This window comes from Bradyrhizobium nivariense, from assembly GCF_029846695.2.
GTDB lineage: Bacteria > Pseudomonadota > Alphaproteobacteria > Rhizobiales > Xanthobacteraceae > Bradyrhizobium.
Genome location: NZ_JARWCR020000030.1, coordinates 1 through 94,286, shown reverse-complemented (window position 1 = coordinate 94,286; position 94,286 = coordinate 1). Strand labels below are relative to the sequence as shown.

At 63.3% G+C, this 94,286-nt stretch carries 91 protein-coding genes and 3 pseudogenes; 53 read left to right on the top strand and 41 right to left on the bottom strand.

Annotation, left to right across the window (positions count from 1 at the left end):
* A partial coding sequence (locus QCM77_RS23900) for an MFS transporter (protein WP_279685157.1) occupies positions 1–1,163 on the bottom strand: 1,163 nt, incomplete at its 3' end.
* 14 nt (positions 1,164–1,177) lie between these two features.
* Entirely contained in the window at positions 1,178–2,011 is an 834-nt protein-coding gene (locus QCM77_RS23895; RefSeq protein ID WP_511337209.1) for an alpha/beta fold hydrolase, read from the bottom strand.
* 223 nt (positions 2,012–2,234) lie between these two features.
* Between QCM77_RS23895 and QCM77_RS23890 the strand changes: the two genes are divergently transcribed.
* On the top strand, positions 2,235–3,605 hold the full coding sequence (locus QCM77_RS23890; RefSeq protein WP_279685154.1) for a sigma-54 interaction domain-containing protein: 1,371 nt from the start codon (positions 2,235–2,237) through the stop codon (positions 3,603–3,605).
* A 161-nt stretch (positions 3,606–3,766) separates the two neighbouring features.
* On the opposite strand, the gene QCM77_RS23885 is transcribed toward QCM77_RS23890, so the two are convergent.
* The 3 genes from QCM77_RS23885 to QCM77_RS23875 form a co-directional block, all read right to left on the bottom strand.
* Positions 3,767–5,518, bottom strand: coding sequence for a TRAP transporter large permease (locus QCM77_RS23885; protein ID WP_279685152.1), 1,752 nt, complete (start codon positions 5,516–5,518; stop codon positions 3,767–3,769).
* The gene (locus QCM77_RS23880; protein WP_279663231.1) at positions 5,515–6,183 is read right to left on the bottom strand and encodes a TRAP transporter small permease subunit; all 669 of its coding nucleotides are present in this window, start codon (positions 6,181–6,183) and stop codon (positions 5,515–5,517) included. Before QCM77_RS23880 ends, QCM77_RS23885 begins: the two co-directional genes overlap by 4 nt.
* Before the next feature lie 90 nt (positions 6,184–6,273).
* Positions 6,274–7,413, bottom strand: coding sequence for a TRAP transporter substrate-binding protein (locus tag QCM77_RS23875; RefSeq protein WP_279685151.1), 1,140 nt, complete (start codon positions 7,411–7,413; stop codon positions 6,274–6,276).
* Between the two features lie 198 nt (positions 7,414–7,611).
* Between QCM77_RS23875 and QCM77_RS23870 the strand changes: the two are divergent.
* Positions 7,612–7,842, top strand: a pseudogene (locus tag QCM77_RS23870) (transposase); the annotation flags it as partial.
* Positions 7,843–8,035: 193 nt separating this feature from the next.
* Here the strand turns inward: QCM77_RS23870 and QCM77_RS23865 are convergent.
* Positions 8,036–8,911 (bottom strand): LysR family transcriptional regulator, encoded by an 876-nt coding sequence (locus tag QCM77_RS23865; protein WP_279685150.1) that lies wholly within the window; start codon positions 8,909–8,911, stop codon positions 8,036–8,038.
* Positions 8,912–9,010: 99 nt separating this feature from the next.
* Here QCM77_RS23865 and QCM77_RS23860 point away from each other — a divergent pair.
* A pseudogene (locus QCM77_RS23860) lies at positions 9,011–9,355 on the top strand (DUF1989 domain-containing protein); the annotation flags it as partial.
* A gap of 79 nt (positions 9,356–9,434) precedes the next feature.
* Positions 9,435–9,644, top strand: a complete 210-nt coding sequence (locus tag QCM77_RS23855) for a type 2 periplasmic-binding domain-containing protein (RefSeq protein WP_279685168.1) — start codon at positions 9,435–9,437, stop codon at positions 9,642–9,644.
* On the opposite strand, the gene QCM77_RS23850 is transcribed toward QCM77_RS23855, so the two are convergent.
* A complete protein-coding gene (locus tag QCM77_RS23850; protein ID WP_279685149.1) occupies positions 9,625–10,509 on the bottom strand; it encodes a polysaccharide deacetylase family protein in 885 nt (294 codons plus the stop codon). The two genes, QCM77_RS23855 and QCM77_RS23850, sit on opposite strands and share 20 nt — an antisense overlap.
* Before the next feature lie 36 nt (positions 10,510–10,545).
* The gene (locus QCM77_RS23845) at positions 10,546–11,217 is read right to left on the bottom strand and encodes an FMN-dependent NADH-azoreductase (protein WP_279685148.1); all 672 of its coding nucleotides are present in this window, start codon (positions 11,215–11,217) and stop codon (positions 10,546–10,548) included.
* Positions 11,218–11,526: 309 nt separating this feature from the next.
* Between QCM77_RS23845 and QCM77_RS23840 the strand changes: the two genes are divergently transcribed.
* Together QCM77_RS23840 and QCM77_RS23835 are read left to right on the top strand one after the other, a co-directional pair.
* The gene (locus tag QCM77_RS23840; protein WP_279685147.1) at positions 11,527–12,381 is read left to right on the top strand and encodes a purine-cytosine permease family protein; all 855 of its coding nucleotides are present in this window, start codon (positions 11,527–11,529) and stop codon (positions 12,379–12,381) included.
* The gene (locus tag QCM77_RS23835) at positions 12,300–12,995 is read left to right on the top strand and encodes a cytosine permease (RefSeq protein WP_279685146.1); all 696 of its coding nucleotides are present in this window, start codon (positions 12,300–12,302) and stop codon (positions 12,993–12,995) included. Before QCM77_RS23840 ends, QCM77_RS23835 begins: the two co-directional genes overlap by 82 nt.
* Positions 12,996–13,429: 434 nt before the next feature.
* Here the strand turns inward: QCM77_RS23835 and QCM77_RS23830 are convergent, their stop codons facing one another.
* A complete protein-coding gene (locus QCM77_RS23830; protein ID WP_279685144.1) occupies positions 13,430–14,221 on the bottom strand; it encodes an SDR family oxidoreductase in 792 nt (263 codons plus the stop codon).
* Positions 14,222–14,319: 98 nt separating this feature from the next.
* On the opposite strand from QCM77_RS23830, the gene QCM77_RS23825 reads away from it, so the two are divergent.
* The 3 genes from QCM77_RS23825 (at position 14,320) to QCM77_RS23815 (ending at position 18,694) form a co-directional block, all read left to right on the top strand.
* Positions 14,320–15,252, top strand: coding sequence for an AraC family transcriptional regulator (locus QCM77_RS23825; protein WP_279685166.1), 933 nt, complete (start codon positions 14,320–14,322; stop codon positions 15,250–15,252).
* Between the two features lie 93 nt (positions 15,253–15,345).
* Complete coding sequence (locus QCM77_RS23820; RefSeq protein ID WP_279685143.1) at positions 15,346–18,057, top strand: hypothetical protein; 2,712 nt, start codon at positions 15,346–15,348, stop codon at positions 18,055–18,057.
* 388 nt (positions 18,058–18,445) lie between these two features.
* A complete protein-coding gene (locus QCM77_RS23815) occupies positions 18,446–18,694 on the top strand; it encodes a hypothetical protein (RefSeq protein ID WP_279685142.1) in 249 nt (82 codons plus the stop codon).
* A gap of 58 nt (positions 18,695–18,752) precedes the next feature.
* Here the strand turns inward: QCM77_RS23815 and QCM77_RS23810 are convergent, their stop codons facing one another.
* Positions 18,753–18,998 (bottom strand): response regulator transcription factor, encoded by a 246-nt coding sequence (locus QCM77_RS23810; RefSeq protein ID WP_279685141.1) that lies wholly within the window; start codon positions 18,996–18,998, stop codon positions 18,753–18,755.
* Between the two features lie 28 nt (positions 18,999–19,026).
* Here QCM77_RS23810 and QCM77_RS23805 point away from each other — a divergent pair, with 28 nt between their 5' ends.
* The 4 genes from QCM77_RS23805 (at position 19,027) to QCM77_RS23790 (ending at position 22,239) form a co-directional block, all read left to right on the top strand.
* Positions 19,027–19,416, top strand: coding sequence for an EAL domain-containing protein (locus QCM77_RS23805; protein WP_511337208.1), 390 nt, complete (start codon positions 19,027–19,029; stop codon positions 19,414–19,416).
* 150 nt (positions 19,417–19,566) lie between these two features.
* Entirely contained in the window at positions 19,567–20,229 is a 663-nt protein-coding gene (locus QCM77_RS23800; RefSeq protein WP_279685139.1) for an FABP family protein, read from the top strand.
* 19 nt (positions 20,230–20,248) lie between these two features.
* The gene (locus QCM77_RS23795; RefSeq protein ID WP_279685138.1) at positions 20,249–20,959 is read left to right on the top strand and encodes a RibD family protein; all 711 of its coding nucleotides are present in this window, start codon (positions 20,249–20,251) and stop codon (positions 20,957–20,959) included.
* 8 nt (positions 20,960–20,967) lie between these two features.
* Positions 20,968–22,239, top strand: coding sequence for a flavin monoamine oxidase family protein (locus QCM77_RS23790; protein ID WP_279685137.1), 1,272 nt, complete (start codon positions 20,968–20,970; stop codon positions 22,237–22,239).
* A gap of 44 nt (positions 22,240–22,283) precedes the next feature.
* On the opposite strand, the gene QCM77_RS23785 is transcribed toward QCM77_RS23790, so the two are convergent.
* From QCM77_RS23785 to QCM77_RS23755, 7 genes are all read right to left on the bottom strand, one after another.
* A complete protein-coding gene (locus QCM77_RS23785) occupies positions 22,284–22,604 on the bottom strand; it encodes a hypothetical protein (RefSeq protein ID WP_279663212.1) in 321 nt (106 codons plus the stop codon).
* 163 nt (positions 22,605–22,767) lie between these two features.
* Entirely contained in the window at positions 22,768–23,337 is a 570-nt protein-coding gene (locus tag QCM77_RS23780; protein WP_279685135.1) for a cysteine hydrolase family protein, read from the bottom strand.
* Between the two features lie 113 nt (positions 23,338–23,450).
* Positions 23,451–23,798 carry a DUF3088 domain-containing protein gene (locus tag QCM77_RS23775; protein WP_279663210.1) on the bottom strand — a complete coding sequence of 116 codons (348 nt, stop codon included), beginning with the start codon at positions 23,796–23,798 and terminating at the stop codon, positions 23,451–23,453.
* Between the two features lie 79 nt (positions 23,799–23,877).
* Positions 23,878–24,471: a hypothetical protein gene (locus QCM77_RS23770; RefSeq protein ID WP_279685134.1), complete on the bottom strand. Its 594-nt coding sequence runs from the start codon at positions 24,469–24,471 to the stop codon at positions 23,878–23,880.
* Between the two features lie 197 nt (positions 24,472–24,668).
* Complete coding sequence (locus QCM77_RS23765) at positions 24,669–25,982, bottom strand: tetratricopeptide repeat protein (RefSeq protein WP_279685133.1); 1,314 nt, start codon at positions 25,980–25,982, stop codon at positions 24,669–24,671.
* A gap of 15 nt (positions 25,983–25,997) precedes the next feature.
* Positions 25,998–27,020, bottom strand: a complete 1,023-nt coding sequence (locus QCM77_RS23760) for an aldo/keto reductase (protein WP_279663207.1) — start codon at positions 27,018–27,020, stop codon at positions 25,998–26,000.
* A gap of 341 nt (positions 27,021–27,361) precedes the next feature.
* Complete coding sequence (locus QCM77_RS23755; RefSeq protein WP_211398989.1) at positions 27,362–27,787, bottom strand: PaaI family thioesterase; 426 nt, start codon at positions 27,785–27,787, stop codon at positions 27,362–27,364.
* A gap of 66 nt (positions 27,788–27,853) precedes the next feature.
* On the opposite strand from QCM77_RS23755, the gene QCM77_RS23750 reads away from it, so the two are divergent.
* The gene (locus tag QCM77_RS23750; RefSeq protein ID WP_462675993.1) at positions 27,854–28,483 is read left to right on the top strand and encodes an NUDIX hydrolase; all 630 of its coding nucleotides are present in this window, start codon (positions 27,854–27,856) and stop codon (positions 28,481–28,483) included.
* 71 nt (positions 28,484–28,554) lie between these two features.
* Entirely contained in the window at positions 28,555–29,772 is a 1,218-nt protein-coding gene (locus tag QCM77_RS23745) for a hypothetical protein (RefSeq protein ID WP_279663204.1), read from the top strand.
* A 170-nt stretch (positions 29,773–29,942) separates the two neighbouring features.
* On the opposite strand, the gene QCM77_RS23740 is transcribed toward QCM77_RS23745, so the two are convergent.
* The gene (locus tag QCM77_RS23740) at positions 29,943–30,245 is read right to left on the bottom strand and encodes a hypothetical protein (protein WP_279663203.1); all 303 of its coding nucleotides are present in this window, start codon (positions 30,243–30,245) and stop codon (positions 29,943–29,945) included.
* Positions 30,246–30,439: 194 nt separating this feature from the next.
* Here QCM77_RS23740 and QCM77_RS23735 point away from each other — a divergent pair, with 194 nt between their 5' ends.
* The 5 genes from QCM77_RS23735 to QCM77_RS23715 all read left to right on the top strand — a co-directional run bounded on the left by QCM77_RS23735 (position 30,440) and on the right by QCM77_RS23715 (position 35,502).
* On the top strand, positions 30,440–30,919 hold the full coding sequence (locus tag QCM77_RS23735) for a hypothetical protein (RefSeq protein ID WP_279663202.1): 480 nt from the start codon (positions 30,440–30,442) through the stop codon (positions 30,917–30,919).
* Between the two features lie 192 nt (positions 30,920–31,111).
* Complete coding sequence (locus QCM77_RS23730; RefSeq protein WP_279663201.1) at positions 31,112–32,059, top strand: TAXI family TRAP transporter solute-binding subunit; 948 nt, start codon at positions 31,112–31,114, stop codon at positions 32,057–32,059.
* A 135-nt stretch (positions 32,060–32,194) separates the two neighbouring features.
* Positions 32,195–34,303, top strand: coding sequence for a TRAP transporter permease (locus QCM77_RS23725; protein ID WP_279685132.1), 2,109 nt, complete (start codon positions 32,195–32,197; stop codon positions 34,301–34,303).
* Positions 34,264–34,683: a DUF1850 domain-containing protein gene (locus tag QCM77_RS23720; protein WP_279685130.1), complete on the top strand. Its 420-nt coding sequence runs from the start codon at positions 34,264–34,266 to the stop codon at positions 34,681–34,683. The genes QCM77_RS23725 and QCM77_RS23720 overlap by 40 nt, the downstream gene beginning before the upstream one ends.
* Before the next feature lie 12 nt (positions 34,684–34,695).
* A complete protein-coding gene (locus tag QCM77_RS23715; protein ID WP_279685129.1) occupies positions 34,696–35,502 on the top strand; it encodes an SDR family NAD(P)-dependent oxidoreductase in 807 nt (268 codons plus the stop codon).
* Positions 35,503–35,634: 132 nt separating this feature from the next.
* On the opposite strand, the gene QCM77_RS23710 is transcribed toward QCM77_RS23715, so the two are convergent.
* Both QCM77_RS23710 and QCM77_RS23705 read right to left on the bottom strand, forming a co-directional pair.
* Positions 35,635–36,405, bottom strand: a complete 771-nt coding sequence (locus QCM77_RS23710) for a hypothetical protein (RefSeq protein WP_279685127.1) — start codon at positions 36,403–36,405, stop codon at positions 35,635–35,637.
* A gap of 78 nt (positions 36,406–36,483) precedes the next feature.
* The gene (locus QCM77_RS23705) at positions 36,484–38,061 is read right to left on the bottom strand and encodes a cation:proton antiporter (RefSeq protein WP_279685125.1); all 1,578 of its coding nucleotides are present in this window, start codon (positions 38,059–38,061) and stop codon (positions 36,484–36,486) included.
* Positions 38,062–38,164: 103 nt separating this feature from the next.
* On the opposite strand from QCM77_RS23705, the gene QCM77_RS23700 reads away from it, so the two are divergent.
* The 5 genes and pseudogenes from QCM77_RS23700 (at position 38,165) to QCM77_RS23680 (ending at position 43,171) form a co-directional block, all read left to right on the top strand.
* The gene (locus QCM77_RS23700) at positions 38,165–38,926 is read left to right on the top strand and encodes a hypothetical protein (protein WP_279685123.1); all 762 of its coding nucleotides are present in this window, start codon (positions 38,165–38,167) and stop codon (positions 38,924–38,926) included.
* Positions 38,927–39,059: 133 nt separating this feature from the next.
* Positions 39,060–40,453: pseudogene (locus tag QCM77_RS23695) on the top strand (tetratricopeptide repeat protein); the annotation flags it as partial.
* Positions 40,454–40,600: 147 nt separating this feature from the next.
* Positions 40,601–42,523, top strand: coding sequence for a propionyl-CoA synthetase (locus tag QCM77_RS23690; protein WP_279685164.1), 1,923 nt, complete (start codon positions 40,601–40,603; stop codon positions 42,521–42,523).
* A gap of 147 nt (positions 42,524–42,670) precedes the next feature.
* Positions 42,671–42,940 carry a hypothetical protein gene (locus QCM77_RS23685; RefSeq protein ID WP_279663192.1) on the top strand — a complete coding sequence of 90 codons (270 nt, stop codon included), beginning with the start codon at positions 42,671–42,673 and terminating at the stop codon, positions 42,938–42,940.
* A 24-nt stretch (positions 42,941–42,964) separates the two neighbouring features.
* Positions 42,965–43,171, top strand: coding sequence for a DUF6494 family protein (locus QCM77_RS23680; RefSeq protein WP_279663191.1), 207 nt, complete (start codon positions 42,965–42,967; stop codon positions 43,169–43,171).
* 102 nt (positions 43,172–43,273) lie between these two features.
* Here the strand turns inward: QCM77_RS23680 and QCM77_RS23675 are convergent, their stop codons facing one another.
* On the bottom strand, positions 43,274–43,966 hold the full coding sequence (locus QCM77_RS23675; RefSeq protein WP_279663190.1) for a DUF1013 domain-containing protein: 693 nt from the start codon (positions 43,964–43,966) through the stop codon (positions 43,274–43,276).
* 254 nt (positions 43,967–44,220) lie between these two features.
* On the opposite strand from QCM77_RS23675, the gene ispH reads away from it, so the two are divergent.
* The 3 genes from ispH to rnhA are packed head-to-tail and all read left to right on the top strand — an operon-like array spanning position 44,221 to position 46,640.
* Positions 44,221–45,189 (top strand): 4-hydroxy-3-methylbut-2-enyl diphosphate reductase, encoded by a 969-nt coding sequence (gene ispH / locus QCM77_RS23670; RefSeq protein WP_279663189.1) that lies wholly within the window; start codon positions 44,221–44,223, stop codon positions 45,187–45,189.
* Positions 45,190–45,195: 6 nt separating this feature from the next.
* Complete coding sequence (locus QCM77_RS23665; RefSeq protein WP_279685122.1) at positions 45,196–46,179, top strand: homoserine kinase; 984 nt, start codon at positions 45,196–45,198, stop codon at positions 46,177–46,179.
* Positions 46,176–46,640 carry a ribonuclease HI gene (gene rnhA, locus QCM77_RS23660; protein ID WP_097662137.1) on the top strand — a complete coding sequence of 155 codons (465 nt, stop codon included), beginning with the start codon at positions 46,176–46,178 and terminating at the stop codon, positions 46,638–46,640. Before QCM77_RS23665 ends, rnhA begins: the two co-directional genes overlap by 4 nt.
* Positions 46,641–46,820: 180 nt before the next feature.
* On the opposite strand, the gene QCM77_RS23655 is transcribed toward rnhA, so the two are convergent.
* The 6 genes from QCM77_RS23655 to QCM77_RS23630 all read right to left on the bottom strand — a co-directional run bounded on the left by QCM77_RS23655 (position 46,821) and on the right by QCM77_RS23630 (position 54,468).
* Complete coding sequence (locus QCM77_RS23655) at positions 46,821–47,306, bottom strand: peroxiredoxin (RefSeq protein ID WP_279663186.1); 486 nt, start codon at positions 47,304–47,306, stop codon at positions 46,821–46,823.
* A gap of 109 nt (positions 47,307–47,415) precedes the next feature.
* Positions 47,416–47,970 (bottom strand): DUF924 family protein, encoded by a 555-nt coding sequence (locus tag QCM77_RS23650; protein WP_279663185.1) that lies wholly within the window; start codon positions 47,968–47,970, stop codon positions 47,416–47,418.
* Between the two features lie 16 nt (positions 47,971–47,986).
* Positions 47,987–49,672 (bottom strand): long-chain fatty acid--CoA ligase, encoded by a 1,686-nt coding sequence (locus QCM77_RS23645; protein WP_279663184.1) that lies wholly within the window; start codon positions 49,670–49,672, stop codon positions 47,987–47,989.
* A 188-nt stretch (positions 49,673–49,860) separates the two neighbouring features.
* Positions 49,861–51,342 (bottom strand): D-alanyl-D-alanine carboxypeptidase family protein, encoded by a 1,482-nt coding sequence (locus QCM77_RS23640; RefSeq protein WP_279685117.1) that lies wholly within the window; start codon positions 51,340–51,342, stop codon positions 49,861–49,863.
* Between the two features lie 189 nt (positions 51,343–51,531).
* Positions 51,532–53,328, bottom strand: coding sequence for a glucan ABC transporter ATP-binding protein/ permease (locus QCM77_RS23635; protein ID WP_279685115.1), 1,797 nt, complete (start codon positions 53,326–53,328; stop codon positions 51,532–51,534).
* 90 nt (positions 53,329–53,418) lie between these two features.
* Complete coding sequence (locus tag QCM77_RS23630) at positions 53,419–54,468, bottom strand: ABC transporter substrate-binding protein (RefSeq protein ID WP_279685114.1); 1,050 nt, start codon at positions 54,466–54,468, stop codon at positions 53,419–53,421.
* A 227-nt stretch (positions 54,469–54,695) separates the two neighbouring features.
* Between QCM77_RS23630 and QCM77_RS23625 the strand changes: the two genes are divergently transcribed.
* The 13 genes from QCM77_RS23625 to QCM77_RS23565 all read left to right on the top strand — a co-directional run bounded on the left by QCM77_RS23625 (position 54,696) and on the right by QCM77_RS23565 (position 66,265).
* Entirely contained in the window at positions 54,696–55,064 is a 369-nt protein-coding gene (locus QCM77_RS23625; RefSeq protein ID WP_279685113.1) for a hypothetical protein, read from the top strand.
* Between the two features lie 117 nt (positions 55,065–55,181).
* Positions 55,182–55,586 carry a phosphoribosyl-ATP diphosphatase gene (gene hisE / locus QCM77_RS23620; RefSeq protein WP_279685112.1) on the top strand — a complete coding sequence of 135 codons (405 nt, stop codon included), beginning with the start codon at positions 55,182–55,184 and terminating at the stop codon, positions 55,584–55,586.
* Positions 55,587–55,622: 36 nt separating this feature from the next.
* Positions 55,623–56,225 (top strand): YqaA family protein, encoded by a 603-nt coding sequence (locus QCM77_RS23615; protein WP_279663178.1) that lies wholly within the window; start codon positions 55,623–55,625, stop codon positions 56,223–56,225.
* 46 nt (positions 56,226–56,271) lie between these two features.
* Entirely contained in the window at positions 56,272–56,808 is a 537-nt protein-coding gene (locus QCM77_RS23610; protein WP_279685110.1) for a hypothetical protein, read from the top strand.
* Between the two features lie 30 nt (positions 56,809–56,838).
* Complete coding sequence (locus QCM77_RS23605) at positions 56,839–58,239, top strand: aspartate ammonia-lyase (RefSeq protein WP_279685109.1); 1,401 nt, start codon at positions 56,839–56,841, stop codon at positions 58,237–58,239.
* Positions 58,240–58,388: 149 nt separating this feature from the next.
* Complete coding sequence (locus QCM77_RS23600) at positions 58,389–59,357, top strand: NAD(P)H-dependent flavin oxidoreductase (RefSeq protein WP_279685108.1); 969 nt, start codon at positions 58,389–58,391, stop codon at positions 59,355–59,357.
* 148 nt (positions 59,358–59,505) lie between these two features.
* Positions 59,506–60,279, top strand: a complete 774-nt coding sequence (locus tag QCM77_RS23595; RefSeq protein WP_279685107.1) for a thioesterase family protein — start codon at positions 59,506–59,508, stop codon at positions 60,277–60,279.
* Between the two features lie 202 nt (positions 60,280–60,481).
* Entirely contained in the window at positions 60,482–61,456 is a 975-nt protein-coding gene (locus QCM77_RS23590) for an NAD(P)H-dependent flavin oxidoreductase (protein ID WP_279685106.1), read from the top strand.
* A 143-nt stretch (positions 61,457–61,599) separates the two neighbouring features.
* The gene (locus QCM77_RS23585; RefSeq protein ID WP_279685104.1) at positions 61,600–61,848 is read left to right on the top strand and encodes a hypothetical protein; all 249 of its coding nucleotides are present in this window, start codon (positions 61,600–61,602) and stop codon (positions 61,846–61,848) included.
* A gap of 129 nt (positions 61,849–61,977) precedes the next feature.
* Entirely contained in the window at positions 61,978–62,688 is a 711-nt protein-coding gene (locus QCM77_RS23580) for a hypothetical protein (RefSeq protein WP_279685103.1), read from the top strand.
* A gap of 86 nt (positions 62,689–62,774) precedes the next feature.
* Positions 62,775–63,491, top strand: a complete 717-nt coding sequence (locus QCM77_RS23575) for a hypothetical protein (RefSeq protein WP_279685101.1) — start codon at positions 62,775–62,777, stop codon at positions 63,489–63,491.
* A 417-nt stretch (positions 63,492–63,908) separates the two neighbouring features.
* Positions 63,909–64,376, top strand: a complete 468-nt coding sequence (locus tag QCM77_RS23570) for a hypothetical protein (RefSeq protein WP_279663169.1) — start codon at positions 63,909–63,911, stop codon at positions 64,374–64,376.
* Between the two features lie 2 nt (positions 64,377–64,378).
* Positions 64,379–66,265: a hypothetical protein gene (locus QCM77_RS23565; RefSeq protein ID WP_279685099.1), complete on the top strand. Its 1,887-nt coding sequence runs from the start codon at positions 64,379–64,381 to the stop codon at positions 66,263–66,265.
* Between the two features lie 83 nt (positions 66,266–66,348).
* Here QCM77_RS23565 and QCM77_RS23560 read toward each other — a convergent pair whose 3' ends face one another.
* On the bottom strand, positions 66,349–66,573 hold the full coding sequence (locus QCM77_RS23560; RefSeq protein ID WP_279663166.1) for a cysteine rich repeat-containing protein: 225 nt from the start codon (positions 66,571–66,573) through the stop codon (positions 66,349–66,351).
* A 235-nt stretch (positions 66,574–66,808) separates the two neighbouring features.
* Between QCM77_RS23560 and QCM77_RS23555 the strand changes: the two genes are divergently transcribed.
* Positions 66,809–67,087 carry a hypothetical protein gene (locus tag QCM77_RS23555; protein ID WP_279685098.1) on the top strand — a complete coding sequence of 93 codons (279 nt, stop codon included), beginning with the start codon at positions 66,809–66,811 and terminating at the stop codon, positions 67,085–67,087.
* 115 nt (positions 67,088–67,202) lie between these two features.
* Here QCM77_RS23555 and QCM77_RS23550 read toward each other — a convergent pair whose 3' ends face one another.
* From QCM77_RS23550 to QCM77_RS23530, 5 genes are all read right to left on the bottom strand, one after another.
* Positions 67,203–69,131, bottom strand: a complete 1,929-nt coding sequence (locus QCM77_RS23550) for a sensor histidine kinase (protein ID WP_279685162.1) — start codon at positions 69,129–69,131, stop codon at positions 67,203–67,205.
* Between the two features lie 8 nt (positions 69,132–69,139).
* Positions 69,140–69,823, bottom strand: a complete 684-nt coding sequence (locus QCM77_RS23545) for a response regulator (RefSeq protein ID WP_279685096.1) — start codon at positions 69,821–69,823, stop codon at positions 69,140–69,142.
* Positions 69,824–69,951: 128 nt separating this feature from the next.
* Positions 69,952–72,648, bottom strand: a complete 2,697-nt coding sequence (locus tag QCM77_RS23540) for a T6SS phospholipase effector Tle1-like catalytic domain-containing protein (protein WP_279685095.1) — start codon at positions 72,646–72,648, stop codon at positions 69,952–69,954.
* Positions 72,649–72,926: 278 nt separating this feature from the next.
* A complete protein-coding gene (locus QCM77_RS23535) occupies positions 72,927–73,178 on the bottom strand; it encodes a GCG_CRPN prefix-to-repeats domain-containing protein (protein ID WP_462675990.1) in 252 nt (83 codons plus the stop codon).
* Between the two features lie 26 nt (positions 73,179–73,204).
* On the bottom strand, positions 73,205–73,447 hold the full coding sequence (locus QCM77_RS23530) for a hypothetical protein (RefSeq protein WP_279663163.1): 243 nt from the start codon (positions 73,445–73,447) through the stop codon (positions 73,205–73,207).
* A 297-nt stretch (positions 73,448–73,744) separates the two neighbouring features.
* On the opposite strand from QCM77_RS23530, the gene QCM77_RS23525 reads away from it, so the two are divergent.
* On the top strand, positions 73,745–74,704 hold the full coding sequence (locus tag QCM77_RS23525; RefSeq protein ID WP_279685094.1) for a helix-turn-helix transcriptional regulator: 960 nt from the start codon (positions 73,745–73,747) through the stop codon (positions 74,702–74,704).
* A gap of 26 nt (positions 74,705–74,730) precedes the next feature.
* On the opposite strand, the gene QCM77_RS23520 is transcribed toward QCM77_RS23525, so the two are convergent.
* From QCM77_RS23520 to QCM77_RS23510, 3 genes are all read right to left on the bottom strand, one after another.
* Positions 74,731–74,964 (bottom strand): hypothetical protein, encoded by a 234-nt coding sequence (locus tag QCM77_RS23520; protein ID WP_279685160.1) that lies wholly within the window; start codon positions 74,962–74,964, stop codon positions 74,731–74,733.
* 156 nt (positions 74,965–75,120) lie between these two features.
* A complete protein-coding gene (locus tag QCM77_RS23515; protein ID WP_279685093.1) occupies positions 75,121–75,423 on the bottom strand; it encodes a hypothetical protein in 303 nt (100 codons plus the stop codon).
* 748 nt (positions 75,424–76,171) lie between these two features.
* Entirely contained in the window at positions 76,172–76,945 is a 774-nt protein-coding gene (locus QCM77_RS23510; protein WP_279685092.1) for a helix-turn-helix transcriptional regulator, read from the bottom strand.
* 173 nt (positions 76,946–77,118) lie between these two features.
* Between QCM77_RS23510 and QCM77_RS23505 the strand changes: the two genes are divergently transcribed.
* Genes QCM77_RS23505 through QCM77_RS23495 form a run of 3 tightly spaced genes read left to right on the top strand, consistent with a single transcriptional unit; the run spans position 77,119 to position 80,974 of the window.
* Positions 77,119–77,661: a 2Fe-2S iron-sulfur cluster-binding protein gene (locus tag QCM77_RS23505; RefSeq protein WP_279685091.1), complete on the top strand. Its 543-nt coding sequence runs from the start codon at positions 77,119–77,121 to the stop codon at positions 77,659–77,661.
* A complete protein-coding gene (locus tag QCM77_RS23500) occupies positions 77,658–78,644 on the top strand; it encodes an FAD binding domain-containing protein (RefSeq protein ID WP_279685089.1) in 987 nt (328 codons plus the stop codon). Before QCM77_RS23505 ends, QCM77_RS23500 begins: the two co-directional genes overlap by 4 nt.
* Before the next feature lie 47 nt (positions 78,645–78,691).
* The gene (locus QCM77_RS23495; protein WP_279685088.1) at positions 78,692–80,974 is read left to right on the top strand and encodes a xanthine dehydrogenase family protein molybdopterin-binding subunit; all 2,283 of its coding nucleotides are present in this window, start codon (positions 78,692–78,694) and stop codon (positions 80,972–80,974) included.
* A gap of 232 nt (positions 80,975–81,206) precedes the next feature.
* Here QCM77_RS23495 and QCM77_RS23490 read toward each other — a convergent pair whose 3' ends face one another.
* Together QCM77_RS23490 and QCM77_RS23485 are read right to left on the bottom strand one after the other, a co-directional pair.
* Entirely contained in the window at positions 81,207–82,313 is a 1,107-nt protein-coding gene (locus QCM77_RS23490; RefSeq protein WP_279685087.1) for an NADH:flavin oxidoreductase, read from the bottom strand.
* Between the two features lie 172 nt (positions 82,314–82,485).
* Positions 82,486–83,478: an NADP-dependent oxidoreductase gene (locus QCM77_RS23485; RefSeq protein ID WP_279685086.1), complete on the bottom strand. Its 993-nt coding sequence runs from the start codon at positions 83,476–83,478 to the stop codon at positions 82,486–82,488.
* 198 nt (positions 83,479–83,676) lie between these two features.
* Between QCM77_RS23485 and QCM77_RS23480 the strand changes: the two genes are divergently transcribed.
* From QCM77_RS23480 to QCM77_RS23470, 3 genes are all read left to right on the top strand, one after another.
* Entirely contained in the window at positions 83,677–84,165 is a 489-nt protein-coding gene (locus QCM77_RS23480; RefSeq protein ID WP_279685085.1) for a winged helix-turn-helix transcriptional regulator, read from the top strand.
* Between the two features lie 829 nt (positions 84,166–84,994).
* Positions 84,995–85,207, top strand: a complete 213-nt coding sequence (locus QCM77_RS23475) for a hypothetical protein (RefSeq protein WP_279685084.1) — start codon at positions 84,995–84,997, stop codon at positions 85,205–85,207.
* Between the two features lie 1,002 nt (positions 85,208–86,209).
* Entirely contained in the window at positions 86,210–86,524 is a 315-nt protein-coding gene (locus tag QCM77_RS23470; RefSeq protein ID WP_279685081.1) for a hypothetical protein, read from the top strand.
* 46 nt (positions 86,525–86,570) lie between these two features.
* Here QCM77_RS23470 and QCM77_RS23465 read toward each other — a convergent pair whose 3' ends face one another.
* The 3 genes from QCM77_RS23465 to QCM77_RS23455 all read right to left on the bottom strand — a co-directional run bounded on the left by QCM77_RS23465 (position 86,571) and on the right by QCM77_RS23455 (position 90,296).
* Positions 86,571–87,005 carry a DUF2721 domain-containing protein gene (locus QCM77_RS23465; protein WP_279685079.1) on the bottom strand — a complete coding sequence of 145 codons (435 nt, stop codon included), beginning with the start codon at positions 87,003–87,005 and terminating at the stop codon, positions 86,571–86,573.
* Between the two features lie 288 nt (positions 87,006–87,293).
* The gene (locus QCM77_RS23460) at positions 87,294–88,799 is read right to left on the bottom strand and encodes a DUF1254 domain-containing protein (protein WP_279685078.1); all 1,506 of its coding nucleotides are present in this window, start codon (positions 88,797–88,799) and stop codon (positions 87,294–87,296) included.
* A gap of 57 nt (positions 88,800–88,856) precedes the next feature.
* Positions 88,857–90,296, bottom strand: a complete 1,440-nt coding sequence (locus tag QCM77_RS23455) for a DUF1254 domain-containing protein (protein WP_279685158.1) — start codon at positions 90,294–90,296, stop codon at positions 88,857–88,859.
* A gap of 318 nt (positions 90,297–90,614) precedes the next feature.
* Here QCM77_RS23455 and QCM77_RS23450 point away from each other — a divergent pair, with 318 nt between their 5' ends.
* The 4 genes from QCM77_RS23450 to QCM77_RS23435 all read left to right on the top strand — a co-directional run.
* Positions 90,615–91,958 carry a TAXI family TRAP transporter solute-binding subunit gene (locus QCM77_RS23450; RefSeq protein WP_279685077.1) on the top strand — a complete coding sequence of 448 codons (1,344 nt, stop codon included), beginning with the start codon at positions 90,615–90,617 and terminating at the stop codon, positions 91,956–91,958.
* 175 nt (positions 91,959–92,133) lie between these two features.
* Entirely contained in the window at positions 92,134–92,616 is a 483-nt protein-coding gene (locus QCM77_RS23445; protein WP_279685075.1) for a DUF992 domain-containing protein, read from the top strand.
* A 93-nt stretch (positions 92,617–92,709) separates the two neighbouring features.
* Positions 92,710–93,177: a cysteine rich repeat-containing protein gene (locus QCM77_RS23440; protein ID WP_279685074.1), complete on the top strand. Its 468-nt coding sequence runs from the start codon at positions 92,710–92,712 to the stop codon at positions 93,175–93,177.
* A gap of 124 nt (positions 93,178–93,301) precedes the next feature.
* Positions 93,302–94,286 (top strand): alpha/beta hydrolase (locus QCM77_RS23435; RefSeq protein ID WP_279685073.1); only part of this gene is annotated, 985 nt, incomplete at its 3' end.

The following is a 94,286-nucleotide window of genomic DNA, read 5'->3' as shown; positions in this document are numbered from 1 at the left end:
AGGAATGCCTTCACGCGCGTACATTCCTTCGTCGCTTGGGGGCGGAAGAGCTGAGCAATCCAGGACTGATCCTCGCCGCAGTCGTCGCCGTGTACGACCACCGAAGTGTTGGCGCGGAATTCTGCAATCGCCGGATTGCCGTAAGTCGCAAGACTCTGGAATAGCGGCATGATCAGCAGGGCAGATAGGGCGCATCCCGTGACAACGATCCACTTGCGCCCCACCTTGTCGGAGAGCCAGCCGAAGAACAGGAAGAATGGTGTGCCGAGAATGAGCGCGACCAGGAGGTAGAAGTTGGCCTGATCCTGGCTCATCTTCAGTGCGGTGGTCATGAAATAGAGGCTGTAGAAATGCCCCGTGTACCAAATCACCGCCTGACCTGCCACGACCCCAAAGATGGCCACGAGCACCAAACGCAGATTGCGCCCATCACCAAATGTATCGGCGATTGGATTTTTCGAGCCTCTACCCTCGGCCTTCATCTGCTGAAACACTGGCGACTCGTGCAGCTTCAGCCGGATGTACAAAGAGAGGATCAGAAGCGCGATTGATCCGATGAATGGAATGCGCCAGCCCCAGCTCGAAAAGCTCTCCGCCGACATGGAAGAACGGCAAAGAATGATCACCGCCAGCGAGAGAAACAGCCCAAGCGTCGCTGTGATCTGGATCCAGCTTGTCGTGAAGCCTCGCTTGTCCGGATCGGAGTGCTCGGCAACGTAGGTGACCGCACCCCCGAATTCGCCGCCAACAGCGAGCCCTTGCAGCAGGCGCAATCCAACCAAAATGGTCGGGGCCCACCAACCGAATGTCTCGAATGAGGGCAGCAGGCCGACGGCCGCGGTGGCGAGGCCCATCACCAGCATTGTTACGAGGAATGTCTTTTTGCGACCGACGAGATCGCCGAGGCGTCCGAAGACGATGGCGCCGAGCGGGCGAAGAACGAAGCCCGCGCCGAAGGTCGCCAATGCTGCGAGCAGTGCCGCCGTGTCATTTCCCTTCGGAAAGAACAGCGTGCTGAAAAACGCTGCCAACGAGCCGTAGACAAAAAAATCATACCACTCGAAAACGGTGCCCAGGGCGGCCGCGAAGATAATGCGTTTGGTATCGCGATCGAGGCGGTTGGACGCGAGGATGGATTCTGATTCGATAGCTTGAATGGACATTCGATCCTCCCGCATCAAACGGCTTGGTGGGTGTAAGACGCCGCGTCTTCTGTCGGGCGTGGCAGCACGTCGTGCTGCGCTAGAAATTCGTTCAGCAAGCGATTGAATGTCTCTGGTCGCTCAAGCATCGGGAAATGGCCCGCCGATGGTATGATGTGAAGGTGGCTGTTGGGAATGCTGTCTGCCAAGGTCTGCGATTCGCTCGGTGGGGTGATGACGTCCTCCTCGCCGACGAGGACCAGCGTCGGCACGCAGATCTCTCCAAGCCTCGCGCGGCTATCCGAGGCGTTCAGCGAGGCAATCGCCTGGTGCGCGACAAAGGCCGGCGTCTGTGTGACCTCGTTCCTGGCGAAGTCGATGAGCTCAGCGCTCGCGGCGGAGCCGAAGGATCGTTCGATCACCTTCTGGCTCGCTGTCGCGACACCCAGTTCGTCAATGGCTTTGCGCACATTATCGACATTGACATCTTCGCCCAATCCATGCGGCGTGGCTCCCACCAGCACCAGTGCTCGCACGCGCTCCGGGTGGGCGAGCGTGAGGCTCTGGGCCACAGTTCCGCCCATCGAAAGCCCGACGAGAACGGCCGATTCGATGGACAATGCGCGGTACACCCCGAGCACGTCTTCGACGAAAGCGTCGATCGTATATTTTCGATCTTCGGGGCGTGGCGAGCGGCCGTGACCGGGCAGGTTGATGCGAACCATCTGATGACCGGTCGAGAACGGCTCGACCTGCTCACGCCAGAATTCTGCTGTTGTCGTAAAGCCGTGCACGAACACCAACGGCATTCCTGCTCCGGACACCTGCACGACAGTATCGCCGACTGCGATGGTTCTCATGGTCGTCATTCCGCTCCCTCCTGAGGCCGATTCCATCACAGTAAGATCGCAAGCGCCGTGCCATCTCGGCGCCCTGCGGCACGGGGGCGGCTAACGAATTGTTCTCGCTGCCAAAATGCATGCGGGGGGAGCGGCCCATCCGGTTTGACGCTTTCCGATCGCGGCGCTAGTGTCGCGTTTTTGTGACAATATGTCGCGTAACTGTCACACTCGCTGATCGGAGGATTCCGCGATGGTTCTGTCTCAGTGGATTGCCGGGTCGTCCGAGGAGGCGGGCTTCCTGAAGCTTGTCCTCGATCATGTCTCGGACTGCTTGGTCGCGGTTGATACGTCAGGGACGATCGTGTTGATCAACCAGCCGTATTGCAGATTGCTGGGAGGCCAGGCCGACGACTTCATTGGGCGGCATATTACCGATGTCGTTGGTCCGCAAACCAAGCTCCATCTCGTGGCGCGCGGGGAAGGCAGCCATATCGGTTATCCCCTGAAAGTGCGCGGACACCAACTCATTACGCGGCAGGTCCCAGTGCTTCAGGATGGCCGCATCATTGGCGCGGTCGGTATGGCTCTGTTCTCGAATCTCGGTGCTTTGAAGAGGACATTCCGCCGGGTCGCGCAAGCCGAACTGGCGCTGCCGCAGGCTAACAAGCAATGGCGCTCCCGCTTCGGCATGCGCGACATCGTTGGTGAAGGCGGGCTCATTGAGGCGTACCGGCACTCGCTCGAGGTCGTCGCCGGCCACGACCTGCCCGTGTTGATCTCGGGAGAGACCGGTTCCGGCAAGGAATTGGCCGCCCACGCGATTCACACGAATTCGAGCCGATCCGAGGGCCCCTTTGTTTGGATCAATTGTGCTTCAATCCCGGGCGAATTGATTGAAGCCGAATTGTTTGGCTATGAAGGTGGCGCGTTCACTGGCGCCCGAAGCCGCGGAAAGCCGGGCAAGTTCGAACTGGCTTCCGGGGGCACCCTGTTCTTGGACGAAATCGGAGATATGCCGCTGCATCTGCAGGGCAGTTTGCTGCGGGTGCTTCAGACGAATGAGATGGTGCGGGTAGGCGGCACAACTCCGGTTGGGGTCAATGTCCGAATTGTTTGCGCAACCAATCAATCACTTCCGGAACTGGTCCAGGCCGGCCGCTTTCGGCAGGATCTCTATTACCGCCTGAGCGTGTTGCCGATCAGCGTGCCGTCCCTCCGTGAGCGGGACGATATCGAATTTCTCGCCCGACAATTGCTCACTCGGATTGGGGAGCGGTTGGGCAGCGAAACCAGGAACTTATCGCGAAAAGAGTTGGCGTCGCTGGGCGCATATGGGTGGCCTGGAAATGTGCGGGAGCTGGAGAACGTGCTCACCCGGTTCATCGTGACCGGTCAACTGTCGGTGCTCCCCCAACATGCCCCGTCGAGGCCAGAACCGGAGAAGGCGTCCGGATCGCTGAAGCGGCGCATCCGGTCTCAAACCGCGACGGAAATTCGAGCCGCCTTGGAGAAAACGGGCGGTAACAAGCGCCAAGCAGCAGGGCTGCTCGGCATCAGTCGCGGGCATTTGCATCGGCTCATGAAAGAGCAAGCTTCTGATCCCAATCAAGCGCAGGATTAGCGCGGTCGGATTTGGCGATGAAGCGAACCTACGCCACCGCGCCAGGCACTCACGCTACCATATTGAGGATAAACAGCAATTCGTCCTGTCGGTGGTTGCGTATGATTCCCTCCCTGGGCACCATTTCCGTGTGACGAGTGCCCGGCGCCCCCCGCTCCGCCTCAACTCCCGTACAGATAGTTCGGTAGCCACAGCGTCATGCCGGGCCAGAGATACATGATCACCATGCACAGGATGACGATCAGCATGTAGGGCATCATGCCGGCGAAGATCTGGTTGAGCGTGACATGCTTCGGTGAGACGCCCTTAAGGTAGAACGCCGACATCGCGACCGGCGGTGACAGGAACGCCGCCTGCAGGTTTACGAACACCAGCGTCCCCCACAGGATCGGGTCGATGTTGAAGTGCTTCAGCATCGGCAGGAAGATCGGCACGAAGATGATGATGATCTCGGTCCATTCGAGCGGCCAGCCGAGCACGAAGATGATCGCCTGCGACAGGAGCATGAACTGCACCGGTGTCATGTTGAGCGAGAGTACCCATCGCTCAAGCAGCGCCTGCCCGCCGAGAATTGCGAACACTGCCGAGAACAGCGCCGAGCCGACGAACAGCCAGCACACCATCGCGGTGGTCTTCGCGGTTAGAAACACCGCTTCCTTGGTACGCTTCCAGTCGAGCGTGCGGGCTTGCAGCGCCAGCAAGAATGCGCCAAAGGCGCCAACGGCGGCGGACTCGGTCGCGGTGCAGATTCCGAACAGGATTACGGCAAGCACGACGATGGTGAGAATGCCGAGCGGCATGGTCGACGAGGTCAGCAGTTTCACGACCGAGAGCCGCTCGGCGTTGAACCTCCAGTAGTAACGGACCTGCAACAGCGCGCAAACAGCCGCGATGCCCCAGAACCAGAGGTAGAATTCGAGTCCTGGCCCCAGTTCAGCGGGCGTGGCCTCGTTCGTAACCAGCTCTGGTGTGCCCAATTGCTGTACGCCGGTTACCGCGAGTTCGATGGCAGCCTGCTGGTGAATAACGACGTACCACCAGACGGTGGCCATCGTGCCGGCGACGATCATAAGCGGCACCAGCGCGTAACCGAAGCTTGAGAGCAGCATCCAGTAGCTGACGGGACGGCCTTCCGCGTCGATTCGCCTTGCCTGCGACGGCGAGAGCAGCCCCTTGATCAGCGAAATCAGGATCGTTTGCGATCGATAGGTGTGCTCGACCTTCGACAGCCATGCCGGCACCGGAACCTTCGTTTGGTCCTCCGGCAATGGCGGTGCGATCTTCGGACTGATCATCGCCCAGGCGACTATGTAAATGAGATACAGGAACGACAGAAAGAAGCCCGGGAACATCGCCGCTGCGTACAGCTTGACGATCGACTGACCGGCGACCGCAGCATAGACGATGATCATGACCGACGGCGGAATCAGAATGCCGAGCGTGCCGCCCGCCGTGATGACGCCGGAGGCGAGCTTCACGTCGTATCCCGCCTTGAGCATGGGATTAAATGCGATGACGCCCATCAGCACCACCACCGCGCCGACAAGGCCGCTCGCGATCCCCCAAAACGTGCAGACGATCAGGGTCGCGACCGCAAGCGAAGCCGGCACGCGGCGGAACGCGAGCTGGATCGAGTAGAACATCTTGTCGACCAGTGCGCCGCGCTCCATCACATAGCCCATCAGCACGAACAGCGGGATGGAGATCAGGACGTCGTTGGTCATGGCGCCGTAGGTGCGCTCAACCATCAAATCGAACACGCGGTTGTCGGCCCAGGAATGCGTCGGATCATAGAACGCGATGTAGCCAAACAATATGCCCAGGCCCATCAGCGTGAACGCCGTCGGGAAGCCCATCATGATCACAACCACGATGAGCGTGAGCATCAGGAGCCCGAGTGCCGGATCGCTCATGTGTTCAGGTCCCCGCCCATACCGCGCTGGCGCGCACTCTCGTCGATCTCATGCGCCCGCTCGATGGCGATTTTGCGCGACTCCTCGTCAACATATTCGCTGTGGGCGAGCTGCTGCTCGATGACGTCGATCTCCGCGACGTCCCTCAGCCGGCTGGGCCATTCGCCGGTCTTCAGGCAGACGACGCAACGCACGATCTCGGCGACGCCTTGCAGCATCACCAGCGCGCCGGCGATGGGGATCACGGATTTGAAGTGATAAACCGGCGGCCCATCTGCCGTCACATTCGAATGCTCCGCGATCCGCCACGAGTCGGCAGCGTAGTCAAAGCCCGCGTAAATGAGGGCGGCGATACCAGGGATAAAAAAAGCCGCATACAGCACGATGTCCAGCCACGCCTGCATGCGCGGTCGCATCGAGCTGTAAAGGAAGTCGCCGCGGACGTGGGCGTTCTGAGCCAGCGTGTAGGCGCCGCACAGCATAAACGCGCTTCCGTACAGCATGTTATCAAGATCGAAGATCCACGCCGTCGGCATGTTCATGATGTAGCGCTTGAACACTTCGACGCAGACGACGGCCATCAGCAAAATGATCAGCCAGGCGGCGGCCTTGCCGCACCACGTGCTGATTTCGTCAATGACAAGCAGAAATTTCTGGACGGTCATTGGTCGCCGCCGATTAATCCGAGGAAAGAATGAAATGACAAGGCGACCGTCCGGTCGCCGTCCCGAACGGTGCCTTGCCGATTCATGCCGTCAGGTCTTCTTTGCGGTCCCTTTCGGCCCGAAGTAGTAATCGAACGCCATCTTGCGGTTGACGACGGTGTCCTGTTCCCATTGCGTCGCCCGGCTGGCAAACGCGATCTGCGATTCGACGATTTCCTTGAACAACGGATTTGTCGCCGAGTACTTCTTCACGATATCATCGAAGATCTCGAGCTGCCGCTTGAGGACTGAATCCGGCGTCTTGTAGAATTTCACCTTGTCCTTGGTCTGCAACTCGACGTAGTCCTTCGAGTAGCGGTCGATCGCCTTCCATTGCATTTCTTGCGAAGCGGCGGTCACCGCATTGGCAATGATCGCCTTCATCTTGTCCGGAAGCGCGTCGTACTTGGCCTTGTTGAAGGTGATTTCGAGCTGCTCGGCGTTCTGGTGGTAGCTCTGCAGCATGCAGACCTTGGAGACGTCGGCGAAACCAAGCAGGCGGTCCGACGAGGCATTGTTGAACTCGGCCGCATCGATCAGGCCGCGATCCATCGCCGATACGATTTCACCGCCGGGCAGCGCGTTGACCGCGGCGCCCATGGCGGTGAACATGTCGATGGAGATGCCGACAGTCCGGAATTTGATGCCTTTGAAGTCGTCGGCATTGGTGATCGGTTTCTTGAACCAACCGAGCGGCTGCGTCGCCATCGGACCGTAGGGGAACGAAACGACGTTCAGGCCGAGCGATGCATACAGCTTGGCGAGAAGCTCCTTGCCGCCGCCCCACCTGTGCCAGGCGAGCAGCATGTTGGCGTCCATGGCGAAGCCCGGCCCCGAACCCCACAGCGCCAGCGCGTTCTGCTTGCCGTAGTGGTAGACCAGCACGCCGTGGCCGCCGTCGAGCGTGCCTTTCGACACGGCATCGATCAGTCCGAACGCGGGCACCACGGCGCCGGCGGGAAGCACCTCGATCTTGAGGTCGCCGCCGGTCATGTCGTTGACCGTCTTGGCGTAGTCGAGTGCGTATTCGTGGAAGATATCCTTCGACGGCCATGTGCTCTGAAAGCGCATACTAACTGGGCCCTGCGCGCTAACGATCGTCGGCGCGGCTACCGTCGCGGCGGCTCCTGCAGCAATGACCTTGAGAAAGCGGCGGCGGCTGGAAGTGCCACCCTTGTTTGATTTGGTCATGGTTTCCTCCTCCCTTTGGAATAGCGATCCCTTGCGGATCGGTCCCTTTTTTATTGGGAGAAGTCAAAGACTTGCGCCGGGGATTGGCAAGGAATCTTCGGGATGATGCGACGCTACGACGCGGATTGCGGTAATGACGCGCCGCACGAGGACCGGGCCGCGAAGCGTAGCTACTTTTCAGGAGAGCCGATCATCTGAATTTTGAATGAGCATGAGCCGACGTTTCCGTCGCCGATCTGCCGCAAGCATGGCGTCAGCGACGCCAGCATCTACAAATGAAAAGCGAAGCTCGACGGGATGGAGGTGTCGGAGGCCGAGCGGCTAAAGACGCTGGAGGACGAGAATGCGCGGCTGAAGCAGTTGCTGGCCGACGCGATGGACAATGCGGCCTTGAAGGACCTGCTGGAAGGCAGACTGCTGTTACGGCCAGGCCAAGATGAGATCCGCGCACGCGGTTCAGGCGTTGGTGCTAAAATTATATAGTTATTTCAATAGCATACGAGTTTTTGGCTTTATTCTGAATGGCGCACCACAACTCACGCTTTTCCACGCTTGAGCACGATCTTGCACGATTGCGTTCGCTAGCGACGCGCGCGTTGAAGGATGGTTCGCGGACGCCGTCCTATCCCTGCAGTGCGCTCCGCAACAGCCCGATGAAGTCCTGCGCCACCTGCGAGAGGGCTTCATGCGTGGGGGACAGGATCGCGATCTGGTAATGGATCTTCGGCTTGAACGGACGGGTGACGAGACCCTCGGTGAAGGGGCGACTCACCACCGGATCGACGATGCCGACGCCGCGGCCCTCTGCGACCAGCTGGCACGCGGTCGAGAAGAACTCGGTCTCCGCCACCACGTTCCAGCGCGCTCCGTATTCGGAGAAGGCGGACGCAAGCTGCTGGTAGACCGGATCGCCGCGAAACAAAGTGATGAACGGGACGCCATCGAGATCATCCGGCGTGATCTGCTTGAGCTTCGCCAACGGATGCGTCTTCGGCAGCATGCACAGGCATTCGTATGAGAACACCTCCATATGCGAGGTCGGATAATCGAGCGGCAGCTCGGCGATCGCGAGATCGAACTGCTGCGTCGACATCAATTCCCGCACCGTCGCGGAATTCCGGGTGATGATCTTCATCTGCAACTCGGGCCGGTTGGTGGCGAACTGCGACAGCAAGCGCGGCAACAGACTGATGGAAATGCTTGGATAGGCCGTGATCGCAAGATGTCCGCGCCGCCCGGATCGGATCTCCGCGGCCACACGCGATGCATTCTCGACGGCTTCGAGCGCGCGCGCCGCCTCGACGTAGAACAATTTGGCTTCCGGCGTCGGCTGCAGGCGCCCGCCGCGGCGCAAGAACAGGGTCAGCCCGGTTTCGTGCTCGAGGCCCGCGATCATCGTGCTGATCCCAGGCTGCGATATGCCGAGCAGTTCGGCCGCCCTGGTCATGGTGCCGTGGAGCATCAGGGCGCGAAAGCATTCGAGCTGCCTCAAGCGCATGTCCGACCATATGAATAAGCTATAATGGATGCAACTAATATTATTAGAATTGCATGCGCGGGAGTGCTCCAATGCCGAAACGGTTGAAGGAGACCTCACGTGAATGCTGCAACCCTCGATCTCACCGGCGCCCAGCTGATTCCGGCCCGGCATGGCGTGGCGGTACGCCTCCCGGCCGGTGAGACCGTGACCGTCGTCAATACCCACGGCAAGCAGGTGGTCGACACTTGGGCGTTCAATGCCGGCGACACCAGCGAATTCATGTCCATGGAGCACAGCCGCGCCGCGATGCTGCGGCTCATTCCCAGGGTCGGCGATACGCTGACGACGAACCGGCGCCGCGCGATCCTTACCCTCGTCGCCGACACAACGCCCGGAATCCATGACACGCTCATCGCCGCCTGCGACATCCATCGCTATCGCCAACTCGGCGTCGTCGGCCATCACGATAACTGCACGCAAAACCTGGCATCGGCGCTTGAGGCAGTCGGCGTGTCGGCCGCGGTGACACCTTGGGCCTCTGTTGTGCAGCGATGCGCTGGTCGACGATCAGTTGCGCGAGGGAACGCTCCGCCGGGTCGACGGGCCGGCACTTCCCGGCTTCGCCTTCCGCCTGGTGGAAGCGAACGGTGCCGCGCGGCGCAAATCCGTCGCGGCGTTCGTCGACTGGCTGAGCGGCGAGGCGGCGACGTTTCGCGCCGCCTCGCCACCACTCATGACACGGGCTGCGTGAAGTAGGGCAGCGTCTCGACCCGGATCTGATAGCTGCCGGAGGTAACCAGGCCATCGATGTGGGCGGCAATGGCTTCAAGCGGCGCGAACCACACCTTGCGTTCAGCGACGACCTTTTCGAGCCAGCGCTCGGCGGCGCGCCAGCGGGCCAGCCTGCCGGTCAGGAACGGATGCCAGATCCCCATCCAGAATCCGCCGGCTTCATACGCAGCCTCGAACTCCTCGAACGATGCCGCCAGGCCTTCGCTCGGCGATTTGACCGGCATCATGTAGCCGATCTCCGCGTAGTGGGCGAACGGCGGCCAATCGTCCGATCCCCAGTGCGGCGGCATCTCGTACAGCGATCCGCGCGCCGTGCGCATCAAATACGGAACGTCGTCGGCCATCAGCGACGAGTCGTAGACAAAACCGTGCTCGATCAAGAGGTCGATGGTGGCCTGGTTGGCGTTGTAGACCGGCGCGCGATACCCGCGCGGCTTGCGTCCGGTCATCGCAACATGCACCTCGAGAGCGCGCTCGAACGCCGCGCGCTGCTCGGCGCCGGATATCGTGGTCGGGTCCTCGTGAAGATAGCCGTGATGGCCGATCTCGTGCCCGTCCTTGAGGATCGCTTCCACCGCGTCGGGATAGCGCTGCATGGTCCAGGCAGGCATGAAGAACGACTGCTTGAGGCTGAGGCGGCGATAGGTCTCAAGGATGCGCGGCACGCCGACTGTCGGCCCGTATCGTCCCATCGAGATCGGATAGAGTCGGTCGAACGAGTCGTTCGGCCGGGCGATGTGGATCAGGCTGTCGGCATCGACGTCGAACGTGATCGCACAGGCGCAACGCGCCCCGTTCGGCCAGGGGATGGGGTTGCGGATCATGAGACTATCCTCTTGCCGTGAGGCGGTCGCGGTTGATCATTCGGCCGCCACCCTAGCAGGACCGTCAATCCCGAGACACTGCCGGACCAGGACGGGGATCGCAGCAAAGGCGTCGTCGACGGACTGCCGGTGGCGTTCGTCGTTGAACTCCTGATAGTCGATGGCGATCAGATGGCTCTCCCGCACGCCGAGATAATGCGCGCAGGTGAAGATGTGGGTCTCGAGATGATTCATGTGCTCCCGCACACCGCCGGGCCCGAATCCGAACTCACCCCGCGAGCTCAGTACCGCCAGCGTCTTGCCGCTCATGATCGGCTCGAGCGGATAATCGCCGCGGGCAAGGTCGAAGGTAAAGGTCTTGCCGATGCGGATCACCTTGTCGAACCACGATTTTAGGGCCGATGGCATGCCGTAATTGTGCATCGGCGCGCCGATGACGATAACGTCGGCGCGCGCGAGTTCGTCGATCAACGTATCGGAGAGGCGGAGCTCGTCGTGTTGAGCGGGCGTGCGCTCGTCGATCGCGGTGAACGCCGCGGCCACCCACGCTTCCGTGATGAAGGGCGGCGGATTATGTCCGATGTCGCGGGCGATGACGGTGGCGCCGGGTTCGTGCGCCAGCCATTGGTCGACAAAGGCCTTCGAAAGCTTTCGGCTAACCGAACGGTCGCCGCGCGGACTGGCGTCGATATGCAGAAGTGTCGTCATCCGTAAAACCTCGGCTGATGGAGTATCCATGCGTCCGCCGCACGATGTGCGAGGGCAGCGCCCGGTGCGATTGATGAATTCGTCAGGTGGGTTGAGAATTCCTCAACGGTGAACCGCCGCCACACCATGACGAAGGATCCGGTGCGACCGACCACAGTTTTCCCGATCGAACGTCTACGAACCTCCGGGCACGCTTCACTCTCGACCTTTCGTCTACCCCGCTTGAGCAATTCTCATTACCGCTCGAGGCCTGATCTTGCTGAGATGCCCCATCCCGGCCGAAACCGATGCGCCGGACAGGGGAGCAACATGTTGGCCAAGCAGACACAAGGTGCGGCGTTCGATGAGGCCGGTTTCGACGCGCATGGAATTGGGCCGGTGCCGGCGGCGCACCGAACGTCGTCACCGTTTGACCAGTTCTGGATCTGGACCGGAGCAAACGTCGCGCCGATCAACTGGGTGCTTGGCGCGTTCGGCATCCAGCTCGGCCTGAGCCTTCTACAAACGCTCGCCGTGGTCCTGATCGGCAATCTGCTCGGCGCGGCGCTATTTGCGGCCTTCTGCCTGATGGGGCACCGCACCGGTGTGCCGCAAATGGTGCTTGGCCGCCTGGCGTTCGGCCGCTGTGGCGCCTACCTGCCGGCGCTGGCGCAAGTGCTGATGCCGATGGGATGGGTCGCGATCAACACCTGGATCGTGCTTGATCTCTGTATGGCCGCGCTCGAGCGGATGGGGTTCAGTGGCGGTCTCGAAGTCAAATACATGATCGCGGTGCTGGTCATGGTGCTGCAGGTCGGGATCGCGGCCTGGGGCTTCAACGCCATCAAGGTCTTCGAGCGCTACACTATGCCGGTCATCCTCTTCATCATGACTGTCATGACCGCGCTCGCGTTCCTGCGCGTCGATATCAAGTGGCAGTCCCCGACCGTGAGTGGCATGGCGGCCGTCGCCGCGGTTACGCAATTGATGACGGCGATCGGCATCGGCTGGGGTATCTCGTGGCTCACCTACGCCTCGGACTACACGCGCTTCACCAAGCCTCGCTCGGCACCGGCAAAGTGTTCCGCGCGACATTCCTCGGCATGTTCCTGCCGACGGTCTGGCTCGCCTTCCTGGGCGCGGCGATCGCGTCCGCCGGCGCGGGATCCGATCCGTCGAAGCTGATCATCGCTGCTTTCGACGTCATGGCGCTGCCGGTGCTCCTGGTGCTCCTGCACGGCCCGGTCGCTACCAACATCGTCGTCATCTACTCGGCTGCGCTGTCGAGCCTCACGCTCGATCTGCGCTTGCCGCGCTGGATCATCTCGGTGATCTCGGGCGTGATCGCCTGCGCCATCCTCTATGCGTTCCTGCAATCGGGTGACTTCGCGCATGCTTTCGACAACTTCATGGTCGCCCTGATCGTTTGGATCAGTCCGTGGGCCGGCGTCACGCTCACGGATTTTTATCTGGTTCGACGCGGACGGATCGATGTCGCGACGCTGTACGCGGCTCCGGACCGCGATGGCAGCGTGAACTGGCCGGGCCTCATCGCCTTCGCGGTCGGGCTGGTGGCGGCCTGGGCGTTCCAGATGGGCACAATTGCGGCCATGCAGGGGCCGCTGGCTCTGGCGACCGGTGGGCTCGATCTGTCCTGGCTCGCCGGCATGGGTGTCGCCGGCGCAAGCTATCTCATGCTGCATCGTCTGTTCGGACGTCCGTTCGCGTCAGGCAACTACTTGCGGTCTGCGGATGCGGCGTCGGTCGATGCCGCGCCCACCTCGCTCTCGCAGGTCTAGGCATCCCGATCAGCGATGAGCCCCCGCACGGCGGTCTTGCTGGGCGCTTCGCCGAGGTTCAGGCAGTGGCCATGTCACGCCCTGTTCCGCGAACGGGTGTTGCCCCACTAAAGCGCGATGAGATGAGGATGAATCATCATCGCGCTTTAGGTTGTTGTTTGAGCATGATCTTTTCGGAAAACCGCTTCGCACTTTTCCGGATCATGCTTTAGGCTAGCGGCGTGAGCCACCTCATAGGCTCGCGCCATTTGCCGGCCATGCGCTCACGCCACTATATTAAGGACAAATAGCGGTTCGTCGTGTCGGTGGTTGCGTATGATTCCCTCCCTGGGCACCAAATCTACGCTTCTCCACGCTCGAGCACGATCTTGTGCGGTTGCGTTCGCTGGATGATTGGTGCGGCGGGCGCTCGCGGATTTCTCTCCTAGGGTTCGCTAGGGACGCGGCAGATCCTCCGCGAAGGTATTTGGGAGGCTCAGCCCCGCCTCCGCCATCCATGCCTCGGCATCGGCACCGGCTGCAATGCGCAGTGGTGCAGACGGATCGTTCGCGACCCGCCAGATCGCTTCGGCGACCTCAGATGAACGGGTCATCGGACCCGTGTTGTCATGGATGCTCGCCACGATGCGCTCGATCATCGGCGCATAGTCGGGATTGTCGCGGCCGCGCAGGTGCGGAAACGCATTTTCGCCGAAGCGCGTCTCGGGTGCGCGCCCCGGCAGGACCAGATGCACGCGCACGCCGAAGGGCGCAACTTCCACCGCCAGCGACTCGGTGAAGGCGTTCACCGCCGCCTTGCTCGCCCGATATAGGCCGACGAGCGGCAGCGGCTTGAGCGTGACCGACGAGGTGATGTTGATGATCACGCCCGCCCGGCGCTGGCGGAACGCCGGAAGCACCGCCCGAACCATCGCGAACGTGCCCAGCGTATTGGTCTCGAACAATGCGCGCACCGTCTCCGGCGCGGTCAGTTCGATCGGCGACGGCACGCCGAAGCCGGCATTGTTGACCAGAACGTCGATCGGCCCGGCCTCGGCGATAGCTCGGGCGACGCTCGCGGCGTCGGTGATATCGAGCGGCAGGATGCGCAGACGATCGGAAGGTGGCAGGACCTCGGCATCGGGCACACGCATGGTCGCCACGACGTCCCAGCCGCGATCGAGAAACAGCCGTGCGGTTTCCAGACCGAAGCCAGACGAGCAGCCGGTGATGAGGACAGTGGGCATGAGACACTCCAGAGGCGTTGGAACCAAACTGGAGATAGATTAAGTACGCAGGACTTGCTATCGCTGATAGTATGCAATTCTTTGGCGATAGTCCTGCAATAACCGTTGATCCTCTCGCCGAGGTCGTCACACTGCTCCAGCCGGCCGCCCGCTTCTCCAAGCTGGTGGAGTGCGCCGGCTCGTGGAAGATCCATCGCAAATCGACCGGCGAGCCATTCTACTGCGCGGTGCTGGAGGGGCGCTGCCGCGTGACGGTGGACGGGCAGCCGCCCATGACGTTGCAGTCCGGCGATTTCGTGCTGGTCCCGGCCATGCACGACCTCATCAATGAAAGCCTGGACGCACCACCGGAAGAAGTGACCGCGGCGCCGATTCAGGTCGGGGAGGGCCGTTTTCGCGTCGGCCGCGAAGACGGACCCGCGGAGCTCGTGATGCGGATCGGACACTGCAGCTTTGGTTCGCCGGATGCGGAACTGCTCGTACCGCTGCTGCCGCAGGTGGTATTCGTGCGCGGAGAGCCCCGGCTCGCGACGCTGATGCAGTTGGTCGGCGAGGAGACCCGCGCGCGACGTCCGGCACGCGAACTCGTACTCGAGCGGCTGCTTGAGGTGCTGCTGATCGAAGCCCTGCGATGCGGCGGTGAGACCGCATCAGCGCCGGGTCTGGCCCGAGGTCTTGCCGACGAACGCCTGGCGGCCGCGCTGCGCGCCCTCCATGCGCGCCCGGAATACCCTTGGACGGTAGCAGAACTCGCTGCCGAAGCCGCTTTGTCGCGCTCGGCTTTCTTCGTCCGTTTCAGTCGCACCGTGGGCATGCCGCCGATGGCATATCTGCTGGCCTGGCGCATGGCGCTGGCCAAGCGCCTGCTTTCTCGGCATGAGCTCGGCATAGATCAAATTGCCGAGCGCGTGGGCTACAGCTCTGCGAGCACCTTCAGCGTCGCTTTCGCCCGCCACGCGGGTGTGCCGCCGGCCCGGTATGGTCGGATGCGGCCAAATGGACGCCATCTACCCGCCGTGCCAGCGAAATAACCCGCTACGTCGTCACGACTTTAAATTGTCACAACCTTAGCCTGTAATCTCTCCGGCAACAGGATAGGCTTCTGTTGAGGAAGAGGTGTGTGAATGGCGACCCCTGCGCAAAATCCGGAAATTCAGCTTGGCTTCGGGTCGCGGCCGCAGGGCAATGCGGTCACGTTGTTCGGCGCGAACATCTTCGTCGTCGGCTTCGACGACAGTTCCGACCTCCAGCAATCGCTGTACACGACCGGATCGGGCTTCACCGCCTCCAGTCTTGGCAACAAGGAATTGTGGTCGAACAGCCAGCTCAAGCTGGCGAACGGCTTTGAGCCGAAGAGCGTGGGCGCGTGCGCGCTTGCGCTGCAGTCCGGCGCGACCCCGGCGCTCTATTTGTTCTGGATTCAGTCGAACTTGTGGAAGGATTCGAGTGCCGGCGTCATGGTGACGTGGCTGAACGAGGTCACACCACCGACGGGAAGCTCCAGCGCGCCGGCACCGAACTGGCTCGCCGGCTTCGTGCTGTGTGACGAAAACGGCCTCGGCATTCCTTTGCCGGCCGGGGCATCCATCAGCGCGATCTCTCTGGGATCGCAGGCGTTCCTGGTGGGAACCGTGCAGCCGACTCCGATCGAAACCGGCAAGCTCATGGATTTCGCGACGGTCGGGGTCTATTACGTGGCCGACCAGTTGCCGAAAAACACCGTCGTCACGAACGCGGGCACGTTCGGAACCTGGCCCGCGCGCAATGACACCTCGATGGCGCTGAGCGCAGCGGAAATCGGCGCACTGCTCCCTGCGGTTGCCGGCCGCTCGGGCGTGAGTCTCGACAATTTGATCAGCCTCGCGGTCACCCCGCAGGTCAGCGGCGCCGGCACCAACACCAGCAGCAACGATCTGGCGCTGAACCTGGTGATGTTCCTGACCCTCACCATGGCCGACGCGAAGGGGTCCGACAAAACCCAGTTCCAGGTCGCGGTGATCTGCCCGCTCGACGCCAACGGCTCGCCGGCCGCAGGGCCGCCCGCGCTCGCATGGTCGAGCGCGGCCGCCACCCAATCCCCCCTCACGATCCTGCCCGATCCTGCGGGCCGCATCATCGCCTGCGGATCGTCGGTCACCGACGAGAAGAATCTCGAGAAAGCACTGCTCATCGAGGTGTTCTCGACCTACGAACCGCTCGCCTATGCGAGCCAGTACACGCTGCCGGCCTCTTCGGCCGACACGAGCACGCCCGCCAGCATGATGTTCATCGTCGACACCGGCAATGGATCACAGTCGGAACCGACGGCGAACGCGAACAACACCGGGAAGATGACGACCACCTCGTTTCCGCTGCTGCAGCTATTGTTCTACGGCGAGACGACGGTGGCGCAGGTGCAGCCGTTCGGTACAGTCACGTTGATCGCGAACTATGCCAACATCTCGCTAAACATACCGACTTACGGGCCCACCGTCGCGGTCACCGGAATCATCGAGGGACCGTACCCGGTTCCAAACGCGAACATCATCGGCTGGCAGTTCGAAGGCACGACCAACGATCTCGGCTCGGTCATATACGGAGCGACGCAAGGTACGAGCAGCCAAGGCCAGCAAGATTGGAACGTGGGCGCGAGTATCACGACCAACGGACAGATCGGAGTCTCGGCCGGCGTCGAATCGCTCGGCGAGGGCGGTGAAGCCGGCATCGCCTGGGATGCGTCGGTTTCCGGCGGCTACGCCAGGACGTGGTCGACCTCGACCTCGAGCACCCTCTCGGTGCCGCTCCAGCAGCCTGCGACCGCGAGCGTCACGTATGAGACAATGATCGGGCTGGGCATCATCCCGTACGGCACGGTGTTCGCGGCGCCGTCCACGATCTCGATCACCAACCTGCAGTTTTTCGACGCACAGAACAATTTGATCACAGACGGCACTCAGAACGTCGCGAGCTCGGCCTCAGCCCCGCAGGCGCCGATCTTCGCAGCGACCAGTGCGACCGTCGGCCAGTCCGACGGACACGACTACGTGCCGTTCCTGGTCACGCCCGGGGATCTCATGACCTATACGATCGATGGGGCGCGCCCGGACCTCACGCCCTGCGGCATCAACGCCACGATGGCGGCGCTGACCAACAACGCGATCACAGACTATTTCGGCGACGTGATCTGGCCGGCCGCGTTCGACTTCGGGGCGGCCGCCGGCGGGCCATCGCAGAAGTATCTGGATTTCTCCTGGTCCCTCGGCGGAGTGACCGGCGCCGCCTTCACGGCGCTAAAGACCTCCATGAATAGCGGCTCCTGGAATGTCGAGGCGTCGCTCGAGCTTGGCTGCTACTGGGACGACCATGAGGGGGTGCCGCTGCTCGGCGGTATCGAGACTTCGGGCAGCATCATGATCGGGGGATCGGGCGGCTATTCGAGCACGACGACCGACACGCAGACCGCGCAGTGGGGCGTTTCGCTCCAGCCATTCGCCACAAGCCCGCCGTGGGGGCCGCCGAACTGGGGCACGGTGCCGGACAGCGCGAAGCAGGCGATCGACCCGAACTGGGAAAATAACGTGATTGCGTCCTACCGCTTCGCGCTGTTCCTGCTGCCCGATCCGCGGCCCGGCGATGCGTCCGGACTGAGCCCGGGCTACTGGGTGCGGGAACTGCTCACCTACGGCAACAAGAACGCCACGACGGTGAACCCCAATGCGTCTCTTCCGAACAATCTCGATCCCGGCTCGGGCGCATGGAAGATCGTCTACGTGGTGCTGGAATTTCAGACCTATGCGGACATGAACAACGGCACCTACACGTATCATTACACGGATCCGGAAGGGAGATTCAGCTAGCCACGGCTCAATGGCCGTTCGGCGGGGTCCAGCTCAGGGGCCTCGGAATTACGGAAGTGCGGGGACGATGCACGCGATGCGCGATCGAACCGGCAGGTCCGATCGCTTCAGTGCGATCAGACCAGCTTGTTCGCCGGAATCGCAAGCCTTTGTGTAGGTCGAAAGACGGCAGCGAAATCACCCCACTGCACATCCGCTAACCCCCGCTGGTAGCCGGAACATCGGTGGTCAGCCGACGTCGAGGTGGGCCCACCGCAACGGCCTGCTCGCGCAGCCCCGAGTTTAATTCCGGAACCAGATCGCGCCCGCCCATTGCTGGCACTCTGCTTGCTCAGTCAGGGCCAAAGTCTGGCCTTGGAAGAGAGGCCGTTTCAGATTGAGGCAAGCGATGCAAGAAGTGTCCCGTTCTGGTGCTACTGGCGAACTCAAGCTCGATGCGTTGGTCGCCGATTTGTGGTGGCGCGTTCGGCTCATCAACACCGACATTCTCGAGGAAGAGGCTAGAGCAGGGGTGTTTGACGTGCTTCAGCCGACATACCCGCTTCTTGCGCTTAATCTTCGCGCGCGACGCGACAATCTGGTCTCGACGATCGGCATGCTCGAGCAGCGTGCGAGATCACTGTCGGAAGCGGCTTGAGGGCGGTCTTCGGTCACACCGGAAACGTCAGCGACTTCGCGAGCCTCACCAGATCGACCTAGCGCCGGCAGCCCGTCTTTTCGAAGACGTGAATGAGGTGGCTCTTCACGGTGCTGACGGAAACGCCGAGCAAACTCGAGATCGCGTCTCGCGTGTGTCCCTCGCAGATGAGCTCGAAGATGCGAATCTCGGCCGGCGTCAGGTCATAGAGCTGGTTGAGCGCATCGTGAGGCAATCGCGGCGGCGCGGAGGCTGACGTCACGAACAAGGCGGCGGCGGCCCTCTGGATCAGACCGGATCGCATGTGGCTGCGTCGCAGCGGCAGAACGTGGATGACGAGAGGATCACTGCCCTGGCGTGGGATCGGGATGCCGATGCCTTTTTGCCCGAGCGTCATCGCGCTTGACGACTTCGGTGTCGGTTACTCGTCATTGTCCTATCTGACGGCCTTTCCGTTCGACAAGGTCAAGATCGACAAATCCTTCATCGACAGGATTGACCGCTGCGAGACCGTCGCCGTGCTGAAATCCATCGTGCAGCTTGCGAAGACCTTGAAGCTCACGATCGTCGCCGAGGGTGTCGAGACCTCCGAACAGGTCAGACGGCTCCATTCGCTCGCGATTCCGCTCGGCCAGGGCTTTTTCTTCAGCAAGCCCGTGCCTCTGGCCGACCTGTCATGGCAAGGCCTCGCCCCGCGGCGGAGACGGCAGGCGGTGGCGTGAGGCGTCTCGACGCCCGCGCGGCCGGCGGCGGATGCAACGGGCACCATCGCATGGCTCGAATGCCTCCAGCGTTTGCCGCAGGCATGAGTTGAATTCACGCGCCGTCCGTCCGTGCTATGGCTGTTCCCGCAACTTCCGCGAGGACAACCCATGCTCCCCCTTCCCGCCGATATCTTCACCGAGCCCGAGGATGTCTCGCCCGACGGCCTTGCCAATCTTGGCCCGCTCCGCCGTCTCGCCGGCGTCTGGCAGGCCGACAAGGGTATCGACATCAATCCGAAGGCGGAGGGGCCGGAGCGGCGGACCTTCATCGAGCGCATCCGGATGGACCCGATCGATCCGCAGGCCAACGGGCCGCAGCTGCTCTATGGGCTGCGCTATCACATCCACATCAACACGCCCGAGGAAGACATCACCTTTCACGACCAGGTCGGCTACTGGTTGTGGGAGCCCGCGACCGGGTTGATCATGCAGACGCTGGCGATCCCGCGCGGGCAGGTGCTGCTGGCGTCGGGCAAGGCCGGGCCCGACGACAAAGAGATATCCGTCACCGCGAAGCGCGGCGACACCGCTTACGGGATCTGCTCGACTGATTTTCTGGAACAAGCCTTCCGCACCGACGCTTACCGCTGCGACATCACCTTCAACGACGACGGCAGCTGGACCTATCTGATCCAGACCGAGTTGTTCGTACGCGGCGCGCCGTTCAACCATCGCGACACCAACACGGTCCAGCTCGTCGCGCCGCCAAAGCTCAATCCGCTCGCCGTGATCGTGAACGATCGCGCCAAGGGAAATGGGCCGGCCGCCTGAATTTCGCCCGGAGATACGCATGAAGCCTTACGTCATCTGTCTGATGCACTCCAGCCTGGATGGCCGCACGCATCCGAGCCGCTGGCGTCCGAAGGGGGCAGGGACGGACTGGTTCGAGAAGGTCCATGACGAGCTCGGTGGCGATGCCTGGGTGATCGGCCGCGTCACCGGCTCGGAGTTCGCCAAGGGCAAGCCCTATCCCACGACGACGGATACGAAATTTCCGCGCGAAAACTGGTTCGCGCGGCGCGACGCGAAAACCTATGGCGTCGTGCTCGATGCGCAGGGCAAGATCGGCTGGGGCCGCTCCGATATCGGCGGCGATCCGATCGTCGTCGTGCTGACCGAGAGCGTCTCCGATTCGCATCTCGTTGGGCTCCGCGGCGAGGGCGTGTCCTATATCTTTGCCGGCAAGTCCGAGATCGACCTGGCGCTGACGCTGGACATTCTCAATCGCGAGCTTGGCGTGAAGCGCTTGCTGGTCGAGGGCGGCGGCGTCGCCAACGGCGCATTCCTGCGCGCCGGTCTTATCGACGAATTCAATCTGATCCTCAGCCCTGCGATCGATGGTGCGAAGGGCGCACCCTTCGTGTTCGATTCGACGGAAGCAGACGGCGACCGGCGTGCACCGCTGACTGCGATGACGCTGGAGAGCACGCGGGATCTCGGCGGCGGCGTCCTGCTGCTGCGCTATCTGATCCAGAACGACCTGCAGGCTGCGGGCACGTAAGCATCGGCATGCCGGGACAATCAGAGCATATCGTCATCGTCGGAGCCGGCGCGGCCGGCCTGATGGCGGCGCGCGAGCTGGCGCGCGCCGGCAGGACAGTGACGATCCTGGAGGCGCGCGAGCGCTGCGGCGGCCGCATCCATCCGATGTCTACTTCGGAGTTCGGCTACCCCGCCGATGGCGGCGCCGAATTCGTCCACGGCGAGGCGCCGGTCACGCGCGCTTTGCTGCGTGAGGCCGGGCTATCCCTTCAGGAAATCGAAGGCCAGCAGTGGAGCTTTGACGGCGCAGACATCGTGCACGTGGATCGCGACGATCCGCATGAGGCTGAGCTGCAGGCCGTGCTTCGGGACTTGAAGGACGACCTCACCGTCGCCGATTTCCTGCGCCGGCATTTTGCCGGGAATGAGTACGCACGGCTGCGCCATTCGATCGAGCGGATGGTCGAGGGCTACGACGCGGCCGACCCCGAGCGCGCCTCCACGCTGGCGCTGCGCGAGGAATGGATGGATGGCGGGCACTCTCCGCAGGCGCGCATCAAGGGCGGCTATGGTGTGCTGATCGACTTCCTGACGGCCCAGTGCCGCAGGCTTGGCGTGGCGTTTCGCTTCGGCTGCGTGGTGTCGGCGATCGAGGAGGAGCGCGGCGCGATCGCCGTTCGCTGCGTCGGCGGCGACGTGCATGGCTGCGATCGCGTGATCCTCACTGTTCCGTTGCCGTTGCTGCGCGAGATCGCGCTTCCGGAGAGCTCGCGCGCGAAGGCCGCGTCTGCCGACGACATCGGCTTCGGCAATGTGATAAAAATCCTGCTGCGCTTCTCGCGGCCATGGTGGCGCGAGCGCAAGGAAGAGCTCGCAGACATGACCTTCCTTTTGTCCGACCAGACCATCCCGGTGTGGTGGACGCAATATCCCGACCGGCATCCCGTGCTCACCGGCTGGTTCGGCGGCCCGCGCACGGCAGCGCTGTCGCACCTCGACCGGCAAGCGCTGATCGATGCCGGGCTCGATTCGCTTGCTACCGTCTTCGACCTGTCGCGCGAGGACCTCGCGCGCGAACTCGTCGCGGCCGCTGCGACCAACTGGGCGCACGATCCCTTCGCCCGCGGCGCCTATTCCTGGGCAACGCCGCGAACGCGCGAGGCGCAAACGATCCTCGCGCGCGCCGACGGTCCGGTGCTGTTCTCCGGCGAGGCGCTCTATCGCGGAGCCGACATGGGCACAGTCGAGGCGGCGCTGGCGAGCGGTCAGGAGACGGCGGGGATGATCTTGCGGGGATAGGCTGCCGAGCAAGAAAAAGGCCCGCATCCCGCGGGCCTTTCGTCTTACCAGCGGCTGCCGCCGAAGCCGAATGTCACGCCGGGACCGCCGCCGCCGTAAGATCCGTACGGTCCACCGCCGTAATAACCGTGATGCCGCGGATAATAGCCGTAGCTGCGGTAGTGCGGACGATGAAAGCCATGATGATGGTGAGGACGCCAGTGATGGCGCTGGCCATGATGGTGGTGCCTGTACTGCGCGCTGATATCGGTCGACTGGCCGGCTGGCGCGTTCTGTTTCGCGCTCGAATGATTGGCCGCGTTCGCCGCCGAGCCGCCGGCAAGCGCCGCAGCACCGACGGCCATCGCGACAAAGAGATACTTCATGTCATCACTCCAGTTGAATGTCGTGTGACAACAGATGGGCATGCTGCGCGTTCCGGCCAGTGCGGGCGTCGAAACGACGCAGTTTCATCGGCATCCGAGTCGCGAATGCGTGCGTGTCGTGAGATTTATTGTCGCATCACCGGCGTTGATCGCAGCTCTGCCATCACTCTGCCGCGAATGACGCAATCACGTCATCGGTGGTGACGATGCGTGCGAATTCGCCGTTGAGATTCGACAGCGTCATCGCATGGATCTCCTCGGCGGAATGCTTGTCGCCATCCGGTCCGACCCGCTCGAACGTCCAGGTCGCATCGCGCACCAGCTGCGCGTCGAAGCCGAGATTGCCGGCCATCCGCGTCGTCGTCTCGACGCAATGATTGGTGGTGGCGCCGCAGATGACGAGCGTGCCGATGTTGCCTGCGCGCAGGCGCTTTTCCAGATCGGTGCCGATGAAGGCGCTGTTGACGCGCTTGACGATCACGATCTCGCCCGGCTGCTCGCGCGCCTCGTCCTTGACGGCATAGCCGGAGCTCGTCGGCAGAAATGAGGAGGACGGTTTGGTGCCCTCATGACGAATGTGGAAGATCGGCGCGCCGCTCGTTCTGAATGCCTTCAGGAGATCGACGATGCGCGCCAGCGCATCCGGATTGTTGCGCCGCTTACCCGCCGCCTCCCATTGGTCGAACGCGCACTGGACGTCGACGACGATGAGGGCAGGGAGAGGGCGAGGCATGAGGAGCGGCTTTCAGATGCTTGCTGCGCCGACCATGCGAGGCGAAGAGGACAACGCGCAATGTCAATCTTCCCTCGTTTTGCGACGCCATTGCGGGCTACGCGCTCTCATCCTCACGGATGCGGATCGGGGAAACCGTGGCGTTCGGAGAGTGCGGCGAGGATTGCGTCCTTGTCGGCAATGAACGCGCGGCCATGATGGCTGCCGGTCTGGTGCGGCGAGGTCGCTCCAATCGCCAGCACGAGCAGCGGCAGCGACTGGTTCTCCTCGCCGACCAGCGCGATCACCGGCTGCCGTGGGCGCGGCCACGCGATGCGCTCGACGTCGAGCGTCTCGGCGAGCTGCGGAAACGAGACCAGCACGCCTTCGATCAACGCGCAATGCCAGCAATAGAAATGGCGGCCCGGAAAGGCCGGATCCCCGAAACCGGGACGCAGCAGAAACAGGCGGTCGCGCATCATGGGTCGCTCCGAATCATGGCCGCGATCATACACAATGACTGATGTCCGGCGGCCGGCTTCCGCCAGGATGGGGATGCCGCTACTTGAACGGATCCTGGATCGATGGCGCCGACTGCCTGATACGACGCACGCTCACCGGCCTGCCGTCGGAAACGAACAGCAGTTCGTAGCGGCGGCCCTCGCTGTCGGTGGCAGAGCAGGTGACATCAGTCACCTTCTTGGCGGCGAAATTGCCGGTCTGGCGGCAGAGGCCGGTGGAGGTCTGCTCGGCCGGCACCGGCAGCCCGTCCACCTTGGGCCGGTCCTTGGAGTTGAGCAGCATACGGTCGATCGGCAGCTCGTAGGAATTGTCGTCGGCGCGCTTGCCGTTTTCACCGGAGAACGACACGACGTGATTGTCGTCGGAGGGATCGTCGACCGCGACCGCGAAATTGACCCGGCCCCGGTCGCCGTGGGCGTAGGCCACCGTCTTGCAGCCGAAGGTGCGGCCGGCGACCTTCAGCGTCTTGCAGTGGCCGGACATCAGCGCCAGCAGGTCGACAAAGGCGTTCTGCTGTCCGGGCGGATTGTTGACGGGGATCGGCGCGGAAGACTCGGCAAAACAAGGGCTTGCCAAGGGGACGAAGGTGGCGACGAGGGCGGCAGCAGCGAGGACGGGTCGGCAGAGGCGCATCGAGAGGCTCACATGCCAGGGAACCACGGAAAAGTTCCGTCCGATAACCATCGAACCGCAAATTGGTTGCGATCCCGTTTGTCCTGTCGAATCCGCCTGGAATACCACCGCGCCACCCCAACGGCGATTCGCGCATATCGCCCAACCCATTCCCGGCCGCCAGTTGCCGCCAGGCCAGTGTTTTTTTCGTGGCAGAGCTACCCCATCGCCGCCTGCCAGCGCGTATCGCGCAAGGATGGGCGGCGGTGCAGGCGGGCATCGAGCAGGGCGCGGGCGCGGGGCAGCTCGCCGCTGCGCATCAGGGCGACGATAAAGGTGTCCTCGATCAACTCGCGCTGGGCGTGGCTGCCGCCGATGCGCACGACCTCGCCGAGAACCGGCGCGAGCATTTGCGCGGATGCCGCGTAATCCTCGTCCGCAAAGGCTGCCAGCGCGCGGCAGACCGCCGGCACCACGGCACCGGCCGGCAGCTTGCCGTCGGCGAGCCGCTGCTCGATCACGGCAAGACGCGTGGCGAGCGCCTCGCGATTGTGCGTCGCCGCCGCGAACAGCGCCATGTGGACGTCGGCGAAGGGCAGGCTCGATTTCGGAAACAGCTTTTGCGCGGTGGCATCGCCTTCGACCCAGAGCGCTCTCGGCACGGCGTGGCCGTAAGCCGACAGGCGCCAGAGCAGTGAGGCGCCGTCGGTGACGACGTTCAGCGGCGGCGCCTGTGTGGCCTTTGGCTGCAGCACGTCGGCATAGATCGTAAACGCCCGCGCGGCATCGCCATGCTCCAGCGCGCCGAGCGCCTGATGCCAGCGGATGTGGCCGTGTAAAATTCCGGCGCGGTCGTAAGAGGGGATCCAGTCGTCGACGAGCCGGTCTGCTGCGTCGATCGAACCGTCCTCGAACATCGCATGCAGCACGGCGTGCGCGGCATGGGCATTCTGACGGCGCAGGTCGAAGCCGCGCTCGGTGACGCCGCGGCCGCGACTGACGTTGCCGTTCTCGGTCATCGCCCAGCCGTACATGGTGAGGAACCACCAATCCTCACCATAGTGATGCGCGACGCGCTCGCACAGCTCGTGCCGCGCGCGGTCGTGATCGGCCATGCCGGAGAAGGCGAACAGGCCGAACGCGCCGAGCGGCAGCGACAGCACCAATGCATCGCGCGGCCAAATGTCGATGTGCTTGAGCGTTGCGACGAGTGCTTCGGGCAGGCGTCCCTCGATCGCGAGCGCCAGCGCTTCGACATGTGAGCGCTCGCGCTCCGTGCCGCGGGTTGCGACGAGCTGGCGCGCGAGCGCCGCTTGCTTTCGCGCAAGATCGCCCTGCTGATAGAACGCGTGCAGCCGCCCCCGCGCAATATGAGCCAGCGCAAAATCGGGATCGGCCGCAACCGCGCGCTCCAGCGCCTCCGCCGCGCCGGTCCAGCCCGCGAGCATGAGGTCCACGCCGTCGCGATAATCGTTTGCCGCTTCATGTGAGGTGGTGGAGAGCGGCAGGCCGTAGCGGTCGTGAAGCGCCATCGTCGTCTCCGCGATTCAAGCCGTCCGCGCGCGACGTCCTTCGATCGGATAGGCCGGGTCGTTGTAGCCCGGCGTCGAGGGATGACCCGGCACGACCAGTCTGTCGATCAGCGCCTCGTCCTCCGCAGTGAAACGGTAGTCGAGCGCGCCGATGTAACCGTCCCATTGCTCCTCGGTGCGCGGGCCGGCGACGATCGAGGAGACGAAGGCGGAGTTCAGCACCCAGGCGACCGCGAACTGGCCGGCGGTGATGCCCTTTTTCTCGGCGTGGGCCTTGATCTCCTGCGCGAGCTGAAGCGATTCCGGCCGCCACTCCGTCTGCATCATGCGGGTGTCGTTGCGGCCCGCGCGCGTCTCCTTGTCCGGCGCTGCGTCGGGCTTGTACTTGCCGGTGAGGACGCCGCGCGCCAAGGGGCTGTAGGGCACGATGCCAAGGCCGTAATAGGAGCAGGCCGGAAAATGCTCGACTTCGGGCATGCGGTTCATGGCGTTGTAATAGGGCTGGCTTACCGCAGGCCGATCGATCCCGAGCCGGTCGCAGATGTTGCAGATTTCGGCGACGCGCCAGGCGCGGTAGTTCGAGACGCCGAAATAGCGCACCTTGCCCGCGCGGATCAGGTCACCCATCGCGCGCACCGTCTCCTCCAGCGGCGTCGCGTGGTCTTCCTTGTGCAGATAGTAGATGTCGATGTGATCGGTGCCGAGCCGCTTCAGGCTCTCATCCGCCGCCTGCAACACCCAGCGCCGCGACAGGCCGACGCGATTGGGATCGTCACCCACATCATTGTTCATGGGGTTCGCAAGTTTCGTGGCGAGCACCCAGGCGTGACGGTCGTTGCCGATCGCGCGTCCCACGACCTCTTCGGATGCACCCTTCGAATAGGCGTCCGCGGTGTCGATGAAATTGATCCCGGCCTCGTGCGCCTTCGCGATGATGCGCTTTGAGGCGGCTTCATCGGTCGGCCCGCCGAACATCATGGTGCCCAAACAGATCGGCGACACTTTCAGGCCGCTGCGGCCGAGTTGGCGATATTGCATGGGCTGTCCTCTGCTTGCTGAGCGACCAGCATATCCAGCTAACTCCGTCATTGCGAGCGCAGCAAAGCAATCCAGCGATGCGTCCGCGGCGGCAGTCTGGATTTGCTTCGCTGCGCTCGCAATGACGCGGTGGAGGGACGCTTGTGCCCCACACTCGGTGTCATCGCCCGCGAAGGCGGGCGATCCAGAACGCCGAGACGGTCGTGATTGAGCGGAGAAGTCGCAGCGTACTGGATTCCCCGCCTGCCGCCTTCGCTAAAGCTTCGGCGCCCCTGAACCTGAACCCCGGCGAAGCCTTGGCGTAGCCGGGTCGCGGGGAATGACAACGTTGGGTGTGGAGCCTACGCCGGCCCCTTCAAAATCTTGAACACGCCATTTGCCATCACCACGCAGCGGTCGTCCACGCTGACCTCGGTGCTCATGAAGACGAGGCTGCGCGTCGAGCGCACCACGCGCGGGCGGGAGATCAGGATGTCGCCGATCTGGCCGGCCTCGACGAAATGGGTGTCGAGCTGCACCGTCGCCATGAACTCCTTGCCGGAGACGTAGCGGGCGGTCATGCCGCAAGTGCGGTCCGCGAACGTCATCATCACGCCGCCCTGGACCATGCCGCGGCGGTTGTGGTGCTTGTCCTCGGTCGCGAGTGCGAATTCGTAATGGCCGTCGACCTTGCGCTCCCACAATGGGCCGATCAGGTGCATGAAGCCCGTGGTCTCCAGGATGGTCCAGCCGTCTGCTTTCAGCCTTGCGGCCGTCTTGTTGGTCATGTCGTCCATTTCCTGCGCGGGTCTTGCGATCTCATTTCATCGGGGCCGGACGTGGTGTAGTCAAGCATCATGAGACCGTTCAACGATGCCACACGGCGGAATATCGCCGCCGCCTGCGCGGCCTTCACGCGACTGCCGGAGGATGAAGCGCCGGCGGCGTTGAAGCGTGCCGCGGTGGCAGTTGCGCTGACCGTGGCCAGCGAGAGCGATGACACGGCGTTGCTGCTCACGCTGCGCGCATCGCATCTGCGCGCTCATCGCGGCCAATGGGCCTTGCCCGGCGGACGCTGCGATGCCGGCGAGACGCCGGTCGAGGCGGCGCTGCGCGAACTCGACGAGGAGCTTGGCCTCCGCCTCACCCGCGCAGAGGTGCTCGGCACGCTCGACGATTATCCGACCCGCTCCGGCTATCTGATCACGCCGGTCGTGGTCTGGGCCGCCGATAGTGCCGCGATCAAACCAAACCCGGACGAGGTCGCCTCCGTCCATCGCATTGCGCTTGCAACGGTCGAGCGCACTGAGGCCTTCGATTTCGTCGCGATCCCCGAGAGCACGCGCCGTGTGATCCGCTTCCGTCATCAGTCGAGCTTGATCCACGCACCGACGGCGGCGCTGATCTACCAGTTCCGCGAAGTGCTGGCAGGACGCCACACCCGCGTCACCGAGCTGGAACAGCCGGTGTTCGCCTGGAAGTGATGCAAGGGGCGAAAAAAGAGGTAAACGGCGCGTTAACGTGACGGTTACCGGATGCCTGCTAAAAGGGCAGCATGCATCGATCGATTCGAAATGCCGTGAGACTGGTTCCACTCGCGTTCGTCCTGCTCGCGCCCGTCGCGCGCGCTGGCGAATCCGACGCGCTGCCGCCGGCCGTCAGCAATGCCAAAGCCCAGCTGTTGTCGCAGTTCTTTGCGCAGAGCGCGGGGGCGTCGCCGGCCGTGCTCGAATATCGCCGCAAGCTCGGGGAATATCAGGCCGCGCGCGCGGCGTTCGACGAGGAGGCCGGCGCCTATTGGAGCCAGATCTCCGAGAAACGTCGTGGCCGCAACGCCAAGCGGCGCAGCGGGCAGCAGCTCACGCTAGAGGACTACGTGCTGGAGCATCCGCCGCTCTATAACGGGCCGAAGCGGCCGGTGAATCCGGAGCCGGAGGAAACCCCGGACCGTCCGACTAAAAAGCCGATCCCCGTGGTCGCCGATCTGCTGCGCGCGGCGCAGGAATTCTACCAGTTCACGCCGCAGCGGCCGTCCAGCGAGGTCGAGTTCAAGCGCGTCTATGCACGCTACGCGCTGGCCTCGGGGCTGACGCGCGAGCAGGCGGTGCGGGTCTACGCGTTCGAAACCGGCGGCACTGGCAGCTACGACGTGCAGGCGGGAATCGAGCATGGCGGCAAACGCGCGATCTCGACCGCGATGGGCTACAATCAACTGTTGACCACCAACAGCGTCGAGCTTCTCGCCGAGCAAGGCCATGAATTCATCCGCGCGCTCTCTGACAAGGTGGCGCGGACCGCGGGACCGGCGCGCCAGTCGCTCGAGCTCAAGCTCTCTGTTCTGAAGAAAATGGTGGCGCATGCCAAGTCGGTGCCCGACACCTGGTCGGAGCACGAGAAGATCGGCAACACCGCGCAGGGCTGGGCCATGCATGCGATGGTGCTCGACGTCGATGTCGGCCCGATGCTGCAGACCCACAAGCTTCTGACGTCCGTGCTGTTCGCGCGCGCCAAGGGGTATAGCCGTCCGCTCACGGCCGCCGAGCTCGAGATGATGAACCTCACCGGCGACGGCACCGGCCTCGACATGGTGACGATGCCGCAGGCGATGCGCGAGCAGGTGCCGACCTCGAACTTTTTCCAGCGCGGCGGCTACGAGCGCAACCCGGTCGCGATCCGCCACAACACGGTGGCCAAGCTGCTGGCGGTGACGGATACGCGGATGGACAGCAATAGCAACAATGCCGGCGCGCGGGAGCTGGCGGGGGCGTTTTAGACGTTCGCCCTGCCAACATCTTCCGCTGTCATGCCCCGGCTTGACCGGGGCATCCAGTACGCTGCGGCCTCTCGATTCAAGCACGCCGTCTCTGGAATACTGGATCGTCCGCCTGCGCGGACGATGACACCGAGTGCGCCGCGGCGCGGTCGCCCAGCTGACCGCCGTCCCTACTGATCCGACCCGAACTTGAACTTGCCGTCGCCTTCCAGGTACGGGCCGCTGCGCATGTAGAGCTGGCCGTTGTGGCCGATGAAGAACAGCGTGCCCTTCGGCACCTTCTTGGCGCCCTTCAGAAGTTCGCCGGCATTGCTGGTGCCCATCTTGTAGGAAAAGGTCTTGCCGTCCTTGTCATAGGCGTAGCCGGTGTCGGGCTTGAGCTCCCACGGTGTGGCTGCGGTCTGCGCCAATGCAGGGGCCGCGAACGCGCCCAGCAGCGTTACAAGTGCAAATGTCTTCGCTGAAAATGCCATCGTGCCATCCTCCCCGCTATTGGGGCGCCCGCTTGAACAAATCACGAACGGTGCCTCCAGGTCAATTTGCGAAAGCGCCGCAGCGCATCACGTCTTGCCCAGCAGTTTGTGATTTTCCCTTCGTCCCCGCGCGACTATGTTCCGCTTTCCGTCTAGAACGCAATTCGACAAAAATATGGGTGGGGATGATTCGGATGAGCCATGTCATTAAAGTCTGCGGGACAGCCGCGCTGCTGCTGACGGCGCTGGCGCCGGCCGCCCGGGCCGATGATTACCAGCTCAGCCACAACCAGCGGATCTCATGCAGCCGCGGCCTGGCCCCGGGCAAGCTGAACACGGCGACCTGCAAGTCCTACACCTACCTCTTCAATACCAAGACCTCGGAATATTTCCGCTGCCAGGTCTCGCTGGCGCTGACCCGCGACAACAAGGAAGTCATCAACGTCCAGACCGACGGCGGCTGCACCAAGAAGCCGCGCATCTTCGAGACCGACGGCCATTACGATTTCGACGCCACCGAGACCGAGCCGCCGAACACCAATTCGTTCTTCGGCCCCGGCGGTTACTCGGTCTGGGCCGCCGACGTCAGCGCGCAGAAGGTGCGCGGCTGCATCATCATCTCCTCGGGCCTCGGCTCCGACATCTCCAAGTGCCTGGACATGACCTTCCAGTGAGGGCTTGCCAGTGAGGGCTTGCCAGTGAGGGTGCTGTCCAGACTTGGCTGCGCCACCTCGCCGCACCTTCCGGGTTCCCCAAAAATCGAGCCAGGACAGCCATTTACCGCGGTCCTGTTTTGACTTTTGGATGGGTTGACCCGGTCGCCTCATCCGGCCAATTTCCCGGCCGGTCTGGGGAGTAGAAAAATCATGAAACGGACGATTTTCGGCGTGGCCGCGGCTCTTGCCCTGGCGGCGCCGGCACCTTGCGCGCAGGCGCAATCCTTCATCAACGTGCTGACCGGCGGCACCTCCGGCGTCTACTATCCGCTCGGGGTCGCGATCGGGAAGATCTACGGCGACAAGATTCCGAACGTGAAGACGCAGGTGCAAGCCACCAAGGCGTCGGTCGAGAACCTGATCCTGCTGCAGCAGGGCCGCGGCGAGCTGGCGTTCACGCTGGGTGACTCGCTCAAGGCCGCCTGGGACGGCGAGGAGGAGGCGGGCTTCAAGACCAAGCTCGACAAGCTCAGGACCATCGGCGCGATCTATCCGAACTACATCCAGATCGTCGCGACCGCCGAGAGCGGCATCAAGACGCTGGCAGACCTCAAGGGCAAGAGCCTGTCGGTCGGCGCGCCGAAATCGGGCACGGAGCTCAATTCGCGCGCGATCCTGGCGGCGGCCGGCATGAGCTACAAGGACCTCGGCAAGGTGGAATACCTGCCGTTCGCCGAATCTGTCGACCTCATGAAGAACCGCCAGCTCGGCGCGACGCTGCAATCGGCCGGGCTCGGCGTGGCCTCGCTGAAGGATCTCTCGACTTCGAGCCCGATCACGGTGGTGTCGGTGCCGAAGGAGACCGTCGACAAGATCGGCCTGCCCTTCATCGCGGCGACCATTCCCGCCAACACCTATACCGGGCAGGACAAGGACGTGCCGACCGCGGCCGTGGTCAACTATCTCGTCACCAGCTCGGCGGTGTCGGATGACCTCGCCTACCAGATGACAAAACTGGTTTACGACTCGCTGCCCGAGCTCGCCAACGCGCATGCGGCGGGCAAGGAGATCAAGCTCGAGACGGCGGCCAATGGCAGCCCGGTTCCGCTGCATCCCGGCGCGATCCGCTATTACAAGGAAAAAGGGCTGATCAAGTAGGATCGGCTCTCTCCACATCGTCATGCCCGGGCAAAAGCGCGAAGCGCGTCTTCGCGCTGATGTCCCGGGCGTGACGTTTCAGGATGCGGCGCGAATGCTGCAGGAACGCCCTGTCAGGGGCGCGGGGACTTATCGATGTTGCAGGCAGAGGGCTCCGCAGAGCCCGTCAAGGTCGAGTTCGACAATTTCGAGCACGGTTTCCCGGAAGGTTTCGGTCCGGGCTGGTGGGGGCATCTCGCCTATTGGATCGGCATCGCGTTCGCCACCTTCCAGCTCTACGTCGCCGCCTTCAACTATCTGCCGAGCCAGGTGGTGCGCGGCGTCCATGTCGGCTTCCTCGTGCTTCTCACCTTCGGCCTGATCGCCAACTTCACCGCGAAGAGCGATGTCGGCCGCGCGCTCGGCTGGCTGATCGGCGGCGCCGGTTTCTTCTGCGGGCTCTATCAGTGGATCTTCTACGCGGACTTGATCGCGCGTGACGGCGATCCGACGCGCTTCGACCTCGCCGTCGGCACGCTGCTCGCGGTGCTGATCTTCGAGGGCACGCGGCGCCTGATGGGCGCGGCGCTGCCGCTGATGTGCGGCGCCTGCCTCGTCTACTGGTTCTTCGGACAATATCTGCCGTCGCCGCTCAACCATCGCGGCTATGATTTCGACCAGATCGTCACGCATCTGTCGTTCGGCACCGAAGGCTTCTACGGCGTGCCGATCTACGTCTCGGCGACCTACATTTTCCTGTTCATCCTGTTCGGCTCGTTCCTGGAGCGCGCCGGCATGATCCAGCTTTTCACCGACGTTTCTCTTGGGTTATTCGGCAGGACCCGCGGCGGCCCGGCTAAGGTCGCGGTGTTCGCCTCGGGCATGATGGGCACGATCTCCGGCTCCGGCGTCGCCAACGTCGTCACCGTCGGCCAGTTCACCATTCCGCTGATGATCAGGTTCGGCTATCGCCGCGCGTTCGCGGCCGGCGTCGAGGCGACGGCCTCGATGGGCGGACAGATCATGCCGCCGGTGATGGGGGCGGTCGCCTTCATCATGGCGGAGACGCTCGGCGTGCAATATTCGGAAATCGTGAAAGCGGCCGCGATTCCCGCGATGCTCTATTTCGCCTCCGCGTTCTGGATGGTGCATCTGGAAGCCGGCAAGCACGGCCTCGTCGGCATGAAGCGCTCCGAGATTCCGAGCGCGTGGAAGGCGCTGGTGACGCGCTGGTATCTCGTGCTGCCGCTCGCGGCGCTGGTCTACATGCTGTTCGAAGGTTTTACGCCGCTCTATGCCGGCAGCATGGGCCTTGCGCTGACGGTGGCACTGATCCTTGGCGCCAGCATCACCGCCGGCGCATCCTCGATGGTGATCCGCAGCATCTTCTGGATCGGGCTCGCGCTCGTCGTTGCCGCGCTGTCGCGTGACGGCCTTCAGATCGTGCCGGTCGCAACCGTCGTCGTCGGACTGATCGTGATCACGGCGTTCGTGCGTGGCGGCTTTGCTGCGTTGCGCGCCTGCCGCGATGCGCTGGCCGAAAGCGCGAAATCCGCCATCACCGTCGGCATGGCCTGCGCCATCGTCGGCGTCATCATCGGCATGATGTCGCAGACCGGCGTCGGCACCATCTTCGGCGGCTGGGTGATCGGGCTTGGCGAGAAGAGCCTGTTCCTGGCGCTGATCATGACCATGCTGTTGTCGATCCTGCTCGGCACCGGCATCCCGACCATCCCGACCTACATCATCACCGCGGCGCTCGCAGCACCTGCGCTGGCGAAACTCGGCGTGCCCTTGATCGCGAGCCACATGTTCGCGTTCTATTACGGCATCATGGCCGACCTCTCGCCGCCGGTGGCGCTGGCGGCGCTTGCGGCGGCACCGATCGCGAAGGAGAATCCGGACAAGATCGGCTGGGAGGCGATGCGCATCGCGCTCGCCGGCTACGCCATTCCCTTCATCTTCGTCTATTCGCCCGCCTTGATGCTGCAGGCCGGCGATCCCATGGCGGCCAAGCTCGGCTTCTACGGCGCGGTGGCGCTCGCGACCTTCAAGGCGCTGGTGGCGATCGCGCTGTTCGGCATGGTCGCGATCGGCTTCCTGTTCACGCGACTGACCATCGTCGAACGCCTGGTCGCGCTCGGCGCGGCGCTGTGCCTGCTCGGCGACTTCCCGTTCAGCGACACCGCGGGCTTCCTGCTCTCCGCGGCAATCGTGCTGTGGCAGTGGCGGCAGCGTCCGCCGGCGCCGGTCGAGGCGGTGTGAGCCTCTGCTTCGCCACAGCTTCAGGCGTGAAGGCGCTGGCGCTGTCCGCCTTCACGCTGGTGTGGACGCATTCGATCGCGAAGGTCGACTGGCAGGAAGACTGGCGCGTCACCCCCGCCGGGCTCGAACTCGTGCAGGCGCGGGTGAAGGGCACCGGCCCCGGCATGGAGCCGCCGCCCGAGGCGCGCCTCGTCGACGGCTGGTTTCAATGGAGGCCTGCGCGCGCGCCGATGCAGGAGGTCGTGCTGGGCAATTCGGGCGTGGCAGGCGAATGGCGGCTATGCCATGACGGCGCGTGCCAGACGCTATCCGAGATTGTCGGGCATCCGATCGGTGCTAACGTCACCACGATGAGCATCTGCGAAGAACAGCAGAAATAAGGGAGACACGCGATGGATCGGCTCAAGGGCAAGGTTGCGATGGTGGTGGGCGCCGGCTCGATCGGACCCGGTTGGGGCAACGGCAAGGCCACCGCGGCGACCTTTGCGCGCGAGGGCGCGCAGGTGTTTTGCGTCGATCGCAACGGCGCGGCGGCCGGGGAGACCGCGAAGATCATCACGGACGAAGGCGGCAAGGCGAGGGCGTTCACCGCCGACGTCTCCCGCGCGAGCGAGGTCGAGGCGATGGTCGCGGCGTGCCTGAAGGCCTACGGCCGCATCGACGTCCTCGACAACAATGTCGGCATCGCCGAGATGGGCAGCGTGGTCGAGGTCACCGAGGAGAGCTGGGATCGCGTCTTCAGCGTCAACCTCAAGAGCGCCTATTTCGCCATGAAGCACGTCATCCCCGTGATGGTGAAGCAGGGCGGCGGCTCCATCATCAACATCTCCTCGATCGCCTCGATCCGCCACATGGGCATTTCCTACGTCACCTACGGCACTTCGAAGGCGGCGATGAACCAGATGACGCGGACCACCGCGATCGAGTTCGCGCGCCATCACGTGCGCGTCAACGCGATCCTGCCCGGCCTGATGAAGACGCCGATGGTCGAACATTCCGCAGGTCTCGCCGCCAGCTACGCCAAGGGCGACGTCGAAGCGATGTGGCGCGCGCGCGATGCGCAGGTGCCGATGGGCCACATGGGCGAGGCCTTCGACGTCGCCAACGCCGCGCTGTTCCTGGCGTCGGATGAAGCGAAATATGTGACGGGGATCGAACTGGTGGTGGACGGCGGGATCACGTGCAAGGCGGGGGCGTAGCTCCTTGCTCGTCGCCCTGGCGTAAGCCAGGGCCCATTACCACAAGGCTCGGTTTGGCGAAGACTGCCGGCTCCAGCCTGTGTCAACAACAGGCATTCGGGGTAATGGGTCCTGGCTTTCGCCAGGACGACATCACTGCGCCAGCGCGAAAATCCCGCCGGCAAACGAATGCCACGCCGCCGTTTCGCTGATCGGCCAGTTCAGCACCTTCACCGCCAGCATCGCGAGCGTGCCGTAGATGTAGACCGGATGCACCCGGCCTTCGGTGCGCCAGTCGCGCACCATGGCGACGACCAGCAGCAGCGAAGCGACCACTGCGGGCGCGATGGTGACGGGTACCGGCGGCGGTCCGGGCGGTCCCGGAGGCGCGAGGAAGGTGAGAAACCAGCGCGCGATCGCGGCATCGAGGATCGAGACCGCGGCGAGCAGCATCAGGCGTTTGTGAATCTCGGGCTTTCGCGTGTTCATGATCGCGAGCACGAACACCACTGCAAAGAACGCGATCCCGCTCATCGGCACGATCGAGAAGGCGATGCCGGCCTCTTTCTGCCCGAGTGCGGCGGAATGCTGCATCACATGCACGGAGGCGAGGAAACCGAAGATCGTCATCGCGGTCGCGAGCGAGACGCCGGCGATGCCGAGCGAACGGTGATTGACCACGCGACCCGAGGCCGCGAGCCAGGTCTGGATCACAAAATAGAGAGACCAGGTGAAGAACAAGAGACCGTGGAAATGAATGACGGGGCTTGCGGACAAATTCCGTTGCGCGAGCGGCACAAAATAGGTCGGTGCGAAGCCGAGAAAAGCGGTGGCCGCGCAGGCCAGGGCCATGTGGAGATAAAAATATCGTGCGGGCGACGCATCTCGCGCGCGCACACGACGGTCGTCGATAAGGGTCGTCATGAGGGATGAGTCTGGAGAGGCGGCGTTTGGTTCAAAGCCCTAGCCACCTGTGGAGGGCGTTGTCGGGGATGACGAGATCTAACCCCCCGCGCTCAATTCTGCGCGATCGAGCTCTTCCTCGATCCGATGGAACGCATCGTCGCCGATCACCTCGGTGGCGCGGAGATCGAAGATCGATTTTCGCGCGGCCTCGATGGCGCGGCGGCGCAGGGGATCGGCGGGCAATTCGCCGTTGGCGATGCCGCCGTTCGGATCGTCGTCCGCCTGCATCAGGATGGCGCGATATTCGAGTCGCAGGATTTCAGCCTCCTCGGATGGATCGTCCTCGACTGCATCGAGCGCCGCGCGATAGGCGACGGCGCGGGCGCGCGCGACCTCCACTCCGACGGGATCGTCGTCCTTGAGGTCGAACGCCAGGATCAGTGGCCGCAGCGTCAGGCCCTGCACGACCAGCGTGCCGAGCACGACCGCAAACGCCGAGAAGACGATGAAGTCGCGATAGGGAAAGTTCTCCGGCAGGGCAAAGGCGGTCGCGAGCGTGACGAGACCGCGCATGCCGCACCAGGAGACGATGAGGCCGCCCTTGGGCGAGGCGACCTGCTTCGGATCCTTCGGGTGATAGACCCCGTGCGCGATCAGCGCGCGCAGCGTCGTGCGGTAGAACGTGATCCATGCCAGCCGCACCAGGACCACCGTGAGCAGGATCCAGGCCGCGGCCACGCAATATTCCCAGCGCACGTCCGCATCGAGCCGCGTCCAGATCGGCCGCATCTGCATGCCGATCAGCATGAAGGCGAGCACGTTGAGCACGAACACCATGGTCTCCCACACCGCATAGGACGGCACCCGCAGCCGCGCCGGCATGCGCGCCCCCGCCGTGCGCGCGATGGTGATGGCGTAGACCACGATGGTGAGGATGCCCGAGAGGCCGAGATGCTCGGCGGCAATCCAGACCATGAAGGTGGTGGCGAACTGCACGATGATCGCACTCGGCGCTTCCTTCACCCGTTCCATGAACAGCGGGATGATGCGGCCTGCGACGAGTCCCGCGACGACGCTGCCGACCAGCGCCAGCGCCATGGTCGGCGCGACCTGGCTCCATGCCAGATGCTCGGTGGCGATCGCGCCGACCGCAATGCGATAGATCAAGAGCGCGGTCGCGTCGTTGAGCAGGCTCTCGCCTTCCAGGACCTTCACCATGCGGTGAGGCAGCTTGACCTGGCTCAGGATCGCGACCGCGGCGGCCGCATCCGGCGGGGCCACGATGGCGCCGAGCGCAACCGCGGCGGCCCAGGGCATGTCCGGCATCAGCCGGTGCGCGACGTAGGCCACGCCGGCCGTGGTCAGGCCGACGGCGGCGACGACCAGGGTGGAGACTGGAACCCAATTGTTGCGGAGATCGCGTAGTGAAGTATCGAAGGCGGCATCGAGCAGGACCGGTGCGACAAAAAGAGCCAATGCCAGGTCGGGCTCCAGCGCCCAGGACGGGCTCGACGGCACGAAGGCGATCAGCGCGCCACCGATCGCGAGAAAGGTCGGGTAAGGGACCTTGATCCGCCGCGCCAGCGCCGATAATGCAACGGCGCCGAGCAGAAGCACGATGATCCATTCGAATGTCGACACGTTGATCCCCGAAACCGATTTGAGCGGCGCCACAGGCTAGCACCAATCCGGCCGTATGATGGATGGTGTGGCCCCAAGGCAAGACCGAAGGCAAGACTGAAGGCAGGATAAGGCAGACTTTCCGACTGTGACGAGCATGCGTTCTTTTCTCATTCAGTTCTCCGCCGCCGGGCTGTTCTGCGCGCTCTCGCTTGCCGTGGCCCGGGCCGCGACCGGCGGAGAGCCGGTTGCGGTGCCGCAGGTCGACGTCGCGCCATGCCTCGCAGCTGCCGCGGCCGACGACATCGACAAGGCGGCCACGGCCTGTGCGGCCGTGATCGACAACGAGAAGACGGCGAAGGAGGACATGGTCAAGGCGCTGATCGCGCGCGGCGGGCTTTATGCGCGGCACGAGCAGGTCGACCGCGCGATCGCCGACGACAGCCGGGCCCTGCAGCTCGATCCCACGCTCGCCGACCTCTTCAATGCGCGGGGCGAGCTGTGGCTGAGGAAGGGCGACAAGCCTAAGGCGGTGCAGGATTTCGGCTCGGCATTGAAGATTGATCCGAACCACGCGAAGGCCAAGATCAATCACAAGGCGATGGCGCGCGAGATCGAGCGGATCGGCGCGCAGATGGCGGTCGCAGGCAAGCCCAGCTTCAATTGCAAGGGTGCGCGCCGCCCCGTCGAGAAGGCGATCTGCACCGACCGCGAGCTCGCCGATCTCGACCGCGAGGTCTTTGCCGCCAACGCGCGCGTGTTGCGCGAAGCCCGCAATGCGGGCGAAGCGAAGGCGCTTCAGCGCGAGCAGGACGATTTCATCGCCCGCCGCAATGCCGGGTTCGGCCGACCGGGATATGATTTGAAGAAGGCGATGCAGGAGCGCTTGCTGCGGCTGAACGGGGTGGATGGGTACTGACGCTCTTCGGCTCTCCCCGCGCGAGCGGCGAGGGAGTGCAGGCGGCGATCCGTCCCTCGCAGGGCCTATGGCTTGAACCCCGCGCCCTCTCGCAGCGACAACGGTGAAAACCCGATGTCACGGAGCCTACGCCATGTGCGGTACGCGTCCTTCCGCGCCAACCTCGTCGTTTGCCAATATCCCGCTGCGCGCTCTGCTGCTCGGCGCTGTGATGAGCCTTGTCCTTGCAACCCCGGCCTCGGCCGGCGGCGGACCCGGCGTCGATTGCGTGATGGCGAGCAAGGCCGCTCGGCCGAGTTGATCCCGGCCTGCAGCGCCATCATCAACCAGGCCTCAAATCCATCCTCCGATCGCGCCGCCGCACTGCTGGTGCGCGCTGACGCCAATGCGCGGACTTCGGGCGGTCTCACACAGGCGCTGCGGGATATCGACCGCGCCATCGCGCTGGAGGGCAGGAATGCAAAAGCGTGGCGCCTGCGCGGCGATCTCCTGCGCGAGGCCGGCGGCGATCTCAACCGCGCCGCGGCGGACCTCAGCAAGGCCATCGAGCTCGATCCGCAGGATGCGGAGTCTTACGAGCTGCGCGGCGTGGTCTACACCAACCAGCGCCGGCTCGACCGCGCGCTCGCCGATTACGACCAGGCGATCAAGCTGAAGCCTGACGATGCGCAGGCCTGGTCCGACCGCGGCGTGACCTATTATCTCGGCGGCGACAACGAGAAGGCGATCCGCGATCTCAGCGAGGCGTTGCGGCTCGATCCGAACCGGCCGCGCAGCTACACCAATCGTGGCGCCGCCTACAAGAAGCTCGGCCAGCTCGACAAGTCGGTTGCCGACGATGGTGAGGCGATCAGGCTCGATCCGAAGGTGCCCGAATATTACGACAATCGCGGCCTGTCGCTGGCCGCGATGGGCGAGTACGACAAGGCGATCGCCGATTACGACCAGGCGCTGCGGCTGGCGCCGCGGCCGAATTTCTTCTCCAACCGCGGCGATTCCTATCAGTTCAAGGGCGAGCTTGGTGCTGCGCTCAGCGACTATGAATCCGCGCTGAAGCTCGATCCGAATTTCGCGCAGACCTACAACAACCGCGCCGTGCTCTACAAGAAAATGGGCGAGCGCCGGAAGGCGCTGGCCGATTACGAGACCGCGCTCAAGCTCGATCCCGGCAACGACAATGCGGCCAGCGGTCGCCGCACCATGATCGCCGAGATCGCGAAATTCGGCGGCGAGCCGCTGCGGCCGCTCGCGGCGAATTCCCGCAATGCCCCGTCGTTCGATTGTGCCACTGCGAAGCGCGAGGTCGAGAAGGTGATTTGTGCCGATCCGCAGTTGGGCGTGCTCGACCGCCAGATCGCCGAGACCTATGAGCGCGTGTTGAAGGCTTCGAAAGGGCGCTCGGCCGGCGACCTCCGCCGCGCCCAGCGCGACTTCCTCGTCACCCGCAATACCAGCTTCGGCCGCCCGGGCTATGATCTCAGGAAGGTCATGCAGGAGCGGCTACAGCGGCTGAATGCGATGGATAGCTTAGCACCGTTCTTTCAGCTTGAACCGCGGCCCGTTCCCGGGAAAATAGCCCCCAAACAAGGCCGGTACTTGATCCCTGTCATGGCGCGACGTTTGTCCTGCCACAAGGTCAAGGCCAAGCGAAATAATGGGAACGGGAGCGCGGGAATGAACGTCCGAGGAAAAGGCGACGGAAAGAGCAGCTATCACGAGGTCTATGCGCGCTCGCTGGCCGATCCCGAGGGCTTTTGGGCCGAGGCGGCCAAGGAGATCGACTGGATCGAGCCGCCGAAAAAGATCTTCGATCCCTTGCAGGGGGTCTATGGCCGCTGGTTCAGCGGCGGTGTCGTCAACACCTGCTACAACGCGCTCGACCGCCATGTCGAACGCGGCCGCGCCGACCAGGTCGCGCTGATTCATGATTCGCCGCTGGCAAATAGCGTCACCAAATTCACCTATGCCGAACTGCTGGCCGAAGTACAGGTGATCGCCGCCATCATGCAGGATTTCGGTGTCGCCAAGGGTGATCGCGTCATCCTCTATATGCCGATGGTGCCGGAGGCCGTGGTCGCGATGCTCGCCTGCGCGCGCACCGGCGCGGTGCACTCCGTGGTGTTCGGCGGCTTTGCCGCGAAAGAGCTCGCAACCCGCATCGACGATGCCCAGCCAAAGCTCATTCTCTCGGCGAGCTGCGGCATCGAGCCCGGTCGCATCGTGCAGTACAAGCCGCTGCTCGACGAGGCGATCAGGCTCGCAGGCAGCCAGCCAAAGGCCTGCATCGTGCTGCAACGTCCGCAGCTCGTCTGCGACCTCACGCCCGGCCGCGACTATGACTGGGCCGACCTGCGCCGCAAGGCGATGAACGACGGCAAGAAGGCGCCGTGCGTGCCCGTCGCGGCCACCGATCCGCTCTACATCCTCTATACGTCAGGCACGACCGGCATTCCCAAGGGCGTCGTGCGCGACAATGGCGGCCATCTCGTCGCGGTGAAATGGTCCATGTTCAACCTCTATGGCGTCAAGCCGGGCGAGGTCTGGTGGTGCGGCTCCGACATCGGCTGGGTGGTCGGCCACAGCTACATCGTCTACGGCCCGCTGCTGCACGGCGCGACCTCGATCATGTATGAAGGCAAGCCGGTCGGCACGCCCGATGCCGGCGCGTTCTGGCGCGTGATCAGCGAGCACAAGGCGGTTGCGTTCTTCACCGCGCCGACCGCGTTCCGCGCCATTCGCAAGGAGGATCCGGAAGGCAAGTTCATCCGGCAATACGATCTCTCCAAATTCCGCACGCTGTTTCTCGCCGGCGAGCGCGCCGATCCGCCGACGGTGGAATGGGCGGAGCAGCAGCTGAAGGTGCCGGTGATCGACCATTGGTGGCAGACCGAAACCGGCTGGTGCATCGCCGGCAATCCGGTCGGCTTAGGCCAGCTGCCGGTGAAGCACGGCTCGCCGACGGTGCCGATGCCGGGCTATCAGGTCGACGTGGTCGACGAGGCCGCAAAGCCGGTCGGTCCCAACATCATGGGCTCGATCGTCATCAAGCTGCCGATGCCGCCAGCCTGCCTGCCGACGCTGTGGAATCAGGACGAACGTTTCAAGGAAGCCTATCTCACCGAATTCCCCGGCTACTACAAAACATCGGATGCCGGCTACAAGGACGAGGACGGCTATGTCTTCGTCATGGGCCGCACCGACGACATCATCAACGTCGCCGGCCATCGGCTCTCGACCGGCGGCATGGAGGAGATTCTGGCTTCGCATGCCGATGTGGCCGAATGCGCCGTGCTCGGCGTCAAGGACGCGATCAAGGGCGAGGTACCCTGCGGCTTCCTGGTGCTCAAGGCCGGCGTAAAGCGGCCCCCTGCCGAGATCGAGAAAGAGATCGTCGCGCTGGTGCGCGACAGGCTCGGTCCCGTTGCCGCCTTCAAGCTCGCGATCGTTGTCGGCCGCCTGCCCAAGACGCGATCCGGAAAGATCTTGCGCGGCACCATCAAGAAGATCGCCGACGGCGAGACCTGGACCATGCCCGCGACGATCGAGGATCCCAAGGTGCTCGACGAGATCGGGGAGGCGCTGAAGGGAAGGGTGTGATCGCACCGTCCTGCCAGGATGGCTTGACGCCGCTGCTCCGGCTTCAGCCGTCATCACCCGCGAAAGCGGGGCATGACGAGGGCGTGCTGCGGGACTTACAATCTCCTCATTCCGCGCTAAACAAGGCCGGCCAATAGGGAACCTCGTATGCCACTCGTCGTCGCGCCGCGCCTGCTCACAGCCGTACTGCTAGCCGTCGCTCTCGCCGCCTGCTCGGCGCGCTATCAGACGCCGGTCGCGATGGGCGGTGACGATGACGACGCGGTCTGCCAGAGCCGCGGCTATGCAGCCGGCTCGCCCGAATACGTGGCCTGCCGCAAGGACCGCGACGTCCAGCGCAGCGCCGCGACCGCCCGCTCCGACCGCCGCCAGCGCGATCTCGGCGAATACATGCTGAACCATCCGGAGCGGCCGTAAGCCGCCCGGTCTACGGAGGCCACCATGAACGAGGACCAGTTCAACACCAGCCTGCGCAAATTCCTGAAGCGAGTCGGCGTCACCTCGCAGCGCGAGATCGAAAAGGCCGTGCGCGATGCGATCGCGGCAGGTCGGATCAAGGACCATGAGAAGCTCAACGCGAAGATGGTGCTGACGATCGACAGCGTCGGACTCGTCCACGAGGTCAACGACACGATCGAGCTGGGCTGAAAGCTTCCGTGAGGCCACTATGGGCGCGCTGTTCAACACAAGCCCAAACAAAAACGCGGCGAGTCACCCCGCCGCGTTCAAAATCAGATCGAAAGCGGAGGATTACTCCTCCTCCTCCTGCTTCTTGCCGCCGAGCGTCTTGAGCTTGGCGAACACGGCGTCGACGTTGAGGTCGTCGCTGGATTTCTCCGCCGGCTCGAACTCGTCCTTCTTGGTGGTCTCGGAGGCCGGCAGCAGGGTGGCGCCGCCATAGGCTGTGTCGATCGGCTTTTCCTTCGCCGCGCGCGCCACTTCGAAATCGAGCTCGATCTGCGAGCAGAGGCCGAGTGTGACGGGGTCGATCGGCGTCAGCGCGGACGTATTCCAGTGCGTGCGGTCGCGGACGCTGGCGATCGTGCTCTTGGTGGTGCCGACCAGGCGCATGATCTGGGCGTCCTTCAACTCGGCATGGTTGCGCAGCAGCCAGAGGATGGCGCTCGGGCGCTCGTGGCGGCGCGAGACGGGGGTGTAGCGCGGGCCCTTGCGCTTGGGCTGCGGCGGCAGCACCACCTTGCTCTCCTGGAGGCGGAGCCGGTAGTCCGGGCTCCTCTCGCCCTTCTCGATCTCCTCGCGGGTCAGCTGGCCGTTGGAAAGGGGATCCATGCCCTTGATGCCTTGGGCCGCGTCGCCGTCGGCAATCGCGCGCACCTCGAGGGGGTGCATTTTGGTGAAATCGGCGACCTGGTCGAAGGTCAGCGCGGTGTTGTCGAGCAGCCAAACGGCGGTCGCCTTGGGCATCAGAGGTGCGTTGCTCATGGCAAATCTCCTTTGTGCTTCGCCCACCCCTTTGGAGGCGAAGCCGGTGGTCATCAGCGATGACTGGGAATTCGCGCTATATAAGCCCGGAGGGGGTAGCCACGCAATGGTTCTGCTATAGATAGTGCCTTGACAGCGCCCGAAAGGGGGCCCAATTCCCTCTGAACTCGCTGTAAGCTCGTATCTAAGCCCCTATTCATCCATCGACCGCTTCCCGCCCATTTGGCGAGGTGATTCGGTCCCGAGATTGCTCAATGTCAGCCAAACCAGACCTCAAGATCGTGCTTTGTTCTCCCCGTGGCTTCTGCGCCGGGGTGGTCCGGGCGATCGATACCGTGGAACGGGCGCTCGATAAGTATGGCGCCCCGGTCTATGTTCGCCATGAGATTGTGCACAACAAGTACGTCGTCGATGGGTTGAAAAAGAAGGGCGCGATCTTCGTCGAGGAGCTCGCCGAGATCCCGGAAAATACCACCGCGCCGGTGGTGTTCTCGGCCCATGGCGTGCCGAAATCGGTTCCGGCCGACGCGACGTCCCGCAATTTGTTCTCGCTGGATGCGACCTGCCCGCTGGTGACCAAGGTGCACCGCGAGGCCGCGATCCATTTCAAGCGCGGCCGCGAGATCTTCCTGATCGGCCATTCCCATCACCCCGAGGTGGTCGGCACGCTCGGCCAGCTTCCGGTTGGCGCCGTGACCCTGATCGAGACCGCCGAGGACGCCAAGACCATCGCTCCGAAGGATCCGAACAACCTCGCCTTCGTGACCCAGACCACGCTTTCGATCGACGACACCGCGGAGATCGTCGCGCTCCTGAAAGAGCGCTTCCCGAACATCAACGGGCCGCACAAGGAAGACATCTGCTACGCCACCACCAACCGCCAGCTCGCGGTGAAGAAGGTGGCGCCGGTGGTCGACGCGCTGATCGTGGTCGGTGCGCCGAACTCGTCGAACTCGCAGCGCCTGCGCGAGGTCGCCGAGCGCGAGGGCTGCCCGATCGCCGTGCTGGCGCAGCGCGCCACCGAAATCGACTGGAAGCGGTTCGAGAACATCACCAGCCTCGGCATCACCGCGGGCGCCTCGGCACCGGAAGTGATCGTCGAGGAGATCATGGACGCGTTCGCCGAGCGCTTCACGCTGCATGTGGAGACGGTCTCGGCCGCGGAGGAGAACGAGTTCTTCCCGCTGCCGCGCCAGGTGCGCCCCGAAGCCGCTGCCGAGTAGACCCATATGGCGGTCTACACCGACGTCGCCGCCGACGAGCTTGCGGATTTCCTGAGCGAATATGATCTCGGCGAATTGCTCTCCTACAAGGGCATCGCCGAGGGCGTCGAGAATTCAAACTTCCTGCTGCACACCACCAAGGGCTCGTACATCCTCACGCTCTATGAAAAGCGCGTAGCGAAGAACGATCTGCCGTTCTTCCTCGCGCTGATGACGCATCTCGCCGAGCACGGCATCAACTGCCCGCTGCCGGTGAAGGGAAGAGACGGCGAAGCGCTGCGCGAGCTGTCGGGCCGGCCGGCCGCGATCATCACCTTTCTCGAAGGCGTCTGGCCGCGCAAGCCGAACGCCGCCCATTGCGCGGGCGTCGGCGGGGCGCTGGCGAAGATGCATCTGGCCGGCGCCAATTTCGCGATCAAGCGTGCGAATGCGCTCTCGGTCTCGGGCTGGCGGCCGCTGTTCGATGCGGCATCACACCGGGCCGACGAGGTGCAGCCGGGCCTGCGCGCGTTCCTTAGCCACGAGCTCGACTACCTCGAGAGCGGGGTCTGGCCGAAGCATTTGCCCGAAGGCGTGATCCACGCCGACCTCTTCAACGACAACGTCTTCTTTCTCGGCGACCAGCTCTCGGGGATCATCGACTTCACCTTCGCCTGCAACGATTGGTTTGCCTATGACGTCGCGATCTGCCTCAACGCCTGGTGCTTCGAGCCGGATCATTCCTTCAACGTCACCAAGGCGCGCGCCTTCCTCAATGCTTATGGCCGGGTGCGAAAGCTGACCGAGGCGGAAGAGGCTGCGTTGCCGCTGCTCGCGCGTGGCGCCGCGATCCGCTTCCTGCTGACGCGGCTGGTCGACTGGCTCAACGTTCCGCCCGGCGCACTGGTCAAGCCGAAGGATCCGCTGGAATATGTCCGCAAGCTGCGCTTCCACCAGAGCGTCTCAACCGTGCGCGACTACGGGCTGATGCCGTCAGGGCTGGTCGCGTGAGCGAGCTTCCCAACGTCACGATCTATACCGACGGCGCCTGTTCGGGAAACCCCGGGCCCGGGGGCTGGGGCGCGATCCTGAAGTTCGGCGACAAGGAAAAGGAGCTGAACGGCGGCGAGCGCCACACCACCAACAACCAGATGGAGTTGATGGCGGCGATCTCCGCGCTTGAAGCGCTGAAGAAGCCGTGCACCGTCGATCTCTACACCGACAGCCAATATGTGCGGCAGGGCATCACCGGCTGGATCCACGGGTGGAAGCGCAACGGCTGGCGCACCGCCGACAAGAAGCCGGTGAAGAATGTCGAGCTATGGCAGCGCCTCGATGCCGCTCTGAAAGCGCATGAGGTACGCTGGCACTGGGTCAAGGGCCACGCAGGGCATCCCGAAAACGAGCGCGCCGATCAGCTGGCGCGCGACGGGATCGTGAAGGCGCGGTTGCAGCAGAGGGTGGCGGAGTAGCCGCGGTCGGCGCTCCACTCTCAACTGTCATCGCCCGCCTTGAGCGCAATTGCGCACTGGGGCGGGCGATCCAGTACGCCGCGGCGGCTGTAATGAATCGCGACGTCTCTGGAATACTGGATGCCCCGCTTTCGCGGGGCATGACAGTGTTATTTGTGGCTGAGAGTGGCGTCTAAAAGCTTACAGCTGCCCCAGCAGCGTATCGCCGCCGGAGACCTCGACCTTGCCGGGCATCGCTTCGAGGTTCAGCTTCTTGACCACGCCGTCCTCGACCAGCATCGAATAGCGCTTGGAGCGGATGCCGAGACCGTTGCCGGAGGCGTCGAGCTCCATGCCGATCGCCTTGGCGAAGTCGGCATTGCCGTCGGCGAGGAAGATGGCCTCGTCGCGCTGGTCGGTGTCGCGCTTCCAGGCGTTCATGACGAAGGCGTCGTTGACGGAGACGATGGCGATGGTGTCGACGCCCTTGTCCTTCATGGCGTAGGCGTTGAGGAAGATGCTCGGCAGATGCATCTTGTGGCAGGTGCCGGTGTAGGCGCCGGGCACCGCGAACAGCGCCACTTTCTTGCCCTTGAAGATATCGTCGGTGGTCTTCACCTGCGGGCCGTCCGCCGTCATCACTCGGAATTTCGCCTCGGGCAGCTTGTCGCCAGTCTGGATGGTCATCGTGAAGTCTCCCTGAAAATCGGTCCCGCTTTTTAGACCGTGCGGCGGCGCTGCACAATGTTGCCGGTGGGGGAGGAGGCGAGGGTCGCGGCCCTTCACTGTTATGTCATCAGCCGGCAAACCCCCCGTCGTCGAGGAACGCCTGCTCGTCCTCCGTGGTCTCGCGTCCCAGGAGGCGGTTGCGGTGGGGGAAGCGGCCGAACCGCTGGATGATGTCGGCGTGCTCCCGGGCGTATTTCAGGTTCTCCGCATTGTCGGTGTTCTGAAACAGCGCGACGCAATGCAACTGGTCGGGTAGGTGCTCGGAATGCATGAAGGGCAAATAGAGGAATTCGAGCAGGACGGGATCGATCCTGCGATCTGTGCCCCTCTCGATTGCGCGGCGGGCGACGTCGCGCGCCAGCGCGTCGCTGGCAAAGGCTTCCGGCGTGCCGCGGAACATGTTGCGGGGAAACTGGTCGAGCGCGATGACGAGCGCCAGCGCGCCCTCGTCGCTGTCTTCCCAGGAGGCCAGCTCGCCGGCGGTCGCTCTCTTCCATAGCAGAAGAAAGCGACGCCTGACCTCCGCGTCGAAAGCGTCGCTGTGCTTGTACCAGCGCTCGCGACCGGCCTCGCGCCAGAAGGCGAGAATGCCGGCCGGCGTGATGTCGCCGACGTCAGTCATCAACCAGCGGTGCGCCTTACGCCGCCTCCGCCTTCTTCTCGTCGCGCAATTGCCGGCGCAGAATCTTGCCGACATTGGTCTTCGGCAGGTCGGTACGGAATTCGATGTGCTTGGGCACCTTGTAGCCCGTCAGCTGCTCCTGGCAGAACTTGACCACGGCTTCGGCCGTGAGGTTCGGGTCTTTCTTGACCACGAAGGCTTTCACCGCCTCTCCCGACTTGGAATCGGGGATGCCGATGACGGCGCATTCGAGCACCCCCGGATTGCTCGCGATCACTTCCTCGATCTCGTTCGGATAGACGTTGAAGCCGGAGACCAGGATCATGTCCTTCTTGCGGTCGACGATCTTGGTGTAGCCGGTCTCGTCCATCACGCCGATGTCGCCGGTGCGGAAATAGCCGTCCGCGGTCATCACCTTGGCGGTCTCTTCCGGTCTGTTCCAGTAGCCCGACATCACCTGCGGGCCCTTGGCGCAGATCTCGCCGGGCTGGCCGAGCGGCAATTCGTTGCCGTCGTCGTCGCGAATCGAGATCCAGGTCGAGGGCACGGGGATGCCGATCGATCCCGAGAACTCGGTCGTGGTCGCGGGGTTGCAGGTCAACGTCGGCGATGTCTCGGACAGGCCGTAGCCTTCGGCGATGAAGCAGCCGGTCACCGCCTTCCACTGCTCGGCCACGGTGCGCTGCACCGCCATGCCGCCGCCGTTGGAGATCTTCAGCTTGGAGAAGTCGAGCTTCTTGAAATCGGGATGATGCATCAGCCCGTTGTAGAGCGTGTTCACGGCCGGGAAGCTGTTGACCTGGTATTTTGCCAGCTCCTTGACGAAGCCTGCGATGTCGCGCGGATTGGGGATCAGCAGATTGCAGCCGCCGGCGCGTACCGCGAGCAGGTAGCAGGCCGTCAGCGCGAAGATGTGATAGAGCGGCAGCGCGCAAACGATCATGAGCTGATCGACATGCGGAGGCGAGGCGAGCGCCGGCTGGAGCCAGGCGTCGTTCTGCAGGACGTTGGCGACGATGTTGCGGTGGAGCAGGGTGGCGCCCTTGGAGACGCCGGTGGTGCCGCCGGTATATTGCAGGAAGGCGACGTCGCCGGGCGACAGCTTTGGCTTGTTGAACGTCGCGCCGCGGCCGGCCGAGAGCGCATCGTTGAACGACACCGCGCCCGGCAGCGACCAGGCCGGCACCATCTTCTTGACGCGGCGGACGACGAGATTGACGATCACGCCCTTGAAGCCGAGCAGGTCGCCCATGCTGGCGACGATGACGTGCTTCACTTGCGTCTTCGCGATCACCTGCTCGACGGTATGGGCAAAATTCTCCAGCACGATGATGGCTTCGGCGCCGGAATCCTTGAGCTGGTGCTCGAGCTCGCGCGGGGTGTAGAGCGGGTTGACGTTGACCACGGTGAAACCGGCGCGCAGCACGGCGGCGGTTGCGACCGGATATTGCAGCACGTTCGGCATCATGATGGCGACGCGAGCGCCGCGCTGCAGCCCACGGCCTTGCAGATAAGCGGCCAGCGCAACCGACATCTGATCGAGGTCGCGATAGCTGATCGACTTGTCCATGCAGATGAACGCCTTGCGGTCGGCGAACTTGGAAAAGCTCTCCTCCAAGAGGTCGACCAGCGATGCGTATTGCGTCGGCTCGATATCAGCAGGCACGCCGGGCGGATATTGCTTGAGCCAGATGCGCTCCATGGAAAACTCCCTCATTTACCAGAGCCCGTTGTGTCTCGGGCTTGCCTCATTGCTGCCAGTATCGAGCTTGCCGGAACGGGTGGCAAGTCGTCGTGGCTTAGGGCAAAGGTCGGGGAGTAGCTACCGGAATCCCCGCAAACCGCGTTGCCGCAGTGCGAAGTACGGGCGGGTCTCAGCTCGGTGCGCCGTTAACTGTTGTTGGCCGGCTTGGCGGCGGGCTTGGTCGCTGCCTTCGGCTTGGCGGGCTTAGGAGCCTGATCGCTGCTTGCCGCTGGTTTTGCCGCCGCATCGGATTTTGCCGCGGCGTGCTTGGTCCCGGCCGGCTTGGCTGCGGTCTTGCCGTCGCTCTTGACGTCAGCTGGCTTGGCATCCGGCTTTGCCGCCGCCGTCTTGGCGTCTGTCTTGGCAGCCGTCTTGGCATCCGTCTTGGCGTCCTTCGGCTTGTCGGCCGCGTCAGGCTTCTTGGCGACGCGCGACTTCTTGCCACGCGGCTTTGGCGTGGCCTGCTGGTCGGCATCGGCCGCGACCGCCGCGATCAGGGCGGTGCCGGTGCGGGTCGGGCCGGTATAGACCAGCACGGGTTCGGCCGCTGCCGGGGCCGAGGCCATCAGCTCGGACGCCTTCATCAGGGGCGGCTGGAGGCCGGCCGTGAAGAAGGTGACCTGGGCTTCGCCGCCGGTCGCGGAGGCCGATCCTGTCGTGCCGCCATTGGCCGCGATCAGCGCATCGTCATCGTCGCTGGCCGGTCGCTTGCGATGGCCGCCGCACATGTCCTCGCGCAGGTTCGGCGGCGAGGCGTCGACCGGCACCAGCTTTTCGACTGTGCCGAGCGAGGGGCGGAGCCAAGTGAGGTTGTCTTGCGAGAAACCGCGCTCGAGCAGCTGGGCTGCCTTCACCGCGCGCGCGGTGCCGGAATTGGCGCCGAGCACCACCGCGATCAGTCGGCGGCCGTTGCGTGTCGCCGACGCAACGAGGTTGTAGCCCGAGGCGCAGATGAAGCCGGTCTTGAAACCGTCGGCACCGGGATAGCGGCCGATCAGCTTGTTGAAATTGCCGGTGACGCGCTTGCCGAAGCGGATCGCCGGGATATGCACGAAGTATTCGTATTCCGGCAGGTCGCGCAGGAACGAGCGCGCGAGAATGCCGAGGTCGCGCGCCGACGTGATCTGGCCGTCGGCGGGCAGGCCGTTCGGATTGACGTAGCTCGTCTGCGTCATGCCGAGCTTCTGCGCGGTGTCGTTCATCATCGCGGAGAAGCCGTCGATCGAGCCGCCGACGCCTTCGGCGAGCACGACGGCCATGTCGTTCGCCGACTTCACCATCATCATCTTCAGCGCGTTGTCGACGGTGAGCTGTGTTCCCGGACGGAACCCCATCTTCGACGGCGATTGGGAGGCCGCTGTCGGCGACACCGTGATCAGCGTGTCGAGCGTGAGCTTGCCGTCCTTGACCGCCTTCAGCGTCACATAGGCGGTCATGATCTTGGTGACGGAAGCCGGATACCAGGGAATGGTCGCGTTTTCCGCCTGCAACACCTTGCCGCTGTCGGCCTCGATCAGGAGCAGGGCTTCGGCGCCCGCCGCGCGCGGCGCGAGCAATGCGGCGCATGCGAGTGCCGCGGCGAACAGGTTGAACAGGGATTTGCGAAGCAGCGGGCGAAGAGCGTGCACTATCCGATTCCGGTCCTTGGAGACCCGCCGGTTCCGGTCGGCTCTCGTGATCTGATGTTCGGTTCTGAAATCCAGCGCCGCCGCTTGCGGCGCCGCAAACCTATACCGGCTCGTGCGTCGGGAATAGGGGCATCAGCGGGGTATTCCGCAATGAAATAGGCCGAATTTCGACGGTATCGTGGAGACTTGCTAAGGCGACTTGGCGGCAGTCGCGGCAGCCTCGGCCGCTGTCACGCTGGCCCGTGCGTTCTCCTGAACCATGAATTGGGCCCTGGCGAGGTCGGCGAAATGGTCGCCTTTGGCCACGAGTTCATCGAAAGTTCCGCTTTCGATCACACGCCCGTTCTCGAACACCAGGATCCGCGTGGCATTACGGATGGTGGAGAGACGGTGAGCGATCACGAAGGTGGTGCGGCCCTTCATCACTTCGTCGAGAGCGGCATTCACCTTGGCTTCGGTGACGGCGTCGAGCGCGCTGGTCGCCTCGTCCAGGATCAGGAGCGGCGGATCCTTCAGCAGTGCACGGGCGATCGACAGCCGCTGGCGCTCGCCGCCGGACAGCATGCGGCCGCGCTCGCCGGCATTGGTCTCGAAGCCGCCGCTGCGCTCGATGAAGTCGAGCGCCTGCGCGCGCTCCGCCGCCTTGCGCATCTCGGCCTCAGTGGCGTCCGGCTTGCCGACGCGCAAATTCTCCGCGATCGAGCGGTTGAACAGCAGCGCCTCCTGAAAGACCACGCCGATGTTCCGCCGCAGCGATGTCAGCGTCACCCCGCGCACGTCCATGCCGTCGATCCTGATGAAGCCGGACTGCGGATCGAAGGCGCGATGCAGCAGCGCAATCGCCGTCGACTTGCCGGCGCCGGTCGCGCCGACCAGCGCGATGGTCTGGCCGGGCAGCGCGGTGAAGGAGAGATCCTCGACCGCCGGCCGTTTGCCGTCATAGGAGAAGGTGACGTCGTTGAATTCGACGAGGCCGGAGAGCCGACCCGCGTCGATCGCGTCGGGCCGGTCGTGCACCGCAGGCACCGCATCGAGCACGTTGAAGAACTCGCGCAGGCGCGGGGCTTCCATGAACACGTTGTTGATGAAGCTCACGACCTGCTCGAGCTTCTGGATCAGAAGCGTCGCGAAGCTCACGAACATCACGATTTCGCCGACCGAGGTCAGCCCCTGGTCGTGCAGCGATATGCCCAACGTGAAGATCGCGAGCACCGTGATGGTGGTGGAGGCGCGCGTGATGACGGTGACGAGCGCCCACCACGACAACACCGGCATTTGCGCCGCGAGCAACTGGTCGGCGACGGAGCGCAAGCCCTTCACCTCGGATTCGACGCGCACGAAACTCTGCACCAGCGCGACGTTGCCGAGCGCGTCGGAAGCGCGCGCGGAAAGTTCGCTGTAGTGCTCCTCCACCTCCATCTGCATGCCGAAGGTTCTGCGCACCACGAAGGTCGTCAGCGCCGTGAAGACGATGCAGAGCACGAACAGCAGGATCGCGAGCCGCCAGTTCAGGTACAGTGATAGCGGCAGCAACACCACGACCGACAGGATCGCGGCAAAGTGCTCGCGGAAGAAGCCGAGCCAGAGCCGCCACAGCGCATCGGTGCCGTTGAGCATCACCTTCATCAGCCGGCCCGAATGGGTGCCGGAATGGAAGGTCAGCGGCAGTTGCAGGATGTGCTCGAAATAGTCGGTCAGCACCGCCTGGCGCTGGCGGTGCGAGAGCCGGTCGGCTTGCAAGGCCACGAGTGCGCTGCAGGCGATGGTGAACAGCCCGAACGCCACCCAGGCCATCAGAAACGGCCAGGCCGAGTCCGATCCGGCGACCGTCTTGCCCGAGAGAACGTCGACGATCCGGCCGAACAGCACGGGTTCGGCGAACTGCGAGGCGGCAAGCAGGAGGTTGGCAAACGCCAGCAACCAGCCCAGCCGCGCCTCTTTGCCGAGTAGTTCGAGAACGCGGGTGTAGAGGCGGAGGATGGGCATGGGGCGAGGAGCTCGGGCGGATAGATCGGAGTGAGTCCATACTCTAATCAGGGATCGCCCGCGAGATATAGCGGAAGGTGTCGGTTTTGCTCAGTTGATCAGCCGTTTCGCGACCGGCGGCAGGAACTGGTCGTCGAAGATGTCGCCCGCCGCCGGCCGTTTGCGGAATTTGAAATCCTGCGCGATCTGTTCGATTGAGCGGTCCATGCGCGCCGGGTCGATGCCGCCGAGGCCGTTGCGCCTGACTTCGTCGGTCAGGATGTTGTCGACGAGGACCGTGTGCAGGCGCTCCAGCTCAACATCGTGGTCGCCGCCGTCGATGCGGCTCGCGGCCTCGTCCGCCGCGCGCGCCGGGTCCTTCACGGTCGCGTTGATGCCGGCGATCAATGCGTGGACGAATCCCTTCACGGCGTCCGGCTTGGCCGCGGCGAAGGCGGGGTTGACCACGACGGCAAAGCCATAAGCCTCGCAACCATAGTCGGCATAGCGAAGCACGACGAGATCGCCGCCTGGCACGCCGCGGTCGCGCAGGTTCACTGCCGAGAGATAGCTGAAGCCGGCGACGGCATCGACCTGGCCCGCGGAGAGGGTTGGCTCGCGCACCGCGGCGCTCATCTTGTGGAATTTCACGTGCGCCGTGATGATGCCGTTCTGCTGTGCCAGCGCCGGCCACAGCCGCATCGATAGGTCGCTATCGGCAACGCCGACGGTCTTGCCGTCGAGGTCGGGCAGGAGGTGGATGCCACGGCTCCTGCGGGCGACGATCGCGTAAGGCGCGCGGTTGAACAGCACGAACACCGCCTTGACCGGTGCCGCATCATCCTTGTCGCGGAAGCGGATCAACTCGTTGATGTCGACGAGCGCGAGTTCGCTGTCGCCCTTGGCGACGCGCGCGAGCGCCTCCGGCGATCCGGCCACGCTGTTGAAGGAGACGTTGAGACGCTCGGCGCCGAAGCTGCCGTCCTTTGCGGCAAGGAAGAACGGCGCCATGCTCGCATCGATCGGGCGGTCGAAGGCGAAGTGGATCGCAATAGAGGGCGCGGCGGTCTCAGCCGCCGTGACATCGCGTGCAGTCAGCGCGGCAAGCGAGATTGCAAGGGCCAGCAGGCAGCGAAGGGCGGTCGTCTTGAATCCGAACATCAGTCGCGCCGGTCCCGCATTGTTGTGGTTTCGTGACGCTCGCAGCGCCGGCTGGCGACAACTGTGTCCGCACCAACATGAACGGCGGATGAGCGGCGCTTGCGTCACGATTACGCAACCCCGTTCAGCTTGTGTTGGGGTAGGGGAACCCAACATGGGATGTGGGTGTTTGAGAGCCATGAGCCTGTCGTCAGGCACCATTCGAGGTCCCAAGGAGGGTCCAGGACATGTTTGACAGCTTTTCCAAGTTTGCCGGCCGCAAGGCCGTGCTTGCCACCGCCGCGGTGCTGGCGTTGACCGCGGTTGCCCCGACCGCCTCATACGCCGGCGGCCGCCACTGGCATGGTGGTGGCGGCGCAGCGGCTGCCGCGGCGTTTGCCGGCATCGTCGGCACCGGCCTCGCGATCGCGGCGACCCGCGACGCCTACGCCTATGATGACGGGCCGTATTATGGCGGTCCCGTCTATTCCAGCGGCCCTGTCTATTACGGCTACGGCCCCTATTATGGACCGGGCCCGAACTACCAGTATCAGCGTTACGGCGGCACCGCTCCGTCGGAGCTCTGCGGCCAAGGCTATTACACGAACTGCTACTAGCTTTGGCTACCAGGTCTTGACCACAACAGGCCGTCGCTCTTGCCGCGACGGCCTGTTTTTTGCTTTTGTTGTAGTGCGTTAACGCGTTCGCCATTGGTTTAGAGTAGTTTCAACATCATGAGTGATTCGCTTGAGCGGCTTTATCTGGCTGTGCTCGCGGCCAGGGATCTTGATCCGGCAACATCGCGTACAGCCCGGCTGTTTCAGCGTGGGCCCTCCAAAATGGCGAAAAAACTGGCCGAAGAGGCCATCGAGGTCGTCATCGATGCGGTCAATGGCGACAGCGCTGCCGTGATCCGGGAAAGCGCCGATCTGCTCTATAACCTCACGGTGCTCTGGGCCTCGGCCGGCGTGCGCCCCGAGGACGTCTGGCGCGAAATGACGCGGCGGGAAGACATGCTCGGCATCGCCGAGAAGCTGCCGAAGTCGCCGATGAAGCTGCCTAAAGTTGCGTCACCGCGCGTTGCTGTCAGGCGGCCAATTGTCGCGCTCGAGGGTCGCGTGGCGCGCAAGCGCCACTAAAAACGTCATAAAACTCGCGGTGGACAAATCCGTCCCATGGTGCTTCATCGCGGCGCCATGCTGAAACGTATCTACGACTGGTGCATCGACGCCGCTCACAAGCCTTACGCGCTCTGGATCCTGGGTGCCGTGGCTTTCGCAGAAAGCTCCTTCTTTCCCGTCCCCCCGGACGTGATGCTGGTCCCGATGTCGCTGGCGCGCCCGCAGCGCGCCTGGGTCTATGCGGCGATCTGCACTGCGACGTCGGTGCTGGGCGGCCTGCTCGGCTACGCCATCGGCGCGCTGCTGTTCGACTCGGTCGGTCACTGGCTGATCCAGGTCTATGGCCTCGGCGACAAGGTCGATGCCTTCCGCGCCTCCTATGCCGAGTGGGGCGCGGTGATCATCCTGCTCAAGGGGCTGACGCCGATCCCCTACAAGCTCGTCACGATCACCTCGGGCTTTGCCGGCTACAATCTCATCCTGTTCATCGTCTGCTCGATCGTTGCGCGCGGCGGACGTTTTTTCATCGTCGCGATCCTGCTCAATCGTTATGGCGACTGGATCCGGGTCAGGATCGAGAAGCATCTCGGTCTCTGGGTGGCGATCGGCGCCGCCGTGCTGGTGCTCGGCTTTGTGGTCGCGATCAAATTGATCTAACCCAAGGCGCTTTGCCACTGCGCCAGGTTCGGCTACGGTTGCCGTCATGATGCTTCGATCCGGCAATCCGGTCCTGCGACTGGGGGCGCTGATATTTGTGGTGCTTTCGCTCCTGCTGGTTGCCGTCGGTACCGGATGGCCGCAATCCGCGCCGCCGGCGCTCGGCCTGCAGGAGCAGGGACCGCAGGCTGCGCCGCCGCCCTCATCATCTCCTTCGTCGCCGCCGGCGCGTGAGGAAAATCCCGGGCTGATCAACGAAATGGGCAAGCTGTTCGACAAGCTGCCCTCGATCCTGCCGCCGATCAAAAGCCCGGGCGAGACCATGAACGATTTGTCGCGGCTGGCGACGCCCTCGACCATGGTGTCGGGTCGCACGGCCTGTCCGGTCTCGTCCAACGGCGCGCCCGACTGCAAGCTCGCCGCCGACAAACTCTGTCAGAGCAAGGGCTACACGGAAGGCAAGAGCCTGAATGCCGACTCCGCGGAAAAATGCTCGGCCAAGGTTTTGATCCCGGGCCGGCAACGCAAACCGGACGACTGCCGCACTGATACCTTCGTCACCAGCGCGCTGTGCCAGAACTGAGGACGTCGCGCGAGCAAGCAAGGAGCGCCCATGAGCCGTACGGAGCAGGACTTCCTCGGACAACGTGAGATCGCCGACGACATCTATTACGGCGTCCAGACCATCCGCGGGAAGGAGAACTTCCACATCACCGGCATTCCGATGAACCAGGAGCCTTTCTTCGTGAAGGCGCTTGGTTACGTGAAGAAGGCTGCGGCCATGGCCAATCGCGATCTCGGCGCGGTGGACACCAAGGTCGCGGAAGCCATCATCGTGGGTTGCGATCGCGTCATCGCCGGCGACATGATGGATCAGTTCGTCACCGACTTCATCCAGGGCGGCGCCGGCACCTCCACCAACATGAACGCCAACGAGGTGATCGCCAATCTCGCGCTGGAAGCGCTCGGCTTTGCCAAGGGCGACTACCAGCACGTCAGCCCCAACGATCACGTCAATTACGGCCAGTCGACCAACGACACCTATCCGACCGCCTTCCGGCTGGCGCTGATCCTGCGGCTCGAGAGCTACATGACCGCGCTGCGCCAGCTCCAGGAGGCCTTCTTCGCCAAGGGCCGCGAATTCGAGCGCGTGCTGAAGATGGGCCGCACCCATCTGCAGGACGCGGTGCCGATGTCGCTCGGCGCGGAATTCCGCGGCTGGGGCACCACCATGGGCGAGGAGGTCGATCGAATCTCCGAGGCCCGCGCGCTGCTGCGCGAGATCAATCTCGGCGCGACCGCGATCGGCACCTCCGTCACCGCCGCGCACGGCTATCCCAAGCTCGCGGTCCGGCACTTGAGCGCGCTCACCGGCATCGACTTCATCCTCGCCGGCGACCTCGTCGAGGCGACGTCGGATACCGGCGCCTATGTGCAGCTCTCCGGTGTGCTCAAACGCACCGCGAGCAAACTGACAAAAATCTGCAACGACATCCGCCTGCTCGCCTCCGGCCCGCGCGCCGGCTTCAACGAGATCAACCTGCCGCAGCTCCAGCCGGGCTCCTCGATCATGCCGGGCAAGGTCAATCCTGTGATCCCCGAGGTCGTCAACCAGACCAGCTTTCTCGTCATCGGGCTCGACACCACGGTGACGCTCGCAGCTTCTGCCGGCCAGCTCCAGCTCAACGTGATGGAGCCGGTGATCTCGTTCGCGCTGTTCTTCTCGATCCGTACCATGGAGCGCGCGGTCAACAGCCTGCGCGAGAATTGCGTCGTGGGCATCACCGCCAACGAGGAGCATACCCGCAACATGGTGCTCAACTCGCTTGGCATCGTCACCGTGCTGAAGCCACTGCTCGGCTACAAGCAATGCGCCGAGATCGCGCGCGAGGGCTACAAGAGCGGCAAGTCGCTGCACCAGATCGTCGTGGTCGAGCGCAAGCTGCTGACGCAGGAGAAATGGGACGAAATGTTCTCGTTCGAGCGGCTGATCAATCCTGATCTGATTGCGTGATGTCGTCGCCCCGCGAAGAATTCCGCGACTTGGAATTGCGGTAACCGCGTCCTCCACGGCGCCAAAACGCAATACTTGACAGTGGAAAGATTGCCTTGTTGGTATGGCTCCCAACTTCGATTTGACAGCCAAAAGAGGATCGTCTCGCAATGTCCATGCCTGCCTTGTTCAAGGGACGCCTGTCGATCCCCGTGATCGGTTCGCCGCTCTTCATCATCTCGGTGCCCGATCTCGTGATCGCGCAGTGCAAGGCGGGCGTGGTCGGCTCGTTTCCGTCGCTGAACGCGCGGCCGCCGGAATTGCTCGACGAGTGGCTGGCACGGATCACCGAAGAGCTCGCGGCCTATGACCGCGCGCATCCCGACAAGCCGTCGGCGCCGTTTGCGGTCAACCAGATCGTGCACAAATCGAACAACCGGCTCGACCACGACATGCAGCTCTGCGCCAAGTACAAGGTGCCGATGATCATCTCGTCGCTCGGCGCACGCGAGGAGCTGAACCAGGCCGTGCACGGCTGGGGCGGCATCGTCTTCCACGACGTGATCAACCAGAAGTTCGCGCACAAGGCGATCGAGAAGGGCGCCGACGGCCTGATCCTGGTCGCGGCCGGCGCCGGCGGCCATGCCGGCACGATCTCGCCGTTGGCGTTCGTCGCCGAGACGCGAAAATGGTTCGACGGCCCGATCGCGTTGTCGGGCGCCATCGGCAACGGCAAGGCGATCCGCGCCGCGCGCATCCTCGGCGCCGACTTTGCCTACATCGGCTCGGCCTTCATCGCCACCAAGGAAGCCAATGCGGTCGAGCAGTACAAGGAGATGATCGCGGGCGCGACGGCCGACGACATCGTCTATTCCAACCTCTTCACCGGCGTGCACGGCAACTATCTGAAGCCGTCGATTCTCGCCGCCGGCATGGATCCGGAAAACCTGCCGACGTCCGATCCCTCCAAGATGAACTTCGGCACCGACGCCTCCGGCGAGCGCGCCAAGCCAAAGGCCTGGAAGGAAATCTGGGGGTCGGGCCAGGGCGTCGGCAGCATCGAGGGAATCGTGCCCGCCGCCGAAATGATCGCGCGCTTCAAACGCGAATACGACGAGGCGATCGATCCGCCGTTGTGATCGCTCTAGTGTCCCGGACGCGGTGCGGCGCGAAGTGCCGCGCCGCAGAGCCGGGACCCATCGCCGCCACAAATGGACCCCGGATCAGCAGCGCACCGCAAGTGCGCTGCGCTGCGTCCGGGGAACGCCACCCGAGATCGAGTGCGAGATGACCCCCATCTACCGCGTCGACGGCAACAGTGTCGTCACCAGCCCTGAGGCTGCGGGCCCGTGGGACCGGCGGATGCAGCACGGTTCGGCGCCGGCCTCGCTGGTGACGTGGGCGGCTGAGCGCATTCCGACGCCTGTTACGATGGACATCGCGCGCGTCACCATCGACCTGATGCGCCCGGTGCCGGTGGCGCCGCTCACGATTGCGACCGAGGTCCTGCGCGAGGGCCGCAAGATCCAGCTCTGCGGGGTCAAGCTGCTCGCCGACGGCGTGCAGGTCGTCGGCGCCACCGTGCTCAAGGTCAAGCGCCAGGCGCTGACGCTGCCGGACGACGTCAAGGCGCTGCCGGTCGAATTGCCCTCGCCCGAGGAGTCCCTGCTCGAGGACGGTCATGCCGCCACCAGCCCGTTCGTACGTTCGGTCTCGATGCGCGCCGCGCGCGGCCGCTTCGGGCAAGCCGGCGCCGGCGCGATCTGGTTTCGCGTCGACCATCCCCTGATCGCAGGCGAAGCCGTGTCGCAGGCGATGCGCGCCGTGGTTGCGGCCGATTTTTCCAACGGCACCGCCTCGACGCTCGACTTCCGCGCCTGGACCTACATCAACGCCGACCTCACCGTGAGCTTTTCGCGCCAGCCGATCGGCGAGTGGATCCTGCTCGACGGCGACTCCTGGATCGGTCCTGATGGCGCCGGGCTTGCGATGTCGCGGCTGGCCGACCGGCAGGGCTATTTCGGCCGCGCGGTGCAAAGCCTGGTGATCGAGAAGCGGTAAGGCACCTCGTCTATCCCACCATCCGGTCCCGCCCGCTCCAAAAGCTCGCGCGCAGCACCTTCTTGTCGGAGACGATGCGTGGAGCGGATCGGACATATGTTTCCTCATTGCTTTGCCATCGGCTTTTGACGTGCCAATGTTGCGCGCAAGGCCAGCACAGGAATGCGGGATGGAACGACAAAGCTCGCGCAGGGAGGCATGTGTGACGTCCGATCGACTGCAACGCTTTCGCGATCGTCTCAGTCTGCCTTTGATCGCGGCGCCGATGTTTCTGGTGTCGGGCGTCGAGCTCATGGTCGCGGCCTGCCGTAACGGTGTGATCGGCAGCTTCCCTACCGTGAATTGCCGCAGCGCCGAACAGCTTGAGGCGTGGCTCACCGAAATCGAAACGCGGCTGCGGCATCACGAAGATCAAACCGGTCGCATGGCCGCGCCACTCTGCCCGAACCTGATCGTGCATCGCTCCAACGCGAGGCTGGAGCAGGATCTCGCTGTGCTGCTGCGCCACAGGCCGGAGATCGTCATTACCTCTGTTGGATCGCCCGCGCCGGTATTGAAGCCGCTGCATGAAGCCGGCGCGCTGGTGCTGGCGGACGTGGCCTCGATCCGCCACGCCCAGCGCGCGGCGGAGGCTGGCGCCGACGGGCTCGTGCTGCTCACCGCGGGCGCAGGCGGGCAGACCGGCTGGCTCAACCCGTTTGCCTTCGTCCGGGCGGTGCGCGCATTCTACGATGGCATCGTCGTGCTCGCCGGCGGCATCAGCGACGGCCGCGCGCTGCATGCGGGCGAAGTGCTCGGCTGCGATCTTGGCTACATGGGCACAAAATTCATAGCGACGCGCGAGAGCATGGCGGACGAGCGTCACAAGCGAATGCTGGTCGACGGCAGCGCGGACGACATTTTCCTGACCACCGCGTTCACGGGCCTGCAGACCAGCATGCTCAAGCCGTCGATCGTCGCAGCCGGTCTCGACCCCGACGATCTGCCGACGCGCGGCGCGATCGACATCGGCAAGGACATCGACGTCAACGCGCGCGAGAGCCGCCCAAGGCGCTGGCGCGATATCTGGAGCGGCGGGCATTCGATATCGGGCGTGACCGAAGTGATGGGGGTCAACGATCTCGTCGCGCGGACGGTCGCCGAGTATCGAGAGGCCGGTGGCGGCCTCTCCCCGTAAAAATGCGGAGGCCGACAGGGCCCCGTCGTCCCCATCACAGTTAATCGAGCGCTTCTTCGAAGCCCCTCACTTAACGCCAGATTAACCAACGCCCGGCAAGAATCCCTCTCACGGCCGCCAATCAGGACCGAGAGGGACAGGCGATGGACTTCGACTTTCTCAACGCCAAGACGGCGGCTTCGCTGGACGAAATTCGCGTTCGCGTGGCCCATGCGCTGGCCCGCCACCCGCTGTGCCGCAATGTCCGCTTCGACATCGTCAGCGTCCCCCGCACCCGCCGGGGCGGCAATTGGACGGTGACGCTGCAAGCGGTCGAGCCGCGCGGCGTCTGGGAGGCCTCGGAGATCGTGGCCGACATCCAGGACGCTTACGATCTGGCGCTAGCTGCCTGATCCTCTTGAGCTTTCCGGGTGTCGCCGCAGTCCGCGCGATTGCCGCCGCAATGGCACGGTTAAGCCTTAATTTTTGCCCAGTTTCCGGGCTGTGATCACGTGGACTTGAAGTCGGACGCGGAGAGACGTTTGTCGAAAGCCATCACCATCGTCGCGCTGACCTGCTTCCTCGTCCTCGGCGCCGCCACCACCGCCATTCTCGGCCGCGACAGCGTGCCCAGCGTCAGCGCCGAAATGATCACGCAGGCCCCGGCGCCCAAGCCGCTTGCAACCAACCGGGCCGCCAAGGCCGACCGTCTGGTTCCGACGCTGGCACTGGCCTCGGCCGCGATCGAACCGATCCAGGTTCCGGCCGACAAGCTCGCGCAAATGCCCGGGCTGACCGAGCCGTTGCGCCAGGCGTTTGCCGCCGCCACGCCATCCGATTTCCCGATGCCCAAGGCGAGCGTGAACGAGGCTCCTGCCGCTGCAGAGATTCCTGCCGTCGAAGTCCCGGCCAAGCCGAAGGTCGCCGCCAGGCCGCAGCCGCAGAAATCCTATTCGCTGCTTTCCGACATGCAGATCTCGGGCATCAGGGACCGTCTGAAATTGTCGTCGTCGCAGGAATATTACTGGCCCTCGGTCGAGACCGCGCTGCGCAATGTCGTCCGCAAGATTTCGGCAAACAAGCTGTCCAATCCGAACGTGCAGGGCGTGCCGATCGATCCCAATTGCGACGAGGTCCAGCAGTTGAAGTCGGCCGCTATGCCGCTGTTGTTCCAGCTGCGTGACGACCAGAAAGAGGAAGTGCGCAAGCTCGCCCGCATCATCGGGCTCGAGAAGGTCGCGCAGCAGATCTGACGCGTAAGTTCCTCCCGGAACTGCGCCCGTACCAGGAACATCAGGCAATCGACAAGCGTTGCCCGCTCCAAAGAGGGAGTGGACCAATGCGCGCCTCGACAGCCTATTTCGTCGGTGCCGGAACCATTGTCGCGGCCATCGCCATTGGTCTCGGCGGCGGCATTGTCGCCGGCAATATCATGAATCCGGTCTCGCCCAAGCAGGGGCCCGATACCAGCAAGATGGCGCAGCGCGCTGACGCCGCCAAACCCGCGACGACGAACGCGCCATCCGAGCGTCTGCAATACCTCACCGGCTCGCAAGCCTTCGGCGCCATGGCCGCCGCGCCGGCGCAGGCCGAGTCCAAGTCTGAAGCCAAGTCCGAAGCCAAGTCCGAACCCAAGTCCGAAGCCGCAAAGCTAGACACGCAGACCACTCAGGCGAACGCTGAACCGCCGCCGCCACAGCCTTCGCAAGCGGCCGCGATGGAACAGTCCCCGGCACCGGCATCGCCTCCGCAAGTCGCAAAACCTGCCGAGCAGCAGGCTTCGACGGGACCGTCCTCCTCGATTGACAACGCTTACGCCAAAGCCAGGGATTTTGACGTGAAGCGTGCCGCGTCCGAGAGGCGCCGGATGGAGCGTCGCGAGCGCTGGGCCGAGCGCCGCCATTACGACCCTCGCGAGTCGCGTGGCATGCGCGACCGCACCGATTGGGACGACGTCGCGCGCAACATCCGCGAAGATTCCGATGCGCGCGATGTCTCGAGCCGGCCGCGCGGCGGCTTCCCGCAGATCAGGCTGTTCGGGCCTGACGACGACTAGCGTCCCTCCTTGCCGTCGCGCACGCGATCGTGAGCGACGGTTCGCTCCGCAGGGGCGCTTGCCCCGATTTTCAACTTCCAGACGATCTCCGTTCAATGCATGATTGACGTAGCCAGCCAGAGGCCGCGTCATGGGCGTAGCGCTGTTAGCATGGGGCCGCGTCTTCGGGCCGCACGGCGAATGTATCACCGTGCCGGCGCCGGTTGACCGAGCACCTTGGCTGCTCGTCTCTCCGGCGCGACATGCGCAAGCTCTGCGGGATGTCGGATTCACCGCGCTCCAGTTGCCGCCGACATCGAAGGCGAGGGCAGGCGCGGGCCGCGGTTGCGACGGCGACTGCGTGTTCGGGCCTCGCGGCGGCGCGGCTTCCTCGATTGACCTCACTTTCCTCGTATTACAAACCTCCTGGAGGTTTCCATGTCATTGCATCTGTTGTGGACGTCCGCCGACAGTCTCATCGTGGCCTTCGCGCTCGCATTCATCGTTCCGCGACGGCATGTACTGCCGCTTATTCTGATGTTCGGCGTTTGCGACGCGCTGGGTTCCGCGCTCGGTGTCAGTGTGCCGGTCGCAGGCGGTCTTGCCGCGGTCGCACTGATCTCGTGTGGCGCGTTGCTGGTCCTGCGTCTTCCGGCCGCGCATCGCCTGACACAGGCGGCGGGCTGGGTCTACGTCCTGCCGCCGCTGCTTGCGATGGACAATGTCGTGTCGCACGCGCCGGACCATATCGGCCTCGTGGCGCTGTCCAGCGCCGCGATCGCTGGCCTCGGCTTCGGGTGCGGAGCCGTGGTGCTCAGCTTGCGGACTACGACTCCCGAACGCAGGCGGATGCTTGCCGGCGCCTGCCTGCTCGTCGGCGGAAGCATCCAGGCATTCGGGAGCTGACCATGGTGGCTTCCGTCAGCACCCGCAGCTATGACCTGGCCAGGACCGGTGCGAACAATTCCGAAACGATGCTGACGGCGACCGCCGTCCGTAACAAAGGTATCGTCAAACTCTTCAGCCTTCCGATTCCCGACGATCCCAGGCTCGAGGCGCAGCCGCTGGCGGTCGCCGGCGTGCACATGGCCGATGGCAAGACCCGCGACCTGATCTTCCAGGCCAGCATGGGCAACTGGGTCTATGCATTCGACGCTGTGACCGGCCACAAGATCTGGGCGACGAATCTCGGACGTCCGATCGTCGGAACGAGGGCGATCGACGGCCACATGACCAACGTCCATTGGGGCATTCTCTCGACGCCGGTGATCGATGAAGGGGCAGGTATTCTCTATGCCTGCGCCTGGATCAGCAACGACGGCAGCGTCGCCAAGGGGCAGCATTTTCTCGCAGCCCTGCGGATCAGCGACGGCTCGAAGGTGCACGGCCTCTTGAACCTTGAGGGCGCGGTCTACACGCCGCCGGGCGGCCTACCCGTGCAGAAATTCGTCTCGGCGCAGCGCAAGCAGCGCAGTGCCTTGACGCTGACGCAGAACCACGTGTTGATTCCCTTCGGCACCATCGCGGAGACGTCGAAGACGGCGCGTGGCTGGCTGCTTGCGGTCGATGTTCATGGCTGGCGGCTCGCTGCCGCCTGGTGCGCCACCGTCACCGGCTCCGGCGGCGGGCTATGGCAGAGCGGGGCGGGGCCAGCCGTTGCTCCCGACGGTTCGATCTATGTCATCACCGGCAACGGGGCGTTTTCACCGCAACACGGCGATTTCGGCGAGAGCATCGTGCAGCTGGCCTTGCACACCGGAAACCCTGCCCATTTCGAGGTCGTGTCTTGGTGGGCGCCATGGACCGACGCTAATCGGGTCGGCGCCGCCGCGGTCGCAGCGGCCGAGGACGACGATGACGAGGCGGCATTGCCGTCCAACGTATCCCTGCCTTCCGTGATTGCGCATGCCAGGCGCATGGGAATGCCGCTCAAGCCTCTCCACGCGCGCGAGATGCCGCATGTCGCGGTCACGACAGGTCGCAATGCAATCGATGCGCAGATCGCGTCGGTCGTGGCGCATCACATGGAAGCGATGAACGAGTCGATGTGGGGCGACCAGGATTTCGGTTCCGGCGGTCCGGTCTATGTCGCGTCCGCCCATGCCGTTCTGGCCGCCGGCAAGGATGGCGTCCTCTACACCGGCAACGCCAATACGCTCGGCAACACGCAACCCGGTAATCTTGCGGCCGGCCATTTCGCGGCGAACTACGACAAGCTTCGTATGCCGCCGATCCTGTACACGTATTTCGATCCAGCCGTGCCGCCGGCGCCGGCATCACCGAGTGAGCTGAACCTGTTTCCCGGCGGCGCGACGCGGCACCTGCATGGCACGCCGCTGCTATTCCAGTCCGCTGTTCACGGCATCATGCATTTCGTCGGCGGCGAGAACAGCGCCTTGCGGGCGTGGTCGATCGCAGCGGACGGGACCACGGCCTATCTCGCCGGGGGCGACGAGATCGCCTCGCCGCAATCGCCGCGTCCGCCGGGCGGCATGCCCGGCTGGAGCATCACGCTTGCCGCCAACAACGGCACTGATGGCATCATCGTGGCGATGGTGCCCTATCAGGACAGCAACATGATCCTCAGCCCGGGCCGCTTCCTGGTCTATGACGCGCAGAATTTCGCCACCAATCCGGACGGCTCCAAGCGGCTTCAGGTGATCTGGGACAGCGAGGACTGGGGACCGGAGCACGCCTTCATGCATCCGAAGTTCAATCGTCCGATTGTCTGGAAGGGCCGCATCTATCGCCCGACCTATGACGGGCGCATCGACGTCTATGGCTTGACGCATTAGCGCCGGCGAGATGTGTGCCGTCGACGCGATTGCGTCATTCCGGGCTCGCCGTGCCGCGCACGCATCCTGGAGCGACGGCGGGCTTACCCGCCGTGCGACTCCACGACCTTGCGGCAGCCATCCGAAAGCTTCGACTTGTTCTCGCGCAGACAGGCATTCATCTGCGGCGGCTTGCCGATGTGTTCGGCGCAGAATTTGCCGGCGTCGCTGCGGCAGGCCATCTGCTCCTGCGGCGTCGGGCCGGATTGCGCCGCGGCGGGCAGGGCGGTGGCGGCGAGCAGGAGCGCGGCAAGTACCGGAATCTTCATAAAACACCTCTTTGGGAATGTCGTTGGTCCCGCCTGGGATCAAGCGAGCCGGACCATCTCGCGAACGCCAGGCGCAGGTCCATGCCATGTTCATGGCATCGGCCCGCCCGCCCCGCCGCCGTACCCCCATTTTCATGGCATGTATCCGCGCGCCGTCTTTTGCCATTCAGGCTGCACGTCGGCTGCGAGACCCGGTGATTGCATCGGGACGCCGAACGGGAAGCAGGAGAGCAAGATGTCGAAGAAAGCAGGAGCGCTGAGCGCCGGGCTGACGGTCACGGCGCTGGCGGGTGCGGCGATGGTGTCGCTGGGCACGAGTCCGGCGCAAGCGGTGGTCTATTGCAAGACGGTCGGCATCCCCAAGGGCTGCGTGGTGCGGCCGACCGCGGTGGTGGTTGCGCCGGCCGCCGCGGTCGCGGTGGCGACGCCCGGGGTCGGTGCGCCCGGTGTCGGCGTACGCGCGGGCACGCCGATGAATCGCGGTGGTCCGGTCAATCGCGTCGGCGTGCGCTGAGAAAGACGAAAGAGTTCGGGCGAAGGAGCCTTGCGGACGAACCCCCGCCTCCGCAGGCAAATCATCCGGCCCGTCCCTCTCTCCGCGCGTCCCACACGTTCGGAGAGGGGCCTTTTCAGCTGGCGGCGGCATCGCTGTCGGGGAAAATCTGCGGCAATTGCAGCCGCACGCGCGTGCCCGAGGTATCCGAACTCAGATTGAGCGTCGCCCCGCAGCGCGCGGCACGGCTTCTCATGTTGCGCAGGCCCCGCATCGTCTGGCTTGCGATTGCAACTTCGTCGGTGCCGGTCAGCGCAAAGCCCCTGCCGTCGTCCGCGACGCTGATCACGCCGTACGGCCCCTGGCCATTGTCGAGCGTCTCGACAGTGACGGCGATATTGCGCGCCTGTGCGTGCTTGACCGCATTGGTCACGGCCTCGTCGAGGATGCGCACGATCTGGACGACGTGCCATGGCCGGAGCTCAGGATGCAGCGGTAGGCCCTGCGGGGTCGCCACGCGCCACTCGAGAGTGATGTCGTGCGGCCGCAATTGCATCGCTGCGCGCTCGCGCCAGGAGCCGAGCGCCAGCATCAGGTCGCCGCCGATGTCGTCCATGGAGTCGATGACGAGGCGCAGATCCTTCAGCGCGGCGCGCGCCGCGTCCGTGATGGTCGCGCCCTCGTGTCCGCGCTCGGAGAGCGCGACGATGCTGACGAGCTGGCCGCCGAGACCGTCATGCAGATCGCGCATCAACCGCGTGCGCTCGTTGGCGAGCGTGGTGGCCCTGGCGCGTTCCTCCTCGCGGGCGAAACTCGCCTTCAGCCGCTCCTCGGCCTCGCGCACGCGCGTCACGAGCTGGCCGGCAAAGCTGTCGACCTGGTTCAGCGCGCGCGCGAAGCGCCAGGTCAGCCCGGCGCCGATCGCAACCAGCATCGCCGAATAGGACAGCCGGGTGACGAAGGTGCGATCGTCCGGCACGAACTCGAACACCGAGAGCATGTCGTGAAACCAGCAGGTCAGCACGATCGTGACGGCGCAGCCGAAGGTGAGGCTCGCCGCATCCTGCCGCCTGATCACCGCCTTGGTCACGATGACGGCGAGCAGCATCAGGCAAAGGCCTACGGTCGGCACGCCGAGAAACAGGAAGACGATACGCGGAGCCGGCTGGCCCGCGAGCAGCCCGACGATCAGGATGATCACGCCCGGCGCGAACAGCAGCATGCCGTAACGCGGCCAGCGCCAGCCGAAGAACAGCACCGCGAACACGACGACCAGTGCGCTTTCGATTGGCGCCGACGCCAGCAATATGGCGGCGAGCTGCGGATACGGGGCAGGCGGCACCGGCGGCGGCACGAATGCCTGCACCGCGCCGACCAGCATCCCTGCCGCGAGCACACCATAGACCGGTTCGCGGCGCCGCATCAGCCACATGATCGCGAGGATCACGGCCAGCAACGACTGCCAGGCGGAGAACACCACCGGCAGCGTAACGAACAGCAGCGTGCGCGTCTCGTAGGCCGGACGCAAGCTCGCGTCGGGCCCGACATAGACAGTGTCGAGAAAGCCCTTCAGTGGCCCCCATACGAACAGCCGCACGGTGACCTGGTTCGAGCCGTCGTGAAGCAGCGCTGACGGGACCAGCGCGATCTCGGGCGTGTTGCGGTCGGGCCGGTTGGCGGTGGCATCGCGCCTGCTGTCGAGGATCACGACGTCGTTGACGGCGACCTCCACGCCGTTGCTGAAGCGCGGCAGGAATACCGACCACGCCGCCGCGGCGTCGTGCGCCCTGAAGGTGAAGGCGCCACTGTAGAGCGGCGGGTCGTCGAGCGAATATCGCGACGAGGTGTAATGCGGCAACGTCACCGGCCGCGCCGCGCCGTTCTCCCGCAGGGAGAATTCGGAGACGGCGTAGTCGTCGGGATCGTCCGGCGGCACCAGCCGCAGTACCAGGATGGTGGCGATCACGACCAGCAGCTGGAGCAGGACATAGGGAACGAGGCGCGAGAACCGCCGCCGCCGCAGCGCCTGCGCCGTGACCATCGCCTTTGCCGCGACCTCGCTCACAGTCTGGCTCACAGCTTGATCAGGCCCTGCTGCACCGCCTCGAACACCGCCTCGCTGCGCGTGTGCACCTCGAGCTTGCGGTAGATGTTCTTGATGTGCCCGGGCACGGTCTGCCTGGACAGGCCGAGATGGCCTGCGATCTCGGCGTAGCTGAAGCCTTTTGCGATGCCCCAGAGGATGTCGATCTCGCGTGGGGTGAGCCTTGCGGTGTTGAGCGCGGGACCCGGCGGAGGGTCGGCCGCATTCTGCGCGGCACCTTGCGTTCTGCGCACGATGAAGCGGGCGATCGAGGCCGAGATCGGCGAATGGCCGGCGACCAGATCGCGCACGGTGGTGGCGATATCGGTGGGGAAAGCATCCTTCAGGAGATAGCCGGTGGCGCCGACCGTGATCGCGGAGATCACACTCTCTTCGTCGCCGAGCGCCGAGATCACCATGATCTCGGTGTCGGGAAAGCGCCGCCTCGTCTCGCGGATCAGCTCGACGCCGTGGCCGTCGGGCAGCCGCAGATCGGTGAGCAGCACGCGCGGCGCCCGGTCGCCGAGCCCCGAGCGGGCCTCTGCGAGCGTGCCGGCGCTGCGCACCTCGTAGCCGGCCTTCGCCAGCGCGTCCTGGAGCCGCCAGCAGGTCGGTGCGTCGTCCTCGACGAGGAGGATGGTGATGGCTTCACCCGTCTCGCCCTGTTCGGTCATGATCGTCGTCCTGCACCGCGTGTCCCCCGCGGCGCAGGGCCAAGCTTAGCCGCGGTGCGGACGCCGCGACACCCATAATCATGGGGGCCGCAATGGGCTCCTCCATGCAATCAGCCCCGGGAGCGTCGTTAGCCGGCCGGAGGCGGAGCTGGAATCCGCTGGACCCGGATCGTCGCCGTGCCGCTGTTGTTGTTGTAGAACTGGATGCGCGGCCCCTGGAGCGAGACGAGCCAGCGCGGCGCGAACCGCAATGGTACGATTCGCGGCAAGAACTGGACGGCGTCATTGACGTAGAAGAACAGCTCGCCGGACTCGGGAGCCACGAACTCCGCGACAAGCAGATCGGACAATCCCTGCCGCCGCCATAGCGCGCGTGCCGCCGGCAGCGCGTCAGCCGGGATCGGCTCGAAATCTCCGAACTGACGCCAGACACGGCTCAATTCGCTGTCCGGCTTCTTGAACTCCGCGGAGTCCTCGATACGGATGGGGCAATTGTCCCTCGTGGTGTCCTCATACGCCGGCACCGTCGCGTTGACCCGACGCGGCAACTCGTCGGCCGGACTGCTGTTGACGGCCAGCAGCGCCAGATTGTTCGATCCTCTGGCGCCGACCCGCACGATTGGCTGGAACCAGTCTGCGCCGTAGAGTCGCAGGATCGGCACGGCCGAGTGATGGGTCGGATCCGGCGGGGTCTTGAACCCGTTCAGGCCCGTCATGATGGTGCGGTCGAACCACGGATCGGCCATTTGAATCCAGACGCGATATTTGCGCCCCTTCTCGACCGCAAGGCGGCTCGCCCAGCAGAAATCGCTGACGCGGAACAACTCGCCGTCACGGGCCGTCGCCGGCACGTCTCCGACGGCTCGTGTGGATACGCTGCTGACGCAAATGTCGCCGATGCCTTCGCGCCAGTTGAGATAGCCGCGGGACGTCAGCAGCAGGGCGGAGCCGAAGATGGCGACGAGGAAAATGCCCGGCAGCAGGACGTTGGTGAATGCCATGCGTACCGGCCACGCGTGCAGCCGCATCCAGCGTCCGATCGCGAGCAGCCAACCCGATTTGCTCACCCGGCGTCTGGAGGTCTTCCGGTCGGGTCTGTACCAGGCCAGTCGCGCGCGCTCCTGAATGCTGTCGCGCAGCACCGCGTTCCTGTTCCAGGCGATGAGGATGACAATGACAAGAACCGTAGTGAGAAAGGGATAGTAGAGTGCGATGGCAAGCCACGGCCCCGCATAGGATGGCAGGACATTCGCGAGAAGATCCGCGAGCGGCTTGACGACGGGGCCGGTGCCGTTGTCGAACCACGTGATCCATTTGAGCAGGCCAGTGTCCTGGAGACCGTGATCCTTGGACGACCCCACCACTGCGCGCGCGATCCAGGGCCATGCGACAAGTAGGCCAAGCGCGATAACCAGCGAGAAGTAGGCCACGCGGCGCCACCACACGGTGTCGAGCACCTGCCGGGCCATCTCGGCATCGGGCGGGCTCATCGCTGTGAATGCATCGGCTTCAGCCGCTTTTTGCCGATCCCCTGTTCTCGCCGCGTAGGCCGACTTCATGGCCTTGCGCGTCTCGTCCTTCGTGAGCGGCAACACCTCTCCGCTCGGCAGCAGCACCCGGGCATTTGCCGGAAGCATCAGCGGTGCATAATTGTCGCATCCGTGCAGCATGCGTTCGACGACGGCGAAATGCACCACCGGCGATCCGCCATCTTCCTTGCGGTCCGCGATCGGACGCGGGCCGTAGCGATACAGCACCCCCGCGCCGCTGCGTGAATCATGCATCGGCCCGATCGCCGACTGGTACTCGCGGAAATGCTCGATCGTGCCGTCCTGGAAGCGGAGCCTGCCGTCGAGCTGATCAGTCATCCAGACCAGGGGCACGAAGGACAGCGTGGAGTCCGGATAGCCCCCGCCGATGTCGGAATGGACTCCCGTGAACCACACCTCCTTGACGACCTGTCCCTGCGGAGGATCGCGCTGGTCGATCCGCAGCGGATGGAAGGTGGTGCGCTCGTCGTCGAGCGCGAGCGCATGGCAAGCGCGCTTGACCGTCTTCGACAGCCGGTGATTGCGGAACGAGATCGGCCAGATCGCCCAGTCGATCGCGAGGCGGAGCTCCTCGACCGGGACGCCGAAGGCCTCGACCGTGTCGAATAGTCCGAGGAATTCGATCTCGATTTGTTTGCGGCCGTCCATCGCTTCGCGAACCTTGGCATAGGAGCGATGCCCAAGGACGAGGTGATAGAGATAGATCAGGACGTCGCGGATCCAGCGGACGATCCAGATCGTCGGCAGGCTGCGATAGCCGACCGACTCCTTGCGGTATTCCCGCCAGGCAGCCATCGTGTTGCGCTGCATTTCCACATGCGACACCGCAACCTTGTCAACCACCGCCGGCACCAGGCACTGGCTCGCGATCAGCGACGCCAGCGTGCGCGCGGTGAAGGCGCCACGGCTGAAGCCGAAAATGTAGATCTCGTCGCCCTCGCGCCAGTTCCAGCACAGGAAACGGTAGAGCTTGCGGACGTTGGCAGGCACGCCGATGCCGGTGGCGCCGTCGAGCGCCGCGAGCGGCGCCCAGCCGGCGGTGCCGACGCCCTTGATGTAGTAAGCGATCTGGTCCGGCTGGGTGTGGTCGAGTGCCTCGTAGAGACGCCAGACGCTGGATTCCTGGGTGGTGAACGCGTTGCCGGTGCCGTCGGCGAACAGCACCAGCTTGCGTTTTGGCGGGACGGTGGTGGTCGTCCCGTCGGAATGCATCTCGATATGCGCGTGTTCCGGTCCGGCAGAATCGGCGTTCGGTGCGCCATCATGGTGCGGCATGAGCCCCTCCGGCAATTCGACGGGGGCGCGCTTCAGGCCCGAGCCGGGCAGCACTCCCCGGAGTCAATTAATGGTTGCAATGGTTGCGTCATGAAAATGCAGGTGCATTCTGCACACAATCCCGCTGAGGTAGCAAGCGGGAACGCGCAGCCGCGGTACGACGCGGGTGAAGCGGGCGCGGATTATTCCGTCTTGCAGGCGGCGTGTCGGACGGCCCGGGCAGCCGTCCCGGCAGGCGCCTCCCCCCGGCGAACGGGGAGAGGCGGAGTGTTTTGCCTCTACCTGCCATTGCCGCGGCACGCGCCGCCAGGGCCGATATGGTAGCCGCGCGGGCAAGCATGCGCGGCCGGGTTGGCGTAGTTCCTGAGACAGCCGCCATAGGGGCCGCGGTGCCATCCGGGGCCGCAGCCGCCGGCGACTGCGATGACATCGCCATTCGCGCCCGCGCCGAGCGGAGCGAGCGGCATGGCCTGGGCCGAGCCTGTGATCGCGCCGAGCGCGAGGGCTGCGGCAAACACGGTTCGCATCATGTCTTGTCCTCCCGAATGCCGCTGCTTCAATGGCCAGCGGCGAACGCAATGCCGGCGCGCACTTCGACGATGGCCTGGTCGATCAGCCCGATCGCCTTCTCGCGATGGCCGCCCTTGTTCGGCTCGGCCTTGCCGAGTTCGGCGCGGGCCGATTGCAGAATCGCGATGGCTTCGTCCATGTGCGGCTGCGCGCCCAGCGCGTAACCGATGCAGAGGCTGGTCGCGATGGCGCCGCCGAGTACGAAGCTGCGGGGTAGAGAGGTTCGCATGTCGTTGTCTCCTCCAGCGGGCGTCAGACTCGGGCCGCCCGTTTGCCCGGATGCGGTCCCTTGTGTGGCGGGATGCCGCATCCGCTGCCTCAATAGGGCCCGCCCGTGCGGGTCGTCTTGGACTATCCGGCGCCGGCGGCGGCGCGGTTTGGACTGACCGGCGCAGCTTGATTCACGTTGGCGTGCTGATAGCCTGCGGCGCGCCGGTGTTTGGCAGGCGTTCATTTCAGGCCTGACAGGCTGCGGCACGCTTCCGTGCACGAGCTTTTCCCAAAAGTCCTTTTGGAAGTTCTTTCGATGTCCGTCATCAGGAAGGCGCTCTCGACCGACATGCTGCCGCAGGACCTGTCCGACCGGCAGCGCTTCATCCGCTTCGCCGAGTTGTTCGAGCATTTCTCCAACACCGGCGAGCTCGATCCGGCGTCCGACGTGCCGTTTCGCGCCACGATGAACTCGATCCATATCGGTACCACCATGCTCGGGCGCTGCGACGGCAGCTTCGTCACGGTCCGGCGCGAAAAGCGCCAGGTGCTCGAGACCGGCGACGACCGCTTTTGCCTCGCGCGCAACACGGGCGATCGCCCTTCGCAGGTGGTCCATCGCGGTCGCGAATTCACCATGCGGCCGGGATCGATGGTGCTGCTCAAGCTGGACGAGCCGTTCTTCGCCGCCGACGGCGCGAGCCACAAGCGCTTCACCAATGTGCATCTGCCTGTCGATACGCTGCGTGCGATGGTCGCTAACGTGGACGATCTCGTTGGCTGCGAGCTCGAGCCCGGCGGCGCGCTGTCGCTGGCGATGGACTACAGCGACCTGCTGCTTCGCCATCCCGCAGCCGTCGACGAAGCCGGCATGGCGATCGCTGCCCATCTGCTCGATCTCGCCGCAATAGGTCTCGGCGCCCGCAGCGATGTCGCCGTCGCCGCGCGACGCCGGGGCCTGCGCGCGGTGCGGCTCAAGGCCGTTCTGTCGATCCTCGAGGCGCGCTTCCACGAGCCGGATTTTTCCGCGCAAAAGCTCGCCGCCGCCGCCGGCCTCTCCGAACGCTACGTCAACGAGCTGCTGTTCGAGGCCGGCGCCAGCTTCACCACGCGCCTCAACGAGCTGCGCCTGCGCAAGGCCGCCGATCTTCTCGCCCATCGCGACGGCCGCATCAGCGACATCGCCTTCGCCTGCGGCTTCAACGACCTCTCATATTTCAATCGCTGCTTTCGCAGGAGATTCGGCCTGACGCCGACCGCGGTAAGGGGGAAGTGAGGGGGCGATTTTCGTAGGTTGCCACCTTACGAAACGTCCACCCGCGGCGGCGGATACCGCCGCGCCAGCGCCGACAGCGGCAGATGCCGCTCGTCTTCCGGCAGATCCAGCCAGGCCAGCACCAGCGGCCGCTTCCAGTCGCCGACGCCGAAATCCATCGTCATCCATTTTTGCGGCTCCGGGCCATCGAGGCCGCGGACCCAGACGAAATAGCGGGGCAGATCGTCGGCGTCCGCTTCCGTCGTGCGTCTCCTGGCCATCAAAGCTGCTCGCTGCATCGGTACCCGTTGCTGCACGATATAGGTATTGGCTCGGCGAAGTCGAACGCCTGCGGCGAGCGGGCCCGTCAGCATGCGGTCTTCTGCGGGTAAAAAAGCATGGCCGGGCCGACGTCAGCCGCGTGCGGCACTTCCACGTCACTGCCAGATTTGGCTCTCCGCCACGCGGTTGATGTCGGCGAGCCGGCGGTCGGCGTCGCCCTCGAGATCGATACTCGCCACCAGCGTCAACAGGCGCCGATACGCACCATCGGCGATTTCGACCGGCAGCGGGGCCTCGTCAAAGGCCTCGACATAATTGTCAACGAGGCTGCTCAACAAGCGGCACAGGCCGCGCTGGGCGGGATCGTCGCGGCCGAGCGTCTCGAGCTTTTGCTGAAAGATACGAAAGGTTCGCAGGCCGTGGTGCTGTTCGGAAAGCCACGCGTGCAGGTCGTTCATACGAGCTCCCTCGAGTCAGAGAAGAAGCTACCGGCTTATACAGTGGGGATGTGACGTTTGCTAGGGAGGGGAGCCGTGCCCCTGGCCGACAATCGCCTGGTCGCATAACGAGTTGAATTTGCAATAGTTTTAGTCGCCGATTACTGCGGATACCAACAGGAATACCAACAAAATGACGGACGGCAGTAGCTCGCAAAAATAAATCAGCAAGCGCTCGGCAGCAGGCAGGGCCCATGCCGTTCCGGTCTCCACAATCGCCGACCGGAATCGAACCCGGCTCAGACTCGAAATATTTGGTGGAGGCAGGCGAGCGCTTACTCAGCAGCTTTCAGTCTTCTTCGAAGTGGAATGATTGAAAATCGTGAGTTTGACTCCCACTCTCTCCGCCATTCGCACGATTTTGTACGCCAACCCGCGATTTTGGACTACGTGATGCGCGATAGCACGCTGTTGGGCCTTGACGCTTGCGCGGGGAGCAATAATGCAGGAATCGATGTCCACACAATTGTACAATTGTGGTTCAGGCCGAGAATGCAATCGTGCAATCAGTACGGCCGGATGCTCTGGTTTCAGGCGTCATTTCGAAAAAGTCGCCACAGTGCTCAGCGCCGTTTCTGGCGGCGCCGCTTCTGAGTTGCGAGGGGTCGCTTCTGGCGCGAAGCGGACCTTTGCAAACACACACGACTCTAAGTTGGTGACGAATTGTGCGGGATACTTGGAGTACTTCGAGTGGTAGGCCGAGATAAATTCAGGCTGGAGTATATATGATGAGCTTCAGGTCAGGATCATCATTCGGCTGGAAACTTGCGTGCGCAAAACGCAACATACCCTTCTTTGGATGTCGCAAGCGATGGATTCCGCCGACGCCGCCTCGAATGTCGTGGGCTTCCCACCATTCTGCAAACTCAGGGCTGCCGTCGCGAAGGCGCGTCAGCAACGCGACGAATGCAGGATCGCCGGCCCAGAGATCGTGGGTCGCACGGAACCGCGCGACGACACGCTTGGCCTCCTCGGCCCAGCTTGATCCAAACAGCCGGCGCGATCCTGGATGGAGCAGAACGCAGACGAGAATGTTGCAGTCTTCTTCCGCCAGGCGATCAAAGCCAAAAATGTCGGCGGCAGCCTTGTTCCAGGCAAGAACGTCCCACCGCCGACCGGCGATGTAAGCCGGTTGATTGAGTGACTCGACCAAGCTTCGAAGGGCTGCGGAAACGGTTTCCCGGGTGAAGGGGCGTCGATTGGTTCCTGATGCCAGGGCACGCAAATGCGCATGTTCGACTTTACTGAGGCGCAGCGCTCGCGCCAGCGCGTCAATTGTGGTGACCGAAGGACTGACGGCCCGTCCCTGTTCCAGCCGGATGTACCAATCGACCCCGATCCCGGCCAGTTCGGCGACTTCCTCGCGCCGCAAGCCGGGAGCGCGACGTCTTCGCCCATCGGGAAGACCAACCGATTTGGGGTTAAGTTTGGAGCGCCGCGAACGAAGAAAGTTGCCGAACTCGCTTCGGCTGAGGTCTGCCATGGCCTTGTTCCCAGAATGCAGGTACTAGCAGTCCTAGGATACTACTAGTCCTGCCACGACGCGCAACCGGTGATTAAAAGAAAACGCCGGAAGCATCAACCGGCTCATGTCCTGGCTCTTCCAGCCGGACTTCCCAACGGGTCGGTGGGCTTAGCTCCAAAGGAGGCCGGAATATGTACATCCAAGTGAATGGCTCGACGGTGTCCGTTCCGGACGATCCACGCACCTCGCTGCTCGACCTGCTGCGTGAGCATCTGCATCTCACGGGCACCAAGGTAGGTTGCAATCAGGGCGCGTGCGGCGCCTGCACGGTCTTGGTCGATGGCGAGCGGATCATCTCGTGCCTGGCGCTGGCGGTGCAATATGACGGCCGCGCGATTACGACTGTCGAAGGTTTGGCCGAGGGCGAGAGCTTGCACCCGCTGCAGGCGGCCTTCATCGAGCATGACGGCTTCCAGTGCGGCTACTGCACGCCGGGGCAGATCTGCTCCGCCATCGGCATGGCGAGCGAGATCGCACGGGGCATCCCGAGCCATGTGACCGAAGACCTTGCCGCCGAGACCATCACCATCAGCCGCACCGAGCTCCAGGAGCGGATGAGCGGTAATCTGTGTCGCTGCGGCGCGCACAACGGCATCATCGACGCGATCAGCGAAGTCTACGGGAGCGCCCGCGGCGCGCCGGACGTCGCGCTCATTGAGGAACTTGCGCAATGATCCCATTCAGCTATTCGCGTGCGGGAGATGCGGGGCAGGCGCTCGCACTGGCGTCCACGCCAGGCGCCAAGTTCCTGGGCGGTGGCACCAACCTCGTCGATCTGATGCGCGAGACGGTCGAGCGGCCGACGGCGCTGGTCGACGTGACCGGCCTGGCCGACGCGATCGAGGAGCGCGAGGACGGCGGCCTGCTGATCGGCGCGGGCGTGAGAAACAGCTCGCTCGCTGCACACCCCGTGGTGCGCACCCGCTACCCTGTGCTTTCCCGCGCGATCCTGGCAGGCGCCAGCGCGCAGATCCGCAACATGGCGACGGTCGGCGGCAACCTGCTCCAGCGCACGCGATGCACCTATTTCTACGACAACGAAGGTTCGCGCTGCAATAAGCGCGCACCTGGCGAGGGCTGCGATGCAATTGGTGGCTTCAACCGCATCCATGCCATTTTGGGTGCATCAGACGCCTGCGTGGCGACTCATCCGTCCGACATGTGCGTGGCGCTCGCCGCGCTCGACGCGTTGGTCCACATCACCGGGGCGGGCGGAGCCCGCAGCGTAGCAGTGAGCGACTTCCATTGCCTGCCCGGCGTCCGACCGGACATCGAGACAGTGCTTGAACCTGGCGACCTGATCACCGGGATCGAGCTGCCAGCATTGCCGATCGCGGCACATTCCAGCTACCGCAAGGTACGCGACCGGGCCAGCTACGCCTTCGCGTTGGTGTCCGTGGCGGCGGCGCTGGAGATCGATGGTGACATGGTCAGGGACGTGCGGCTCGCGCTTGGCGGTGTGGCGCACAAGCCGTGGCGCGCGGCCAAGGCGGAGGCGCTGCTGAAAGGCGGCCCGGCAAATGCGATGGCATTCCGCGCGGCAGCGGACGCAGAGCTGGCCGACGCCAAGCCGCTCAACCACAATGGGTTCAAGATCGAGCTGGCGGCGCGGACGATCACCGCCGTGCTCTCGGAACTGGCGGGAGCAGAAGCATGAGCAACATTCTCGAGGACGCCAAGAACGCTGTGCAGGGCGCTATGCAGATGGCGATGATGAAGGCGGTCCAGCTCGCGCCGGACAGCTTCATTCCCGGTGGGCGGCCCGATCCCTTGATCCGCGAGCAGCACGGCAATGTCGGCAAGCCTCTCTCGCGGCTCGACGGTCCGCTCAAGGTGCGCGGCGCGGCCCCGTTCGCGGCCGAGTTCCCGCTCGACGGGATGCTCTACGCATCGGTCGCGTTCAGCAACGTGGTCAAGGGCCGCATCAGCCGGATCGATGCGGCGGCGACCGAAGCCGCGCCCGGCGTGACGCTGGTGATGACGCACCTCAACGCGCCGAAGATGGCCGTTGTCCCGCTGATCAAGACCCAGCCGAAAGCGGCGGGCAACATCGACCTGCCGATCATGCAAGACGACCGCGTGCACTGGAGCGGGCAGCCAATCGCGGTGGTGCTCGCCCGGACGCAGGAACAGGCCGATCACGCCAGATCGCTGCTCCGCTTCGAATATGAGACCGAGGCCTCGGTCACCTCCTTTGCCGAAGCCAAGGCCAAAGGCACGGAGACCGGCCAGGTCGGGGGCCGGCCGCTCAAGATGGAACGCGGAGACACGGATAAGGCGCTGGCCGCCGCGCCGTACAAGGTCGATATCAGCTACACGAGCCCGCGCCAGAACCACAACGCGATCGAGCTGCACGCCTGCACGGTCGCGTGGGACGGGGATACGCTGCACGTTCACGACGCTTCGCAGCTCGTCGCGCACAGCGCCTGGAGCCTCGCCCATGCGTTCGGGATCGCGGAAGAACAGGTTCGCGTCACCTCGCCGTTCGTCGGCGGCGGCTTTGGCGGCAAGTGCTTGTGGTGGCATCAGATGCTCGCCGCGGCGGCGGCCAAGCTGTCCGGCCGTCCGGTGCGCATGATGCTCTCGCGCGAAGGCGTCTACCGCATCGTTGGCGGCCGGGGTCCGACCGAGCAGCGCGTTGCGATCGCCGCACAGGCGGACGGCACCTTCGACGCACTGGTCCATACCGGGACGGTGGCGGTCAGCCCGCACAAATCAATGGCGGAGCCGTTCATCCTGCCGGTGATGAGCGCCTATGCCTGCGGCAGCCTCAAGTTCCACCTCGAAGTCGCCTATGTCGACATGCTGGCCAGTACCTTCATGCGCGCGCCCGGCGAAGCAGTTGGTACCTTCGCGCTGGAAAGCGCAATCGACGAACTCGCGGTGAAGATGGGCATGGACCCAATCGAACTGCGCCTGAAGAACGAGCCAGAGACGGATCCGTTGACCGGCGCGCCGCCATCGCAGCGCGATACGAAAAAAGCCTACCGCGACGGTGCCGAGCGGTTCGGCTGGTCGCAGCGCGGTGCGCCGGGCAGCCGCCGCGGGGGCGAGTGGCAAATCGGCATGGGCGTAGCCACCGCGACCTACCCCTATTACCGCGAGCCGGGCGGCGCAGCGCGCATGACGCTGTCACGCGATGGCGGTGTGACAGTCGAGATCGCCGCGCACGAGATGGGCATGGGGACCATGACGGCCCACACCCAGGTGATCGCTGACCGCCTTGGATTGCCGCTCGACAAGGTGGATTTCCGGTATGGCGACAGTTTCCAGCCCGGGGTGGTACGGGGCGCCGGCGCGCAACAGACCGCCTCGATCGGCTTCTCGGTCATCGCCGCGCATCGGGAGCTGGTGGTAGAACTGCTCAAGCTAGCGGGCAACGATACGCCACTTGCCGGGCTGACGGCAGACGAAGTGGGTGGCTTCAACGGCGGTCTTGCCAAGCTAGACGAGCCGGGCCGGCACGAGAGCTACGCCTCGATCCTGGCACGTGCGCAGCTGGACGAACTGGTGGTCGAGGGCACCGCGCCGCCGCCACTCGAGTCGCAGCATTGGTCGATGCACAGCCACGGCGCCATGTTCTGCGAGGTCGCTGTCAACGCGGTAACTGGGGAGATACGCGTGCGCCGCTTCCTCGGCTCGTTTGACTGCGGTCGCATTCTCAATCCCAAGACCGCAGCCAGCCAGTTCCGCGGCGGCATCATCATGGGCATCGGCCTTGCGTTGATGGAGGAGACACAGTTCGACGAGCGGCTCGGGCGCATCATGAATCCGAGCCTCGCCGAGTACCACATCCCGGTGCACATGGACGTACCCGAGATCGAGGTGATCTGGACCGACATACCCGATCCGCACGCCCCGATGGGCGCACGTGGCATCGGCGAGATCGGCATCACGGGAGTCGGCGCGGCAGTAGCAAACGCCATCTTCAATGCGACAGGCCGTCGTATTCGCGACCTGCCGATCACATTGGACAAGCTGCTATAGCGAGTTCATGCAGGACAGCCGGCGCCAATTGACGACGAATGATTGTCGTTGTTGGCCTTGCTTTGTGTGCCGACCGGTCAGTCCGGGATCAGGAGCGTGGCGGCGGCGGCACGATAAACAAACCGAATCGTTGCTCACATTCTTCATCGATCGCGCCAGTGTTCAACGGGCTTTCGGTAATAAGCGTTGGCAAGGCAAACCAGGTGCGTGGCAACATTTGCAGACTGTTGCATCACGTCAGCACCGCCATGTCTTCGCGTTTAAAATCCATCAGTTCGTGGTTGCGGCCCTGGTGAATCTTCCTCACCCATGCCGGATCGGTGAGCAGTGCGCGGCCGACTGCCACGAGATCGAAGTCGCCTTGCTCAAACCGCTTAATCAACCCGTCCAGACTGGCGGGTTTAGAGCTCTCGCCTCCGTACGCCGCGATGAATTCACCGGTCAAACCAACGGAACCGACGGTTATAGTCGGCTTGCCCGTAAGCTTCTTGGCCCAACCTGCCAAGCTCAGGCCCTCTTCACCATCAATCTCAGGAAATTCAGGTTGCCAGAAGCGACGCATGGAACAATGGAGGATGTCTGCACCGGCTTCCACCAGCGGGTTGAGCCAGTCGCTCATCTGGTCGGGCGTGGTCGCCACGCGAACGGTGAAATCTTGCTGCTTCCACTGGCTTACCCTCAGAATGACTGGATAGTCCGGGCCGACCGCCTGGCGCACGGCCTTGATAGCGTGCGCGGCGAATCTCGCGCGCTCTTTGATCGAAGCGCCCCCAAACGCGTCACCGCGCTCATTTGTACCCGTCCAAAAGAACTGGTCGATCAGGTAGCCGTGGGCACCATGCAATTCGACCACATCGAAGCCAAGCGCCTTTGAGGCAGCTGCCGCCTTTGCGAAAGCGGCGACGGTGTCGGCAATCGCCTCCTCGGTCATGGGATCGGCGATACGCTTGCCAGGTTTTGAAAGGCCCGACGGGGCGTCAACAGGCCCGCCCGGCGTAAAGCGCGAATGCTGCATTGCGCCTACGTGCCATATTTGTGGGCCCATCTTGCCGCCTACTGAATGGACTTCGTCGATAACCCTCTTCCAGCCCGCAAGAGGCTTTTCGCCGTGGAAGAATGGGATCTTCGGATCATTCTTCGATGCCGGGCGGTCGATGACGGTTCCTTCCGAAATGATCAAACCCACCTCGTTCTCGGCGCGGCGGCGATAGTAACCAGCCACATCATCCCCGGGAACGCCTTCAGGTGAAAACGAACGCGTTAAGGGAGCCATCACAAAGCGGTTCTTCAGCTCAAGCCCCTTAATACGGAACGGCGAGAACAAGCTCTCTATGCTCATATTTACATTCCTCTGCGCTTAGTTGTGACGGCCGCCTAGCCCGCGGCACAGCTGCGTGAGTACAGCGTGGTCTTCAGGGCGCCAGAGCCTTGAAGATGGCTTCGTATTCAGCGAAGGACGAGTTGTCCTTGTCGACCTTGGCGCGCATCAGGCAAACCGGCCCGCCAAGGGATCATATGGTGACAACGAGTTTACCGCGCGTGCGGCCCGTCGCGAGCGCGTCATACGCAGCCGCAAGTCCTTCGAGCCCATATGTGGCAGTCACCGTTGCCGAGATCGCGCCCGTATCTACAATGGCCGCAATGTCCGCAAGTTGCGCTCCGTCAGGCTTGGTGAGCGGTCCGTGGAATTCGGCACCTCGATCATGGGCCTGCTTGATATAAGCCTGAACGCCGGCCGCCGCGCCGGCAGCTACGGCCTCGGGAAAACCGATTTCGCGATAGGACTGCGTGTCCGCCATGCGGACTAGACCAACATACCGCCCGCCAGGTTTCAGGCTTGCAATGCCGCGTTCGACCAAGGGTCCACAAACACCGTCGTAAACGACGTCGAACGGTCCCGCATCTTCAAATTTCTCCTTGGCATAGTCGACCGTGCGATCCGCGCCAAGACCCGCCATCAGCTCCTGGTTTGCGGCACTCGCCGTCGCGGTTACAGTGGCGCCGAGATATTTGGCAAGTTGAATTGCGAACGATCCGACGCCACCAGCCCCCGCCTGGATCAGGATATGTTCGCCCTTGGCGAGGCGCGCCCGTTCGATGAACGCCTGCCATGTCGTAAGTGCAACAGTCGGCAGGCTCGCCGCCTCAGCGAAATTTAACCGTTTCGGTTTGAGCGCGAGCAAGTCGAGCGGCACCGCAACACGCTCGGCATATGCACCAAGGGTGCGGTTCGGAAGCCTCGCGTAGACTTCGTCGCCGGCATTGAATGGAGAATTCTTGGGCGCCGATCGAACGACCCCTGCAATGTCGAAACCCATTATCTGTGGGAAGATGAAAGGGAACGCCGCATGGAATAGACCGGCGCGCATGGCAATCTCAACCGGATTGATACCCGCTGCTCGGACCTCCACGAGGGCTTCGTCCGGGCCAGCGAGGGGTTCCGGTAGTTGTCCATGCGAAACAACCGAATTGTCGCCATAACCGGTCACAAACGCTGCACGCATCAAAATTCCTCCAAAAACGTAACAAGTATTAGTCTCGTTATTGAACTTTCATAACGTCGTTCGTCGTGACGTGCAATCGATTTATTCGGAAAGATGGAGATTCTGACTCGCAAAAGTTCAATAATGCAACTAAAGAATTGAAATGCTTGAATCATTTTAGAGGTTTAAATTTGCGCTTGGTCTCGGATAGTATGTCCCATGCAACGAAAAAGCTGGGCCGACGCCAATTGTCCAATGGCACGTTCTGTTGATCTGGTAGGGGAATGGGGAAGTCTCCTTATCCTGCGGGAAGCATTTGGCGGCGTCAGTCGTTTCGATGACTTTCAAAAGCGGATTGGAATCTCGCGCAATCTTCTGACCACTCGTCTCAAGAAGCTCGTTGATGGGGGCGTTCTCGAACGACGCCCCCTCCATAGCGATGCCAAACGTCATGAGTATGTGTTGACGGAGAAGGGTGAGGATCTATTCGCAACCATTGTAGCGTTGCGGCAATGGGGTGACCGATGGCTGTTTCCAAAGACGGGTTATCCAGCCGATATGCTGGATGGCCGGGATCAATCGCCCGTTGCTCGCATCGAGGTGCGCTCTGAGCGGGGGAGAAAGCTCACCCTGGCCAATCTGACTTTGGAAGCGCGCCGAGCCAAAAAACTGCCAATGCGTTCGATATCACGGTCGAAGAAAGTCTGATCGCGGGCTCGAAGCGGCCTTCGCCAAGTTGCTATTGCTGGGCGGCGTCTGCGCGGTCAGCCCAATGCTGCATCAGCTTCGTGCGCGAGCCGAAAAGCGCAAGCGGTCCGTCGCCAATGTCGAATTTCGGTCGCGCGGCGCGGCAGTCGACGTCGATCAGATCTGCTTTGGTTTGGCGCCCGCGCCATCGTTCCTGCGGGCCATCTGCTCGATTCCGTCGTTCGGAATAACGAAATTCGCTGCGATCATTTAATTTCCCGATGCCAACAAAAATACCAACAAGTTGGACGGCTGGACCTCATTTTTTAACCAGTGTTTTCAACGATCCTTGAAAACTATTCCAAAAAAATGGAATCGAACCAACGGCTTAAGTTATTGTTTTTATTAGATTTTTCAGCCTAGTGCCCCTGGCCGGAATCGCCTAATACCATAACCAATTGAATTCCGGATAATTTTCGTCGCCGATCGCTGCCGATACCAACAGAAATGCCAAAGAGATGACGCGCGCTATTAGCTGGGAAAAATAAAACAGCAGGCTCCCGGCAGCAGGCACGCCGCATGCCGTTTCGGTCTTCACAATCGCGCCGACCGGAATCGAATCCGGCTTTGACCGACTTGTTTCGATGCCATCTGCGCGTAGCCCAATTGCGCGGGATGCGTTGATCTATATCGCCTACGGTGCCAAACAAACCGCTCTCTGATGCGGTGACGAACTCCTGCGCGCTGTAGCGTGCAAATCGGACAGACCGGAAGCGCTGTTGGCAAGCTCGTAGCCTGCCATCCCCGTGCTCACTTGGCCCCGTGTGCAAAGAAAAAGACGAAGGTCGGCGTGAAGGCGCGCCAGCGCGCGGCCCAGCGCCTTTCCAAACCTCTGCTTGCCGCGCTCGTCGTGGATGAATTTGGCAGCACTGGTGGTCATACCCGCCGCCAGCAGCGCATCAATGCGTGCTTGAATCTCGGGCAGGGACCGAATCTCTCCCGCATCAAATCGCCGGCAAAAACTAACATTATGAGCGAGTTCACGCATCGGACCAGCCTATAGAGTCAACTGATGGAGAGTTGCGCCTCAATGCGGCTGTGCTAGTACGCCCACTCTCGAATCGAGGAGCTAAAAGTGGCGAAGAAGGCAAAGAAGACGGCTGCGAAGAAGAAACCTGTGCGTCGCGAGTACACAAAGGCTGACGTGAAGGAGCTGCGCGCTCATTCGAAAGCGAAGACTCCCGTTGCAAGAATTGCGAAGCTCACAAAGCGCTCCGAAGGCTCACTCCGCCAAAAGGCGCTCAAGCTTGGAATCCGGCTCGGTCACCAGCGCTAGAAGGCGGCATCATGACTCTCTTCAATAGCGTGTTCTCGACCAGAACGTTGTTGCAAATCATCTGCGTTCTTGTCGCTGTTGTCGCAATGAAGTTGTTGGGCGCTCATTATGACTTCAGCTGGGCAGCCGCAGTTGCGGTTGACTAGAAGAACACCTTGGCAGGCTGAGCAGAAAAGAAATACGCCTAGTGGCGGATCACGCGGCGTTCAAGACCTCGTGCAAAATTCATCAGCTCGGATCAACAACAGACCGCTCCCACAGCCTCATCGACCGCCGCTCGTTGTCTTGGCGGACTTGACGCTTGCCGCCGGCCTCGCAGACTGCCGGCCGTCGTTGCTCCCGGCTGTGCGAGCCACTGATAGGATGGAAGTTTTCGATCGGGCATTTTGAAATTGGTCTTGAAGCTGCCAACCCTCATGAACGATCGGACCGGGAACTTGACCGGCGAACTCGCCCGTCTGTGCAAGGGCGATTGTGGTTGAAGCCAACAGGAAAAATATGAGTATCGCCGAATGTGCAATTTGGGGGCGCATGTCCGCATCTCCTGATTGTCCGAGATTCTCAAGGAGGCCGTACTTCCTTGTCTATGCAAAATCGACCCCGCTGCCCCTTTGCTGTTAGACGTCGACCGTCGACCTGTCGGATATTGCATAGACGAAAGCCCACGACTGGATACAGGGTGGGCAAGGAGCTGGTCAGGGAGCGACCTCAGACAGGCCGGGTGCCATCATGCCAATCTCGATCTCGATGATGATTCTGGGTTCGCAATTGCTTGTCCCAGCAGCCAACAACGTGCCGAAGTTCGACGTGGGCCGGAGTTGCAAGCTCGACCTTGCAGCTACCGCGGGGCTCACGGTCGATCAGTCTCTCAAGAGTTGCATCAATGATGAGCAAAAGGCGCGGCGACAGCTTGGTGCGCTCTGGTCGAAAATGTCGGCGGCGCAGAAAGAAAGCTGCACCGCCCAGGAGGCCGTTGGTGGTACGCCAAGCTACGTCAGTTTGCTGACGTGCCTCCAGATGGATCAGTGGGTGCGCAAGCCCTGATCTTCACGCCGAGCCTGGGCGCTTTCCGTAGCACCGGGCACCTGCATCAACCGTAATGATCGAATTCGCTCAGCGCAATCCGCACCTCGCGAGCAAAATCGACCAGCGCTATGGCGAATGCGGCCAGGGCAACTATGAAAAGAATGGCCACACCGTGCTCGTGCCGTATCTGAAGGAAAGCGCTTGCGAACGCGACCATCACCAGCGCCGTCACTGCGATACCGCCAACTACCGCCCAGAAGATTGCCCGGTTCAGCATCACCGCACGCCGCATTAGGCGCGGAAGATCGAGTTTTAGCCTGGACCTTACCTTGTCTTGCTCGTCTATCCCGTTCAGGACGATCGTTCTGTCGATGATCCTATTCAGGCGGGAAATCAGGACAGCAATGAAAGCGGCCAACGCTCCCAGGAGAAACGCTGGAGCCGCCGACTGAGAGATCACATGCGATAGCTGGGTGACGGTTGGGGTGTCTTGATACATTGCACTCAGTCTGTTGCGTGTGCGAGAGACATCTGAACGCCGTCAACCCGCTTTGTGTCGGGCGGCTACCATCTCTTTCGCCAAGCGGTAGAAACGAACGCGCTTCTGTGATTGAGCAGTAGAGCCGGACGGCTATATAAAAGATGGCCGTCCGGCTAGGCAGTGGTCGGGTCGATGTACGCATCCGGCGGCCGTTGGGTGCAGGGCGTCACCGCGCCGCCGGCGAGTACGATGAAAGGCGCGCCTGAAGTGGACGCATCGTTCACAGCTCGAGAAGATCTTCCATGCTCAGTTCGCGAGTTCGATCTCGCCGGGCCGCCAGGTCTTGTTGAACCACGGTTCCAGCGGACCATAGAGGCGCAGCAGCATGAACCAGCCTTTGCCCGGAATCGTCTGCACCCAGTTGTTCTCCATTCCAGCAGGGGCATTCGGTCCGAAGTAGACATCGACCGAGCCATCTGCATTGGTCTTGACGCCCTTACTCTGGCTGCTAACGCTCGGGGCCTGTTGGTCGGTTTGCACCATCGAGCGGGTCTGGTTGTCGTAGACGATAACCGACCAGAAATCCTTGACCGGGATGTTGGGCGGCAGGCGCAGCTTGTAATTCTTGCCGCCATCAAAGGGACTGCCCTTCGCATCCTGCACCGACCAGGGGTACTGAGACCCGCGGCCCACCATCTTCTCCTCCATTGCAGGCGTCACGGCGATGGCAAAGTAATAGTAGAAGACTGCGCCGTCGAGATTGCTGACGCCCGGCGCCGTCTCGAATTTGTATCCGCCCAAAAATGGCAGGCGCCATGCACTGTCTGGATAGAAATACGCATCCTTCGGACGAATTTTGAATGCGATTGTGCGTGCCGTCACGGCGCCGATGTTGGCAGCGTCAGTGAGGATCTTCTTCATCCGTTCGTCAGGATTGAAGGGCTGACCCTTCACGATGCCGATCGAGGCAAACAGGCCCAAGGTGGTAGGATCGGAACCCTCCGCCGGTTCTTCCTGGATGACCTGGTTCAACAGAGCCCAGAACGAATAGTCGCCCGGTGAGACAAAGTTCGATGGAATTCCGGAGGCATTGACAAACTTCATTGGCGGTGGGCTGGCGGCCTCGGCCAAGGGATAAATACGCAGATCTTTCCTGACCGAATCGATCGCGGGCTTGGTGGAGCCGTCCACAACGAAGGCGCGAAAGACAAAGTAGCTCCCGAAAGTGCTCGGCCGCAAAACGTGATAACCCGGCGGTATGTCACCCTTGAATCCAGGCGGCAACAGGAGGTACTTGCCCCCTTGGCCCTTGTCGGCTCCGGTGAAGCCGATGTCGCCCACCCACTTGTACCAGAAGTCGTCCACTGTCCCGAGCACCTTGGGAGGGATCTCGGCCACGATCGGACCCTTGCTCGTGTCGACCCACATGAAATTGTAGACCGTGTTGTCGTTGCCAGTCAGCGCAACGGTCTTGGAATCCATCAAGCCTTCCCAGATCACATTGGTCTGGTTATCAGGTCCGAACTTGCGCAGCGAATCGCGCATGCCGGCCTGATTTACGACTGGGATCGCGAGCAGATAAGCCTGTAGTGCGCGCGAACGGTCCAGGTTGTCGTAGATTTTTTCAACGGTATCGGCTGACGGGTAGCCGTAATTGAGATTCAGCGTCCCGATCGAGGACTCGAGCTGATCCGGCACGGCGACGCCCGATGCGAAAGGCGTCGTCATCTTGTAGGTCTGTGCGGACGCAGCCCCTGCGCCGATCATTAGCACCGCGACGGTAGTGCAAAGCAGTCTCGTCGTGCGTATCATCGTTCTCTCCTCGTCAGCAGCCGACACTCCGCATCAGCGCATGGCCGAAATAAATTATTACGCTACCTTGATGCCGGGCGGCTGCCAGGTGCCTGAGCCTGGTGGCAGGATCGATGGGGCTTCTGTCTTTGGCCAATAGAGCCGCATGACCAGGTAGATTTCGCCATTCGGCGCCGGCAACCAATTGGATTCCTTGTCGCCGCCAGGCGACTCCTTTTGGAGGTGCAGTGTGAGAGAACCGTCTGCATTCTTCTTCATACCGGGCAGCATCGGCGAGTTGATCAGATAGCGGTTGATTGGATTTTCGATGAGCAATTGCGTCTTGCCGTCATACATGGTCACCGACCAGAAAGCTTCCACCGGCGGATATTGCCCGGCGGCAAATGTGATCGAGTAGTTGTGCTTTGAGCAATCGAGAACCTCGCCGTTGGCAAGCGTTCTGGTGAGCGGGTAGACGGCCTCAACGGCGTCGTTGCCATATATGCCGCCCTTGGCTGCGGCAGCCCGCTTCAGCCAGTCGCCGCTATAGAACAGTCGGTCGCCGAACAGCGAGCCAACTTTCCAACCGTTGATGTTCTTGCTGCCCGTTTCGAGATACTTCTCGACCTTCTCCTCACCGTCCTTCATACCGAGGCCGATTTCAAGTTTGTGGGTGAGCGGAAGGTCCTTGAAGGCGAACGTCTTGCCCGCGCCGACACCGATGCGCGCGAGTTTCTCGCGAATAGTGCCGTCTTCCGGCCCTGCCGGTGCGAATTGGAGCGCGAAGTCCAGATACTCGAAGAAATTCTTTTTCACGAGTTCGGCGTCGGCTTTGGGAAACTCGATCGTGGGCGCCGCTGATGGCGCCGGCTTCTTGAGATAGGCCGAAAGCGGCTGCGCCTTGTAGCCGGCCTGAACCTTCTCCACGTTCGGCATGTCTGCCGTGTTGAATAGCTGGGTGCGAATGGCAGCGAAAGCAAACTGGGTCGAGGATTGGAAGACCTTCTTGATTCCGGGCGGAGTGTCTCCCTGCCAGTTCGGCCCGACGACCATGTAGTATCCGGCATCGTTCCCGGTCGCGCGGCTGCCGATATAGCCAAAATTGAACGTATTGCCGTCGATCAACTGAACCGTATAATAGCGAGTCTTCTCCACGGCCGGCACCGAAACGACAAGCGGCTCGGCGCGCAGATCGAACCAGAGAGTGGAATATGGCGTGTCGCTGTTGGGCGTCACGACAGCGGTGTCCTTGTACGTCGCGACGTGCGCCAGGTTCTTGATCTGATTGAACGGCGCCTTGAATTGGCTGTTCGTGCTGTCCACGGAGAACTCGTACATGACCGCGTAGTTCATCACGATGGGCAGGCCGTAGATAAAGCCTTCCTCGGCGATGGCCTTGGCCTCGCGGATGTCAGGCCATTCGGGCTTGCTCTGCGCACCCGCAGGGACAGACTTCACCAATGGAACGGTAATCGCGGCCATCGCAGCGGAGCGAAGCAGATCGCGTTTTGTCAACATGTGAACATCCCTTCTCAAATGTATTCGGGGCTGCTGTGTCAGCTTGAGGAACTTGACAGTAAGCCTACCGGGCGCACGGCTGCGGCGACTATGCAAAAACGGTCATCCCGTAATTCGTGAGCGCCACCGCGCCCGCCAATCGGCCCAAAACCTGAAAACAACCGCGGAATCCGTTCGAAATTAAGAGCATGTCTCTGACGTCCGATTTTGCATAGACCGACAATCCCGCGTGTTCGTATGAAGGGTGTGGCCTGTCGCTTGTTGGACTTGAGATCAGTTCAGCGTCGCGAAAGAGGCGTCGGTCACGCGGGGCATGCTATGACGAAGCTCGTCACCAACCTGCCGCGATGGCTCCGGATCGTCCTTGTCGGGGTTGCAACTGCTGCCATCATTGGCGGCGGCTGGTTGGTTTATCGCCATTTTGCCAAACCCGTTTTTCTAACGGTCGCCACAGGATCGTCTGACGGTGAAGCCCAGTTGCTCACCTCGGCGATCTCCGCCCGCCTGACGGCATCGGGGGCTCATGTCCGACTGAAAGTCGTCAATGCGGGCACGTCCGCGGGAGCGTCCGAGATGCTGGCTGGGGGCAGAGCCGATCTTGCCGTAATTCGTGGCGATACCGGCGGTCTTTCGGACGCGCGCAGCGTGCTTCTTCTGACCCACGGCGTAGTTCTGATCATGGCTCCGTCGACTGCGAGCGCCGACGGCCTGGGCGATCTGCGCAACATAACCATTGGCGTCATCGGAGGAGACGTTAATCGGACAGTCGTCGAAGCCCTGAAGCAGGTCTATCAGTTCGATCGCGCCAAGGTCAGCTTCCAGAACGTTGCCATTGGGGAGGCAGCGGCCGCGCTGTCGTCGGGAAAGGTTCACGCCCTGCTTGCTGTTGTTCCTCTTACCGAGAAGTACCTGGCGAAAGTCCGAGAAATGTTTCAGCAGAATGGTGGAAAGGGGTCGGCTCCGAAGCTCATCGAAATCGAGTCGGCCGGGGCGGTCGCCAATGTCGCGCAATATTATGAGAGCTACGACATTCCAAAGGGAACTTTGCGCGGAGCCCCGCCGGTGCCGTCAGATGATCTCACGTCGCTGCGGGTTTCCTTCTATCTTGTCGCCAACAAATCGGTCGATGCCGACACGATTACAGATCTGACGCAATCGCTTGTCGACGTTCGCAGGGATCTGTTGTCGCAATATCCGATTTTGGCTCAAGCCGGTGCGCCCAGCACGGATGCCGATGCGTTCATACCGATCCATCCGGGAGCCGCTACCTACTACAACGCCAACCAGCAAAGCTTCCTCGATAAATATGACGACAAGCTCTATTACGTATCGCTGCTGCTTGGGTCTCTGATCTCGATTGTCGTAGCAGCCTGGCGCTTCGCCGGCTCGGACGTTGCATCCAAGAGCATGCTTGAACCGCTGTACGAACTCGGCCGTGAGATCAAGGGTGCCGAGAGCGAGCCCGAACTGCAGGAGATCGAGAAGAAGATTGACGATATACTGAAAGTTGAGCTTGCCAGGAACGCGAACGGTGAGGGCGCCGACAATGCCGATGTCGCCGCTCTGAGCCTCGCTGCTCATAGGCTGCAATATCTGATGGGCCACCGCCGAACGCTGCTTCGCAAGGCACCGGCCGTTGAAGAATTTGCGAAGGCCAAATAGGCGCAGGGGCTCTCAGTTGAGAACCGTACCTGGAGCTGTGTTCTCATGGGGCGGCATGGACAAGGCTCTGCAAGGTAGACCTCCCGACTGGCAAGCTAAGGGTCGAAATTGCATAGTCATAGCAACACCGAATTTCTAGGGTGGGGCTCTCAGAGCTCCACCCGGGAAGTCAGCCATGAACAAGAACTGCATCGTTCCGGCACTGATTGCGCTCGCATGCCTGACCGCTTCTCCGGCATCCGCGCAGGCGCCGCCAGGAACAAATGTTGGCTCGCTTACCTGCAAATTGGCCCCGTCTATCGGCCTGATCTTTGGGTCTCAACAGCGAATGGCCTGCCGCTTTACGCCTAACGGTCCCTACCAATCCGAAGCCTATGCCGGCGTCATGAATACGATCGGCCTCGACATCGGCATCACCGCTGGCGGCGTTATGGCATGGGGAGTATTCGCGCCTTCTTCCGGGCCCACGCCGGGTAGACTCGCGGGCACCTACGTTGGAGGGAGTGGGGCAATAGGCGTCGGTGTAGGCGTCGGCGCAAACCTTTTATTCGGCGGGACTGGACGCTCGATCGCACTTCAGCCGCTCTCGGTAGAAGGATCGGTCGGGATCAATCTTTCTCTTGGCGTCTCCGGCCTCACGCTGGCGTCCGCGCAATAAAGAGTTGGCCGTCTCATAACCGTTGGTTCGCTTGATCAGCGGACCGCATTCAGCGACACCGTTCGCTCCAAGCAAGTCATCAGAGGACGTTCGATGAAGATCAAAATGCAGGCTCTGGCCGCGCTCGGATTCTCGGTGATTTTGGCGATTCTGGAGGTCGGCTCCGCATCGGCAGAAGCGGAGATCGGCAAAACGATCGTAGAAAAGCTCACAGCAAAGATTGCACAGCTTCAGGGCGCATGCGGGCGCGACATCAAGCAATATTGCAAATCCGTGACCCCGGGGCAGGGGCGCGTGATCTATTGCCTGCAAGCCCATGAGGACAAGATTGGTCCCAAGTGCACCTACGAGCTCGGGGAAACAGCGTCGAGCGTGCAAAGTGCCGCAGACGCTCTGAAAGAGGCTGTCATCGCTTGCAAGCCGGAAATCACCGGTGTCTGCGGCAAGACTGTGCCGGGTCAAGGCCGCATCGCAGCTTGCTTGATGACAAACAAATCCACAGCATCGAAGGACTGTGTGGATGCGATTCAGAAAGTTGAAGCCCTGGCGGAGGCCAAATAATGGCTGCTGGCATCGCTTGTGCTCGGGGTGAATCGCGTTGAAACAGTCGAGGATTATCTTCGCGGCTTCGATGGCCTTGACTGTAGTTCTCGCCGCCTGTGCTGGACGCCCTTCGCAAGGCGTCATGATACCGACCGCGACGGTCGCCGGAACGTCGATCGTTCCTATCTTTGTCGCCACGACACGACAGCGCTCAGCAACAGACCCCGGCGAAATGTTTAGTGGCGAGCGTGCCGCTACGATGTCCTACGCTGCCGTTACGATATCGATACCCGCCGACACGTCTCGAAAAATTGGAGAAGTGCAGTGGCCGACGACCCTTCCAGGAGATCCACGCACCAACTTTATGACGGTGTCAGCTGACTACATTGAGAAACAAACCTTCGCCGCTTCGATCGCTGCGTTCGCCAAAAAGTCGGGCCGGAGCAAAGTGTTGGTCTTCGTGCATGGGTTCAACAATCGTTTCGATGATTCGGTGTACCGGTTTGCGCAAATCGTCCATGACTCGAAGGTACCCGTCATTCCGGTGCTGTTTACTTGGCCCTCCCGCGGCGAACTACGGTTGCGCGCCTATACGTATGACCGCGAAAGTGCGAATTATTCACGCGACGCTCTTGAAGAGTTGCTCGGCTCGCTAACAGCCTATCCCGCTATCGCCGAGGTTTCCCTGTTGGCCCACTCGATGGGAAACTGGGTGGCGCTGGAGGCTTTGCGCGGGCGATCGATACGTGGAGAACTGGCCGCTGCTCGTTCGAAGCCGGACAAGTTGAAGAATGTCCTGCTCGTGGCCCCGGACGTCGATGTCGACGTCTTTCGCGCACAAATCCTACGCATGGGATCTGCGCGACCGCGGATTGCCTTGTTCGTATCCCAGGATGACGCGGCACTTGGTCTCTCCAAGACAATTTGGGGAGATGTGCCGCGACTGGGGGACATTGATCCGAAGCTGGAGCCATATCGAAGTGAGCTTGCTCGAGATAGATGTCAATCGGCGTTCGACTGGGACCCCCTATCGGCATCCAAAAGGGACCCCTTTGATCGGCGTGCTCTGCTGGTAGCGCTCGGGTCGTCGGAGCTGGTCGGGGTTGCGGAGACGGCGCGAGCGCGGG

Coding starts and splice junctions, on each gene's coding strand:
- QCM77_RS23895 (WP_511337209.1), bottom strand. CDS start 2,011: ATGACGACCATGAGAACCATCGCAGTCGGCGATACTGTCGTGCAGGTG.
- QCM77_RS23890 (WP_279685154.1), top strand. CDS start 2,235: ATGGTTCTGTCTCAGTGGATTGCCGGGTCGTCCGAGGAGGCGGGCTTC.
- QCM77_RS23885 (WP_279685152.1), bottom strand. CDS start 5,518: ATGAGCGATCCGGCACTCGGGCTCCTGATGCTCACGCTCATCGTGGTT.
- QCM77_RS23880 (WP_279663231.1), bottom strand. CDS start 6,183: ATGACCGTCCAGAAATTTCTGCTTGTCATTGACGAAATCAGCACGTGG.
- QCM77_RS23875 (WP_279685151.1), bottom strand. CDS start 7,413: ATGACCAAATCAAACAAGGGTGGCACTTCCAGCCGCCGCCGCTTTCTC.
- QCM77_RS23865 (WP_279685150.1), bottom strand. CDS start 8,911: ATGCGCTTGAGGCAGCTCGAATGCTTTCGCGCCCTGATGCTCCACGGC.
- QCM77_RS23850 (WP_279685149.1), bottom strand. CDS start 10,509: ATGATCCGCAACCCCATCCCCTGGCCGAACGGGGCGCGTTGCGCCTGT.
- QCM77_RS23845 (WP_279685148.1), bottom strand. CDS start 11,217: ATGACGACACTTCTGCATATCGACGCCAGTCCGCGCGGCGACCGTTCG.
- QCM77_RS23840 (WP_279685147.1), top strand. CDS start 11,527: ATGTTGGCCAAGCAGACACAAGGTGCGGCGTTCGATGAGGCCGGTTTC.
- QCM77_RS23835 (WP_279685146.1), top strand. CDS start 12,300: ATGTTCCTGCCGACGGTCTGGCTCGCCTTCCTGGGCGCGGCGATCGCG.
- QCM77_RS23830 (WP_279685144.1), bottom strand. CDS start 14,221: ATGCCCACTGTCCTCATCACCGGCTGCTCGTCTGGCTTCGGTCTGGAA.
- QCM77_RS23820 (WP_279685143.1), top strand. CDS start 15,346: ATGGCGACCCCTGCGCAAAATCCGGAAATTCAGCTTGGCTTCGGGTCG.
- QCM77_RS23815 (WP_279685142.1), top strand. CDS start 18,446: ATGCAAGAAGTGTCCCGTTCTGGTGCTACTGGCGAACTCAAGCTCGAT.
- QCM77_RS23810 (WP_279685141.1), bottom strand. CDS start 18,998: ATGCGATCCGGTCTGATCCAGAGGGCCGCCGCCGCCTTGTTCGTGACG.
- QCM77_RS23805 (WP_511337208.1), top strand. CDS start 19,027: ATGACGAGAGGATCACTGCCCTGGCGTGGGATCGGGATGCCGATGCCT.
- QCM77_RS23800 (WP_279685139.1), top strand. CDS start 19,567: ATGCTCCCCCTTCCCGCCGATATCTTCACCGAGCCCGAGGATGTCTCG.
- QCM77_RS23795 (WP_279685138.1), top strand. CDS start 20,249: ATGAAGCCTTACGTCATCTGTCTGATGCACTCCAGCCTGGATGGCCGC.
- QCM77_RS23790 (WP_279685137.1), top strand. CDS start 20,968: ATGCCGGGACAATCAGAGCATATCGTCATCGTCGGAGCCGGCGCGGCC.
- QCM77_RS23785 (WP_279663212.1), bottom strand. CDS start 22,604: ATGAAGTATCTCTTTGTCGCGATGGCCGTCGGTGCTGCGGCGCTTGCC.
- QCM77_RS23780 (WP_279685135.1), bottom strand. CDS start 23,337: ATGCCTCGCCCTCTCCCTGCCCTCATCGTCGTCGACGTCCAGTGCGCG.
- QCM77_RS23775 (WP_279663210.1), bottom strand. CDS start 23,798: ATGATGCGCGACCGCCTGTTTCTGCTGCGTCCCGGTTTCGGGGATCCG.
- QCM77_RS23770 (WP_279685134.1), bottom strand. CDS start 24,471: ATGCGCCTCTGCCGACCCGTCCTCGCTGCTGCCGCCCTCGTCGCCACC.
- QCM77_RS23765 (WP_279685133.1), bottom strand. CDS start 25,982: ATGGCGCTTCACGACCGCTACGGCCTGCCGCTCTCCACCACCTCACAT.
- QCM77_RS23760 (WP_279663207.1), bottom strand. CDS start 27,020: ATGCAATATCGCCAACTCGGCCGCAGCGGCCTGAAAGTGTCGCCGATC.
- QCM77_RS23755 (WP_211398989.1), bottom strand. CDS start 27,787: ATGACCAACAAGACGGCCGCAAGGCTGAAAGCAGACGGCTGGACCATC.
- QCM77_RS23745 (WP_279663204.1), top strand. CDS start 28,555: ATGCATCGATCGATTCGAAATGCCGTGAGACTGGTTCCACTCGCGTTC.
- QCM77_RS23740 (WP_279663203.1), bottom strand. CDS start 30,245: ATGGCATTTTCAGCGAAGACATTTGCACTTGTAACGCTGCTGGGCGCG.
- QCM77_RS23735 (WP_279663202.1), top strand. CDS start 30,440: ATGAGCCATGTCATTAAAGTCTGCGGGACAGCCGCGCTGCTGCTGACG.
- QCM77_RS23730 (WP_279663201.1), top strand. CDS start 31,112: ATGAAACGGACGATTTTCGGCGTGGCCGCGGCTCTTGCCCTGGCGGCG.
- QCM77_RS23725 (WP_279685132.1), top strand. CDS start 32,195: ATGTTGCAGGCAGAGGGCTCCGCAGAGCCCGTCAAGGTCGAGTTCGAC.
- QCM77_RS23715 (WP_279685129.1), top strand. CDS start 34,696: ATGGATCGGCTCAAGGGCAAGGTTGCGATGGTGGTGGGCGCCGGCTCG.
- QCM77_RS23710 (WP_279685127.1), bottom strand. CDS start 36,405: ATGACGACCCTTATCGACGACCGTCGTGTGCGCGCGCGAGATGCGTCG.
- QCM77_RS23700 (WP_279685123.1), top strand. CDS start 38,165: ATGCGTTCTTTTCTCATTCAGTTCTCCGCCGCCGGGCTGTTCTGCGCG.
- QCM77_RS23690 (WP_279685164.1), top strand. CDS start 40,601: ATGAACGTCCGAGGAAAAGGCGACGGAAAGAGCAGCTATCACGAGGTC.
- QCM77_RS23685 (WP_279663192.1), top strand. CDS start 42,671: ATGCCACTCGTCGTCGCGCCGCGCCTGCTCACAGCCGTACTGCTAGCC.
- QCM77_RS23680 (WP_279663191.1), top strand. CDS start 42,965: ATGAACGAGGACCAGTTCAACACCAGCCTGCGCAAATTCCTGAAGCGA.
- QCM77_RS23675 (WP_279663190.1), bottom strand. CDS start 43,966: ATGAGCAACGCACCTCTGATGCCCAAGGCGACCGCCGTTTGGCTGCTC.
- ispH (WP_279663189.1), top strand. CDS start 44,221: ATGTCAGCCAAACCAGACCTCAAGATCGTGCTTTGTTCTCCCCGTGGC.
- QCM77_RS23665 (WP_279685122.1), top strand. CDS start 45,196: ATGGCGGTCTACACCGACGTCGCCGCCGACGAGCTTGCGGATTTCCTG.
- QCM77_RS23655 (WP_279663186.1), bottom strand. CDS start 47,306: ATGACCATCCAGACTGGCGACAAGCTGCCCGAGGCGAAATTCCGAGTG.
- QCM77_RS23650 (WP_279663185.1), bottom strand. CDS start 47,970: ATGACTGACGTCGGCGACATCACGCCGGCCGGCATTCTCGCCTTCTGG.
- QCM77_RS23645 (WP_279663184.1), bottom strand. CDS start 49,672: ATGGAGCGCATCTGGCTCAAGCAATATCCGCCCGGCGTGCCTGCTGAT.
- QCM77_RS23635 (WP_279685115.1), bottom strand. CDS start 53,328: ATGCCCATCCTCCGCCTCTACACCCGCGTTCTCGAACTACTCGGCAAA.
- QCM77_RS23630 (WP_279685114.1), bottom strand. CDS start 54,468: ATGTTCGGATTCAAGACGACCGCCCTTCGCTGCCTGCTGGCCCTTGCA.
- QCM77_RS23625 (WP_279685113.1), top strand. CDS start 54,696: ATGTTTGACAGCTTTTCCAAGTTTGCCGGCCGCAAGGCCGTGCTTGCC.
- hisE (WP_279685112.1), top strand. CDS start 55,182: ATGAGTGATTCGCTTGAGCGGCTTTATCTGGCTGTGCTCGCGGCCAGG.
- QCM77_RS23615 (WP_279663178.1), top strand. CDS start 55,623: ATGGTGCTTCATCGCGGCGCCATGCTGAAACGTATCTACGACTGGTGC.
- QCM77_RS23610 (WP_279685110.1), top strand. CDS start 56,272: ATGATGCTTCGATCCGGCAATCCGGTCCTGCGACTGGGGGCGCTGATA.
- QCM77_RS23605 (WP_279685109.1), top strand. CDS start 56,839: ATGAGCCGTACGGAGCAGGACTTCCTCGGACAACGTGAGATCGCCGAC.
- QCM77_RS23600 (WP_279685108.1), top strand. CDS start 58,389: ATGTCCATGCCTGCCTTGTTCAAGGGACGCCTGTCGATCCCCGTGATC.
- QCM77_RS23595 (WP_279685107.1), top strand. CDS start 59,506: ATGACCCCCATCTACCGCGTCGACGGCAACAGTGTCGTCACCAGCCCT.
- QCM77_RS23585 (WP_279685104.1), top strand. CDS start 61,600: ATGGACTTCGACTTTCTCAACGCCAAGACGGCGGCTTCGCTGGACGAA.
- QCM77_RS23575 (WP_279685101.1), top strand. CDS start 62,775: ATGCGCGCCTCGACAGCCTATTTCGTCGGTGCCGGAACCATTGTCGCG.
- QCM77_RS23570 (WP_279663169.1), top strand. CDS start 63,909: ATGTCATTGCATCTGTTGTGGACGTCCGCCGACAGTCTCATCGTGGCC.
- QCM77_RS23565 (WP_279685099.1), top strand. CDS start 64,379: ATGGTGGCTTCCGTCAGCACCCGCAGCTATGACCTGGCCAGGACCGGT.
- QCM77_RS23560 (WP_279663166.1), bottom strand. CDS start 66,573: ATGAAGATTCCGGTACTTGCCGCGCTCCTGCTCGCCGCCACCGCCCTG.
- QCM77_RS23555 (WP_279685098.1), top strand. CDS start 66,809: ATGTCGAAGAAAGCAGGAGCGCTGAGCGCCGGGCTGACGGTCACGGCG.
- QCM77_RS23545 (WP_279685096.1), bottom strand. CDS start 69,823: ATGACCGAACAGGGCGAGACGGGTGAAGCCATCACCATCCTCCTCGTC.
- QCM77_RS23540 (WP_279685095.1), bottom strand. CDS start 72,648: ATGCCGCACCATGATGGCGCACCGAACGCCGATTCTGCCGGACCGGAA.
- QCM77_RS23535 (WP_462675990.1), bottom strand. CDS start 73,178: ATGATGCGAACCGTGTTTGCCGCAGCCCTCGCGCTCGGCGCGATCACA.
- QCM77_RS23530 (WP_279663163.1), bottom strand. CDS start 73,447: ATGCGAACCTCTCTACCCCGCAGCTTCGTACTCGGCGGCGCCATCGCG.
- QCM77_RS23525 (WP_279685094.1), top strand. CDS start 73,745: ATGTCCGTCATCAGGAAGGCGCTCTCGACCGACATGCTGCCGCAGGAC.
- QCM77_RS23520 (WP_279685160.1), bottom strand. CDS start 74,964: ATGGCCAGGAGACGCACGACGGAAGCGGACGCCGACGATCTGCCCCGC.
- QCM77_RS23515 (WP_279685093.1), bottom strand. CDS start 75,423: ATGAACGACCTGCACGCGTGGCTTTCCGAACAGCACCACGGCCTGCGA.
- QCM77_RS23510 (WP_279685092.1), bottom strand. CDS start 76,945: ATGGCAGACCTCAGCCGAAGCGAGTTCGGCAACTTTCTTCGTTCGCGG.
- QCM77_RS23505 (WP_279685091.1), top strand. CDS start 77,119: ATGTACATCCAAGTGAATGGCTCGACGGTGTCCGTTCCGGACGATCCA.
- QCM77_RS23500 (WP_279685089.1), top strand. CDS start 77,658: ATGATCCCATTCAGCTATTCGCGTGCGGGAGATGCGGGGCAGGCGCTC.
- QCM77_RS23495 (WP_279685088.1), top strand. CDS start 78,692: ATGGCGATGATGAAGGCGGTCCAGCTCGCGCCGGACAGCTTCATTCCC.
- QCM77_RS23490 (WP_279685087.1), bottom strand. CDS start 82,313: ATGAGCATAGAGAGCTTGTTCTCGCCGTTCCGTATTAAGGGGCTTGAG.
- QCM77_RS23485 (WP_279685086.1), bottom strand. CDS start 83,478: ATGCGTGCAGCGTTTGTGACCGGTTATGGCGACAATTCGGTTGTTTCG.
- QCM77_RS23480 (WP_279685085.1), top strand. CDS start 83,677: ATGCAACGAAAAAGCTGGGCCGACGCCAATTGTCCAATGGCACGTTCT.
- QCM77_RS23470 (WP_279685081.1), top strand. CDS start 86,210: ATGCCAATCTCGATCTCGATGATGATTCTGGGTTCGCAATTGCTTGTC.
- QCM77_RS23465 (WP_279685079.1), bottom strand. CDS start 87,005: ATGTATCAAGACACCCCAACCGTCACCCAGCTATCGCATGTGATCTCT.
- QCM77_RS23460 (WP_279685078.1), bottom strand. CDS start 88,799: ATGATACGCACGACGAGACTGCTTTGCACTACCGTCGCGGTGCTAATG.
- QCM77_RS23455 (WP_279685158.1), bottom strand. CDS start 90,296: ATGTTGACAAAACGCGATCTGCTTCGCTCCGCTGCGATGGCCGCGATT.
- QCM77_RS23450 (WP_279685077.1), top strand. CDS start 90,615: ATGACGAAGCTCGTCACCAACCTGCCGCGATGGCTCCGGATCGTCCTT.
- QCM77_RS23445 (WP_279685075.1), top strand. CDS start 92,134: ATGAACAAGAACTGCATCGTTCCGGCACTGATTGCGCTCGCATGCCTG.
- QCM77_RS23440 (WP_279685074.1), top strand. CDS start 92,710: ATGAAGATCAAAATGCAGGCTCTGGCCGCGCTCGGATTCTCGGTGATT.